The organism is Pseudomonas cedrina subsp. cedrina, from assembly GCF_001983175.1.
Lineage (GTDB): Bacteria > Pseudomonadota > Gammaproteobacteria > Pseudomonadales > Pseudomonadaceae > Aquipseudomonas > Aquipseudomonas cedrina.
This window is the reverse complement of the sequence record NZ_MNPW01000009.1, coordinates 1-114,392: the sequence shown is the minus strand read 5'-3', so window position 1 is coordinate 114,392 and position 114,392 is coordinate 1. Positions and strand designations below refer to the sequence as shown.

Here is a 114,392-nt window from a genome sequence, read left to right as displayed (position 1 = left end):
GCGCTTTTCGTGCTCCATGCGCGAAATCAGTTCGTTCATCAGCAACGGGATGTCTTCCACGCGCTCACGCAGCGGGGCCATCTCGATCGGGAAAACGTTGAGGCGGTAGTACAGGTCTTCGCGGAAGCTGCCGACCTCGATCATGCTTTCGAGGTTCTTGTGGGTCGCCGCGATGATGCGCACGTCGACGCTTTGGGTCTTGTTGCTGCCCACGCGCTCGAAGGTGCGCTCCTGCAACACACGCAGCAGCTTGACCTGCATCGGCAGCGGCATGTCACCAATTTCGTCGAGGAACAGCGTGCCACCGTTGGCCAGCTCGAAACGCCCGGCACGGCTGGTGATGGCCCCGGTAAAGGCGCCCTTCTCGTGGCCGAACAATTCGCTTTCGAGCAGCTCCGCCGGGATCGCCCCGCAGTTGACCGGCACAAAAGGCCCGTCGCGGCGCTTGGAGTGATAATGCAGGTTGCGCGCAACCACTTCCTTGCCGGTGCCGGACTCGCCGAGGATCAACACGCTGGCGTCGGTGTCGGCCACCTGCTGCATCATCTGGCGCACGTGCTGGATGGCACGGCTGGTGCCCACAAGGCTGCGGAACAGGTTGGGTTCGCGGTGGCGACCGCGCTCGCGGGCCTGGTCGTACATCTCGCGATAGACCTGGGCACGGTGCAGGGAATCGAGCAACTTGCTGTAGCTGGGCGGCATTTCCAGGGTGGAAAGCACGCGGCGGCGCTGGTCTTCCGGCAGGTCGACAGAAGAAATATCGCCCATCAGCAACACCGGAAGGAACTCATCCCAGGTAGACAGTGTCTTTAACAAGCCCAAAACAGCGCCAGGAGCGTTTACCGTCCCGATCAGCACACAGATGACTTCACGGCTCGATGACAACGAGCTGACAACCTGCTGCCAATCATGGCTGCCGCAGGGCAAATTTTCTTCGCCAAGAAAATTTAAAATCACCGCCAAATCGCGGCGGCGGACGCTATCGTCATCGATCAGCAGAATTTTGGTTTCACGCCACATGCAATAGCAACTTCCCTAGTAAAACTTCCTGCCCGGTGAGAGCAATCGAGACGGCTGTAGGACTTCTTACTCTATAGACGTCTGAAATCTTAAAACAGCACTAGTTAAGTCAAAAAAGCTGGCACGGTCAAATTTATGACGCGCCCGTCGGTTTAACTGCGCCCGTTCAACCAAACAGATGGTAGACCTTTGACGCGTTTTTCGCTTGGTTGATCTGCGACATCTCTTCGAAAATCGCCTGGCGCTCGCCCGTCGTCACTTCAAGCAGCTGCTGGTACACCGTCAACAGGCTCTCCAGCTTCTCGCGCAGCGCATCTTCATCCACCGGCACTTCGTTGAGCACCTCGTCAATCACGCCACGACAGCCCATGTCCAGTTCGCCGATGGCGTCCCAGTTACGGTCCGCCAGCGCGCCGATCAGCGCCTCACGGGTTTCATCAATGCGTTGCAGTGCTTGGCTCATGACGTGTTCCTCAAGGCCTGAGGGCCTTATTCTGCTGCTGCCTGTGGCGCCGCGATGGCGTCCCAGCCTTCTTTTACGGTGATCAGCAAACGCGCGACTTCGTCGATCATGTCAGCGTCGTTATGCAGGTTCGCTTCCATCAGTCGGTTGGTCATATAGGCATACAAACTTTCCAACTGCTGGACGTAAGCCGGGTTATCACTCTTCTCTGCATCCAGGCCGTCACGCAGGCCGATCACGATATCGATCGCCTTGCCGAGCATCAGGCCCTTGGCCGCGATGTCACCACGCGCCAGCGCGCCCTTGGCCTGGGCCATGCGGTCCAGCCCGCCTTCCATCAGCATCTGCACCAGGCGATGCGGGCTGGCTTCGGAGATCTGAGCATGGGAATTGACCTTCTGGTATTGGCGAAGGGCTCTCATGGGATTCATGTTTCTACCTCGTGACAGGCGACAGCGAAAAGGAATTCAGTAACCAATATGTCGACTGGCCCGCAAAAAGCTTTAGGGCCAGTCGTCAACGATAAAAAAAGGCCAGACAAGTGTCTGGCCGTTATCCACTCAAGGGATCAATTATTGGTCTTTGGGTTGTTCAAAGCATTGAGCGTGGTCATGACGCTGGTGCTTTGCTGGCGCAGTTGGGCGACCAGGGTGTCCATGGCGTTGTATTTGGCGGAGAGGCTGCTGGTGAGCAGGGTCATGCGCTCTTCCAGGGCCGCTTGCTGCTTGCCGATGTCTCTCAACGAATCCGATAGAGATGACGAGCGCGTGGCCAAAACGCCAGTGGTGGCCTTGGCGTAGTCTTCGGTAGCAGTTTTCATGCGCGCCAGCATACCGGTGGGGCCGGTGAACATACTGTTGATATCGGCCGCGTTGGTCTTCACCGCCGCGTCCCACTTCTTATCATCCAGCGTCAGCAAACCCGTGGTGGAACTGGTCGTCATACCAAACTGAGCCAGGGACTTGAGCTGGCCTGTCCCGGAGAGCATGTTGAACTCGTTGCGAATCGCAGACTGCAGCGAGCGCATGGTTGAATCGCCGGTCAGGGTCGCCGGGGTCGTGCTGCCATCCGCGTTCTTGGTGACCTTGGTTTCTGCGTTTATGGCGGTCATCAGCGCATTGTAGGTATCCAGGAAACCCTTCACGCCGGACTTGAGTGCCGTGTTGTTGGTGCTGACGGTAATAAGCGTGGCAGTGCGCACAGGATTCTTGTCAGGATCATTGGCAATCTTGGTCGGCGAAACCGCTACCAGCGTGATGTCCACGCCACTCAAGGCGCCCGTGATGGTATTGCTCTTGGAAACAGCCGGAATGCCATCGATGCTGTATTTGGCATCTTGTGGCTCGTCGACCACGGTCGCACCGACATCGAGCCCGGAGTTGCCGGACAGGGTGATATCCGAACCGGTCCCCATTTTGGTGGACGTCAGGATCAACCGCGAACCGTTCGAGTCGGTGAGAATGTTGGCACTCAGGCCCGCAGTCGAAAACTGCGTATTGATCGAGTCGCGCACCTGCTGCAGGGTCGCGCCGGCAGGTATGCTCAGGTCGTAGCTCTTGTCAGACTGGGTAATGGTCAGCTTGGTCGCCGTGCCAGTGGCATTGACCACCGAAGCGGTACCATTCTTGAACGTGGTGGTCGACAGCTTCGACGCCTGGGCCAACTGATCGATAATCAGACGGAAACTGCCATTGGACGCCGTATTGCTGGCCTTCATGGTGGCGACTTTTTCATCCGAGGACGAGCCGGTCAACCCAGTGAAACTGCTGTCCTTGGCCATTGTGTCCAGGGCACCACGGAAGGCATCCAGCGCCGCCTGAATCTTGCCGATCGAAGACAGCTGAGTGGTTGCCTTCGCAGAAGCGGTATTGATCTGCGATTGCTTGGGCACCTTTTCGGCATCGACCAAGGCAGTCACGATCTTTTGCGTATCGATGTTCGAACCGATACCACTTATGGTTGGACCCGCCATCTTCGTCTCTCCTGTTCGGTGGCTGCCGTTATCTTGACTTATGACGCCTCAAGACAGGACAGCAACAAATTTCATGCCAGCTCAGACCTTGTCGTCAAACAACAAGTGGCTTGCGCTGGAAAGGTTCTGGGCCAGTTTCAATGCCGTTTCCGACGGAATCTGGCGAATCACTTCACCGCTGTCGGTGGCGATGACCTTGACCACCACACGATGGGTGGAGTCATCGATTGAAAAGTCCAGTTTACGCTCGGAAGCTTGTACGAATTCGCGAATATCAGTGACGGCTTTTTCCAGGTCGGCACGCTCAGCCTCTTTGCCTGCAGGCGCCACCTCCTGAACCTTGGCAACGCTCTTGTCGGCGGTCACCTGCACAGGTGCGCCTTGGGGGGCAACCGGCGGATAAGACTGGTTCAGCTTTACACTCATGTCCATGTCCAATCTCCTCTAAACCGAAAAAACGGAAGGGCACGTAGACGCGCCCTTCCGTTAGTTACCAAGCGCTGGTGTTACTGAAGCAGCTTCAGTACAGCGGATGGCAGCTGGTTAGCCTGCGACAGGATCGCGGTGGAAGCCGATTGCAGGGTTTGTTGCTTGGTCAGCTCGGCGGTTTCGGAAGCGAAGTCGACGTCCTGAACGGTGGAGCGTGCAGCGGTGGAGTTCTTCTGAATGTTCTGCAGGTTGTCTGCAGTGGTAGTCAGACGGTTCTGGGTAGCACCCAGGCCCGAACGAACACCGTCGATGGTGCCGATGGCTTTGTCGATGACAGCCAGGGCGTTTTGGGCCTTGGTGGCGTCGGTCACGTCGGTTTGAGCAACGGTGGTCTTGGTCGCAGCAGCTTCGGTAGCAGCACCGGCAGCGAACAGACCTGCAACACCAGCGCCAGCCAGGGAGTAGCCTTTGGCGGAGTCCAGCGACACTTGACCGGTAACGATCAGGTTGTCGGCCAGTGCAACAGCAGCACCGTAAGCACCAGCACCGTCTTTGGCAGCAACAGTCACCGAACCTGGAGCAGTCGAACCGCTGACCACGATGTTTTCACCGGTGTCGGACTTGATTTCCAGAGTCTTTTTGCTTTCGTCGTAGCTGACGCTGATGCCCAGTTTAGCGGCGTTGGATTTCAGTTGGTCGGCCAGGCCGGCTTGGCTGGTAACGCCCTTGAAGTCAACGGTGGCGCTGCCGACTTTGAGGGTGAACGAGGCAGGGGCAGTGGTGGCTGCCGCTTGGTCTACAGAGAACTTGGCTTCGGTGCTGGCAGTTGCAGTCAGGCCACCGATGATGCCGTTCAGGTTGCTGGCGATGGTTTTAGCCGAGTCGCCGGCAACAGCAGTGTAGGTACCGGACTGGCCGTTACCAGTGACGGTGATATCACCGGCAACAGTACCGGTACCTGGAGCGATGGCAACGCTTTTCAGCTGCTGGGAGCCGATGTTGTTGGCCGAAACGTTTTCCAGGCTCAGGTTGATGGTTTCGTTAGCGTTTGCGCCAACCTGGATGGCTTTGGTACCGTACGAACCGTCCAGCAACTTCTGGCCACCGAAGGTGGTAGTAGTCGAGATACGGGTCAGTTCCGAAGTCAGAGCCTGGTATTCGTCGTTGTTCGACTTACGGTCGTCAGGGCTGAGGGAACCAGTTGCCGAGGACAGAGCCAGGGTACGCATTTTTTGCAGGATGTCGGTCGAAGCCTGCATCGCGCCTTCAGCGGTCTGAGCGATCGAGATACCGTCGTTCACGTTCTTGACTGCTTGGCCCAGGCCGTTGATTTGGCTGGTCAGGCGGTTAGCGATCTGCAGGCCGGCAGCGTCGTCTTTAGCGCTGTTGATACGCAGGCCGGAAGACAGGCGCTGCATGGAAGTGGCCAGGGCGCCGCCGGCTTTGTTCAGGTTGCCCTGAGTAGTGATCGAAGCAATGTTGGTGTTTACTGTTAAAGCCATGACGAAATCCTCGTTGGATGGATACTGCGGCTTCCGGCCCTGGCAACCGCCGGGTGTGGCCTGAGAACCTACGTAATAGTTATCGTCGTGGTAGCCGGTTGCTTGAGTCTTTTTTTGAAATTTTTTACTAGCACCGTGCCACCCCTTGCATTTCAATGGGTTACAGCGGCCCAAAACCCCGGATTCATTGGCTTTTCTGGCGCCAATAAAAAAACGCCGATGATCTGGCGATCATCGGCGTTTTGTTATTTGAGCGTTTAACCCGTCACGGACGGTAAAGAATCGCCGAACCCCACGACAGGCCCACGCCAAAACCGCTGATAGCCACGCGCTTCCAGGTGGCGTCCATCACGTGCTTTTCCAGCAGCAATGGAATGCTCGACGACACGGTGTTGCCGGTCTCGACCATGTCCTTGATGAACTTGTCCACCGGCGCATCTTCGAAACGCCGCGCCACGGCGTCGACAATGGCCGCACTGCCCTGGTGGATGCAGAACGCATCGATCTCATCGGCCTTGAGATTCGACTCATTGAGCAGCTCGTGCAGATGCGCGGGCACCTTGAGCAAGGCAAAGTTGAACACTTGGCGACCGTTCATGAAGAACACGCCGTTGCTGACCTTGAGGTGCGGCGCGCCGGAACCGTCGGTGCCGAACTTGGCTTTGCCCAGCAACCACGGTGCGTCTTCGCCCATCCAGGTGGCGGTGGCGGCATCACCAAACAACATGGTGGTGTTGCGATCTTCCGGGTCGACGATCTTCGAGTACGGGTCGGCGGTGACCAGCAGGCCGTTTTTCAGGCCGGCGGCTTCCATGAAGCCCTTCATCGCGTAGATGCCGTAGACGTAGCCGGAGCAGCCCAGGGAAATATCAAACGCCGCGACATGCGTCGGCAGGCCCAGCTTGTCCTGGACGATGGCAGCGGTATGGGGCAAGCCCTCTTCATCACCGTTCTGGGTGACGACGATCAGCGCGTCAATCGACTCGCGCTTCAAATCCGGGTTGTTGGCAAACAAAGCGTTGACCGCCTCGACACACAGATCGGAGGTTTCCTGCGCGGCTTCCTTGCGCGGCAGGAACGCCGAACCGATCTTGCCAATGATGAATTCTTCATCCTTGGCGAACTTCGCACCCTGGGCGTAGTTATCGATACCGTCTGCCGGCACGTAACTGGCGATGCTTTTTATGCCAATCATTGTGGCTTCCCAATACTAAATAGCTGGAGAACACCCCTGGGCCTGCGCCCGGAGTGCTGACAATAAAGGGGATAACCCCATAAAAATCTCGCTGAAAGCCGTCCCGCAAGGATCCTGTGACGACTTATCCTTTTCACACGATACAGTGAAGATGCGCTTTATGACCCGCAGGTCACCTAATTGTGTGTGCTTTATGCAAAACCTTCAAACAATTAAACCCCGCAAACGACAACGGCCCGCCCTGTTTCCAGAGCGGGCCGCTTGACGTAACCCCGCTTACATCTTGTTGAACAGGCTCAACTGCGAGATTTTCACGAAGGCCAGCTGCGAGGCTTCCAGCATGGTCTGCTGCAGGGTCAGGTTGATCGCCGCTTCGCCCATGTCGATGTTCGCCAGGGCACTCATCGTCGTCTTGTTGGCCAGGCCCACGCTTTGGTTCTCGGAGGCCTGCACATCTAGCGCGTTCTGCCGAGCACCGACGGAGCCGCGCACGTTGTCGACCTGGTCCGCCGAACTGGTCAGGTTACTGACCGCGGCGTTCAAGGCGTCCTGCAGCTTCACCCGGGCACCGGGAATGCCATCGGCCGGCAGCTCCAGGGCTTTGCGCAACTGGCTCAGGGTGTCGAGGGCGCTCTGGGTTTTCTGGGTGCTGGCGCCGACCGAAAACTGATCGCCGACCGCAGGCGCGGCACTCAGGCCAAAGGTCACGCCGGCCGCCGTGATGGAATTGGGCGTGGTCGTCGTGTCGATGACGCCCGAGTCAATCGCCTTGCTGTTGGCGCTGTACGGCTGCGTAAACACCTGGAACGCCGACGGGTCGGTGTCGCTGAACTTGATCAGCACGCCGCTGTTGGCGGGAAAGGTGCTGGCATATTTGGCCGGGCTGCTGATGGTGGCGTTGGTCAACTGGGTCGCCGAGGTGTTGCTCGCGGTTCGCGACACGTTGAACACGTCCGGCTTGGCCGCCAGGCTGAACTCGCGGCCGGCAACCATCGCATCGGCAACCGGGCCGGTAGAAATGTCGGTGAGGTCGACGGCAATATCGAACTTGACCCCGCGCAGGTTGATGCTGGCGCTGCCTTCCTTGGTGGCATCAAAGGTTCCGTTGCCTGGGAGCTGCGACGTGATGTCGTTGTTGTCTTTGTCGCGCACCACGTATTGGGTGCTGCTGGTGAAGGTCAGCTTGTAGGGCTGGCCGTCGGCGAACGACTTGGTGTAGTCGATACCCGAGGTCACCAAACCGGCCGAAATGGAGACTTTTTTGTCATCCACCGCAGACGGCGTGGTCGCAGGTGGCACCGGTGCCGGCGTGGTGTACTGGGTCTGGGTGCGACTGTTGTTGGCCGCCCCTTCCAGAATGCTCTTGCCGGTGTCGCCAGTGCGCACGCTCAGGGTTTCGGACACCTGCAGGCTCAGCTCGTTTTCGTCACCCTGATAGTTGTAGGTGCCGTCAATGTTGCGCGCGTACGGCGGGGTATCGGTCTTGGAGCCGGAAAACAGATAGTTGCCCGACGCATCCTTGCTGTTGAGCAAGCCCAGCAGTTGGTCTTCAAGGGCGCCCACCTCCACCGAGATGGATTTGCGGTCGGCATCGCTGGTCACACCACCGGCCTTCAGCGCCAATTGGCTGGCCGCCTGGATCGTCTGGGTGATCGCCTGCAGCACGCCTTCTTCGTTGGTCAGCGAGCTCTGAAGGTTGGTGATATTGCCGCTGAACTGCGCCAGCATATCTTTCTGCTGCTGCAGCATGAGCAAACGCTGCGCGGCCACCGGGTCATCCCCAGCGGTTTGCACGCGCACGCCGGAGCTCGCCTGCTCCTGCGCCTTGACCACACCGGAATAGTTGTTCTGGTACTTGGCGGCACTGGTGTCGAAATACTGCTGTGTAGAAATGCGCATCGTCCCAGACTCCCTTAAAGACTATTGATCAGCGTGCTGAAGGTTTCTTGCGCAGCCTTGATGATCTGCGACGACGCTGTGTAGTACTGCTGGAACTTGATCATGTCGCCCGCCTCTTCGTCCAGGTTGACCTGGGACACGGAGTTGCGCGCATTTTTGTTGGCCGCCAGCAACGCGTTGGTGGCAGTGGTGTCCGTGGTGGCCGCAGCGGCCTTGGCGCCCACCGTGGACACCAACTTGCTGTTGGCCCCCACCAGGCTGGTGCCGCCGGTGCCATCGGTCGCCACGCCCACGGTCGCCTTGGTTTGCAGGTTGAGCAGTTGCTGGGCGTTACGGTTGTCGGACTCGCCCGTGGCATTGAACGAAAACGTGGTGCTGTCACCCGGCGCCGGCGAACCCGCCACCGAGGTATCGAAGCCGAAGCTCTTGGCCGGCACCACCAGGGCACCGCTGGCATCACGCATCGGCACGTTGATGGTGATCTTGTTCGCCTGCCCCGGGATGATGGTGCCGGAACCGATGGGATCGCCCTTGGCATCATTGAGCGTATAGGCCTGGGTGCCGTCGGCCGCGGGCTTGGCGAAGACCATCTTCACCGGCATCGAGCTTTCGATACCGACGCGCAGTTGCGCGGTATCGGCGCCGCCCTGGATATCCAGGGGCAGGGTCAGGGTCGGCGGGGTAAAGCTGCCGGTGCCCTGGTTGGTTTTGCTCGCCTCCCCTTTCAACGGAGCGGCAAACGCAACCTTGTTCGGGTCGGTGAGGACGGTACCGATGTCCTTGGCGCCGCTGGCGGTCGGGCTGACCTTGAAGCTGTCGCCGGCCTGCATCGGGCCGTTCTTGAGTTCCAGGGTAAAGCCGTCGATCACCGCGGGCGGCGTGGCGCTGATATCAAAGTTGCCCATGGCCTTGCCATCGGAGCGCAGCACGGTGACCTTGTTGAGGTCGGCCGGGTCGTTGAAGCTGACCTTGTAGTCGAAGTTGGTGAGTTTACTGGTGTCCTTGATCGTCACACCCAGGCTACCGGCACCCTGGTTACCCTGGGCGCCCACGCTGCGCAGGGCGACGGACGCCGCGTTGTTGATGTCCTTGAACATCGACGCACCGAACTCGCCGTTCAGGTCGAGACCCTGGCCCAACTGGCTGTTGATCGTGTCGGCAGTGACAATCGCAATGCGGCCCAGGTCATTGATGGCCGGCACCAAGACGTCGCTGCGGTAGCGCAACAAGCCGCCGATGCTGCCCCCGCTGATTACGTTGCCCAGGTCCATGGTCGTACCGCCGCCTTCGGCATTGAGCTGGATCGTGTACTGGCTGGCGTCGCTCTTGCTCGGCACGGCGGACAGGGCGTTGGACCGATCGCCCAGCACCAAGGATTGCCCACTGCCGGTGCTGACACTGAACACGCCGTTCTTTTCGCCGACGGTGACACCGACCAGTTCATTGAGCGAGCGCACGGCTTCGGCGCGCGCATCCAGCAGGTTGGCCGGCGTGGTGTTCGAAGAACCCTGCACCTGATTGATCTGCTTATTGAGCGAAGCAATCGACGTCGTCAGCTGGTTGACCTGATCGGTCAGGGAGGTCAGTTGGCTGTTGATGGTTTCTTTCTGCTGGCTCAACTGACTGGAGATCGAGTTGAACCGGTTGCTCAAGGTCTGGGCGCTGGTCAGCAGGATCTGGCGGGTCGACGTATTGTTCGGGCTGGCCGAGGCGGACTGGACCGCGGCGAAGAAATCGCTGAGCACCGCCGACATACCAGTGGTCTTGTCCGAGAGCGTTTTATCCACGGCGCTCACCTGGTCCAGGTACGCCCTGGCGTCAGCGTTGAGCGAGGTGCTGTTCTGGTAGGCCGTGTCCAGGTATTCGTTGTACACCCGGCGCACGTCGGCCAGGGTGGTGCCGCTGCCGATGAATACGCCGCCGAACGGGTTCGACGCGTTCGCGCTCTGGGTGGTCTGCTGACGCGAATAGCCGGCCGTGTTGGCGTTGGCGATGTTGTTACTCAAGACCGTCAACGATCCTTGAGCGGCGTTAAGCCCCGACATCCCGATATTGAGCAAACTCATGGTTCAGACCTTATAAATGAGTGGTTGCGCCAGCGGCAGCGTAATTCTGGTAACTGTCCATCGTTTTGGCGATCTGCGAAATCTTGCTGGCGTAGGCCGGGTCGGTGGCGTACCCGGCTTTCTGCAACTCGCGTACAAACTGTTCCGGGTTGTCGGCCGATTTCACAACTTCTTTATAGCGATCATTGCTTTGCAGCAAGGTCACCAGGTCATGGAAGCTGTCCTGGTAGGAGTTGTAGGAACGGAACTGCGCCGTTTCCTTGACCATTGCCCCATCACGGAACTCGCTGGTGATCGCGCGGGCCTGGCCGCCCTGCCAACTCTGGCCGGCCTTGATGCCGAACAGGTTGTGGCTGCTGCTGCCGTCTTCGGCGCGCATCACCGATTTGCCCCAACCGGTTTCCAGGGCCGCCTGGGCCACCAGGTACTTCGGATCGACACCAATGCGCGCGGCGGCCGCCTTGGCCATCGGCAACATGGTGGCGACGAATTCATCCTGCGAACTGAAGGCTTTCTTCGCCGGCGCCAACGGTGGCTGGGCCACGGCGCGGCTGTAAATCTGCATACGGTCGCTGGGCACGGCAAAGCTGCGCGCAGCACTGTTGACCACATTGTCTTGCAAGGCGCTGTTACGCAGCGGCGCGGCCTTGGCTTCGGTGGCGACCTGGGTGGTCGGCACGATGCCGGCGAGCAGGCGATCGGTCAGCTTGCTCGGCAAGGCGATACGGCGCTGGTTCATCAGTTCCATGTCGTTGCCGTGGGATGCCGCGGCGCCAGCCTGGGGTTCAGCCACGCGGTACGCCCACAGCGGACGCTGGCCATTGGAGCGCCCCAACGGACCTTCAGCCTGGGTGCCTGCGGCAATTTCGGTCGGCACATCGGCCTTCTTCGCAGCCGTTGCCGCTGCCGGGCCCTGCAGGGTGGCGGCCTGGGCCTCCACCGGTTTGTTCTTTTGCATCTGGCGCATCAGCACGTCGGCCAGGCCGATACCCCCGCCTTCGCGGGACATCGAGACCGCCAGTTGCTGGTCGTACATTTCCTGGTACTGCTTGGCCGCCGGGGTGTTCAGCGGGTTGTCCTTGCCCAGGGCGTCGGTAGCCGAACGCATCGATTTGAGCATTTCGTTCAAGAACAGCGACTCGAACTCCTGCGCCACCTTGCGCATGTTGCCTTCGCTGTTCTTGTCGTCGCCGACCTTGAGCTGGTTAAGCCGGTTCAAGTCGGAGTAGGACCCCGAGTCCGCCGTGCTGCTGATACCGCTCTTGCGCATGTCCATGGCCATGGCCATGGCCTCAGATCACGATCAGGTCGGCTTGCAAGGCGCCGGCCTGTTTCAAAGCTTCAAGGATCGCCATCAAGTCGCCGGGCGCTGCGCCCACCTGGTTCACCGCGCGGACAATCTCATCCAGAGTGGTGCCGGGGCCGAACTTGAACATCGGCTTGGCTTCTTGCTCGGCATTGACGCGCGAACGTGGCACTACCGCCGTCTGGCCGTTGGACAACGGCCCGGGCTGGCTGACGATCGGGTCTTCGGTGATGGTCACGGTCAGGCTGCCGTGGGTCACCGCCGCCGGCGAGACCTTGACGTTCTGGCCGATCACGATGGTACCGGTGCGCGAGTTGATGATGACTTTGGCCACCGCCTGGCCCGGGTCGACCTCGAGGTTTTCCAGGATCGACAAGTAGTCGACGCGCTGGCTTGGGTCCAGCGGCGCCGTCACACGGATCGAGCCGCCGTCGATGGCCTGGGCCACGCCAGGGCCGAGCATGTCGTTGATCTTGTCGACCACGCGCTTGGCGGTGGTGAAGTCGGAGCGGTTGAGGTTCAAGGTCAGGCTGTTGCCCTGGTTGAAACCGCTGGGCACGGTGCGTTCAACCGTGGCGCCGCCGGGAATACGACCCGCCGACGGCACGTTGACGGTGATCTTCGAACCGTCGCGACCTTCGGCATCAAAGCCGCCCACCACCAGGTTGCCCTGGGCGATGGCGTAGACGTTGCCGTCGATACCCTTGAGGGGCGTCATCAGCAAGGTGCCGCCACGCAGGCTTTTGGAGTTACCGATGGACGACACGGTGATGTCCACCACCTGGCCCGGCTTGGAAAACGCCGGCAAGTCAGCACTGATCGACACCGCCGCGACGTTTTTGAGCTGCACGTTGCCCGAACCCGCCGGCACCTTGATGCCGAACTGCGAGAGCATGTTGTTGAAGGTCTGCAGGGTGAACGGGGTCTGGGTGGTCTGGTCACCCGTACCGCTGAGCCCCACCACCAGGCCGTAGCCGATCAACTGGTTGGAGCGCACGCCGGAGATACTGGCGATGTCTTTCAGGCGCTCGGCCTGGGCGACGGCGCTCAGGCTCAGCAACAATGCGGCCGCCATCAGCTGTTTGAGTTTCAAAGTGGCCACCTAGAAAGGAAACAGCGGGCTGAGGAAGAAACGGTCGAACCAGCCAGGCTGGCTCGCATCGGCGAAAGCACCGGTACCGGAATAGGTGATGCGCGCATCGGCAATCCGCGTGGACGGCACGGTGTTGTCGGTGGAAATGTCATCGGCGCGGACCATCCCCGCGATACGCACCAGCTCATCGCCAGTGTTGAGGGTCATCCACTTCTCGCCGCGCACGGCGATGATGCCGTTGGGCAATACATCGGCGACGGTCACGGTGATCGAACCGGTCAGGCTGTTGCCCTGCCCCGCCGCGCTCTTGCCGTTGGTGGCGCGGTCGCCGCTGTAGCCGGCGCTCAGGCTCAGGTCGCCATCGCCCAGCGGGTTGTTGACATTAGGCACGGCGCCGAACAACGACGTCAGGCCAATGCCGGCCTTGCTGGTCTTGCCCACCTGGGAGTTGGCGTTCTTGCTGGCCTGGGTGCGCTCGTTCAGGGTGATGGTGATGATGTCACCGACCCGGAACGCCTTGCGGTCGCTGTACAGGTTCTGTTCGAAACCGGCCTGGTAGATCGAGCCATTGTTGGCCGCCGCCGGCAATGGCGTGCGTGGCAACACCGGCGCGTAGTACGGGTCATTGGGTTTCGGCGGCGGGGCGACACAGCCCGCGAGCACGGCGATCCCACTCAATGCCAGAACAGAAACAAAGCGATTCATGACCCTAACCTCACGGTGTTGCCGGCGCCCCCGGGGGCGCCCATAGACTTGATTACAGATTCTGCGTGACGAACGAAAGCATCTGGTCGGCGGTGGAGATCACCTTGGAGTTCATCTCGTAGGCGCGCTGGGTGGTGATCATGTTGACCATCTCCTCAACCGTGCTCACGTTGGAGGTTTCCAGGGTGCTTTGCAGCGTGGTGCCGAAACCGTTCAGGCCAGGGGTGCCGATTTGCGGCGCGCCGCTGGAAGCGGTTTCCAGGAACAGGTTGTTGCCCATCGCCTGCAGGCCGGCCGGGTTGATGAAGTCGGCGGTTTGCAGGTTGCCGATCACTTGCGAGGCCGGGTTGCCGGCGACAGTGATGGACACGGTGCCGTCGTTGCCGACGGTGAAGGTCTTGGCATCGGCGGGCACGATCACGGCCGGCTCCAGGGCAAACCCGTTGGCGGTGACGATCTGGCCGTTGGAGTCCAGGTGGAAAGTACCGTCACGGGTGTAGGAAGTAGTGCCATCCGGTTGCAGGATCTGGAAGAAGCCACGGCCGTTGATCGCCATGTCCAGCGGCTGGCCGGTCTGTTGCAGGTTACCGGCGCTGAAGTTCTTCTGGGTGCCGACGATCGCCACACCGGTACCCAATTGCAGGCCCGACGGCAGCTCGCTGTCCTGGGTCGACTGGGCGCCAGGCTGTTTCTTGATCTGATAGAGCAAGTCCTGGAACTCGGCACGGTCACGTTTGAAACCCGTGGTCGACACGTTGGCCAAGTTGTTGGAAATGGTGGTCAGGTTGGTGTCCTGGGCGGACAGGCCTGTTTTGGCAACCCATAGAGCCGGAAGCATGCTGTTCTCCTCTGCGCGCCTGTTTGTTGGCGCCGCGTTACACAATTAGAATTCGGGGGTCGCCTGTCAGCTCATCTGCATGACGCGGGTCATGGCCTGGTCATCTTCTTTGGCGCTGTTCATCATCTTGATGTGCAGCTCGAACTGCTTGGCAAGCGCCAGCACTGCTGTCATCTCTTCAACGGCATTGACGTTGCTGGCCTGCAGGAAGCCCGAGGTCAGCTTGACGCCTGCATCGGCCTGGGCCGGCTGGCCATCCTTGGTGTGAATGCTGCCGTCCAGGCCTTTGGTCATGTTCTTCAGGTCCGGCTGGACCAGCTTGATGCGGTCCACTTCAGCCATCACCCGCGGGCCTTCACCCATGGCGCGGATGCTGATGGTGCCGTCGGCGCCCACTTCGATCTTCTGCTGGGGCGGCACGGCAATCGGGCCACCGTTGCCCATGATCGGCATGCCGTTGCCGGCGCGCAGTACGCCCAGCGCGTCAACGTTCATGCTGGCGCTGCGCACGTAGGCTTCGCCGCCATCCGGGGTCTGCACGGCCATCCAGCCGTCGCCGCTGACGGCCACGTCGAGGTCGCGGCCGGTTTCGATCATCGCGCCCGGCGTGAAGTCGGTGGCCGGACGCTCGGTAAGGGCAAACGCCCGCGCCGGAAAGCTGTCACCGAACACCGGCATCGAACGCGCCTGTTCCAGGTCACGTTGGAAACCATTGGTGGAGATGTTCGCCAGGTTGTTGGCATGGGCCTTCTGCGCCAGCGCATTCTGGCTGGCGCCGGTCATTGCCACATAAAGGTACTTGTCCACGCTTCTTCCTCTTTCTGACGGACGCTTGCCGCCCACCGCTGTACTGATGAGGCTTAAGCAATTTGCGAACCAACTTTGAAGAAGACGGTGAAGTGCAGGCGGGACGGGGGTTTGCGGGCGGGTATGGAGATTCAAGGGTTGGGCGAGAGTCGAAAAAACGGCGGACTACTGCCGCCGACGGCAAGCATCGGCCTTGAAACCGACAAGGATCAACTGTGGGAGCTGGCTTGCCTGCGATTGCGGAGTGTCATGTTGCTCATTTGTGACTGAACGGCCGCTATCGCAGGCAAGCCAGCTCCCACAATTTTCAAACGCGTTCGGCTTTGAGAATTTCGTAATCACGCAGCTTGTTGGCGATGGTCGTGTGAGAAACCCCCAACCGCTTGCCCAACTGCCGACTGCTGGGATGCTGCGCATACAAACTTTCCAACACCGCCTTCTCGAAACGGCCGACGATCGCTTCAAGCCCTCCCTCCAGCGAAAAATCGCCAAGCGGCTGACGCACCCCGTAATCCGGCAGCCGAATATGCTCAGCCTTGACCGTGCCGCCCTCGCACAGTGACACCGCTTGAAACAGCACATTTTCCAACTGCCGCACATTACCGGGCCAGTGGTAGTGGCTCAAGCGATCCATCGCGGCGGGCGCCAGCTTGGGTAATGGGCAACCGATCTGTCGGCTGGCCTGGTCGAGAAAGTGCTCAACCAACGGCGCCAAGCCATCCAGGCATTCGCGCAAAGGCGGGATGTGCAAGGACAGCACATTGAGCCGATGGTAGAGATCCTGGCGGAATTCACCCCGCGCACAGAGTTCGGACAAGTCCACCTGGGTCGCACAGATCACCCGCACATCCAGGTACACCTCTTCATCACTGCCGACCCGCCGAAAGCAGCCGTCCTGCAAAAAGCGCAGCAACTTCACCTGCAAGCGCGCGCTCATCTCCCCGACACCGTCAAGAAACAAGGTACCGCCCGCCGTCAGCTCCAGCAGCCCCAGCTTGCCTTCGGCGCGTGCGCCTTCAAAGGCGCCCGGGCCGTAGCCGAACAGTTCGGTCTCGGCCATCGACTCGGGCAGGCCGGCGCAGTTAAGCGCCATCAACGGCGATTGCCCACGCGGGCTGGCCAGGTGGCAGGCGCGGGCCAACAGCTCTTTGCCCGTGCCGGTTTCGCCTTCTATTAATAGAGGCGCATCCAGCGGCGCCATGCGTCGGGCTTCACGGACCACGGCGGCCATGACCTTGGAACTTTGGAAGATGCTGTCAAAGCCGCGCAGTTCCTGCTTGCGCACATTGTAGATGCGCTCCCCCACGCGATCAGCACGGTGCAGGGTCAGCACGGCACCGGCCATGGCCTCGCTGTCATCGTGTTCGGAAGACTGCAGCGGCGCGATGTCCGCCAGGAACACATCACCCTTGACCTTGACCCGCAGGCCATTGATTCGCGATTTGCTCGCTCGCACCAGCTCCGGCAAGTCAAAATCCTCGGCATAGCGCGACAACGGAATGCCCGGCACTTCATCCACCCGCACCCCGAGCAACTGCGCCGCGGCGCGGTTGGCGGCGACGATGGAGCCGCCCATATCGATCGACAACACGGGAAACTCCAGGGCGCCGAGCAACGCGTTGAGCTCCATGTGCCGGCGCTCGCTGGGCATCAGCCCTACCCTTTTCACGCCAAATACGCCGGCAATCGCCTCGAACTGCGGGCGCAGCGCCTGGAACTGCATGTTCACAAGGTTGGGGCAGTACAGGTAAATGGCGTTGCCATGCTCACCGCCGACCTCGCCCTTGGCAACGTTGACGCCGTACTCCACCAGCAGGTTGAGAATGTCCCGCAGGATGCCGATGCGGTTCTGGCAGTGCACTTTGATACGCATGAAGAAGCTCGAAAGGTGGGTAGGCGCCGCGTCTTTTTGTCGCTGGGCGCAGATAGTCGTCAAGATTATGTGACAGTCCAGGGGGATTTCCCAGCCCAACACCACGGCCATCCACCAAAACGTAACGAATACTTTACGAAAAACGGTAATTCTTCCTACATGGCGGCTGTTCAGGCGGATGGAATCTTGCCGCGCACGGGTTATCAATAAGCCCATAGCAGGACATAACAAGAACGAATGCCTAGCAGGAGAGCCGTATGAAGCAGACGCAATACGTGGCCCGCGAACCCGACGCGCAAGGCTTTATCCACTACTCGCCGGAAGAACACGCGGTGTGGAACACCCTGATCACTCGCCAGTTGAAAGTGATCGAGGGCCGTGCCTGCCAGGAATACCTGGACGGCATCGATAAGCTCGGCCTGCCACATGATCGCATTCCGCAACTCGGCGAAATCAATAAGGTGTTGGCCGAGACCACCGGCTGGCAAGTGGCCCGCGTACCGGCACTGATTCCCTTCCAGACCTTTTTCGAGTTGCTCGCCAGCAAGCAGTTTCCCGTGGCGACCTTTATTCGTACCCGTGAAGAACTGGATTACTTGCAAGAGCCGGACATTTTTCACGAGATCTTCGGCCACTGCCCTCTGCTGACCAACCCCTGGTTCGCCGAATTCACCCACACCTACGGCAAGCTCGGCCTGGCGGCCACCAAGGAGCAACGTGTCTACCTGGCGCGCCTGTACTGGATGACCATCGAGTTCGGCCTGGTGGACACGCCCGAAGGCCGGCGCATCTACGGCGGCGGCATTCTGTCGTCGCCCAGGGAGACGGTGTACAGCCTGTCCTCCGAGCCCGAGCACCAGGCGTTCGACCCGCTGGAAGCGATGCGCACGCCGTATCGCATCGACATCCTGCAACCGCTGTACTTCGTGCTGCCCGAACTCAAGCGCCTGTTCGATGTGGCGCAGGAAGACATCATGGGCATGGTCGAGCGCGGCATGCAGCTTGGGTTGCACGCACCGAAGTTTGCGCCCAAGCCCAGGGCTGCGTGAACCTCATATTTTGTGGCCAGGTGAGTCTTCTCCCTGGCCCCGCGTTGCTTTAGGGTGACGCGCACTGATCTTCAATCATTCGAATTCAGGACACCTCCCATGACCACCTTGAACCAAGCCCACTGCGAAGCCTGCCGCGCCGATGCCCCGCAAGTCAGCGATGAAGAGTTGCCGGTACTGCTCAAGCAGATCCCCGACTGGAACATCGAAGTGCGCGACGGCGTGATGCAGCTGGAAAAGGTTTTCCTGTTCAAGAACTTCAAGTTCGCTCTGGCCTTTACCAACGCTGTGGGTGAAATTTCCGAAGCCGAAGGCCATCACCCCGGCCTGCTTACCGAATGGGGCAAGGTCACCGTGACCTGGTGGAGCCACTCCATCAAGGGCCTGCACCGCAACGACTTCATCATGGCCGCGCGCACCGACGAAGTGGCCAAGGATGCCGAGGGCCGCAAGTAATGCACTTCGATGCCATTGGCCGCGTGCCCGGCGACCCGATCCTCGGGCTGATGGACCTGTACGCCCAGGACGCCAACCCGAACAAGTTCGATCTGGGCGTGGGCGTCTATAAGGATGACCAGGGCCTTACGCCCATCCTGCATGCGGTCAAACTCGCCGAGCAGCGCCTGGTGGACTCGCAAGCCACCAAGACCTACATCGGCGGCCACGGCAATGCCGCGTTCGGCACGCTGATCAGCGAACTGGTACTCGGCGCCGATTCCGCGCTGATTCGCGAACGCCGCGTCGGCGCCACCCAAACCCCGGGCGGTACCGGTGCGTTGCGCCTGAGCGCCGACTTCATCGCCCAGCACCTGCCCGGCCGTGGCGTATGGCTGAGCGACCCAACCTGGCCGATCCATGAAACTATCTTTGCCAAGGCCGGCCTCAAGGTCAGCCATTACCCGTATGTGGGGGCGGACAATCGCCTGGACGTGGCGGCGATGCTCGCCGCCCTGTCCAGCGTGCCGAAGGGCGATGTGGTGCTGCTGCACGCCTGCTGCCACAACCCGACCGGTTTCGACCTGTCCCAGGCTGATTGGCGCCAGGTGCTCGAGATCGTGCGCGAGCGCCAACTGCTGCCGTTGATTGACTTCGCTTACCAGGGCTTTGGCGATGGCCTGGAGCAGGACGCCTGGGCGGTGCGGCTGTTTGCCGCCGAGTTGCCGGAAGTCCTGGTCACCAGTTCCTGCTCGAAGAACTTTGGCCTGTACAGCGACCGCGTCGGCGCGCTGATCGTGTGCGCCGCGGATGCCGAGAAGCTGACGGATGTGCGCAGCCAACTGGCGAATACCGCGCGCAACCTGTGGTCGACGCCGCCGGATCATGGCGCGGCAGTGGTCGCGACCATCCTGGGCGATGCCGAGCTGAAACAACTGTGGAGCGAGGAAGTCGAAGCCATGCGCTCGCGGATTGCGCACTTGCGCTCAGGCCTGGTGGAAGCGCTGGCGCCCCATGGTTTGTCGGAGCGGTTTGCGCACATTGGGGCGCAGCGCGGAATGTTTTCCTACACCGGTTTGAGCGCCGAGCAGGTCAGGCAACTGCGCGAGAAACACAGCGTGTACATGGTCAGTTCCGGGCGGGCCAATGTGGCGGGGGTTGATGCGACGCGTCTTGCGTTGCTGGCCGAAGCCATCGCCGACGTCTGCAACATGTAGCTGACGAAACACAATAAAACTGTGGGAGCTGGCTTGCCTGCGATAGCGGTGTGTCAGCCCCACATTGCTCACTGATACACCGCTATCGCAGGCAAGCCAGCTCCCACAGGTTCAGCCCGCAACCATTTCGGCCTTGAGCAGCGCCGCTTTCGCCTGCGCATCCGCCAACCGATACAACTCGATGCTCCCGTCCCAATGCTCGATCAACGCCGTGCACGACTCCACCCAATCCCCGCAGTTGAGGTAATCCACCTCGCCCACCTTACGAATTTCCGCATGGTGAATATGCCCGCAGACCACGCCATGCAGCTCGCGCTTGGTCACTTCGTGGGCGATGGCTTCTTCGAAATCGCTGATAAAGCTCACCGCCGTCTTGACCTTGTGCTTGAGGTACGCCGACAGCGACCAGTAACCATAGCCATACCGCGCACGCCAATGGTTCAGCCAGCGGTTCAGGGTAAGGGTGAACTCGTAGGCCGAGTCGCCGAGGAACGCCAGCCAGCGGTGATAGCGGGTGATCACGTCGAACTGGTCACCGTGGATCACCAGCAAGTGGCGGCCATCGGCGGTCACGTGTATCGCTTCGTCCACCAATTGGATATTGCCCAGGATCAGTTTGGAGTAACGGCGCAGGAATTCGTCGTGGTTGCCGGTGACGTAGATTACCTCGGTGCCGCGCTTGGCCATGGTCAACAGGCGGCGGATCACGTTGGTGTGGGCCTGGGGCCAATACATGCCGCCGCGCAGTTTCCAGCCGTCGATGATGTCCCCCACCAGGTACACCTTGTCGGCATGGTAGCCCTTGAGGAACTGCGATAAGTGTTCGGCCTGGCAATCCCGGGTGCCCAGGTGCACATCGGAAATCCACAGGGTTCGAACCCGTTGCTTGCGGCTGGGCTTGACGAACTCGGCACTGGTCATGGGCATCCCTCGACGGTGTTTTCGCGAGCTTGCGCCACAGCGGTTAATAGCCCATGACAACTGTGCGTCAGTCTGATGACAGCGCTCGACAACCGCGAAGCGTTGTAGACTGGCCGCTTGCCGCCCTGGAGACCGCGATGAGCCCTGCTCTCACGCTACGCCATTACCTCGAAGCACCGATCGTGCACAGCCATGACCATGCGCAATTGGTGTTCGGCCTGTCCGGGCACCTGGACCTGGAAGTCGAGGGGCGTGGCAGCCAGGTGCGCGAAAGCAGCGTGATGGTGCTGCCCTTCAGCGCCCACCACGCCTGCGGCAGCCGTGATGGCAGCCGCTGCCTGGTGCTGGATGTGCCCACCGAGCACTGGGTATTGCAATCATTGGGCGAGCACGCCGACGCCAGTCGCCGCCTGCTCGCCCAACCCGCTCGGTTGACGCTGGACTCGCGGCAAAACCAATTGGTGCAGTGGCTGGCACAGAGCCCAGTGGAGGACCCGCTGATCGTGCAGCAAGGTGCGGTGCTGTTACTGGCCAGTCTCAATCATCCGCTGGCCCAGATGCCGGCCGGGCGGCGCCTGCCGTACGCGGCGTTCAATGCTCATATCGAGCGACACGCGGCGCACCCGCTGCAAGTAGCAGACCTGGCGCGCCTTGCCGACCTGTCGGTGGCGCGTTTGCATGCGCGCTTCATGGTCGAGTGCGGGCAGACGCCGATGGACTATATCCGCAGCCGGCGCCTGCATATGGCGCTGGAGCTTTTGCGCAAGACGCCGTTGCCTATCGGCGCGATTGCCGAACGGGTCGGCTATACCTCGCAGAGTGCGTTTGCTGCGGCGATGTTGCGTGAGTTTGGGGCCTCGCCGAGTTCTCTGCGGCGTTATGTGTAGGGCTTGTTGCCGTGGCGGCCTTGGGGCCGACCAGGCTGTTGGGGTTGAACGGGTACATATCCGTTGTTTGGGTCATGGCGGCTATTGGTTCCGCCCTTACGGCGGCTCACTTTTGAAGAGCGCAAAAGTAAGCAAAACGCTCTTGCCCCACCACTCGGCACCTCGCTTAGGCTCGGTGTGCCCTCACTCCGGCTTGAATCCGTGGGCCGCCGTCATGGGCCATCCTTGGCCCAGGACGGCTAACCCGGCGTCCTGCCGGGTTACCCACGGATTCAAGCCTGCGTTCGGCCAGCGTGGTTGACGGGGCGCCTGAGATCAAGATCAAAAGCCAGATCAAGAGCAGGTTAGATGTCACTCCACCGATCTGCTTTTCTGTGGGAGCTGGCTTGCCTGCGATGCAGACACCTCGGTACATCAGGCACACCGAGTTGATGCAATCGCAGGCAAGCCAGCTCCCACATTTTGAACCGAGACCGACAGCAAATACCGGTCGGCTCTAAGGCCGCCGCGCTCTTGCTTGATCTGCGATCGCCCCGTCAACCACGCTGGCCGGAATTCGACATTGATTTGGGGGGTAAACCGGCATGGATGCCGGTTTAGCCGCCCACGCGCCATGGATGGCGCGTGGGCGGCGGCCCCCCAAATCAATGTCGGATTACGGGCATGCCGAGCCTAGGCGAGGCACCGAGTGGTGGGGCGAGGACCTTTTGCTTACTTTTGGGTCCCTCCAAAAGTGAGTCGCTGTAAGAGCGAAACCATAAGCAGCCGTTACCTAAATAACGGATATGTACACGATCACTCCCAAAGACCGCCACGAGAACAATCCCCCTAACCAACAGCCCCATACACACGTAGGACGAGCCTGACGCTAAAAATCGCGAGCCGGACGACAGACACCGACAAGCCGCCCCACTAGACTGCGCTTCTGTCACCCGCTCGATACAAGGATCCCAATGACTCCCCGCTCAGCCCTCGGCGCCCTGCACATCGGCGCATTGATGTTCGGCCTTACCGGCGTGTTCGGCAAGCTGGCGGCCGCCTCACCGGCGATCATCGTGTTTGGTCGCGCCGTGTTTGCCGTGGCGGCCCTGGCGATATTTGCGCGGTTCGCCAGCAACACCGCCTGGAAAACCCTGGAGCTGCGCGACTGGCGCCGGCTGCTGGTCAGTGGCGTGTTGCTGGCGGCGCATTGGGTAACGTTCTTTATTGCCGTCAAAGTGGCCGGCGTGGCCGTTGCGACCCTGGGCTTCACGGCTTTCCCGGCCTTTACCGTGATCCTTGAAGGGTTGATTTTCCGCGAGCGCATCCGCGCCAATGAAGTGCTGCTGGTGGTGCTGGTCAGCATCGGCCTGGTGCTGGTCACGCCGCACTTCAATCTGGCCAGCGAAGCCACCGGCGGGTTGCTCTGGGGAATCGCCTCGGGGCTGCTGTTTTCCCTGTTGTCGCTGAACAATCGCGCCAGTTCCGGGCGTATTCCGGCGGTGCAGGCGGCGCTGTGCCAGAACGTGGTGGTCGCGGCATGCCTGTTGCCCGTGGCGGCGCCTGGGCTGGCGGAGGTGCGTGCGATCGACTGGCTGTGGATCGGTTTGCTCGGCGTGTTCTGCACTGGCCTGGCCCACAGCCTGTTCGTGGCCAGCCTTGCGGTGATCAAGGCGCGCACCGCTTCGGTGGTGTTTGCCATGGAGCCGGTCTACGGCATCACCGCAGCCTGGCTGCTGTTTGCCGAAACTCCGACGCTGCGCATGCTGCTGGGGGGCGCGCTGATTATCGTCGCGATTGTGCTGTCGGGGTTGATGGGCAGCGCCAGCCAGGCCAAACAGCCGGCTGCGGCGGCCTGATTGCCGACGGCTATTGCGTACGGTCGTTGTGCCCCAGGTCACGCTGCGGGTCGATCTGGTCGCGCACGCGCTGCTTGAGCACCTTGGCTTCGGGGAAACCGCCGTCGGCCTTGCGTTCCCAGATCTGCACGCCATCGCAGGTAATGCAAAACGCGCCACCGGTGGCCGGCGCCAGGGACACTTTGCCAAGATCATCGGCAAATGTGCTCAACAACTCCTGCGCCAGCCACGCCGCGCGCAGCAGCCACTGACATTGCGTGCAATAGGTGATGACGATCTCGGGTTTGCTCATCGACATTATTTGATTGACTCCAGGCGTAACGAGGGATGAGGGTCGGGTGGCTATAATACCGGCCTTTATCGCCCAGCCTCGAGATTCATGATGCGCCGCCTGTTGTCCTGCCTGCTTCTGTGCCTCTTTCCTCTTCTTGCCGACGCCATTGAACCGCCACGTCCGAAAATCGGCCTGGTGCTGTCGGGCGGTGCCGCCCGTGGGCTGGCGCATATCGGCGTGCTCAAGGCACTGGAGGAGCAAGGTATCCAGATCGATGCGATTGCCGGCACCAGCATGGGCGCGGTGATCGGCGGGCTGTACGCGTCGGGCTACAAGATCGACGAGCTGGAAAAGCTGGCGCTGAGCATCGACTGGCAACAGGCGCTGTCCGATGCGCCGCCGCGGGAAGACGTGCCGTTCCGGCGCAAGCAGGATGACCGGGATTTCCTGGTCAAGCAGAAACTCAGCTTTCGCGACGACGGCAGCCTGGGCCTGCCGCTGGGCGTGATCCAGGGTCAGAACCTGGCGTTGCTGCTCGAAAGCATGTTCGCCCACAGCAGCAACACCCGTAACTTCGACAAGTTGCCCATCCCCTTCAGGGCCGTGGCCACCGACATCACCACCGGTGAAAAGGTGGTGTTCCGCAAGGGCCACCTGCCACAGGTGATCCGCGCCAGCATGTCGATCCCGGCCGTGTTCGCGCCGGTGGAACTGGACGGCCGACTGCTGGTGGACGGCGGCATGACCGATAACATCCCGCTGGATGTGGCGCGGGAAATGGGCGTGGACATCGCCATCGTCGTCGACATCGGCACCCCGCTGCGCTCGCGCAAGCAACTGGCCACGGTGGTCGATGTGCTCAACCAGTCCATCACCCTGATGACCCGGCGCAACTCGGAAGAACAACTCAAGGACCTGCACCCCAGGGACGTGCTGATCCAGCCGCCGCTGGCCGCGTATGGCGTGACGGACTTCGGCCGCGCCAAGGACATGATCGACGCCGGCTACCACGCCACCCTTGCCCTCGATGCGCGCCTCGCCCACCTGCGCCCCGCCGGTCAGGTCGACCCACAATTGATGGCCGCCCGCACCCCGGGCGAACGCACGCCGGTCATCACCGCCATCGATGTGGAAAACGACTCGAAAGTCAGCGACGACGTGATCCGCTACTACATCCGCCAACCCCTGGACGAGCCGCTGAACCTGGGCCGCCTGCAGTCGGACATGGGCACGCTCTATGGCCTGGATTACTTCGAGCAGGTGCAATACCGCGTGGTCAAGAAAGGCCAGCAAAACACCCTGGTGATCAGCGCGCGCGGCAAACGCAGCGGCACCGATTACTTGCGCCTGGGCCTCAACCTGTCGGATGACATGCGCGGCGACAGCGCCTTCAACCTGGGCGCGAGTTACCGCATCAACGGCATCAACCGCCTCGGCGCCGAATGGCTGACGCGGGTGCAGATCGGCGATCGCCAAGAGCTGTACAGCGAGTTCTACCAGCCGATGGACACCGGTTCGCGTTACTTTGTCGCGCCTTACATCAGGGCCCAGGCGCAGAACGTGGAGCTGATCCTGGACAACGATCCCATCTCCGAATACCGCCTGGAACGCTACGGTTTCGGCCTGAACGTCGGCAGGCAGATCGGCAACAGCGGCGAGATCCGCTTCGGCGTCGGCGAGGCCTGGGGCAAGGCGGATGTGCGCATCGGCGACCGCGATTTGCCCAGCGTGAGCTTCAGTGAGGGCTTCTATGAGCTGAAGTATTCCTTCGACTCCCTGGACAACGTGTACTTTCCCCATACCGGCGAAGACATCGGCCTGGCCTACCGCGAATTCGAACCGGGCCTGGGCTCGGACCAACGCTACCGCCAATGGGAATTCAAGCTGGACAAGGCCATGAGTCACGGCCCGGACACCCTGGTGCTGGGCGGACGCTATGGGCGCACCCTGGACGATTCGGAAAACGTGGTGAGTTCCAGTTTCCTGCTGGGGGGCGCCCGGCAATTGTCGGGCTTCCGCCAGGATGCGATCTCGGGCCAGAACATCAGCCTGATGCGGGCGGTGTACTACCGCAGGCTCACGCCACGGTCATATTTGCCGCTGGATTTCCCGCTGTACCTGGGTGCGTCACTGGAACGTGGCCGGGCATGGAACAACGACAATGAATTCGACAGCGGCCACATCAACGCAGCGAGTATCTTCCTCGGCTTTGATACGCCGTTGGGGCCGCTGAATTTCAGCTATGGGTTCAATGATGATAATCAGAAGGCGGTGTATCTGAACCTGGGGCAGACGTTCTAGAGCCCGGTCTATGTAGATCGTTCCCACGCTCCGCGTGGGAATGCCACCTGGGACGCTCCGCGTCCCGCCCAACAACTCAATGCCTACAGGTGACGCAGAGCGTCACGGGATGCATTCCCACGCGGAGTGTGGGAACGATCATCGCAGGCAAGCCAGCTCCCACCGGTCAGGACTTTTCCAGGTTCGCCAGGATGCGCCCGTGCACGCGCATGCACACGCTCAAATCGGCTTCGTTCACGCCCTCAAACAGCTCATGCCGCAGCTCAGTGGCGATGGTTTCGATCTGTTCGATCAACGGCCGGGCGGTGTCACACAACAGGATGCGCTTGGCACGACGGTCTTCGACCACCGCCTGGCGTTGCACCAGGCCTTGGCCTTCGAGGCTGTCCAGCAGACGGGCCAGTGTCGGCCCTTCGACGCCAACGCTCTGCGCCAGCTCACGCTGAGTGGGCGCTTCTTCGAAACGCGCAAGGTGCAGCAGTACCAGCCAGCGTGCCTGGGACAGGCCCAGCCCCGCCAGACGGCGATCCAGCTCGGCACGCCAACCACGGGACATCTGCGCCAACTGCATGCCAAATCGGTGTTGATCGGTTAACGGCATAAAAAACTCTTGTTTTAGACTGAAAATAAAGTTTGGCTAATTATTAGTCAGCTAAGCATGAGCGTTGCCGCTAGGCAAGAGGTGCTATGTACTGATCTGTTACATTGTCGTAATTGGCGCACTAAATTTCGAATTCCGACTGCAAGGCGGCCCGCACGCAGTACAAGACACCTTCAGGAACACGCCCGGTAAACAGCGGTGCAATCTCCGCAACCGGTGGCAATTCGCCCTCTCCGTCAAGGAACGCGTCCTGGATCTCGCCGAGCAGATCCTCCGGCAAATCAAGGGCCTGCTCCAATGACAACTGCTGCTTGCCAATGGATTCGGCGAGCAGGGTGTAGACGTTTTTCTCCGAGCATTGCAGCTGGCCGGCGATCTGGATCGGCGTCATGCCGGCGCGTGCCAGGCTGATCAGTTCGTGGCGTATGTCGGCGACTTCCTTCGGCGCTTCGGCCTGGCCGCCGAGCACTTCGAGGAAGGCCTGCCCGTAACGCTCCAGCTTGCGCGCGCCCACGCCGCTGACCCGCGCCATCTCGGCCATGCTGGTGGGTTGCTCGCGCAACATTTCCAGCAAGGTGGAGTCCGGGAAAATAACGTAGGGCGGCACGCTGTGTTCCTGCGCCAATTTGCGGCGCAGGGTGCGCAAGGCTTCCCACTGCTCGCGCTCCTCTCCCCGGACAAGCTGGCTGGCCTGGCTGGTGCTGCTCTTGGCGGTGGTCTGCGGCTTGAGGTCGCGGCGCAGCTCCAGGGTGACCTCGCCCTTGAGCAACGGCCGGCAACTGTCATTCAGGCGCAGGCCGCCATACCCTTCGATGTCGATATCCACCAGGCCGCGCGCCACCATCTGCCGGAACAACGAGCGCCACTCGCCTTCGGCGCGGGCTTTACCGACACCGTACACCGAGAGCTTCTCGTGGCCGAAGCTGCGGACCTTCTCGTTGTCCTTGCCCAGCAGCACGTCTACCAGATGCCCCACGCCATAACGCTGGCCGGTGCGGTAAATGGCCGACAAGCCCTGACGCGCAGGCTCGGTGGCGTCCCAGGTCTGCACGCCGTCAATGCAGTTGTCGCAATGGCCGCATGGCTCGGGCATGTCTTCGTCGAAGTACGCCAGCAAGGTCTGGCGACGGCAGCGGGTCTCCTCGCACAGCGACAGCATCGCGTCGAGCTTGTGCTGCTCCAGGCGCTTATGTCGCTCGTCGCCTTCGGAGTTCTGCAGCATCTGCTTGAGCATCACCACGTCTTGCAGGCCGTAGACCATCCACGCATCGGCCGGCAGGCCGTCACGGCCGGCGCGACCGGTTTCCTGGTAGTAGGCCTCAAGGGACTTGGGCAGATCCATGTGGGCCACGAAGCGTACGTTGGATTTATCGATGCCCATGCCGAACGCGATGGTGGCCACCATGATCAGGCCTTCTTCGTTGAGAAAGCGCTTCTGGTGAGCCGAGCGCGTCTCGTTGGGCAATCCGGCGTGATAGGGCAGCGCCGGGTAGCCTTGTTCGCAGAGGAACGCGGCGACTTCATCAACCTTCTTGCGCGACAGGCAATAGACGATGCCCGCATCGCTGCGCCGCTCGGAGAGGAATGCGAGCAACTGCTTGCGCGGCTGCTCCTTGGGCACGATCCGGTAGAAAATGTTCGGCCGGTCAAAGCTCGACAGGAACCGCTCGGCGTTCTGCAGGTGCAGGCGCTCGACGATTTCTTCGCGGGTACGCTTGTCGGCGGTGGCGGTCAGGGCGATGCGCGGCACATCGGGAAACAGCTCCGCCAATTGGCCGAGCTGCAGGTATTCGCGGCGGAAATCATGCCCCCATTGCGACACGCAGTGGGCTTCGTCGATGGCGAACAGCGCGATTTCCAGGCTTTGCAGGAACGCCAGCATGCGCGGCTGCACCAGGCGCTCCGGGGCGAGGTAAAGCATCTTCACTTCACCGCGCTTGATCCGCGCCGCCAGGTCGCGCTGCTGCTCGGCGCTGAGGGTGGAGTTCAAGGCGGCGGCGGCCACGCCCAGTTCTTCCAGGGTGGCCACCTGATCGTCCATCAACGCGATGAGCGGCGACACCACCACGGCCAAGCCATTGCGCAACAGCGCCGGCACCTGGAAGCACAACGATTTGCCGCCGCCGGTAGGCATCAGGACCAGCGCGTCACCGCCACTGGCCACGCGCTCAATGATCGCACCCTGGCGGCCACGAAAACTGTCGTAGCCGAAGATGTCCTTGAGGACGCGTTGTGCCTGCTCGAGCATGTATAACTCCAAAATAGTGCCGCAATTGCTCTGTACAGGCTGGTCGAAAAAACACGGTTTCAGGAAAAATAATCCGTAAGCGAATTTTTCCCGGACTGGCGCTTGGCCTGCAAGGGCATCACAAAACGCGGCAGTATACCCGAGCGTCATCCGGCAGAGGGCGCCGCTGACGAATTGCAGCCCGTCTCTAAAACCTGGCAAATCTGCATGGCGGCTGGCCTGGGCGCTCAAGAAGGCCTAGAATTCAGCATCGTTTATTTCCAAGGTAGTCCTTCAATGTCCTTCGCTGAGCAACTAACCCGCCTGCAAGCCTTCCTCGACGCCGATGAGCTGCATGACGAGGCGCTGGACTATGTGGCCGCCCACGGCTACCTGACCGCCCTGTCGATCTGCTCCGAGGTCGTGCCCGACCGCGAATGGATCGACGCGCTGTTCGCCGAAGAGCCTCACTACACCGACGACGCGCACCGCGAAGAAATCGAATCGACCCTGCTGGCCCTCAAGGCCCACATCGGTCGCCAACTGGCGTCCGACGAGGAATTCGAGCTGCCGTGCGAGCTGGACCTGGGCGAAGACCCGGACGATTCCGACCTGCGCGGCTGGTGCATCGGTTTCATGGAAGGCGTGTTCCTGCGCGAAGCCGCCTGGTTCGAATCCGCCGAAGAAGAAGTCAGCGAGATGCTGCTGCCGATCATGGTCGGTTCGGGCCTGTTCGAAGAAGAAGCAGAGTTCTCCGACATCGCCGCCGACGCCAACCTGATGGACGACATGATCGTACAGATCCCGGAAGCCCTCACCGCTCTGTACCTGCTGTGCAACGCCCCTGACGAAAAACCGGCGATCCTCAAGCCACGTCACCACTGAGCCGCTTGCCCGTGAGACCCATGGGCAATCGCTCACCGCTCCTGCGTTACGCGCTGCTGGCCATTGGCTGGCTCAGCGTAGCGCTGGGTGTGATCGGCATTTTCCTGCCGGTGTTGCCGACCACGCCCTTCCTGTTGCTCGCCGCCGCCTGCTTCGCCCGCAGCTCCCCGCGCTTCTACCACTGGCTGGTGGAACACCCGCGACTGGGGCCGTGGATCCGAGATTATCTGGACGGCAACGGCATCCCGCTCAAGGGCAAGGTCTACGCAATCGGCCTGATGTGGCTGAGCATCGGTTTTTCCTGTTACCTGGTGCCGCTGCCGTGGGCACGGGTGTTCATGCTGACCAGTGCGGTACTGGTGACTGTTTATATCCTGCGCCAGAAAACCCTGCCACCCCGCTAGGCGCGCCTGCGACATTAAATCCCACGCGACCTTGGTCGACACTGACTAACCCCAGGCATCATGCGAGACTGTCCGACCGGGCCCGGAATGCCCGGGTGTTCTTATGCTCGGAGTTACCATGACGCTGTCCAGCGGGCTGATTGCCGCCGTTGCCCTGGCCTATATGGCCATTATGTTTGCCATCGCCTTCTACGGTGACCGCCGCCGCGCGCCATTGCCGCCGCGCATGCGTGCCTGGGTGTACAGCCTTTCGCTGGCTGTCTACTGCACCAGTTGGACGTTTTTCGGCGCGGTAGGCCAGGCCGCCGAACAGTTGTGGGCTTTTTTACCGATCTACCTGGGACCGGTGCTGCTGCTGGTGTTGGCGCCCTGGGTGCTGCAGAAGATGATCCTGATCAGCAAGCAGGAAAATATCACCTCCATCGCCGACTTCATCGCCGCGCGCTACGGTAAATCCCAGTCCCTGGCCGTGGTGGTCGCGCTGATCTGCCTGGTGGGCGTGCTGCCTTATATTGCCCTGCAACTCAAAGGCATCGTGTTGGGGGTCAACCTGCTGATCGGCGCCGGCGCCGACACCACGGGCACCCGCGCGCAGGACACGGCCTTGATCGTGTCACTGGTGCTGGCGCTGTTCACCATCGTCTTTGGCACGCGCAACCTCGACGCCACGGAGCACCATCGTGGCATGGTGCTGGCGATTGCGTTTGAGTCGCTGGTCAAGCTGTTTGCCTTTCTGGCCGTCGGCGCGTTTGTGACCTACGGCTTGTACGACGGTTTCGGTGACCTGTTCAGCCAGGCCATGCTGGCGCCACGCCTGGAGGAATACTGGAAAGAGACCGTCAACTGGCCCTCGATGGTGGTGCAGACCGGCGTGGCCATGATGGCGATCATCTGCCTGCCTCGCCAGTTTCATGTCACGGTCGTGGAGAACATTGACCCCCAGGATCTGCGCCTGGCTAAATGGGTGTTCCCCGCGTATCTGATTCTTGCCGCCCTGTTTGTAGTACCGATCGCCTTGGGCGGCAAGATGATGCTGCCCAGCTCGGTACTGCCGGATTCCTACGTGATCAGCCTGCCGATGGCTGAAGCCCACCCGGCCCTGGCGGTACTGGCGTTCATCGGCGGCGCTTCGGCGGCCACCGGCATGGTGATCGTGGCGAGCATTGCCTTGTCGACCATGGTCTCCAACGACATGTTGCTGCCCTGGCTGCTGCGTCGCTCCAGCGCCGAGCGCCCGTTCGAAGTGTTCCGCCACTGGATGCTTTCGGTGCGGCGGGTCAGTATCGTGATCATTCTGTTGCTGGCCTACGTGAGCTATCGATTGCTCGGCTCCACCGCCAGCCTGGCGACCATCGGCCAGATCGCCTTCGCCGCCGTAACCCAACTGGCACCGGCAATGCTCGGCGCGTTGTATTGGAAACAGGCGAACCGACGCGGCGTGTTCGCCGGGCTGGCGGCAGGCACCTTTCTATGGTTCTACACCCTCGTCCTACCGGTCACGGCGAAAAGCCTGGGCTGGTCCCTCAGCCTTTTCCCAGGCCTGACGTGGTTGCATTCCCACCCATTCGGTTTGTCCGTCACCTCGTTGACCCTGGGCACCGTGTTTTCCCTGGCCGGTAACTTCACGCTGTTTGTCTGGGTGTCGATGTTCTCGCGCACGCGGGTGTCCGAGCACTGGCAGGCCGGGCGTTTTATCGGCCAGGAAATCAGCCAGCGCGCCAGCGCCCGCTCGATGCTCTCGGTGCAGATCAGCGACCTGCTCAGCCTGGCCGCGCGGTTTGTCGGCGAAGAGCGCGCCCAGCAGAGCTTTATCCGCTTCGCCTATCGCCAGGGCAAAGGCTTCAACCCCAACCAGAATGCCGACAACGATTGGATCGCCCACACCGAACGCTTGCTGGCCGGTGTACTTGGCGCGTCGTCGACCCGAGCCGTGGTGAAAGCCGCCATCGAAGGGCGGGAAATGCAGCTGGAGGATGTCGTACGCATCGCCGACGAAGCGTCGGAAGTGCTCCAGTTCAATCGCGCGCTATTGCAAGGCGCCATCGAGAACATCACCCAGGGCATCAGCGTGGTCGACCAGTCGCTCAAGCTGGTGGCCTGGAACCGGCGCTACCTGGAGCTGTTCAATTACCCGGAGGGGCTGATCAGTGTAGGCCGGCCGATTGCCGACATTATCCGCTACAACGCCGAACGCGGGCTGTGCGGGCCGGGCGAGGCCGAGGTGCACGTGGCGCGACGGCTGCATTGGATGCGCCAGGGCCGTGCGCACACCTCCGAGCGTCTGTTCCCCAATGGACGGGTGATCGAGCTGATCGGCAACCCGATGCCCGGCGGCGGTTTCGTCATGAGCTTCACTGACATTACCGCGTTCCGCGAAGCCGAGAAGGCACTTACCGAGGCCAACGAAGGCCTGGAGCAACGGGTCACCGAGCGCACCCATGAACTGTCGCAGCTCAACGTGGCGCTTACCGATGCCAAGGGTGTGGCCGAGTCCGCCAGCCAGTCGAAAACACGCTTCCTGGCGGCGGTCAGCCATGACTTGATGCAGCCGCTGAACGCCGCGCGCCTGTTCTCCGCCGCCCTCTCCCATCAGAACGATGGTCTGTCCAGCGAAGCCCGGCAACTGGTGCAACACCTGGACAGTTCGCTGCGCTCCGCCGAAGACTTGATCAGCGATTTGCTGGATATTTCGCGCCTGGAAAACGGCAAGATCAATCCGCAGCGCCAGCCGTTTATGCTCAACGAACTGTTCGACACCTTGGGCGCGGAGTTCAAGGCGCTGGCCCAAGAGCAAGGTCTGCGCTTCCGTTTGCGCGGCAGTCGGCTGCGTATCGACAGCGACATCAAGTTGCTGCGGCGGATCCTGCAAAATTTTCTCACCAACGCCTTCCGTTACGCCGACGGCCCGGTGCTGCTTGGCGTACGCCGACGCAAGGGCGAACTGTGCCTGGAAGTGTGGGACCGTGGCCCGGGCATCCCGCTGGATAAACAAAAGGTGATCTTCGAAGAATTCAAGCGCCTGGACAGCCACCAGACCCGCGCGGAGAAAGGCCTGGGACTTGGCCTGGCGATCGCCGATGGCCTGTGCCGCGTGCTGGGCCACCGGTTGAGCGTGCGCTCATGGCCGGGCAAGGGCAGCGTATTCAGCGTGCGCGTGCCGCTGGCGCGCAGCCAGGCCAGCCCGGCGCTCAAGCCTCCCCAGGAAACCGGTTTGCCGTTGAGCGGCGCACAGGTGCTGTGTGTGGATAACGAAGAGAGCATCCTGATCGGCATGCGCAGCCTGTTGACGCGCTGGGGCTGTGAAGTATGGACCGCCACCGACCAGGCGCAATGCGCGGCGCTGCTGGCCGAAGGCATGCGCCCGCAACTGGCGCTGGTGGACTACCACCTGGATCATGGAGAAACCGGTACTGAACTGATGGGGTGGCTGCGCGCGCAATTGGCCGAGCCGATTCCCGGCGTGGTCATCAGCGCCGACGGCCGCCCAGAGACGGTGGCGCAGGTGCATGCGGCGGGGTTGGATTACCTGGCCAAGCCGGTGAAGCCTGCGGCGTTGCGGGCGTTGTTGAGTCGGCATTTGCCGTTGTAACCAGGCCCTGATCGGTCAACAGGTGGGCGCTGGCTTGTCTGCGATAGGCATAGGTATCTACACATTTTTGTAGTGAGCGGGCTTGTCCCGCGCTGGGCTGCGAAGCGGCCCCAAACCAGGCGAATTGCGTTATCTGAAACTGCGCGGTGTCTTTATTGGGGGCGGCTTCGCCACCCAGCGCGGGACAAGCCCGCTCACTACAGGGAGATTTGTCAGCCTTTGAAGGTTGTGTAGATACCTATGCTGCGCCCTTGCTATCGCAGGCAAGCCAGCTCCCACAGGACCGCATTCTATTCAGGCAGGTGGGCTACGCCATCGGAATCGGTCATCGCCCGCTCCAACAGATCCGCCGGCAAACTTTTACTCGCCCGAGCACCGAGCAGCCGCAATTGCTCGGTCCGGCTGACCAGGTTTCCGCGCCCATCTGTCAGCTTGTTTCGCGCCGCGCTGTAAGCCTTATCCAACTGTTGCAAACGATTACCCACTTCATCCAGGTCCTGGATAAACAGCACGAACTTGTCGTACAGCCAACCGGCGCGTTCGGCAATTTCCCGGGCGTTCTGGCTCTGGCGCTCTTGCTTCCACAGGCTGTCGATCACCCGCAGGGTGGCGAGCAAAGTGGTCGGGCTGACGATCACGATATGGCGGTCGAACGCTTCCTGGAACAGGTTCGGTTCAGCCTGCAACGCGGCGGAAAACGCCGCTTCGATCGGCACGAACAGCAACACGAAATCCAGGCTGTGCAGACCTTCCAGGCGTTTGTAATCCTTGCCGGCCAGGCCTTTGACGTGATTACGCAGCGACAGTACATGCTGTTTCAGCGCTGCCTGGCCAATCACTTCGTCGTCCGCCGCCACGTACTGTTGATAAGCGGTAAGGCTGACCTTGGAGTCCACCACCACCTGCTTGTCGCCGGGCAACATGATCAACACGTCCGGCTGGAAACGCTCGCCATCCGGCCCCTTGAGGCTGACCTGGGTCTGGTACTCGCGGCCCTTTTCCAGGCCTGCGTGCTCCAGCACCCGCTCCAGGATCAGCTCGCCCCAGTTGCCTTGGGTTTTCTGACCCTTGAGGGCACGGGTCAAGTTGGTGGCCTCGTCTGACAGGCGCAGGTTCAGTTGCTGCAGGCGTTCCAGCTCCTTGGCCAAGGAAAAACGCTCGCGCGCCTCGTTCTGGTAGCTTTCTTCCACGCGTTTTTCAAACGACTGGATGCGCTCCTTCAACGGGTCGAGCAACTGGCCCAGGCGTTCCTGGCTGGTTTCGGCGAAGCGCTGCTCGCGCTCATCGAAAATCTTGCCGGCCAATTCGGCGAACTGTGCACGCAGCTCATCCCGCGAGCCCTGCAGGTCGGCGAGGCGTTGTTGATGGCTCTCCTGCTGCTCACGCAGTTCGGCGCGCAAGGCCGCCGACAACGCATCGAGGCGGCGCAGCTCAGTCTCCTTGGCACTGCGGTCGAGGTTCCAGGCGTGGGCGGCGTCGCGGGCATTGTCGCGGTCGATCTGCAGCAATTCGACTTCGCGGCGCACGGCAGCCAGGTCAGCTTGCTTGGCCGCATTGGCGTGGCTCAGGTCACTGATCTCATCGCGGCTGGCATCCAACTGCGCGGCGAGGCCTTCCTGGGCCAACAGCGCGGTGGCGAGGCGCTCTTCAAGCAGTTCCCAGCCGGTCATGCGCGCGGTCAGTCGTCGCTGGAGTTGCCAGCACACGACCAATAAAGGCACGGCAGCGCCAGCGAGGCCCAGGGCAATACTGGTCCAGTCAAAAACCATAGACGATTCTGCCATTACCGAAAAAAAACAAGGTTAACGGAGCACAGAGCCTGAGGACAGCTCAGTCTTCGACCTGGCCCAGTTCGCGCTGGGCGCGCAGGTCACCGGCGCGCGCCGCGAGGCGCAGCAGGTCATGGCCAATGCGGCGGTCACGGGCATTGCCGCACTCACGGCACATCAGTTGGCCCAGGCGGCTTTGTGCGATAACCACCCCTTCACGGGCTGGTTGCTTGAGCAAACGCCCGGCGAAGTGCTTGACGTTGGTGCTATGGCCCAGGCGCGGACTGTCGAGTAACCACAAGGCGACCTTCAACGAGAAGCGCTTAGGGACGGTAACAGTCTGAGGGGTGTCGGTAACAGAAGGTGATACTGAGCGAAACTTCATAAAGCACTGTGGGACAGAACGGAAGGCGCGCCACTCTACTCTTTTTTTCACACAGGTAAAGCTGAAAAAACCCTGCACGCCCGTGCTAGAGCAAGCGCTCGGGACAATCCACAGAAGCTGTGGATAACTCAGTGGACAACCCTCTTCCAACCCGCGCAAAGCCCCATGGAACGGGGGCCGCAGTCAAACTGACGATTTTTTCACCAATAAAAAAAAGCCCGATTTTTCATTGACTTAAATTTTCATTGCAGGCAAATGGGGGCCTTGCTGCGGCGCTGGCGGTTGGGTTACACGCATCGCGACCAATGTGCACAAGTACCCATCCGATGGTTATATCAACGGCGCTCTTTGAAGCCATTTGCCGCAAAAATTGTTACGGCCAGGGCAAACCAAACACTTTTCAAATCGGCCCCGGCTCGCCACACTCCCCGCCCTACAGCGAAACGGTGGGTGGGTCGATGAAAGGAATGCTGGTGTTCGCCGTGTTGCTACTGGCGATCTGCGCTGTCTCTCTGGGGATCAACGCGGCACTGCCCTCTCCGGATGGAGCGCTGTTCGCCATTGCGATCCTGCTGTCCGCGGCTTTTACTGCCGTCAGCCTTTGCATCGAACTGGGTGAAGGCCGGATCAATGACATGGGCGACGTGATGAAAGTGGTCGAGACCGGCCAGTCCCTGCGCCTGACCCTCGCCGCCTACGGGCTGGGCTGCTCACTGGCAGCGGCGACGGCGGTGCTGGTGTATCAGGGCCTGCTGGGCGGCTGATTGAAGTTTTTTCACCCATGCACTTCCCTTGCCGGTTTCAATCCGTTACTATCCGCAGCGTTAGTACCAAGCTGAAAGTCAATTCTGGTCGAACCACTCCCATGCACCACACGGGATCGACCACCTCGATGGTTTCCAGGTATCACTTGCGACGACACTGCCTTTGAACAAGCAAAGGGTGTCGCGAAGTTTCAATACTCTGACCGAACCAACCTGCAAATTGATCAGGATCTTCACCCTGGGCCCAGAACCTTTGCCCCTGTTGTGCTGCCTGCCCTCCTAAGTACCTACCTGCCAGCCCAAGCGCGCCTAATTTAATAGCGCTTCAAACTGGCTGCTTTGTTCCAGTCGGGTTCTTCGTTTGATCAATGGTGATCAACGTCACTGGAACGTTTTAATACGGCACGGTTCTTATCTGTGTCATTTGTAGGAACACCAATAATCATGAACGCTCAAATCCATACTCAGGATGCCATCCGCACCCTCACCAACGCTTTTGCTCCAATGAACTGCCTGATCATGGCCGCTCGCAAAGGCTGCTTCAGCTTCACCCTGGTCAACGAACACGGCATCGCGCGTCACAGCGAACGCCTGTACCCCGATCAATACTCCAGCGCAGAACCGCTGCAGGCCGTGATCGAGCGTACCCGTCAGGCATTGACCGCCTGATCGACCCGAGTCGCTGAAACGCAAAAACCCTGTTTAACAAGCAGGGTTTTTTATTGCCCGTGATTTGTGTATTGAGCTTTTGCACTAAGTTCAGAACGGTATAACCGTTATAACTGAATGACGAAGATGATTTAAAAACAATCCTTTACACCATAAATATGACACTACACTTCAACTCGAGCGGCATGATCCGCTTCCGGCGAGCCTGAGATCCGATCCACTGCTGCCAAGCCCCCCCTCAGGCCTCGCCGACCACTTTCACGGGTTGAGGCGTCTATGGGTATCGCTGCCAGCGAATTGTGTCGTTATGTGATCCGGCCAACCTTGTCGTACCTCGGCCGCCAGGACCCGACGGCTGAGTCCTTGCTGCTGGGCATTGCCGCCAGCCAGTCGGAACTGGGTTCCGCCTTGCACGACCGACGCGGGCATGGCCTGTACAGCATCACCGAACCGCGCCATCGCGCCTTGTGGGACGGCTACCTGGCGCTGGACCCTGAGCGCGCCAGCCTGGTACGTGGGCTCGCAAGCCAGCACGCATTCCTCAGCGCACCGCAACTCGAATTGACCGTAAACCTGCGTTACGCCACGGCCATCGCCTGGCTTCTGGTGGAACAACACAGCCCCGCACTGCCACCGCCCGGGGATGTGCTGGCCATGGCGCGTATCTGGAAAGAAATATTTCACCCTCAAGGTCGGCTGCGCGATTTCACTCAAGCGTGGCAAACCTGTGTTTCGCCCATGAATCACGTGGTTTGCTGACCGGGCAATTTGCAAGATTCGCCAAAAACCCGGAATTCTGGTCGGATTGTCCTACAAAACCGCTCTATCTCCTGCATTGCAGCCTATAGCGCGATCTCAAAATTATTGTTACTTTCCGCAGCGGTGATCACCACGGAGTTCTAATAATGAAAAAAGTAATGCTCAAGACCACACTTAGCCTCGCCGTTGCCATGGCATCCTCCCACCTGTTTGCAAGCGGTTTCGCACTGAACGAACAGAGCGTCAGCGGGATGGGTACAGGTTTCGCAGGCCGCTCTTCTTCTGCCGATGATGCAAGTACTGTGTTTGGCAACCCTGCCGGTATGGCTCGCCTGAATGGGCAGCAGATCACCGGTGGCGTTGCGGCGATTGATGCGTCGACCGATATCAGCGATACCGGCGGCAACTCTCGCGGCTCCAACAAAGGTGACATGGTTCCGTTCACTGCGGTGCCATTTGGTTTCTACACCAACAAACTCAACGATCAGTGGGCTGTCGGCTTCGGTGTCTATGCACCGTTCGGCCTGGTGACCGACTATGAAAACGGCTTCCAGGGCCGTGGCTTCGGCAGCAAGAGCGAAGTGAAGGTGATGACCTTCCAGCCGACGGTCAGCTACGCGTTCAACGACCGCGTATCCATCGGTTTTGGCCCGACTTTCAACCGGATTTCCGGCGTGCTGGAATCGGATCGGACGCTGAACCCTGCTGTCAGCGATACCAACGTCAAAATCAAGGGCGACGATACTGCGCTGGGCTTCAACGTCGGCGTCCTGGTCCAGGCCACCGATACCACCCGCGTCGGCCTGACCTACCACTCGAAGGTCAAGTACAAGCTGGAAGGCCACACCACCGTCAGCGGCCCGGCGGCGACCCAGCCATTCCTGCGTAACAACCGCTACGACGCTTCCCTGAAGATCGATACCCCTGAGTCCTACGACCTGTCGGTCACTCAAGACCTGACCGATGCCTGGAAACTCTATGGTGGCGCGACCTGGACCCGTTGGAGCCGCCTGAAGGAAATCACCGTCGACAACGAAGGTGTCACGGCTGCCGGCGGCGCGCTTGCAACCAGCCAACTGCGCTCCATCACCGAAGAACAGAACTGGCACGACACCTGGGCCTACGCGGTGGGTACCTCGTACCAGCTGACCAAGCAAGTGGTGCTGCGTACCGGCTTGACGTTCGACCAGTCGCCGACCAACAACACCGATCGTTCGCCGCGCATTCCTACGGGCGACCGTACGATCTTCAGCGTCGGCCTGGGCTACAAGGTCATGGATAACATGACCATCGACCTGGCGTACTCTTACCTGAAAGAAGAGGACGTCAAGATCAACCAGACCGCGGACGCTCCGTCGACCGCCAGCTACCGCGCCAAGTACGAAAACAGTGCCAACGGTTTCGGCCTGGGCATGACCTACACCTTCTGATCCAGACCGGTGTAAAAAAGCCCCGCTCTCCTGCAAAGGAGGCGGGGCTTTTTAATGGCTGACCCTCAAGGCTTGGACGCTATCGCCTCTTCCACTGCCTTGATCAACTCCGGACTGTCCGGCTTGGTCAAGCTGGAAAAGTCGGCAATCACCTTGCCCTGCCGATCCACCACATACTTGTAGAAATTCCACTTCGGCGCGTTGCTCTGCTGCGCCAATACCTTGAACAGGTGCACCGCATCCGGCCCCTTGACCTTCTGTGGCTCGGTCATGGTGAAGGTCACGCCGTAATTGACGTAACACACCTTGGCAGTCTCCTCGCCCGTCTTGGCTTCCTGCTTGAAGTCATCGGACGGCACGCCAATCACTTCCAGCCCTTCGTCCTTGTAGCGTTGATACAACGCTTCAAGGCCTTTGAATTGCGGGGCGAAACCGCAAAAGCTGGCGGTGTTGACGATGACCAGAGGCTTGCCGGCAAAGCGCTGGCACAGGTCGATGGATTCTTTCGCACGCAGCTTGGGCAATTGCCCTTCGAGCAACGGCGGGCAACCGGCGGCCATCGCGGCACTGGCAACGGCCATGAGGACGGGTACAGCGAGCCAACGCATCGGCATGGTTATGTCCTTGTCTGTATTCAGGCTACGAACTTAACAGATCGACATACCCAGTTGCATCAACGCCAGCCCGCCGTGTTGCCAGCCCAACCAGGCCAGCAGGAGCAAACCCAGCCCCGCCAGGAGTATCACGCCACGTACCGCTATACTCATGCCGCCTCCATCTGCGCCTGCAATCGCGCCACCGGCCGCTCGCGCACCGGCCAGTTCAGGGCGGCGGCGAGCAGGCTCAATAGAATCGCCACCTGCCAGATCAAATCGTAGTTGCCGGTGCGATCATAGACCACTCCGCCCAGCCAGCCACCCAGGAACGAACCGATCTGGTGAAACAGGAACACGATCCCACCGAGCATCGAGAGGTTTCGCACACCAAACAGCGTCGCAACGGTGCCGTTGGTCAGCGGTACGGTGGACAGCCACAAAAAGCCCATGGCCATGCCAAACAGGTAGGCCGTGACTTGGGTGACCGGCGCCCACAGGAACAGCACGATCACCACAGCCCGCAGCACGTACAAACCGGTCAGCAAGCGCGGCTTGGACATGCGCCCACCGAGCCAGCCGGCGGTGTAGGTGCCGAAGATATTGAACAGGCCGATCAACGCCAGCACCGTGGTACCGGTGGTGGCCGGCAGGTGCTGGTCCACCAGATAGGCCGGCAGGTGCACGCCGATAAACACCACTTGGAAGCCACAGACAAAAAAGCCAAAGGCCAACAGCCAGAAGCCGGAATGGGAGCAGGCTTCCTTCAACGCTTCACGCAAGCTTTGCTGACCGACCATTGCCGGCAACGGCCGGTCCTTGAGCATGGCGACCAGCGGCAGGATCAACGCCACCATCAGGCCCAGCGCAAGCAATGCGGCCGACCAGCCCAGCCAACTGATCAACCCCAGTGTGCCCGGCACCATCGCAAACTGGCCGAAGGAACCCGCGGCGCTCGCGATCCCCATCGCCATGCTGCGTTTTTCCGGCGCAACGGCACGGCCGACCACGCCCAGGATCACCGAGAACGAGGTGCCGGACAGGCCGATACCGATCAGCAAGCCTGCGCTGAGGGACAGCGTCAACGCTGAATCGGACATGCCCATCAACACCAGGCCCACCGCGTACAGGACGCCGCCGATAAACACTGTTTTAGTCGCACCAAAACGGTCGGCCAGGGCGCCGGTGAACGGCTGCGCCAGGCCCCAGATCAGGTTCTGCAAAGCGATGGCGAAGGCGAAGGTTTCACGGCCCCAGCCGAACTCGCCGCTCATCGGCGCCAGGAACAGGCCGAAACCGTGCCGCACGCCCAACGACAGTGCCAGGATCAGCGCACTTCCTAAAAGAATCCAGCCACTGGTGCGCCACATCGAGGTCATTTCTTATTCTCCGCTGCGGGTATATACCCGCTTGTAGGCGAACAAACCCGCGTTCAGGCGAGTTCGTCCAGCAAGGCCAACAGGGTTTCGCGTTTTTGCGCGCCGAGTCGATCGATCAATTTCTGTTGCGCCGCTTCCCAGGCGGGTAATGCCGCGGTGAGTCGTGCTTCACCGTGCTCGGTCAACACCACCAGGCGATTGCGCAGGTCATCGCCCTCCACCAACCGTACCAGGCCCTCGCCTTCCAGCACCCGCAGGTTGCGACCCAAGGTGCTGCGGTCCAGACCCATGGCGTCCGCCAGGCTGGAAATGCTCGGCTGGTCGAGTCGCTGCAGGTTGCACAGCAAAGAATACTGGGCGACGTTGATCCCGAAGCCATCAAGGGCGCCGTCGTAGTGCCTGCTGACGCCACGGGCGGCACGTCGCAGGTTGGTACACAAACATAGGGAGGCAAGCATGGAACGTGTATATACCCGCGATTAAGGAAATGCAAGAAAGTGTTACAGCGCCAGCGCGACGACAACCGCCGTTTCGAGCAGCTCCAGCAGCGCCCCGGCGGTGTCGCCGGTCGTGCCGCCCAGGCGCTTGATCATCAACCGGCGTAGCGCCACAAAACAGATGACGGCGAACAATACGACCAGCCCGCCGTTGAAACCGCCGACCAGGATGCAGGCCAGGCCACTGAGGATTAGGACCTGTTGGCCGACGACTCTCGGTAAATGATCCGACAATGCCTGGCCCAATCCGCCGGCGCGCACGTAGCGCGTGGTGAGAAACAGCGCCAGCATCGATGCGCGCCCGATCAACGGCGCCAGGATCAATGCAGCGCCGTTGTGTTGCTCGATCAAGGCTACCAGCGCGGCGAATTTGAGCAGCAACACCAAACCCAGGGTGACCACGGCAATCGGCCCGCTGCGCGGGTCTTTCATGATCGTGAGGGTACGCTCGCGATCGCCGAAGCCGCCCAGCCAGGCATCGGCGCTGTCCGCCAGGCCGTCCAGGTGCAGGCCGCCACTGAGCAGCACCCAGGCCGTCAGCAGCAGCGCGGCGTGCAGCAACAGCGGTGCGCCCATCAATGCCGTGTTCAAGACCCACAACAGCGCGCCGAACAACAAACCGACCACCGGGTAAAACAGCAGAGAGCGCCCCATCTCCTGGGGCTGCGGCATGCCCGGCAGCCGAATCGGCAGGCTGCTGAGAAATTGCAGGGCAATCCAGAATGGCAGCATGGCTACACAACTTCCTTGAGCACGACGTCCGCGCAGACCTGCAGGCTGAACAGCCCACCGTGAACGACCTCGACATTCAACAGTTGCTCCCGAGGCAAGCCGCGCGCCTGCGCCAGCAAAAGCCGCATCACACCGCCATGACTGATCAGCAACACACGCTCACCGGCATGGGCCCGATGCAAGCGGGCGATTGCGCCGAGCACCCGCTGGGAAAACTCAATGACAGGCTCGCCCTGGGGCGGCGTAAAACCGTAGGGATCGGCCCAGAACAGACCCAGCCCTTGCGCGTCGGTCTCCATCAAGGCCGCCGCACTCTGCCCTTCCCAAGCGCCGAAGTGCAGCTCTTGCAGGTCTTTTTCCAGGGTCACCGGCAGGTTGAGCCGAGCGCCTAATTCTTCGGCAAACCGCGCGCACCGTTGCAGCGGCGAACTGACCAGGCGGTCCCATGGCTTCTGCTGCTCCACTGCCGCGCGCATCTGCGCCCAGCCCTCGGCGGTGAGGGCGTCGTCCAGGCTGCCGCGCAAGCCGCCGCCCAGTTCGGTTTCGCCGTGGCGCAGCAGGTCCAGGCGCAAGGTCATGCCGGCCGGTCCGCCACGGCGGCTTCGGCGAACGTCGCCATCTGCCCGTGCAGCGCACAGGCCAGGCGCAACAACGGCACCGCCAATGCCGCACCGCTGCCTTCGCCCAGGCGCAAGCCCAGTTCCAGCAGCGGCTGCGCGTCAAGGCTTTGCAGCACGTGATGATGGCCGGGCTCGGCGCCGCGATGGCCGAACACCAACCATTCACGGCAGGCCGGGTTCAAGCGTGTGGCGACCAGCGCCGCGACGCTGCAGATAAACCCGTCCACCAGCACCACCACGCCGTCCTGGGCACACGCCAGGTACGCACCCACCAGCGCAGCAATCTCAAAGCCGCCGAGGTTGAACAGCGTGTGCAATGCATCACCGCGCTGCCCGGCATGCAAGGCCAATGCACGCTCGATCACCGCCACCTTGCGGTTGACGCCTTGGGCATCCAGCCCGGTGCCTGGCCCCGTGAGGTCACTGACCCGGCAATCGAGCAACGCACAGGCCAGCGCGCTGGCGGCAGTGGTGTTGCCGATGCCCATCTCGCCACCGATAAACAGCTGCGCCCCCGCTGCCAGCGCGCGCCGCGCACTGTCGCGACCGGCCTGCAGGGCGAGTTGCCCCTGGGCGTCGGTCATTGCCGGGCCGTTGACGAAGTTGGCGGTGCCCGCGCCGATATTCAGGTGACGCACACCGGGCAGGTTCAGGGCTGGCGTCACCGTGCCCAGGTCGACCACTTCCAGCGGTGCATCCAACTGCCGCGCCAATACGCTGATGGCCGCGCCGCCGGTGACAAAGTTATGCAGCATCTGCCCGGTGACCGCCTGGGGAAACGCTGACACGCCTTCGGCAACCACGCCATGGTCGCCGGCGAAGATGGCGATCCACAGCTGATCCACCGACGGCTTGACTTGGCCCTGCAGGCCGGCCAACTGCACCGCCAGCGCTTCCAACAGGCCGAGAGAGCCGGCCGGCTTGGTCAATTGCTGCTGGCGTGCCAGGGCTTCTTCGTACGCTTGGGCGTCAACCGTCTTACACGGGTTGAGCCACCAGGTGTCCGTCATAACGCAGTACCTTTCAAAGTCAGGGGCAGGCCGGCGACGGTCAGGACTACACGCTGACAGCGCTTGGCCAAGGCTTGATGCAGCCAACCGGCTTCATCCACATAGCGGCGAGTCAATTCGCCCAGCGGCACGACACCCAGACCGGTCTCGTTGCTAACAAAAATGATTTCACCCGGCAGCGCGGCCAGGTTTTCCAGCACTTGGTCGCGCTCGAACGCCAAGCGCGCGCGGTCTTCGAGCATCAGCAGGTTGGTCAGCCACAGGGTCAGGCAGTCCACCAGCAGGCACTGCCCGGGCGCCGCGTTTTCACGCAGCACGCGCGCCAGTTCGATGGGCTCTTCGATCAGGCCCCAGTGGTCCGGGCGACGTTGGCGATGCAGGGCGACGCGTTCGCTCATCTCGCCGTCCAGCGCTTGGCTGGTGGCGATGTAAGTGACGGGCAAGGCGCTGTCGCCGGCGAGCTTTTCGGCGAGACGGCTTTTGCCGGAACGGGCGCCGCCGAGGATTAGTTGATGCATGGCGCCACACCTCTATTTACAACTCGGTCAAATGTGGGAGCTGGCTTGCCTGCGATGGCATCAACCGGTTGCTCCTGATACACCGAGCTGCCCGCATCGCAGGCAAGCCAGCTCCCACACACAGTCAAACCCCGCATAGTTTGCGCAACAATTCAGTGTCCAGATGGTTTTCCACCAAGTCAGCCAAGCGCTCGATATCCCGCTCGCGCAACGCGTGGTAATCCACTTCCTGCACGTCCTGCAAACCCGCCCAGCGCAGCAAGGCGCTGCACGCGGCAGGGGTTTCGAACAGGCCATGCAGGTAGGTCCCGAGAATTTGCCCATCCGCGCTTTGGGCGCCATCGCTGCGCCCGTCGTCCAGGCGCACCGCCGCGTTCGCCAAGGCTTCGCCGCACGTCACGCCCGCATGGATTTCATAGCCGCTGACCTCGGCGTCCTCCAGCAACAGGCGACCGCGCACATTGCGCAGCTGTTTCTCTTGCGCAAGCGTGGTACTGAACGCCAGCAACCCCAGGCCGTCGCTCGAGCCGGCCGGCCCTTCCAGGCCCAGCGGGTCGTGCACCTGCTCGCCGAGCATCTGCAGGCCGCCGCAAATGCCGAGCACTTTGCCGCCATAGCGCAGATGCCGTGACACAGCGACATCCCAGCCATTGGCGCGCAGATAGGCCAGGTCGTTGCGCACGCTTTTCGAGCCGGGAAGGATGATCAGGTCGGCAGCGGGGATCGGCTGGCCTGGCCCGATGAATTGCAGGTCCACCTGGGGATGCAAGCGCAGCGGGTCGAAATCCGTGTGGTTGCTGATGCGCGGCAACACCGGCACCACCACCTTGAGCACCTGGGCAGCCTTGTCGACCTGACGTTTGTCGATACCGTCTTCGGCTTCCAGATGCAAGTCCATCACGTAGGGCAACACGCCCACCACGGGTTTACCGGTGCGCGCCTGCAGCCAATCCAGTCCCGGCTGCAGCAGCGCGATGTCGCCGCGAAAACGGTTGATGATGAAACCTTTGACCCGCGCCTGCTCCGTTGGCGAGAGCAGTTCCAGGGTGCCGACCAAATGGGCAAATACGCCGCCGCGATTGATATCGGCGATCAGCAGTACCGGGCAGTCCACCGCTTCGGCAAAGCCCATGTTGGCGATGTCATTGGCGCGCAGGTTGATTTCCGCGGGCGACCCGGCGCCTTCCACCATCACCACGGCGTAGGCCTGGCTCAACCGTGCATGGGAGGCCAGCACCGCTTGCATCGCAATGGCTTTGTAGTCGTGATAGGCCACCGCGTTCATGCTGGTCACGGCGCGGCCGTGGATGATCACCTGGGAGCCGGTGTCGCTGTTGGGTTTGAGCAGCACCGGGTTCATGTCGGTGTGCGGCGCCAGGTTGGCGGCCTGGGCCTGCACCGCCTGGGCGCGGCCGATTTCGCCACCTTCGGCGGTCACCGCACTGTTGAGCGCCATGTTTTGCGGTTTGAACGGCACGACCGCCACGCCCTGGCGCACCAGCCAGCGGCACAGCGCCGTCACCAATGTACTTTTTCCGGCGTCCGAGGTAGTGCCTTGCACCATCAGCGTACTCATGTAGCGTCCTTGTAGGCGGCCAGGGCCTGGTCCAGGCGCAGCCAGTCGGCCTCGGTGCCGGGCAGGCCGAAACGCAAGCTGCTGTCATGCACGAACAGGCGCAGCAGGATGCCGCGCTGGGCCATGAACTCGTGCATGCGCTCGGCGTGAGGCGTGATCAGCCACTGGAACAGGGCGCAACCGCCCTGCGGGTGCAAGCCATGCCCCTCAAGCATGTCGAACAAGCGCTGGGCGGTCTCGATGCACCGTGCGCGCTGCCGTGCATGCCCGGCGCTGTCGCGCAGGCACACCTGGCCGAGCACCCGCGTGGGCCCGCTGACCGCCCAAGGGCCGACCTGTTCGGCCAGCAACTTGAGCAGCTTGCGCTCGGCCAATACAAAGCCCAGCCGCACGCCGGCCAGGCCGAAGAACTTACCGAACGAGCGCAACACAATCAGGCCGACCTGATGCGCCTGGCCCGCAAGGCTCAGTTCGGGGGTCACGTCCATGAACGCTTCGTCCACCACCAACCAGCCGCCGCGCTGGGCCAGCCGCGAGTGCCAGTCCAGCAAACGCTGGGGAGCCAGGCTCAAGCCGGTGGGATTGTTGGGGTTGACCACTACCAGCACGTCGAGCACATCGAGGAAGAAATCAACTTCCTGCTCTTGCACTTCACGCACCACGTAACCGGCTCGGCGCCAGGCCTCGGCGTGTTCGGCGTAGCACGGCGAGAGCACACCGACCTTGCCGGAGCGGCGCAGGCGTGGCAGTAACTGGATGGCTGCCTGGGAGCCTGGCACCGGCAATAAGTGCGCGGCGCCGTAATAGGCGCTTGCGGCCTGCTCCAGGCCGTCGTCGGTTTCCGGCAGGCGCGCCCAGGCCCGCAGGGGGATCTCGGGGATCGGCCAGGGCCAGGGCGCGAGACCGCTGGACAGGTCCAGCCAGTCGGCCTCGGCTATCCCGTACTGAATCGCTGCCTTGCGCAGCCGGCCACCGTGTTCAAGCATAGTATTGCGCCCCCACGCACAGGATCAGCAGCCACAACCATACGCCGCGCTGCACCAGTTGCCAGCCCCGCTCAATCGAATCGGCATCCGCCGCCGGACCTTCGCCCAACTGCGGGCGCTGGTGCACTTCGCCGTGATAGATCGCCGGACCACCCAGCTCAACGCCCAAGGCTCCCGCACCGGCGGCCATCACCGGCCCCGCATTGGGGCTGTCCCAGGTCGGCCCCTGGGTGCGCCAGCAACGCAGCGCCAGGCGCGTCTTGCCCAGCACGGCGTAGGTCAATGCCACCAGGCGTGCGGGAATATAGTTCAGCACATCGTCGATTTTTGCGGCCGCCCAACCGAAGCGCTCAAAGCGTTCGTTGCGATAGCCCCACATGGCGTCGAGGGTGTTGCTCAGGCGATACAGCACCACGCCCGGCACGCCGGCGACCACAAACCAGAACAGCGCGGCGAACACCGCATCGCTGCCGTTTTCCAGCACCGATTCGGTGGCCGCGCGGGCGACTTCGGTAGGGTCCAGCTCACTGGTCTGGCGGCTGACCAGGTAACTCACGCGCGTGCGCGCCTCTTCCAGGTCATCGCTGCGCAGGGCCTGGGCCACCGGGAGCACATGCTCGCCCAGACTGCGCATGCCAAGGGCGAGGTACAACGCCAGGATCTCCAGGACCCAACCGATATACGGCGCCCACGACAACGCCGTGGCCAGCAAGGTCAGCGGCACCACGGCAATAAACCACGCGGTCACGCCATGGCTGCGCCAACCGCGGCCACCGCTGTTGAAACGTTGCTCGATGCGCCCGGCGAAATTGCCGAACGCCACCAGCGGATGCCAGCGCCTGGGCTCGCCCAGCAGCGCATCCAGCGCCACTGCAGCCACACACAGCAAGGCCACACTCATTGACTCACTCCCCACACATTCTCATACAACATGTCACTCAGCGGCCGAGGTTCGGTCCAGCCTTCGAGCTGCAACATCGGCGCCGGGTAGAACTCGGTCACCGGGCCCAGGCACAGCACGGCCAGGGGTTTTGCGCCAGGCGGCAAACCCAGCAGGTCGGCGAGCGCCTGTGGCTCGAACAGCGAGACCCAGCCCATGCCCAGCCCTTCGACGCGGGCCGCCAGCCACAGATTCTGGATGGCACAGGACAGCGAGGCCATGTCCATTTCCGGCAAGGTACGACGGCCGAAAATGTGGCGCTCGCGATCGTCCATCAACGCGGCCACCAGCACTTCGGCGCAGTCGTGGATGCCCTCGACCTTGAGTTTCATGAACGTATCGGAACGCTCGCCCAGGGCTTCGGCGGTGCGGATGCGTTCTTCTTCCACCAGTTGCTGGATTTGCCCGCGCAGTTGGCGGTCGCTGATACGGATAAAACGCCAGGGCTGCATCAGGCCCACGCTGGGTGCCTGGTGCGCGGCCTGGAGCAGGCGGTGCAGCAATTCAGGAGCCACCGTGCCGCCGCTGAAGTGGCGCATGTCGCGGCGTTCGGCGATGGCGCGGTAGACGGCGTCGCGGTCGGCCTGGGGGAAGGCGTTGTCAGTCATGACCCTATCGCGGGCAATCCCGCTCCCACAATTGACCGAGTTGAAACACTATCCAAGGTGGGAGCTGGCTTGCCTGCGATAGCGGTCTCAAGATCCGGCGCAAATAATGCAGCCACCGCCGATGGATTGGATGGAAAGTAAAAATGCACGTAGGAAGCCGTCATCCGCCCTTGTCGGTAAACCGCCTCCGCCCCGCGCCCACCATTGGGGCTCAGGCCACGGGCAATCGGCTGGCATTCAGTGCTGGTCAGGGAATGGTGATAGGTATGGCCACGCAACGTGCCTTCCGGCAACTCGACACTCTGCAACGCCAACGCCGCAAGTTTCTTCTGCATCACCGCATCGCCCTGCAACAGACCGAGCAGTTCGGCGCGGGTGCCGTCGACATCGGTCAACGAGTCCAGCAGGTAGAGCATGCCGCCGCATTCGGCGAGCAAGGGTTTGCCGGCCGCGTGGTGAGCGCGGATCGCGTCGAGCATCGACGTGTTTGCCGACAGGGCCTGGTGATGCAGCTCCGGGTAACCGCCGGGTAGATAGAGGCTGTCGGCTTCAGGCAAGGCGTGGTCATGGATCGGAGAAAAGAAACTCAACTCGGCGCCCATTGCCCGCAGCAGGTCAAGACTGGCGCCGTAGGTAAAGGCGAAGGCTTCATCACGGGCCACGGCGATACGCACGCCATCGAGCAGCGGCTCAGCATTGACCACCTGTGGCGCAGCGAAGGTTACCGGCGGCGGCAAGGCCACTTCGCAACTGCTGCCCAACGCCTGGGCGGCGGCGTCCAGGCGTACATCGAGGTCATTCAGTTCGCTGGCTTGCACCAGGCCCAGGTGACGGCTAGGCAATTCAATACTGGTTTCGCGGGACAGCGCGCCGTACCAACGCAGGCCCTCGGTGAGGCTGCCTTCCAGCAATTGCGCATGGCGCAGGGTGCCGACGCGGTTGGCCAGCACGCCGGCGAACGGCAGATCCGGCTGATAGCGCGCCAGGCCCAGCGCCAACGCGCCGAAGGTCTGGGCCATGGCCGTGCCGTCGATCACGCCCAATACCGGCACGCCGAAGTGGCGCGCCAGGTCGGCACTGGAAGGTGTGCCGTCAAACAGGCCCATCACACCTTCGATCAGGATCAGGTCCGCCTCACCGGCGGCTTCCCAGAGCAAACGACGGCTTTCCTGCTCGCCCACCATCCACATGTCCAATTGATACACCGGCGCACCGCTGGCGCGTTCGTGGATCATCGGGTCGAGGAAGTCCGGGCCGCATTTGAACACGCGTACCTTGCGCCCCAGGTTGCGGTGCAAACGGGCGAGCGCGGCGGTGACGGTGGTTTTGCCCTGGCCGGACGCCGGTGCGGCGATCAATACGGCCGGGCAATGACGGGGCTGATTCAAAGTTCGACGCCCTTCTGTGCCTTGATGCCGGCCTGGAACGCGTGCTTGAGCATGCCCATTTCGGTGACGGTGTCGGCCATCTCGATCAACTCAGGCTTGGCGCCACGGCCGGTGACCACCACGTGCTGCATCGGCGGCCGGGCTTGCAGGTCGCCGAGCACTTGGTCGAGGTCGAGGTAGCCGTGCTTGAGGGCGATATTGAGTTCGTCCAGCACCACCATGCCAATGCTCGGGTCTTGCAGCATCGCGCGGGACACCGCCCAGGCCGCTTCGGCGGCGGCGATGTCGCGCTGGCGGTCCTGGGTTTCCCAGGTGAAGCCTTCACCCATGACGTGGAAACGCACCTGCTCGGGGAAACGGCGCAAGAACAATTCTTCGCCCGTGCTGTGGCGTCCCTTGATGAACTGCACCACGCCGCACTGCATGCCGTGGCCCATGGCCCGGGCGAGCATGCCGAACGCGGAGCTGCTCTTGCCTTTGCCGTTGCCGGTCAGCACCAGGAGCAAGCCGCACTCGTTGGGGGAATTGGCGATGCGTTCGTCGATCACGGCTTTTTTACGCAGCATGCGCGCCAGGTGGCGTTCGTCGCGGTCGGGGGAATCGGTCATGGCAGCTCTCCGTTGGGGCTGGACAAAAACGGCGGGCAGGAAAAAACAAAAAACAGACAGCCAAGCATCGCCCACCGTGATGCTGTTGGATGTTTCAGGCCGGTCTCCGGGCTCATGAGTGGCCGCTGCATGCACAGCAGGCCAACGCTGCGCCTTCCCATATCACACGGATACAGTGGCAATAAAGGCAGCGTCTTGACTCATTTACCGTTGCGGGGGCAGCGCCGGGATCGCGGCAGCACTGTGTACAAGTGCGCTCGCTCACCGGCTTCCCTGTTTCACTCTGTCGACGCGCACGCCACAGAGCACCTGGAACAAGCCGCGAAGGTTAGTGGGTTGGGGGTGGAGCGTCAATTAAAGCTGGTGGTGCACTTGAACCATCGCACCGTCGCCCTCCTCTACCCTTACAGGTATCAAGGAGTACACCATGCACAAAACAAGACTCGCCCTACTCATCATGGTCGCCGGCAGCCTCGCGGCCTGCGGTGAAAGCTCCACCCTTCAGGTCTCCGACGGTACCGGGCCGTCGCCCCAGTTGCCCGAACCGAACAAAACCCTGATCCCCACCGTCAATATCGCCCCGGCCATCGGCTGGCCCGAGGGCGTGAGGCCGACAGCCGCCGCCGGCACCCAGGTGGCGGCGTTCGCCGAAGGCCTGGACCATCCGCGCTGGCTGTATGTGCTGCCCAACGGCGACGTGCTGGTGGCGGAAACCAACGCGCCGCCCAAACCGGACGACGCCAAAGGCATTCGTGGCTGGGTCATGGAGAAAGTCATGGGCCGTGCCGGCGCCGGCGTGCCAAGCCCGAACCGTATTACGCTGCTGCGTGACGCCGACCACGACGGCGTCGCGGAGACACGTAGCGTGTTCCTGGAAAATCTCAATTCCCCCTTTGGCATGACGCTGGTCGGCAACGACCTGTACGTGGCCGACTCGGACAAGCTGCTGCGCTTCGCCTATCAACCGGGTGAAACCGCGATCAAGGGCGCCGGCACGACAGTCGTCGACCTGCCGGGCGGCCCGCTGAACCACCACTGGACCAAAAACGTGGTGGCCAGCAAGGACGGTAGCAAGCTGTACGTGAGCGTGGGCTCCAACAGCAATGTCGGCGAAAACGGGCTTGACGCGGAACAGGGCCGGGCGGCGATCTGGGAAGTGGATCGCGCCAGCGGCCAGCACCGCCTCTTCGCCTCCGGCCTGCGCAACCCGAACGGCATGGCGTGGGAACCAAAGAGCGGCAAGCTGTGGACGGCAGTGAACGAGCGTGACGAGATCGGCAGCGACCTGGTGCCTGACTACATCACCTCGGTCAAGGATGGCGGCTTCTATGGCTGGCCGTTCAGTTATTACGGCCAGCATGTGGATGTGCGCGTCACGCCGCAGAACCTGGACCTGGTAGCCAAGGCGATTGCGCCGGACTACGCGGTCGGCCCGCACACCGCTTCGTTGGGCCTGACCTTTGCCGAAGGCAGCAAACTCCCGGCGCCGTTCACCCAGGGCGCGTTTATCGGGCAGCATGGCTCGTGGAATCGCAAGCCGCACAGTGGTTATAAGGTTATCTTCGTGCCGTTTGAAGGTGGAAAACCGAAGGGGCAGCCGGTGGATGTGCTGACCGGGTTTCTCGATAAGGATGAAAAGGCCATGGGCCGGCCGGTGGGTGTGGTGATTGACCAGCAGGGGGGGTTGCTGGTGGCGGATGATGTGGGGAATAAGGTGTGGCGGGTGTCGGCGGCCAAGTAGGCTATATCGAGCAGACCGCAAAACAGCTTGTTGCCGTGGCGGCCTTCGGGCCGACCAGGCTGTTGTTGTTGACCGGGTACATATCCGTTATTTGGGTAACGGCGGCTATTGGTTCCGCCCTTACGGCGGGTCACTTTGGAAAAGCCCCAAAGTAACCAAAGGGCTCTTGCCCCACCACTCGGTACCTCGCTTAGGCTCGGTATGCCCTCACTCCGGCTTGAATCCGTGGGCCGCCGTCATGGGCCATCCATGGCCCAGGACGGCTAACCCGGCGTCCTGCCGGGTTACCCGCGGATTCAAGCCTGCGTTCGGCCAGCGTGGTTGACGGGGCGCCTGAGATCAAGATCAAGATCAAAAGCCAGAGCCAGAGCCAGAGCCAGAGCCAGAGCCAGAGCCAGGCAGTCTGAGGTCTATCTGATGTATGGAGATCAAACTGTGGAGCGGGCTTGCTCGCGAATGCGGTGGATCAGTTACAGATGCACTCGCTGACACACCGCATTCGCGAGCAAGCCCGCTCCCACAGTGTTGATCGAGGTCGACATGAAATACCGGTCGGCTCTTAGGCCGCCGCGCTTTTGCTTTTGATCTGGGATCGCCCCGTCAACCACGCTGGCCGGAATTCGATATTGATTTGGGGGGTAAACCGGCAGGACGCCGGTTTAGCCGCCCCGCGCCATGGATGGCGCGTGGGCGGCGGCCCCCCAAATCAATGTCGGATTACGGGCATGCCGAGCCTAGGCGAGGCACCGAGTGGTGGGGCGAGGACTTTTTGGTTACTTTTTGGTCCTTCAAAAAGTGACCCGCCGTAAGGGCGGAACCCTAAGCCGCCGTTACCGCAGCAACGGATATGTACGCCCAGCCCAATAAAAGCCTCTCAGGGATTACGCGCCAAATTCCCCGGCAACACCCGCTTGGCACTCAGATAAGCATTCTGCCAATACGCCTTATCCAAGCTATCCAGCTTCACCGTCCCACCCGTTTGCGGCGCATGCACAAAGCGGCCCTCACCCACATAGATGCCGGCGTGGCTGACTTGCGAACCGCCGCCGGTGGCGAAGAACAGCAGGTCGCCGGTCTGCAGGTTCTGCTCGCTGACGTCTTGCGCGCGCATTACGATCAGTTCGCGGGTGGTGCGTGGCAAAGAGATGCCGGCGGCGTCGCGGAAGACAAAACCGATCAGGCCACTGCAGTCAAACCCCGAGTCCGGCGTGTTGCCGCCCCAGCGGTATGGCGTGCCGACCAGGCCAAGCGCGCGAAAGAGCACGTCGTCAGCCGCCGGCGAGAAATTCTGGGTGGAATAGTTGAACACCGGCTTAGGCTTGACCGCGACAGGCGCGGGCGGTGGTGGGCGGCTGGCGCAGGCGCTGAGCAGCGCGGCGCAAACGAGGAGAATCAAGCGGGCCGAGGTCGACATGTGCAGAACAATCCTGGTCTGGATGCGGCTTTCGCTGCCGAACGCTGAAAACCAGAACGCGCAAGCAAGGCTCGCGCGAACGGATTACAGCAATGTCCAGGGATTCTAGCGCTTACACGTCAAACTTCAAGTATCACTTTAAGTTTACTTGCTGGCGGTAACCGTGGTCGGGGCCATGGCGAGTGCGCGCTTGGCTTCGATGAAGGTTTTGCTCCAGTAGCTGTCACCCAGGCTGTCGACGCGAACACCACCACTGCGACGGCTGCTGGAGTGGATAAACTGGTTATCGCCCAGGTAGATACCGGCATGACTCACGCGACCACGGCCCGCCGTACTGAAGAAAAGCAGATCACCGGGCTTGAGGTTGTTGCGTGCGACCAACGGTGCTTTTACGTTGATCATTTCGCGGGTGGAGCGCGGCAGGTTCATGCCGGCTTCTTCACGAAACAGGTAGCCGATGAAACCGCTGCAGTCGAACCCGGCTTCGGACGTACCGCCGAAACGGTAACGGGTGCCAATCAGGGACATGCCGCGTTCAAGGATGCTGTCGGCCAGGACCGGGAGCTGATAAGGCTTGCTGCCGGAAAAATCGGCCAGTTCCTTTTCAGTTGCCACCTCTTCTTCATAAACGGAAGAAGACTGTGCGGCGACGAATTTTGCCTGGGACTGTTGCTGAGGCTTCTGCTGTTCGACCACGTGTTGAGGGTGGGAGGCGCAGCCAAACAACAGGGTAACGAGTGCGAGAGGCACGAGGGGTGCGAAGCGATTTAGCATGGGCACGACCGTGGCTGGTATGTAAAGAAGCCGAGACTATGCCTTCTATCACATCGATTTGCAAATTCAATCGTGGTCTATGTGACTTCGCAATTGGACCATGGCATCTAAGCCGTAATTCCATTTATCGGTTCAAATGCGTGACCAAACAGGTCATAACGCAGGATTTCTGGCGCCTGTAAAATGCCGAGTCCCGATAAATCAACGACTTACCAACCCAACGTCTCTTTGAGAAAAGGGATCGTCAATTTTCGTTGTGCCTGTAAAGAGGCCTGATCAAGCTGCTCGAGCAGATCGAACAACGCACTCATGCTGCGGGTGCCACGGGTGAGGATAAAATGCCCGACCTCGTCGGTGAGGTGCAGGCCGCGCCGCGATGCGCGCAGCTGAAGGGCACGCAATTTGTCTTCATCGGACAGCGGGCGCATCTGGAAGATCAACGCCAGGGTCATGCGCGATTTGAGATCGGCCAACTTGATCGGCAATTCGCGTGGCGAGGTAGAGGCTGCGATCAGCAGGCGCCGCCCGCTGTCACGCAAACGATTGAACAGGTGAAACAGCGCCTCTTCCCAATCAGCCTTGCCGGCGATCGCTTGCAAGTCGTCCAGGCACACCAGTTCGTATTGCTCAAGATGGTCGAAGATGCCGATACCGCGGTCCATCAATTCAGCCAGGGGCAGATAGACCGCCGGCTCGCCCATTTGCTCGAAACGCAGGCAGGCGGCCTGCAACAGGTGGGTACGCCCTACGCCGTGTTTGCCCCACAGGTAGATAAGGCTTTCGGTCCACCCGGCGTCGGCTTCGCAAAGCCGCTCGACATAGCCGAGTGCAGCGGCATTGGCGCCTGGGTAGTAGTTGATAAAGGTGGCGTCATCACGCAGACGCACACCCAAGGGCAGCTGAATCGGTTTCATGCTGACTGAACGGCTGCAAAAGAACCGTTAGTGGCCTCTATGTAAAGTTTGCAAAGTTTATACCCGTGACGCCGGGCGCACAATGCAGCAGACCCCAAGCAAAATCAAAGGTTTGCGTTAACCCGTTGGATTCACGAAGATTGTTTGACGTTACGGCGCCATAAATAACAAACCCGGCCGGAGCCGGGTTTGTGGTGCACCGATTACAAGTCGGGGTCTTCAACCCCCGTATACACTTCCGAATCCTTGTACAGATCGTGCACATGGCGCACCAGCACCATGATCACCGCCGCCACCGGCAGCGCCAACAGAATGCCGGTAAACCCGAACAGCTCACCGCCCGCCAGGATCGCAAAGATCACCGCCACCGGGTGCAGGCCAATCCGATCGCCTACCAGCAACGGCGTCAGCACCATGCCTTCCAGAGCCTGGCCGACCATGAACACGGCGACGATCCCCAGCATCGGGTACAGGTCGCCGCCAAATTGGAACAGCCCCGCCACCAAGGCCGCGCCAATACCAATCACAAACCCCATATACGGCACGATCGCGGCCAGGCCGGCGATCAGGCCGATCAACAGGCCCAGTTCCAGGCCAATCGCCATCAAGCCCGCAGCATAAATGATCCCCAGGGCAAGCATGACCAGCAACTGGCCGCGCACAAAGGCACCCAGCACCTCATGGCATTCCTCGGCCAGGGAGACGATGCGCTCCTCACGGTTGCGCGGCAGCAGACTGCGGATCTTGGCCATCATGATGTCCCAGTCGCGCAGCAGGTAGAACGCAACCACCGGGATCAGCACCAGGTTGGTCAACCAGCCGATCAGCGCCAGGCTGGACGCGGTCGCCTGGCTGAGGATGACACCGACGATATCGGTGGTCTGGCCCATGTGTTCGCTGATGGCCGCCTTGACCTTGTCAAACTTCCAGAACCCATCCGATAACCCCAGCTTGGCCTGGGCCCACGGCATCGCCGTGTGCTGCAGCCAATCGAGCATCTGCGGCGCCAGCTCATACAGGCGAAACAGTTGCTTGGCCAACATCGGCACCAGCACCAGCACCAACGCCGTGATGATCAAGGTAAACAGGGCGAACACCGCCACCACGCCCCAGGTACGCGACAAGCCGGCCTTCTCCAGGCGGTCCACCACGGGATCGAACAGATAGGCCAACAGCAACGCCACCAGGAACGGCGTCAGGATCGAATGCAGCAAGAATACAAAAACGCACAGCAGGACAATCCCGCCAAGCCACACCCAACGACGCGTATCCGCCATAAACCACTCCAGCTATATAAAGAAGAAAACTGTTACCAACGAAAACGCAGTTGCGCCTGAGGCTCAGGCGCGGCAGGTGGCTGAGCGCCATCCGCCTGCGGCTGTTGAACCGGCGCCTCACCGGCAGGAATCTCCTGCAACTTGGCCAGGCTCAACTGGGTACGCAACTGATCGGCACTGCCGTTGACGCGATACACAATGCGATCGCCCTCCACCCGCTGCGGCTGAGCGCCAAAGGGTTCAAGCAGATGGCCCAGCGTGGCATAGCGCTCAAGGGTCATGCCCTGCACTTCCAGCAACTGTTCAGCGCTCACGCCAGGCTTGACCGCAAAGCGCGGCGCCAGTTTCTGGCTCACCGCCAGCATCACCGCGTCCGCCACGGCGCCCGTGTCGGCACCTTGCGCGGTGCCCTGCTCGCTTTTGTCACCCAACCACAGGCGCCATTTGGCCTGCCATTGGCTGCCTTCCTGGCGCGCATGCACCGCCAGCAAGGCGTCGGCGCCGTAGCGCTCGGAGGCGGCGCGTAGCGGCGTGGCATCGCTGCTTTCCAGGTTCGACGCGGTGGCGACCACCTGCTCATCCAGGTCGCCCAGCGGCAGGCGCAACGGCAAGCCCCGGTGTTGCGCGGCACGACGCAGCGCCTGGGCGACGGTCTGGCCATCACCGACCAGGCTGCTGCCCTCGGTGGAATCGTTCAGCCACCAGCCGAGGATTGATGGCCGGTTGCTGCCCCAGATCGACAGGCCTGCTTCACGCAGGACGCGATCAGTGCTCACCGGGTCGAAATCCACCTGCAGGCTCTCCGGCGGACCGGCGTCATAGCCATATTGCGTGATGATTTGCTGCGGGTCTTTGCGAACGGCCGCCAGGCCCGGGCCCTCGGCGGCCTTGGCATCGCCGGTCAGGCGTATGACCAGGGTCTGCACGGCGCGCTGGGTAGCCTGGTCGCGCTCTTGCGCAGACTGGCTGCCGACCGGTTCGAGTACTTGATACAGGCCATTGAGTGTTTCGGCATGACTCGCCAGGCTGACCAATGACAAGCAGCCTACAAAGAAGAATTTACACAGACGCATGGAAGATTCCCGAACGACAAATTTAGCGGCTGGATCAGACCGCGTGGACTCGGTTTGGCAGGGCTGTGACCACAGCGACCGGCAAAACACTCACGGGGTCCCGGTAGTTTTCGTACTGTCATAACGATAGCGAGTTAAAGGCTATACCTTAATACGTGCCAAAGCAGAGCCGATCAGCATTTTTTTAACCGGCTTTTTTACCGATATGCCCCTGCCCGTCGGCCCGAGGATGGCCGCTGCCCCTCAAGCCTGATAAAATCGCGCGCCTTCGCAGACCGTCAACGGCTGGGCCTTTTACCAAAAGCGCCTGCCGGCTCGGTCGTTACCCAGAAATCCCCCCTAAAGGCCTGGATCATGAGCAAGCAACCCTCCCTGAGCTACAAGGACGCCGGTGTAGACATCGACGCCGGTGAAGCATTGGTCGAACGCATCAAGAGCGTCGCCAAGCGCACTGCGCGCCCCGAAGTCATGGGCGGCCTGGGCGGTTTTGGCGCCCTCTGCGAAATCCCGGCCGGCTACAAGCAGCCTGTGCTGGTGTCCGGCACCGACGGCGTGGGCACCAAGCTGCGCCTGGCGCTGAACCTGAACAAGCACGACACCATCGGCATCGACCTGGTCGCCATGTGCGTCAACGACCTGGTGGTATGCGGCGCCGAGCCGTTGTTCTTCCTCGACTACTATGCCACCGGCAAGCTGAACGTAGACACCGCGGCGCAAGTGGTCACCGGCATCGGCGCCGGCTGCGAGCTGTCGGGTTGCTCCCTGGTGGGCGGCGAAACCGCTGAAATGCCAGGCATGTACGAAGGCGAAGACTACGACCTGGCCGGCTTCTGCGTCGGCGTCGTGGAAAAAGCCGAGATCATCGACGGCTCCAAGGTAGCCGCCGGTGACGCGCTGCTGGCCCTGCCATCCTCCGGCCCGCACTCCAACGGTTACTCGCTGATCCGCAAGATCATCGAAGTGTCCGGCGCCGACATCGAGAACACCCAGCTCGACGGCAAGCCACTGGCCGACCTGCTCATGGCCCCGACCCGTATCTACGTCAAGCCGTTGCTCAAGCTGATCAAGGACACCGGCGCGGTCAAGGCCATGGCCCACATCACCGGTGGTGGCCTGCTGGACAACATCCCGCGCGTGCTGCCAAAAGGCGCCCAGGCGATCGTTGACGTGGCCAGCTGGCAGCGTCCTGCGGTATTCGACTGGCTGCAAGAGAAAGGCAACGTCGACGAAACCGAAATGCACCGCGTGCTCAACTGCGGCGTCGGCATGGTCATCTGCGTGGCTCAAGAGCACGTTGAAACTGCGCTGAACGTGCTGCGTGAAGCCGGCGAGCAGCCTTGGGTCATCGGCCAGATCGCCAGCGCCGCCGAAGGCGCGGCCCAGGTTGAACTGAAGAACCTCAAGGCTCACTGATGTCTGCAACCTGTGATGTCGTGGTGCTGCTTTCCGGCACCGGCAGTAACTTGCAGGCCCTGATCGACAGCACGCGCACCGGCGATAGCCCGGTGCGCATCGCGGCGGTGATTTCCAACCGCAGCGACGCCTACGGCCTGCAACGCGCCAGGGACGCGGGCATTGCCACCCGCTCGCTGGATCACAAGACGTTCGAGGGCCGCGAGGCCTTCGACAGCGCCTTGATCGAACTGATCGACGCCTTCAACCCCAAACTGGTGGTACTGGCCGGTTTCATGCGCATCCTCAGTGCTGATTTCGTGCGACATTACGAAGGGCGCCTGCTCAATATCCACCCTTCCCTGCTGCCCAAGTACAAAGGCATGCACACGCACCAGCGTGCGCTTGACGCCGGCGACCGCGAGCACGGCTGCAGCGTGCATTTTGTCACCGAGGAACTCGATGGCGGGCCTCTGGTCGTACAGGCAGTGGTTCCGGTAGAGTCCAACGACTCGGCGCAGAGCCTTGCGCAACGGGTTCACACCCAGGAACACAGGATTTACCCACTGGCTGTTCGCTGGTTTGCCGAGGGGCGGTTGATTCTTGGCGACCAGGGTGCATTATTGGACGGCCAGTTACTTGCGGCCAGCGGCCACTTGATTCGAACCTAGGAGATTTTATGCGTCGCGCCTTGCTCTTCGCTTTTGCGCTGTTCGCCTTGCCTGCCGTGCAAGCAGCAGATTTACATCCTTTCTCCGCCAGCTATACCGCCGACTGGAAACAGTTGCCCATGAGTGGTTCGGCAGAACGCAGCCTGACCAAGAACGGTGACGGCACCTGGACCTTGAATTTCAAGGCTTCCATGATGATCGCCAGCCTGACCGAAACCAGCGTGATCCTGTTCGACAAGGACACCCTGCAACCGAAGAGCTACACCTTCGAACGCGGTGGCCTGGGCAAGGCGAAGAAGATCAACCTGGACTTCGACCAGTCCGCCAAGAAAGTCACCGGCTTCGAGAACAAGGACCCGGTCAACGTCACGCTTGAAAGCGGCATGCTCGACAAATCGACTTACCAGCTTGCCCTGCAACGTGACGTGGCTGGCGGCAAGAAGAGCATGAGCTACCGCGTGGTCGAGGGTACTGATGTCGACACCTACGACTTCCGTGTGATTGGCCAGGAAAAGGTCCAGACCAAGGTCGGCGCCATCGACGCGATCAAGGTCGAGCGCGTGCGTGATCCGTCGCAGAGCAAGCGCATCACCCAGATGTGGTTTGCCAAGGACCAGGGCGGCATCCTGGTTGCCCTGCGCCAGGTGGAAACCGACGGCAAGGAATACAACATCATGCTGCAGGACGGTACCGTTGACGGTAAGGCTGTCAAAGGTAGCTGATCGGTAGATGAGCAAAGAGCCTCGCGAATGCGGGGCTTTTTTTCGTCTGCAGCTTTTGTGTTGAAGCTTCTGTCGCCATCGCAGGCAAGCCAGCTCCCACAGTTGGCATGCATTCCAAGGTGGGAGCTGGCTTGCCTGCGATGGCGATGGATGTTTCACCACAGAGCTTTCAGCCAGCCCCAACATGAAACTTCTGTCATAAACCGTCAAAGCCGTTTACTTAGCAAGCTATCAAAATATATAACAAAGACCTGCGACGACTTGCCGCAGGTCCACCCGAGATTGGAGCAAGCAGATGACTGTAAAAGTAACTGAACGCGACGACGAACATATGTCCCACGAAGCACTGGGCCATGGGATTCATATCTGGGATGTACACCAACAAGACCTGTTGGTCGGCATGTTTCACAACGAGAGCGACGCTCATAATTATAAAAACGAGCTTGAAGCCCTTGAGATGAGACGCCAGGCGCAAAGCTCCTGAAACGCTGAATTAGCCCCTTGTAGGAGCGAGCTTGCTCGCGAAGAACTCACAGACGCCGCGTTCGTTCAGGAAGCACGCGTTATCGTTGACGTTTTTCGCGAGCAAGCTCGCTCCTACAGAAAAAAGCCTTAACTGACTGTTTTTACAGCCTTACCACATCAGGTCATCAGGGATCTGGTAGGCGGCGTATGGATCATCCTCATCCGGCACCTGGCTTTCGGTAAGCAGGTTGAGCTGCACGATACGCTCCGGTGCGCGCTCCTGGATCTTGAGCGCCGCTTCGCGCGGGATCACCTCATAGCCGCCGCCGTGATGCACGATCGCCAGGGAGCCGTTGCTCAGCTTGTTACGCATCAGCGTGTTGACCGACAGGCGCTTGACCTTCTTGTCATCCACGAAGTTGTAGTAGTCCTCGGTGGTCAGCTTGGGCAGGCGCGAGGTCTCGATCAGTTGCTTGACCTGCGCGGTGCGCGCCTTGGCCTCGGCTTTTTCCTGCTGCTGACGGTTCAGCTCCTGGTCGCGCTTGACCTTCTCGGCATGTGCCTCGGCAGCCAGGCGGGCCTGGGTGTCATCCGCCTCGATCTGGCCTTTGTGGACCAGGCGCTGCTGCTTCTGTTTGTCTTTGCCGACCTGCTTGGCCTGCTTTTGGTTGACCAGACCTGCTTTGAGCAACTGGTCGCGAAGGGAAAGGCTCATGGTGCTTACTCACTTTGGCAACTGCTCAACCGCAGCTGGACACGTTCTTTTCCTGACGTTTGGCTTCGCCCCAGAGGGCGTCCAAGTCTTCGAGGGTGCAATCTTCCATGGGACGGTGGGTCTGGCGCAATGCCTGTTCGATAAATCGGAAACGTCGCTCGAATTTGGCGTTGGCGCCACGCAGCGCGGTTTCCGGGTCGACCTTGAGATGGCGAGCCAGGTTGACCGCCGCGAACAGCAGGTCACCGACCTCGTCGGCGATGGCCGCCGTGTCGTTGTCGGCCATGGCTTCGAGGACTTCGTCCAGTTCTTCGCGCACGTTATCCACCACCGGCAACGCCGACGGCCAGTCGAAACCGACCTGACTGGCGCGCTTCTGCAATTTGGCGGCGCGGGACAGGGACGGCAGCGCGGTGGGCACATCGTCAAGCAGGGACAGTTGCTCCGGCGCGTCGGACTTCTGCGCGCGCTCTTCGGCCTTGATCTGCTCCCAGCGTTCCTTGACCTGCTCTTCGTTCAACTGCGCAATATCCAGCGGTGCGTACAGATCGCCGGTGGGGAATACGTGGGGATGGCGACGGATCAGCTTGCGGGTGATGCTGTCGACGACCCCGGCGAATTCGAAGCGCCCTTCTTCCCGCGCCAGTTGGCTGTAGTAGACCACCTGGAACAGCAGGTCGCCCAACTCGCCTTGCAGGTGATCGAAGTCACCGCGTTCGATGGCGTCGGCCACCTCGTAGGCTTCTTCGAGGGTATGCGGCACGATGCTGGCGTAGGTTTGCTTGATGTCCCACGGGCAACCGTATTGCGGGTCGCGCAGGCGGTTCATCAGGTGCAGCAGGTCTTCGAGTGAATACATCGGTCAATCTCTGCCCATTTCTTGGAAACGCTAAAGATCAAATGTGGGAGCCGGGCTTGCCCGCGATGCAGTCACCTCAGTGCTCAAGTAATACCGAGGTGATGCTATCGCAGGCAAGCCAGCTCACACAGAAAGCAGTCCTACCTGTCCCCACACCGCATCAAGGCGTACGGTTACGCCGCGTCTCGATGATGTTCGGCAACTGGGAAATCCGCCCCAGCAACCGCCCCAATGCATCCAGCCCAGGAATCTCGATGGTCAGGGACATCAACGCGGTGTTGTCCTCTTTATTCGAGCGCGTGTTGACCGCCAGCACGTTGATCCGCTCATTGAGCAGCACTTGCGACACGTCCCGCAGCAAACCGGAACGGTCGTAGGCGCGGATCACGATGTCGACCGGATAGGTCAGCACTGGCACCGGGCCCCAGCTGACCTGGATGATCCGCTCCGGCTCGCGCCCGCCCAATTGCAGCACCGAGGCGCAGTCCTGACGGTGAATGCTCACGCCGCGCCCCTGGGTGATGTAGCCGACGATCGCGTCGCCCGGCAACGGCTGGCAGCAACCGGCGATTTGCGTCATCAAGTTGCCGACGCCCTGGATCTGGATGTCGCCGCGCTTGCCGGGCTTGTAGCCGGTGGCCTTGCGCGGGATCAGTTCCAGCTGTTCGTTGCCGCGTTCCGGCTCGACCAGTTGCTGGGCCAGGTTGACCAGTTGCGCCAGGCGCAAATCGCCGGCGCCGAGGGCGGCGAACATGTCTTCGGCAATCTTCATGTTGGCCTTTTCGGCCAGCTTGTCGAAGTCCACCTGGGGCAGGCCCAGGCGACCCAATTCGCGCTCGAGCAAGGTCTTGCCGGCGGCGACGTTCTGGTCGCGCGCCTGCAATTTGAACCAGTGGACAATCTTCGCCCGCGCCCGCGACGTGGTGATGTAGCCCAGGTTCGGGTTCAGCCAGTCGCGGCTCGGCGTGCCGTGCTTGCTGGTGATGATCTCGACCTGCTCGCCGGTCTGCAGGCTGTAGTTGAGCGGCACGATGCGCCCGTTGATCTTGGCGCCCCGGCAGTTGTGGCCGATCTCGGTGTGCACGCGGTAGGCAAAATCCAGCGGCGTGGCGCCCTTGGGCAAGTCGATGGCATGGCCGTCGGGGGTGAAGATGTAGACCCGGTCCGGCTCGATATCCACCCGCAGCTGTTCGGCCAGGCCGCCGATATCGCCGAGTTCTTCGTGCCATTCCAGCACTTGGCGCAGCCAGGAGATTTTCTCTTCGTACTGGTTGGAACCGGCCTTGACGTCGGTGCCCTTGTAGCGCCAGTGCGCACACACGCCCAACTCGGCCTCTTCGTGCATGGCGTGGGTGCGGATCTGCACTTCCAGCACTTTGCCTTCAGGGCCGATCACAGCCGTGTGCAGCGAGCGGTAGCCGTTTTCCTTGGGATTGGCGATGTAGTCGTCAAATTCCTTGGGAATGTGGCGCCACAAGGTATGGACGATACCCAGCGCGGTGTAGCAGTCGCGCATTTCCGGCACCAGCACACGCACGGCGCGCACGTCGTAGATCTGGCTGAAAGCCAGGCCCTTGCGCTGCATTTTGCGCCAGATGGAATAGATGTGTTTGGCGCGGCCGCTGATGTCGGCTTCGACGCCGGTGGCCTGCAACTCGGAACGCAATTGGCCCATCACATCGCTGATGAAGCGTTCACGGTCAAGCCGGCGCTCGTGCAGCAGCGTGGCAATCTGCTTGTATTGATCGGGTTCCAGGTAACGGAAGGACAAGTCCTCCAGCTCCCACTTGATATGGCCGATACCCAGGCGGTGCGCGAGCGGCGCGTAGATATCGAAGACTTCGCGGGCGACGCGGTTGCGCTTCTCGTCGTCGGCGGTCTTGACCGCACGGATCGCGCAGGTGCGCTCGGCCAGCTTGATCAGGGCGACACGCACGTCGTCGACCATCGCCACCAGCATCTTGCGCAGGTTTTCCACCTGGCCCTGGGTGCCCAGCACCATGGACTGGCGCGGGCTGAGGCTGGCGCTGATCGCGGCCATGCGCAGCACGCCGTCAATCAGCTTGGCCACGACCGAGCCGAAACGCTGGCCAACGGTGGCCAACGGGATGTGCCCCTCACGCACGCCGCGATACAGCACGGCGGCGATCAGCGAATCCTGGTCCAGCTTGAGATCGGCGAGGATCTCGGCGATTTCCAGGCCAGTGCGAAAGCTTGAAGTGCCTTCGGCCCACAGGTTCTTGGCCGCATTGTCTTGCTGCTCAGACTCGCGAGCGAACTCGCAGGCTGCTTTCAAGGCTTCACGGTCCAGCGCCGGGTCGACGCTGATGGCATGATCCAGCCATGCCTCGAGATTGATACTGCCGTCGGTGTTGATCGGCTGGTGTGCTCTCACCTGTACCATCTTGCTTACCTTCCCTACGACGCACCTTGGATGCGCCAGAATTCATCGCCGACCTTGTACTGCAGGCTCCCTGGCAGATCACAGCCCAGGAAACGACAGGCCGGTCGGATTAAACGGGCATCCTAGCCCGCTTCAAATAACGCCATGGCCTCGACATGCGCGGTTTGCGGAAACATGTCGAGGATCCCGGCACGTTTTAGCCGGTAGCCTTGCTTGACCAACTCAACCGTGTCCCGCGCCAGCGTGGCCGGGTTGCAGGACACATACACCAGGCGCTTGGCCCCAAGGGTCGCGAGCGTACGCACAACCTCCAGGGCACCGTCACGGGGTGGGTCCAAGAGTACCGCAGAAAAGCCCTGTTTGGCCCATTGCGCGTCAGTCAAAGGCTGGGACAAATCGGCTTGAAAAAACTGCGCATTATGCAAATTATTCTCGGCGGCGTTGAGGGCCGCGCGGTCCACCATGGCCTGCACGCCTTCTACCGCCACCACTTCACGCACGTGGCGCGCCAATGGCAGGGCAAAGTTGCCCAGGCCGCAAAACAGGTCCAGCACCCGTTCGTCGGGTTGTGGCGCCAGCCATTCCAGGGCCTGGGCCACCATCGCCGCGTTAACCCCGGCGTTGACCTGCACGAAGTCCCCCGGCCGGTAGGCCAGCGCCAGGTCCCACTGTTCCAAGCGATAACCGAGGGTCTGATCCGCCTCGACCGGCTCCGGTTGCCCCTCGCCATGCAGCCACAACTGGGCCTCATGGAAGCTGCAGAATTCTTTCAGGGCCAGCAGGTCCGCTTCCGATAACGGCGACATGTGCCGCAACAACACGGCAACAGACGTACCACTGAACAACTCCACATGCCCCAGTGCCTGAGGTTTGCTCAAGCGGCGCAGCAGGTTGGGCAGGCGCTGCATGATCGGTTGCAAGGCCTGTACCAGCACCGGGCATTCATCGATGGCAACGATGTCCTGGCTGGCCACCGCGCGAAAACCGACCTCCAGGTGTTTGGCCTTGGCGTCCCAACGCACGGCCACGCGGGCGCGGCGGCGGTAGCCGAATTCCGGGCCGCTCAACGGCGCAGCCCAAGCTTGCGGTTCGACGCCGGCCACACGGGACAATTGCTCGGCGAGCATGCGCTGTTTGAGGGCGAGTTGTTCGGCATGGGGCAAATGCTGCACGCTGCAACCGCCGCAGCGGCCAAAGTGCGCACAGGGCGCCGGGCGCCGCAACTCGCTGGCCTTGAACACCCGCTCGGTACGCGCCTCGACGATTTTGCCGTGGGCGCCCAACACCCGTGCTTCCACCTCTTCGCCGGCCAGCGCACCATTCACAAACCAGGTGCGCCCTTCAAAGAACACGATACCGCGACCGTCATTGGCCAGGCGCTCGATGGTCAGGCGTTGCTTCTTGCCCACCGGAATCTGCGGGGCCCGGCTGCCGCCCGTCGGTTGGAAGCGCAGGCCTCTCTCGTGCTTGGCCATCAGTTGGGTTCGTCGAAAATGCCGGTCGACAGGTAGCGGTCGCCTCGGTCACAGATGATCGCGACGATCACCGCGTTTTCAACCTCTTGGGACAGGCGCAACATACCGGCCACGGCGCCACCGGACGACACGCCGCAGAAGATGCCTTCTTCACGGGCCAGTCGGCGGGTGGTGTCTTCGGCTTCACGCTGCGCCATGTCGATAATGCGGTCCACGCGGGTCGCGTTGTAGATCCTGGGCAAATACTCTTCGGGCCAACGGCGGATACCCGGGATGGCCGCGCCTTCCATCGGTTGCAGGCCGACGATCTGTACGTCCGGGTTCTGCTCCTTGAGGTAGCGCGAATTGCCCATGATGGTGCCGGTGGTGCCCATGGAACTGACGAAATGGGTGATGGTGCCCTGGGTCTGGCGCCAGATCTCCGGGCCGGTGCTGGTGTAGTGCGCTTCGGGGTTGTCGCCGTTGGCGAACTGGTCCAACACCTGGCCACGGCCTTCGGCGGCCATGCGCTCGGCAAGGTCGCGCGCGCCTTCCATGCCCTGCTCCTGTGTCACCAGGATCAGTTCGGCGCCATACGCCGTCATCGCGGCCTTGCGCTCGGCGCTGGAGTTGTCGGGCATGATCAGGATCATCTTGTAGCCTTTGATCGCCGCGGCCATGGCCAGGGCGATCCCGGTGTTACCCGAGGTGGCTTCGATCAGGGTGTCGCCGGGCTTGATCTGCCCGCGCAACTCGGCGCGGGTAATCATCGACAATGCCGGGCGGTCTTTTACCGAGCCGGCCGGGTTGTTGCCTTCGAGCTTGAGCAACAGGGTATTGCTGGTTTCTCCCGCCATGCGTTGCAAGCGGACCAGGGGCGTGTTGCCGACGCAATCGGCGATTGTGGGGTACTGCAAGGTCATGGCGTATTCGCAATCCAGACTGCGGGGCGCACATCATACCGGGAAAGGCCGGCAGGCCATATCACGCAAAGTGCGGTGCATATGGCTTAAAGGAATAAGCGAGGGAGGTGGTGGCTGAGCTTGCCCCCGATGGCCGCGCCTCGATAACCCGCCTAACCCAAATGCTCGTCGCCATGATTTCTTTGAAAAATCTCCTGACCCATCGCCGCAATCTGCCCTTCGATCAGCGCTTCGAAGGGTTTGAGCAATGGCTCGAACGAGGTTGGCGCTTCCAGCACCTGCAACGCCTGTGTGATGGCTTCTACCGTCGACAGCGCCCCTGCGCTCGGTGCCTTGCGTAGCCGGTAACGCGAAATGCCGCCATCGTCCAACGTCACCCGTGGCAACGCCGCCAGCAGCGGATTGAGATGCAACAGTTTGCGCGCCTTGCGCCACGTGCCGTCGGGAACCACCAACAACAGCGGTTGATCCTCGGGCGCATAGGCTTGCAGCGGCTGGGCGTCATCCGCCGGAAACAGCAGCCGGGCCTGATAACCGGGCAGGTTCAATAAAGTCGCCAAATCCTCGAACACCTCTCCCACCACCAACTGCGCATTGTTCAAGCCCAGCGCTGCCAGACGCGCGGTGTTCAGCGCATGGCCGACCTCGCTCGGATGCTGCAGCAGCAACACACGGGTGCGGCTGTCGAGGCTGGGAATCAGCGCGCACAGGCAATGGCTGGTGGGGCGGTGGCAACGGGCACATTGCGGTCTGGACATGGTGTTTTCAGGCCTGGTTGAGCTGGGCTTTGAGCAGATCGCGAAAGGTCTGGATCAGCGGTTCGCGGCTGCGGCCACGGCGCATGATCATCGAGAACGGCGCCTGATAGCCGAAGGTGGCGGGCAGCAACACGCGCAAGTCGCCCTTGTCGGCCCACGCCTGGGCGTAGTGCTCCGGCAGGTAGCCGATATAGGCGCCCGACAGCACCAGTATCAGTTGCGCTTCCATACTTTCCACCGTGGCGGCGCTGTGCTTGAAGCCGTGGCGCGCCAGCTCCGCCTGGCTCCAGTAGCCGCGCCCCACCATACGCTGCTGGGTGATGACCTGCTCCGGAATGCGCCGCTCATTGAACAACGGGTGCCGAGAACTGCAATACAACCAATGCTGTTCACGATACAGCGGCATGTAGATCAGGCCGCTCATACGGTTGGAGAAGGCGCCGATGGCCAGGTCCAGGCGATTGTCCTGCACGCCCAGCTGCAGTTCATAGGGGCTCATCACCGATAAATGCAGGTGCACCGCCGGGTGTTCCAGGCTGTAGGCGCCGATCACCTCGGCGAACGGCAGGGCCTTGTCGCTGACGGTGGAATCGAGCACGCCGAGCTTGAGGGTGCCGCGCAACTCGCCCTTGAGTGCAGCGGCATATTGCTCGAAACCTTCCAACTCCCCCAAAAGACGCAGGGTTTCCTGATGGAACAGCTCGCCCTTGCTGGTCAGGCTGAAACCGCCCCGGCCACGATGGCACAGCACCAGGCCCAGCGCCGATTCCAACTGGCTCATGTAGGTGCTGATGGCCGACGTCGACAGGTTGAGTTCGTGCTGGGCGTTGGCAAACCCCTGGTGCCGCACGACGCTGACGAAGATGCGCAGGAGTTTCAGGTCGGGCAAGGCGTTGGCCATCGGTTCTCCGGATTCAACTGATGCAGCGCAATCCCTTGTGGGAGCTGGCTTGCCTGCGATTGCGGTGTGTCTGTCAGGTATCTACAGAATTTTCAAAGGCTGACAAATTCCCTGTAGTGAGCGGGCTTGTCCCGCGTTGGGCCGCGAAGCCGCCCCAATAAAGACACCGCGCAATTTCAGATAACCCACATCGCCTGGTTTGGGGCCGCTTCGCGGCCCAGCGCGGGGCGAGCCCGCTCACTACAAAGACGTCACAGGCAAGCCAGCTCCCACCCTGGACCGAGTTCGACAGGCCAGCATTGAAGCCGGGCAGTTTACCCCAGGCTTTAGTTTAGAAAAATCTGAACTAAGTATTTGCCCCTGCCGATTCTTTCGTATCCACGTATTTCGCAGAATCGGCCCCCAGATAACCACAACAACGATGAGGCACTCCCGTGGACAAGATTTTCCACCAACCACTGGGCGGCAACGAAATGCCGCGCTTCGCCGGCATCGCCACCATGATGCGTCTTCCTCACCTGCAAACGGCCAAGGGCCTGGACGCCGCCTTTGTCGGCGTGCCCCTGGACATCGGCACCTCGCTGCGCGCCGGTACCCGCTTCGGTCCGCGTGAAATCCGCGCCGAATCGGTGATGATCCGCCCCTACAACATGGCCACCGGCGCCGCGCCGTTCGACTCGCTGTCGGTGGCGGACATCGGCGACGTGGCGATCAACACCTTCAACCTGCTCGACGCCGTGCGCATCATCGAGGAAGCCTACGACGAGATCCTCGAGCACAACGTCATCCCGATGACCCTGGGCGGCGACCACACCATCACCCTGCCGATTCTGCGGGCGATCCACAAGAAACACGGCAAGGTCGGGCTGGTGCACATCGATGCGCACGCCGACGTCAACGACCATATGTTCGGCGAGAAGATCGCCCACGGCACCACCTTCCGCCGCGCCGTGGAAGAAGGCCTGCTCGATTGCGACCGCGTGGTGCAGATTGGTCTGCGCGCCCAGGGCTACACCGCCGAAGACTTCAACTGGAGCCGCAAACAGGGTTTTCGCGTGGTCCAGGCCGAAGAATGCTGGCACCACTCCCTCGCGCCGTTGATGGCCGAGGTGCGCGAAAAAGTCGGCGGCGGCCCGGTGTACCTGAGCTTTGATATCGACGGCATCGACCCGGCCTGGGCGCCCGGTACCGGCACACCGGAAATCGGCGGGCTGACCACCATCCAGGCGATCGAGATCATCCGTGGCTGCCAGGGCCTCGACCTGATTGGTTGCGACCTGGTAGAAGTTTCGCCGCCCTACGACACCACCGGTAACACCTCATTGCTGGGCGCCAACTTGCTGTACGAAATGCTCTGTGTACTGCCCGGCGTGGCGCATCGCTGATGGGCACGCACGAAGTGCTGCAAGCCGCCGCCGACCTGGTGGCGGCCTTCGCGCGCAATGACCGCGCCGCCTACTTCGACGCGTTCACGGCCGATGCCAGCTTTGTGTTCCATACCCTCCCCCAGCCGCTGCTGAGTCGCGATGCCTACCAGGCAGTGTGGGACAGCTGGCGCCGGGACGAGGGGTTCGAGGTGCTGTCTTGCGCCTCGAGCAACGCCTTTGTCAGCCTGCAGGGTGACGTGGCGATTTTCATGCATGACGTGGCCACCGAGCTGCGCATGAACGGGGAGCAATTCTTCAGCCAGGAACGCGAGACCATTGTCTTCAAAAGGCAAGGTGCTCGCACACAACAAGAACAAGGCCTGTGGCTGGCCTGTCACGAACATTTGTCCGCTATGCCGGAAGGGCTGCCGCCCCCTTAGCCAATGTGATCGGAGCTGATCATGAATAATAAAAACAACGATAAACGTATTCGCAAGATAGAAACCAACGGGGTCGAACAGATCCCCGACCACGAACGTACCGCCGGCCCCATGGACTTGTTCCGCCTGATCTTCGGCGGTGCCAATACCTTTGCTACCGCAGTGCTGGGTTCCTTCCCGGTGCTGTTCGGCCTGTCATTCCAGGCCGGCGTCTGGGCGATTGTGCTGGGCGTGCTGGTGGGTGCGCTGATCCTCGCACCCATGGGCCTGTTCGGGCCGCTCAATGGCACCAACAACGCTGTGTCTTCCGGTGCGCACTTTGGCGTACACGGACGGATTGTCGGCTCGTTTCTGTCGCTGCTGACAGCGATTGCCTTCTTCTCATTGTCAGTGTGGAGTTCAGGCGATGCGTTGGTGGGCGGTGCGAAACGCCTGGTCGGCTTGCCGGAAACCGACCTGACCCTGGGCCTGGCCTACGGCGTGTTCGCCCTGCTCGTCCTGACGGTGTGCATCTACGGCTTTCGCTTCATGCTGTGGGTCAACCGCATCGCGGTGTGGGCGGCGAGCCTGTTGTTTCTGCTGGGTGTGTTCGCGTTTGCACCGGCGTTCGACAGCCAGTTCGCCGGCTCCGTCGCCATGGGCCAGCCCGGGTTCTGGGCAGCGTTCATCGGCGCGGCACTGGTGGCCATGAGCAACCCGATTTCCTTTGGCGCCTTCCTGGGTGACTGGTCGCGCTATATCCCGCGCCAAACACCGAAAATACGCATCATGCTGGCCGTCGTCGCGGCACAGATCGCCACCCTGATCCCCTTCCTGTTCGGCCTGGCCACTGCGACCATCGTGGCGATCAAGGCACCGGACTACATCGCGGCCAACAACTATGTCGGCGGTTTGCTGGCGGTGGCGCCCACCTGGTTTTTCCTGCCGGTGTGCCTGATCGCGGTGATCGGCGGCATGTCCACCGGCACCACATCGCTGTACGGCACCGGGTTGGACATGTCCAGCGTGTTCCCGCGCCTGTTGTCGCGGGTCAGGGCCACGCTGCTGATTGGGGTGATGTCGATTGCCTTCATCTTTATCGGACGTTTCGCCGCCAACCTGGTGCAGAGCGTATCGACCTTCGCCGTCCTGATCATTACCTGCACCACGCCGTGGATGGTGATCATGATCATCGGCCTGATCGTGCGTCGCGGCTTCTACTGCCCGGACGACTTGCAGGTGTTCACCCGCGGTGAAACCGGCGGCCGCTACTGGTTCAGCCATGGCTGGAACTGGCGCGGGCTGGGGGCGTGGATTCCAAGTGCGCTGGTGGGCCTGTGCTTCGTCAACCTGCCGGGGCAGTTTGTCGGGCCACTGGGAAGTCTGGCAGGTGGCATCGATATCAGCCTGCCGGTGACGCTGGGGTTGGCCTCGGTGGTGTACCTGACCTTGCTTCGTGTATTTGCCGAACCTGTGGCCGTGTACGGGCCGACCGACCCCCGCAGTAAGCGCACGGATGCGCGCGTTAAACCGGCGCTGCAACCCGCCGCCTGATCGCCCATAAAAAAGACAATTGGAGAATCGCCGTCATGGCTTTGGATTTATTCGTCGTACTCATCTACGCCGCCGGCATGCTGGTGCTCGGCTACTACGGCATGCGCCGCGCCAAAACCCACGAAGACTACCTGGTGGCCGGGCGCAACCTGGGCCCGTCGCTGTACATGGGCACCATGGCCGCTACGGTGCTGGGCGGTGCATCGACCGTCGGCACCGTACGCCTGGGCTATGTGCATGGCATCTCGGGCTTCTGGCTGTGTGCCGCGCTGGGCGCGGGGATCATCGCGCTGAACCTGTTCCTGGCCAAGCCGCTGCTCAAGCTGAAGATCTTCACCGTGACCCAGGTCCTGGAAAAACGCTACAACCCCATGGCTCGCCAGGCCAGCGCGGTGATCATGCTGGCCTACGCCGTGATGCTGGGCGTGACCTCGGTGCTGGGGATCTGCACCGTGCTGCAAGTACTTTTCGGCCTGCCCTTCTGGGCCTCGGTACTGCTCGGCGGTGGCGTGGTGGTGGTGTACTCGACCATCGGCGGCATGTGGTCGCTGACGCTCACTGACATCGTGCAATTCGTGATCAAGACTGTCGGCCTGATGTTCATCCTGTTGCCGATCTGCCTGTACCGCGTCGGCGGCTGGGACGAACTGGTGGCCAAGCTGCCGGCGTCGAGCTTCAGCTTCACCGCGATCGGCTGGGACACGATCATCACCTACTTCATGATCTACTTTTTCGGCATCCTGATCGGCCAGGACATCTGGCAACGGGTGTTCACCGCCCGTAATGAAAAGGTCGCCAAGTACGCAGGCACCTTCGCCGGTTTCTACTGCATCCTCTACGGCCTGGCCTGTGCGCTGATCGGCATGGCGGCGCATGTGTTGATCCCGGACCTGGACAACGTCAACAACGCCTTTGCCGCGATCGTCAAAGTGTCGCTGCCCGACGGTATTCGCGGCCTGGTGATCGCCGCTGCCCTGGCGGCGATGATGTCCACCGCCAGTGCCGCCTTGCTGGCCGCCTCCACCGTTCTGACCGAAGACCTGCTGCCGCGCTTGCGTGGCGGCAAGCAGTCGAGCCTGGCGGTCAACCGCCTGTTCACACTGCTGACCGGTATGCTCGTGCTGGGTATCGCGCTGGTGGTGAGTGATGTGATCAGCGCCCTGACCCTGGCCTACAACCTGCTGGTGGGCGGCATGTTGATTCCGCTGATGGGCGCGATTTTCTGGAAGCGCGCGACCACGTCGGGGGCAATTACGTCCATGATCCTGGGCTTTGTGACGGCGCTGGTGTTCATGTTCAAGGATGGGCTGGACGCGAACACGCCGATTTACTACAGCCTGACGGTTGGGCTGGTGAGTTTTGTCGTGGTGAGTGTGTTGTCGCGCAAGCCGGACGCGGCGGTGGCTCGGGCGGTTTGATGCATAGCGGGGTCTAGAACGGTTTCTTCAGCGGGCGCGACGTCGGATGTCGTGCCCGTTTTTTTCATTCAACTTAGCGTTTGCCTGGATGATTTCCTGGACCAGAGAGGCCCAGACCAATCCCTGGGTTGTGCCTGCGGCATACGTTCCCCCTGCCGCGATACGATGATGGGCGGACCAATAAACTATCGAAAGTCCATCCGGCGTGCCGGGTCTGGCACATTCGATAATGTGCAAGTCGCCCGTTTCGATCGCCTTGCGGTAGGACATTGGAAAATGCCGAGCAACCGCCGCGAGACAAGCAGCCAATATCTGCTCCTTGCACTCCGGCGTTGAATCGGACGGAACCTGCCCGCCGGAAACGAGAATGTAGTCCCGATCCAAGCGGCAATTCATGACGCCGATTGGTAAATCATACTGCAACTTGAGTCCGCGCATCCCGGCGCCTTCATGACCGGTAGCACGCAGCTTGAAAAACCAGCCAATGATCGGAATTACTCTTGGCTCCTCTACCCCCGTGGCAGTGACGACAAAGTGCTCTCTGCTCAGCTCAGCAATTTCGACCGAACTCAGATGTTGAGACAGAAACTGAACGCCAGAGCACTGCAAAAGCGCTTCCAGCTCATTCATCAAATAAACAAACTCTAAATCGTAGCCCGATACTTCAATAGCCCGGCCGATCCCAGGGATTCCAAAACGTGCCTGGAATTGCCGTTGGCTGATCTCTGTAAGTTCATGTCCTGGCTTGCCGCTCGGCCAAGTCCTGTTTTCGATATCACGTTGCTCGCGGATCGCGGCCTCTATGCCACTGGCATCCTCCATATAGACTCGTACAATCGGTGCCCGTGCAAATCGTGCCAGCGATGGGTTGTCGGCCAGTAGCTTTTCAAAGAGCTCAATGCCCGCGCGATTGCACTCAACGGTCAGTTGCTGGTTTCCAGGCATTAGATAGTCGTTATGCAGTGGCTTTGCGGTCGTCTCCGTTGCTGACAGATGGCGCATGTTCACCTTTTTATGACTTGCGCCATCGCTCTCCTGACTTCCTCCATATACGGTGACCTGATAGTTCGCGAGACGAAACATTACGGCCTGGAGCAGACCGTTAATACCTCTGCCGATGATCGACACGCGAGGTGCACTGGTACACACCCGTAGAGAAGGGATCGTCAATGAGTGTGCAAGTTTGCGCCTGACGAGACCGCGCAAGGCCGTCAAGCTCAGTTGAACGCAAACCGCGTAGTCCAGGTCGCAATGGCAGGCTTCGGTAGTTGCCGCCTGTGTAGTCAGCGTCGCCGGGTTGCGCCATGTGGAGACATCGCAGCCAAGGGTTTGCGTGCGTATGCCAAACGCGTCCAATGTCGTAGGCCCATAGTCCAGAATAAGCTGGACGCCTTCAGCGACTGCCAGCGCGTGCAACGCATCGTCGCTAAACACATCCGGCTTGGCGACACAGACCAGGCGCGCGTGTTCCTGCATACCCTGAATCAGGAGCGGATCGATGCGATAGGTGGAGTCATCATTCAGGGATAAGCAGATCGCGACAGCAGTGGCTCCCTCCAGCGCCTCTGACCAGCCCACCACAAATGACACGCGGCTATCGTAAAAGGCCCCGCCGTGAGTGTCCGGCGATCGACCGTGCCGAACCAACACCTTGATCCGGACATCCGGATCTCGATCAAGCAATAATTTGACAAGCTCTTTTCCCACGTTGCCGTATCCGAGTACGCAGACATCGGCGGGCATGGAGCCATCGGCCAGTGTCAGCCAGTGCGCAATATAAGCCGCAACGTGCGGTGCGTTGATCCCGGGCGTATTGACCACTCGGATGCCGTTGGATTTGCACAAATCGAGTTGCACCTTGTCCAGGCTTGTTCCTCTGCGGATCAGGTTGAGGTCGCCAAATGGGTGGGATACACGCCATTGGGCAATGACATCCGCATCGATGACCTGGTCTCCAACGACGATGGTTGTTGGGCGCAGGACTGCGATCTGCAGGAGCAGCGTTTGCCTGGTTAAGGTCGGGGGAAGAAACACGACGTTACTGGGTGCGTCAGCCTTCCAGGCTTTCGACACAGGTGCGATATGTAAAACACAGTCGGTTGTGGCGATGAGTGATGCGGCGACCGGCGGAACCGAAGAGAGCGGCATGGCGTGTCTCCAACAATCCTGACGTATTGGAGCACCTCGAAAGGCGCATGGGCTTGGTCCGAAACAAGTTGTCTCGTTCTCTGAGGGAACCCAACCTACGCGCGTTTTTTAAAACAAATAAGCCAGCCGATTCTGACAATCCGGTAGTCCAGCTCCGACAACTGAACGCCAAAAGCCTGATAGACAGGCATAAATCCGGTTTTTTCGTTATGCACAAACAATTGTGGGAGCGGGCTTGCTCGCGAATGCGGTGTGTCAGTCAACTTTTCATCGACTGATACACCGCATTCGCGAGCAAGCCCGCTCCCACATGGGAATTGTGCGGCGGTTTAGAGAACGGCGTTTACCGCCGGCGCGGACGCCGCTGCTCGTCGTCTGTACGAATAGGCACCGGCTGCAGCGGAGGCTCGATCAAGCCCAGTGCAACACCCAGATCATGGAGCCAGTTTTGAATTTTCTCTTTCATGGTTGCCCCCCTTGAGGGTAATGCTGGTAGGCGCAAGTTCTGTCACCTTTTCCTACATTGATAGTAGCCCTAAGTCCTACGTAATGCTTGAACGAAACCACAACGAACTATTACTGAATTGATACAAATCCTGACGGATCGCTCAAGCAATCGCACGTGCGTCCTGCGGGACCTCGGCCTTGCCCCTCTGCTGCAGGTCGATCCATGCGTTGAGATTAGCGCCGAGCATACCTTTTCGCCACATCAGCCAGGTGGTCGCAGTGGCAAAAGGCCCTACCAACGGATGAACGGACACGCTGTCCTTGCCTGGCAGGCTGTCGAGCATGGATTCGGACATCAACGCCACGCCTGACCCGGCGATCACACAGGCGAGCATGCCTTGGTAGGATTCGATCTCGATTGCCCGGCCCATGGCTACGCGCTCGTGGGAAAACCAGGTTTCCAGGCGCGTTCGGTAGGCGCAACTGCGACGGAAGGTGAACACCGCGCGCCCCGCCACGTCCTGCGGCCCGCGTACAGGCGGGTGATCGGCTTCGCAAATCAACACCAGGCGTTCTTCGCACAGGGCCACACCGTCCAGGGAGGCAATCGTGATGGGACCGTCCACAAACGCAGCGTCCAGCCGACCGGTCATCAAACCTTCGAGCAATTCACCGCTGGGCGCCGATTGCACCTGAAGGTTCACCTGCGGATAAGCCTTGTGATAGCGCGCGAGCAGCTTGGGCAGATGAACTGCTGCCGTGCTGTACATGCTGCCCAACACAAAGTCACCCGCCGGTTGCCCTCCTTGCACCGCGCCGTGGGCTTCGTCGTGCAGGGCCAGCAGACGGGTGCTGTAGTCCAGCAGCACTTTGCCCGCAGGGGAAAGCTGCAAGCGTTGACGCTCGCGAATGAACAGCTCGACGCCCAGTTGTTCTTCCATCTGCTTGAGCCGAGTCGACAGGTTTGACGGTACCCGATGCAGACGCTCGGCAGCGCGGGTGATGGAGCCCTCCTGCGCCACGGCCTGGAAAATGCGCAGCTGACTGAACTCCATACCTTTCTCCAAAACTGAACAAGTTACTCACTATTATTCAATTTTACAGAAAGTCAATGCGCTTTAGCCTGAGGTGATTCGCTTACCCGCAGGAACCTGACCATGTCGCCCTTGATTCGCTTACTTGCCAGCTTTGTCGCCCTGATGATGGCGATGGGCATCGGCCGCTTCGCCCTCACCCCACAAATGCCGCACTTGCTCAGTGAGGGGCAGGTCGACCTGACCGGCGCCGGGCTGATTGCCGCCGCCAATTATCTGGGCTACCTGGTCGGTGCGGTGGATTCGATCTTTGCGCGCAGCCATCAACATGTCCGCGGGCGTTTGTATGGTGGGTTGTGGCTATGCGTGCTGTTGACCCTGGCGTCGTCCTGGGCGCATGGCTTCTGGCCGCATCTGTTGCTGCGCTTTGGTACCGGTGTCGCGAGTGCCTGGGCACTGGTGATGATCACCAGCCTGAGCCAGCCGCTGGCGCTCGCCGCCGGGCGCCCGCGCCTGGGTGCATTGGTATTTGCCGGGCCAGGCATGGGGATTGTGTTGACCGGGTTGCTGGCGCTGGGCTCAAACCTGTTGGGACAAAGCTCGGCCACGTTGTGGCTGGTGTATGGCGTGGTGGCATTGCTGATGTTATTGGTGATTTCGCCTTGCCTGCCCAAGCCTTCCGTCAGCGCAACCTTTGCCGGGCCTGCCGACACGGGCAGCAATGGCAGCATTGCGCATTTATGCTGGATCTATGTGTTGTTTGGCCTGGGCTACATTATCCCGGCAACGTTCCTGTCACAGATGGCCAGCGCACAGTTCAAGGGCGCCTGGCAGGCTGATCTGTTCTGGCCGTGCTTTGGCCTGGCCGCGGCGATTGGCGTGGGAGTGGCCAGTCTGCGTCGCAAAGACCCGCACACCACCCGCCGCTGGCTGACGGCCACCCTATGGCTGCAGGCGGCCGGAGTGTTTGCCTGCCTGCTTGACAACGGCTGGGGCTTGGCACTGGGAGTGTTGCTGTGTGGCGGACCGTTCCTGGCCTGTATGCAACTGGTAATGGCGCGTCTGCGGGACGTTGCCCCTCACGGCTATCAACGTAGCACCGGGTTGCTGACCGCCAGCTTCGCCATCGGCCAATTGAGCGGGCCATTGCTGGCCGCGGTGAGCAGTCATCTCAGCGATGGCTTGCAACCGGCCTTGGTTATTGCCGGTTGCGGCCTGGTGCTGGCGGGCGCGGTATTGGTCAGCCGGCAACCAATGGCAGGGGCGTGCGAACCCGCTCTCGCCGCGCAAGCACCAGGAAAAACAGCCCTCCCAGGAAGCAGCCGGTAAACCAGGCAAAGTTGGCCATGCCCTGCAAGGCCGGAGTAAAGGTGATCGCGACGCCGACCAGGGTCGCCGGCACCAGCGCCTTGACCGCTGTCCAGTTCACGCCGCCATCGAAGTAGTAACGCCCGCTCGGGCTGTCGTCAAACAGCGCATCCACGTCGATCTGCTGTTTTTTGATCAGGTAGAAATCCACCAGCAGAATCCCGAACAGCGGGCCGATAAACGCTGCGAGAATATCCAGGGTGTAATGGATCATCAGAGGGTTATTGAACAGGTTCCACGGCGTGATGAAAATCGATGCCACGGCAGCGATCATTCCACCGGCGCGCCAACTGATCCTGCTGGGTGCGACGTTGGCGAAGTCAAACGCCGGGGACACGAAGTTGGCCACGATATTGATGCCGATGGTCGCCGTCACGAAGGCAAAAGCGCCGAGCAACACCGCCATGCTGTTATCGATGCGCGACACCGTGGCGATCGGGTCGTGCAGCATTTCACCAAACACGGGCAACGTGCCCGAGACGATCACCACGGTAACCAGGGAAAACGCCAGGAAATTCACCGGCAGCCCCCAGAAATTGCCCCGTCGTACATCCTGCATGCTGCGGCAGTAGCGGCTGAAGTCACCAAAATTCAGGGTCGGCCCGGAGAAGTAAGACACCACCAGCGCCGTCGCCACAATCACCTGGCCAAACGCCTGCCAGCCAGAGAGGGATTTCTCCCCCAGGGTAAAGCTGATGTTCGACCAGCCAGCCTTCCACACGATCCAGCCGGCGAGCGCAAACATCACCGCATACACCACCGGCCCCGCCCAATCGATAAAACGGCGGATAGACTCCATGCCGGCCCAGAACACCGCCGCCTGAAGTAACCACAGGCTGAGAAACCCGAACCAGCCAAGGTAGGAGAGGCCTGCAAAATGCGGCTCTGCATACACCGCCATCTGTGGGAAAAAACGCAGCACCACGATGATCAAGGCACTTGAGGCCAGATACGTCTGGATCCCGTACCAGGCCACGGCGATTAATCCGCGAATCACAGCAGGAATGTTCGCGCCGAACACTCCGAACGCCAATCGGCAAATCACCGGGTAGGGCACGGCGGCCTGCTGGCTGGGCTTTGCCACCAGGTTGGCGATCAACTGCACGATGCAGATGCCGGCAAGCAAGGCGATCAAGACTTGCCAGCTGGCCAGCCCAAGGGCGAACAGGCTGGCGGCGAACACATAACCACCAACGCTATGCACGTCGCTCATCCAGAAGGCGAAGATGTTGTACCAGGTCCACTTTTGCGGCAGTGGGCCAAGGTCCTTGTTGTACAGGCGGGGGCTGTAGCCTTTGGGCAATTGTTCGGTCATCGCTGGGCTCCTCGAAGTACCAGCCTGCGCTTGCGTCACGGGTGTGCATACGGAAGGCGGCCGGGTTGTATACGAGGAAGTGAGCAGAATGCGTGCCAATTGAACGCAATCCCTACGGCGCGGCGTTCCAAACGGTGAGATATCGATCTTAAGACCGGCGCGCGCTCAGCAACGGTGCACGTGAATCCTGTACACAATCATCGGTGCACTCGATGTGCACACAAATAATCTACCGAACGGCCGGTTGCCCCTGGCCATGTTCATGCTTGCAGGAACGAGCGTGCTCGCGAAAATACTCCAGGCGCATCACGGTTCGGATTGCACCTTTTTTCGCGAGCTAGCTTGCTTCTACATGAAAAACCAAAGCGCGTTTAGCTTAGTTCAATGCGATCCGCGTGAATCACAATCTGGCCCTGTTTATACAGCGCACCAATCGCCTTCTTGAAGTTACCCTTGCTCACGCCGAACAAGTTGCTGATCACGGCGGGGTCGCTTTTGTCGCTCACCGGCAAGGTGCCGTTGTTCTCACGCAACTTGGCCAGGATCTTCGAGTTCAGGCTGGAGGCCGCTTCCTGACCAACCGGTTGCAGGCTCAGGCTGATATTGCCGTCGGCGCGGATTTCCTTGATAAAGCCCTTTTCTTCCTTGCCCGGACGCAGGAACTTGAACACTTCGTTCTTGTGGATCAAGCCCCAGTGCTTGTTGTTGATGATCGCCTTGAAACCCATGTCAGTGGCTTCGGCCACCAGCAGGTCGACTTCCTGGCCTACCTGGTAATTGGCCGGCGTCTTATCCAGGTAGCGGTCCAGGCGCGCAGTCGCGGTAATGCGCTTGGTGTGTTTGTCGAGGTAGACGTGCACCACGCAGTATTCGCCCGCGGTCAACTGACGCTTCTCTTCGGAATACGGCAGCAACAGATCCTTGGGCAAGCCCCAGTCGAGGAACACGCCAATACTGTTGACCTCTACCACTTTCAAACTGGCGAATTCACCCACCTGAACTTTGGGCTTTTCAGTGGTGGCGATAAGTTTGTCATCGCTGTCCAGGTAAATAAAAACGTTAAGCCAGTCTTCATCTTCACTGGGAATATCTTTGGGGATATAACGATTGGGCAAGAGGATTTCACCGTCTTGCGCCCCGTCCAGGTACAAACCAAAGTTAGTGTGCTTAACCACTTGCAAGCTGTTGTAGCGCCCGACCAAAGCCATTTTCAAATACCCTCATTGCGTGGGCGGCATTCTACCCGAGTTGCGAGCGCCACGCGCGCGCGCCTGCAAAAACGCGGGCTCACGTGGCGATCCAGTGGCACGGGCCGGTGGTCGCCCCCGCTCGTCCGAAGATTGCGCGCAATTTCCAGAAGCAGCCACACAGCAGTCACGCCATGGTTTCGAGGCAAAACAGTAAGTTAGAGGCTTATTTCCTCCCTGGACTTTGATTTATTCTTGGGCGCCACGCTTATTCCAAGGGGATATTTACCAAGCAATTGTCAAGTATTTCCTGTACGATGCCTGGCCAAGTTAATTTTCTACAGGTTAGTGGCCGCCATGCGTGTAAAAGCATCCAACAGCAAAGCAAAGCCAGCTCCAGCCGTTGAAACCAGCGAGTCGATCAACAGCCAGATCGCTGCGTTCCTCAAGTCCGGTGGCGAAATCCAGCAAATTGCCAAGGGCGTGAGCGGCCAGACTTTCGGCCCATCCAAGCAGATCAGCCTGGGTAAAAAGTAATATCGCGCAACACACCTGGTCCCTAAGCGTCTTGCCTTCAAGGCGCTAGGACTAGAGCCCGAAATACCCTCGCTGCACATTGATCATCGCGCTAATCGACGAACGGACCTCATCCCTCGACAATCGTCGGTATGCTTGCACACGTCTAGCACGGGCATCTGCCCGATTTTTCCGTCACTGCTCCTCGCTTTTCATGGAGTGAAGCATGCTCAAATCCTGCGTCATCCTGTTCAGCGTCCTTGCCGTCTGCCCCCTCGCCCATGCGCAGATCTTCCAGCGCGAATTGGGCGACTTCGACCTGAAACTGGGCACCACCCCCAGCCGCAGCATGGCCCAGGGGCTGGTCAAACCGACCGCCCCCGGCAGCGACGCGTTCCATGGCGGGCTGGACCTGAGCCACGATAGCGGCCTGTACTTCGGCCAGTTTTCACCGAACATGGGCCTGTCGCCGGCCAGCACACTCGAGGTCGACTCCTATATGGGCTTCAAACAGCCCTTCGACCAGACGCTGGGCTACGAAGTGGGTTTGATCCACTACAGCTATCCCAAGCTCAGCCCCCTCGACAGCCAGGCGTTTTACGGCGGCCTGAACCTGCTGGGCAATCGCTTCGGCGTCTCCTTCAGCCATGATCCGGACCGACAGGACAGCACGCTGTTCGCCGACCTTGGCGGCACGCAGCCCTTCGGGATTGGCGTGAGCATGAAATACACCACCCACCAGCTCGGCACCCCCACCTCGGTGGACGGCGGCGCCATCAGCAGCTTCAGCGACTGGTCGGTGCAGCTCTCCCGCGCCTGGAAAGGCGTCGACCTGGACCTTATCTACAGCGACTCCAGCCTCAGTGGCGGCGATTGCTCGGCCTACTCCGGACACAATTCGCAATGCGACGGCCTATTGACCTTGAAGGCCGTACGATCGTTTTATTGACAGGCTGAACTGTCGCCCCCGTCGCGGGTTCACATGCGTTAACTCTCTTACTGCGCAAGGACCCGCCCATGCTACGTCGGCTCAAACTTCTGGTGCTGCTGCTGAGCCTTAGCCTGGTGTTCGCCGGCTGCAGTCGCGTGGGCCTGGCCTACCGCAACCTGGACGTGATCATCCCCTGGACCCTCAATGACTACCTGGACATGAATGCCGGGCAGAAGAGCTGGTTCAACGACAAACTCAAGGAACACCTGGCCTGGCACTGCACCACGCAACTGCCGGGTTACCTGGATTGGCTGGATCGCCTGCAGCAGATGGTCGACAGCAACCAAGTCACCGATGCGGCATTGCAAGCCCGAACCGTCGAAGCCAAGCAAGCCATCGCCGAGGTCGCCCGTGAGATCACCCCTTCGGCCATCGAGCTGCTGCAAGGCCTGGATGACCAGCAGGTAAAAGAAATGAACGACGCCCTGGCCAAGGACTTGCGCAAGCGCCAGGACGAATTCCTCAAGCCGCCCCTTGCGCAGCAGATCAAGGAGCGCGCCGAGCGTATGAGCAAGCGCTTGGATGCCTGGATCGGCCCGTTGAGCGACAGCCAACAGAATCGCGTGACGGCGTGGTCCATGGCGCTGGGGGATCAGAATAAGGAATGGATCGGCAACCGCGCGAACTGGCAGGCGCAATTTATCCAAGCCGTTCAGCAACGCCACAACGCCGACTTCCCGCAGAAGATTCAGCAATTGCTGGTGGACCGGGAAAGCCTGTGGACGCCGGAATATCGCGCGGCTTATGGGCGCACGGAAGCGGCGGCGCGCAGCCTGATTGTCGACTTGATGGCTGAAAGCACTGCACAGCAGCGCCTTAAGCTCACGCAAAAAATCGACGGTGTACGCAGCGACTTCAAGGCGCTCAAATGCCTCAAGGCCGCTACAAATTAAAACCTGTGGGAGCGGGCTTGCTCGCGAAAGCGGTGTATCAGTCGACATATCCGGTGACTGACATTACGCATTCGCGAGCAAGTCGAAGCGTCGAACCGCCGCTCCCACATTTGCTCGGTGTAATGCCATTCAGGCAATTTGGGCCTTGGAGGCCACTTCAGCAAACGTCGCCGGCTCCAGTGCATCCGCTTGCTCATCCAATACCTGGCGCGGGTGGTCATTGCCGGGAATGGAGCTGTCGATCAACGCCAGCAGCTGTGCGCCCAACGCCGTCAAAATAAAATTCTCGCCATTGCCGCCCTCTTCCTCGGGGCGCGATTCAATGAAGCCGCGCTTGAACAGCAGCGCCTCGTAATCTGCCGCAGTCTTTTTCAGCGCGTCCAGATTGCCGGTGGACTCGCCCGCCGTCGCCTTCTCGGCCGCTTCCTGCTCGGCGTATTTACGCGGTGCAAAGCTACCCTCGCCGTTCTGCACTTCATGCAGCAGACGTTCGATCAGATCCCAGTTGTAAGTCGTCATCCTGATTCCTCCTGCAGGCCCACGAAAAAGTAGCCCGTCAGGACTGTGACACGCCCCCTCAGTGGCCGTTCAGCCTGATCGACGGGCGTTGGTTCGCTGAACTTTCCAGACGTTCGCACCCTCAATCGAATACAACCGCCAAGGAGGTACCCGATGAAAACCCTGAGAGACCTGGCCGTCGCCGCCGCACTCATGAGTGCACTGCCCGCCTGGGCCTGCACGCCAGAAGAAGCGACCGCCAAGCGCGAGCAATTGGCCCGGGAAGTCACCCAACTGACCGAGCAGAACCCGACCAAGGCCAAGGAGATGAACGAGGAGCTACAGAAGATGGACCTGGATACGGAAAGCGCCGAGTTTCCTGACAAATGCCAGTTGATCGATGCGCGGCTCAAGGAACTCAAGGAAGCAGCGGTCAAAGCCAAAAACTGAGTGCAGGAACGGGACGCAGAGCATCCCGGGATGCATTCCCACGCGGAGTGGGAACGATCAAACCGGACAATCGTCCGGTTTTTTCATATCAGCCCAAGCTTACTCGGCAGCCGGCGCTTCCGGCTTGCGGCGCTTGAGCGGCGCCATGCCGTCCTTGCTGACAAGGGACAGGTTGTCGGTCTTCGGCCGGTTGGCAATCTTGCGCTTGGTCGGCGACTTGCCGACTTTCTTCTTGTCGCCCTTGGCGTCGACTTTTTTCTTCTTCACGCCAACGGCCTTGCCCGACGCCTTGACCTTCTTCGGCCCGGTGTAGGTGCCTTTGACTTCCTTGATGGTGCGACGCTCGAACGACTGCTTGAGATAGCGCTCGATGCTCGACATCAGGTTCCAGTCGCCGTGGCAGATCAGCGAGATGGCCAGGCCATCATTGCCGGCACGCCCGGTACGGCCGATACGGTGTACGTATTCGTCGCCGCTGCGCGGCATGTCGAAGTTGATCACCATGTCCAGGCCATCGACGTCCAGGCCGCGCGCGGCTACGTCGGTGGCAACCAGTATCTTCACGCCGCCAGCCTTGAGGCGGTCGATGGCCAGCTTGCGGTCCTTCTGGTCCTTCTCACCGTGCAGCACGAACGCCTTGTATTCCTGGGCGACCAGGCGACCATAGATGCGGTCGGCCGCAGCGCGGGTGTTGGTGAACACGATGGCTTTCTGATAGGTCTCGTTGGCCAGCAGCCAGTTGAGAATCTGCTCTTTGTGCACATTATGGTCAGCGGTAACGATCTGCTGGCGCGTGGTAGCGTTCAGGTCGCTGACGTTGTTGACCTGCAAGTGCTCAGGGTTGTTCAGGATCTTGGCGACCATGTCGCGCAGGGTCGAACCGCCGGTGGTGGCGGAGAACAGCATGGTCTGCTGGCGGTTGACGCATTCAGCGACCAGGCGCTGCACGTCGTCGGCAAAGCCCATGTCGAGCATGCGATCGGCTTCGTCCAGCACCAGCACTTCGACTTCCTTGAGGTCGAGGTTGCCGGCGTTGAGTTGCTCGATCATGCGACCTGGCGTACCGATCAGGATGTCCGGCACCTTGCGCAGCATGGCGGCCTGCACCTTGAAATCTTCACCGCCGGTGATCAGGCCGGACTTGATGAAGGTGTACTGCGAGAAGCGCTCCACTTCCTTCAACGTCTGCTGGGCCAGCTCGCGGGTCGGCAGCAGGATCAGGGTCTTGATACTGACACGGACTTTGGCCGGACCGATCAGGCGATGCAGGATCGGCAGGACGAAAGCGGCGGTCTTGCCGCTACCGGTTTGAGCCGTCACCCGCAGGTCACGCCCTTCGAGCGCGAGCGGGATGGCCGCTGCCTGCACAGGCGTAGGCTCGACAAATTTAAGCTCGGCCACGGCTTTGAGCAGGCGTTCGTGCAGGGCGAATTGGGAAAACACGGGTGCTACCTCGAAGAAATACAAAAAAACAGCTGCATAGGGTACCGGTTTCGCGCGTCCAAACCGAGTTTCTTTACGCGAACGGTTGTATTGAGCCGCTTTTTTGTCAGGACATTTGTCCACGACGTCAACATTGCTGCACTTAAATGCTCTAATCGCCCCCCTGTTGTCCCACAGAAGAATCGGTTTCACCCATGGATATCAAACAGCTCTGGCTCAACCTCCAGGACCTCTGGGGCGCCCTCGATGAACACCCGCTGCTGCATGCCAGTCTCGGCTTGCTGGTATTGCTGGTCGTGGCCCTGCTGCTCGGCCGCGTGGCGCGCTACCTCACCCTCCACGCCATCAAATTGCTCGGCCGGCAACCGGCGCTGCATTGGCTCAACGACCTGCGGCACAACAAAGTCTTCCATCGCCTGGCGCAAATGACGCCCTCCCTGGTCATCCAGTTCGGCCTGTACCTGGTGCCGGACCTGAGCAAGACCGCGATCCTGTTCATCGGCAACGTCGCCCTGGCGCTGACGATCCTGTTCCTGGTGCTGGCCATGAGTGCCCTGCTCAGTGCCTTGCTGGATATCTATGCGCGCACTGAACATGCACGCACCCGCTCGATCAAGGGCTACGTGCAGTTGGCGAAGATGGTGCTGTTCGTGTTTGGCGCGATCATTATTGTCGCCACCCTGATCGATCGTTCGCCGCTGTTGCTGCTGTCGGGCCTGGGTGCGATGTCGGCGGTGATCCTGTTGGTCTACAAGGACACCCTGCTGTCATTCGTCGCCAGCGTACAACTGACCAGCAATGACATGCTGCGGGTCGGCGACTGGATCGAAATGCCCCAGGTCGGCGCCGACGGCGATGTGGTGGATATCACCTTGCACACGGTCAAGGTGCAGAACTTTGACAAGACCATCGTCTCCATCCCCACCTGGCGCCTGATGTCCGAGTCGTTCAAGAACTGGCGCGGCATGCAGCAATCCGGCGGGCGCCGCATCAAGCGCAGCCTGTTCATCGATGCCAGCGGCGTGCGCTTCCTGCATGACGATGAGGAGCTGCGCATGACCCAGGTGCACCTGCTCACCGACTACATCGGGCGCAAGCAGGCCGAACTCAAGGCCTGGAACGAAGCCCAGGGCCACAGTGCGCAGTTATCGGCCAACCGCCGCCGCATGACCAACCTCGGCACCTTCCGCGCCTACGCACTGGCTTACCTGAAAAGCCACCCGGACATCCAGCCGAACATGACGTGCATGGTGCGCCAGATGCAAACCACCGCCCAGGGCGTGCCGCTGGAAATCTACTGCTTTACCCGCACCACGGTGTGGGCCGATTACGAGCGGATCCAGGGCGATATCTTTGATTACCTGCTGGCGGTACTGCCGGAGTTTGGCTTGAGCCTGTACCAGCAGCCCAGTGGCAACGATTTGCGCGCGGGAATAGCGCCGGCGGTAATGGGAGCCAGCCATTTGCCTGCCCCCGAAAACAATCTGGTGTAATCGCTTCTATTGCGGCAATGACGCGGTCATTTCAGCACGGCAAACCTCCAGGATTTCGTCCGCGAGGGGAGCGTCATCCGGGCATGCCCGCGACAACATGACCGCGCCGATTGCATGGGCCAGCATGTCGATCATCTTTGCGCGCGCAACGTCCCTGGGCGCTTGTTCATCCGACTGGTATTTTTGCTGGAGCTTGGCCAGCGTGCGCTCTATCCCTTCGGCAAAGGTCGCCTTGAACTCGCCCGATTGACGTGCGGCGTCCCCGCACAGCGCTGCCAGAGTGCACCCCTCGCTCCTGCCGTCGCGGTGGTCTCGCGACACGTAAAAACTGATGAATTGCCGCAAGTCCAGGCTTTCAGTGCTGGCCACCGACTGCGAAAGACTGGTGGCCGCCGCTTCCGCCATCAGATCCGCCTTGGAACCAAAATGCTTGTAGAAACCGCCCTGGGTAAAACCGGCCGCGGCCATAAGCTCCGCCACCCCCACGCCATCGTAGCCGCGCTCACGAAACAGTTCTGAAGCCGTCTTCACGATATGCGCTCGATTGGCCAGTGACTGTGCCTTGGTGATTTTCATGTGTTCGCCTCTGCATCGCTGAGCAATGACCGCATCTTACTATGATGTCGATCACAATCAAAAACATTGACAGTTTTGATTACGGATAACATCATAAATGCGCTGTCGCGAATTCCGCGATCACGGCGCCTATCCCCTGTCGACTTTCCAAGCAGAGAATTCCCCCCATGAACACCACCGATACCGTTCTGATCACCGGCGCCTCCACTGGCATCGGCGCCACCTATGCCGAGCGTTTCGCACAACGCGGGCACGACCTTGTACTGGTAGCGCGCGACAAGACTCGCCTGGACGCCCTCGCCGCAACATTGCGCGAAAAATACAAGGTCGCTGTGGATGTCCTGCAAGCTGACCTGACCCGAATCGACGACTTGAAGACCGTTGAAGCTCGCCTGCGCGATGACGCACGCATCACCCTGTTGGTCAACAATGCCGGCGCCGCGCAGTCGGGCAGCTTCATCGAACAGTCCACCGACAGTGTGGCAAACCTCGTCGCCTTGAACACCACGGCATTGGTGCGGCTGGCCAGCGCCATCGCGCCGCGCCTGGCACAGGCAGGCAAGGGTGCGATCATCAACATCGGCTCGGTCGTCGGCCTGGCTCCGGAATTCGGGATGACCGTGTACGGCGCAACCAAGGCGTTCGTGCTGTTTCTTTCCCAAGGCATGAGCCTGGAGCTCTCGCCCAAAGGCGTGTATGTGCAAGCCGTTCTCCCGGCAGCCACACGCACGGAGATCTGGGACCGGGCGGGTATCGACGTCAACACCCTCAGTGAAATCATGGAAGTCGACGACCTGGTCGATGCCGCACTGCTCGGGTTTGATCGCCGTGAGCCGGTGACCATTCCCCCGCTGCATGACGCCGCCCGTTGGGATGCCTTGCAGGCGGCGCGCCAGGGCTTGCTGGCGCAGATCCGGCAGTCCGAGGTTGCCGAGCGTTATCACGCCAACGCCTGATCAACGCAGCCCTCGACGCTGTTACAGGTTTGTCACGGTAACAGCGTCGCCTTCAGGCGCACTCAGAACCCTAAGAGCCCATCATCATGAAAGCCTTTTTTATCGAACGTTACGGCAAGGACAAGGGACGCATCGGCGAGGTGCCCGCGCCTGAAGTGGGGCCCCACGATGTGCTGGTCCAAGTGCATGCGGCAAGCGTCAACGTCCTGGATTTGAAGATTCGCAAGGGCGAATTCAAACTGATCCTGCCGTATTCATTCCCACTGGTCCTCGGTAATGACCTGGCCGGCGTCGTGGAGCGTGTGGGGCCCGCTGTACGGCGCTTCAAGCCGGGCGACGCTGTCTATGGACGCCCGCCCGAGCAGCGCATCGGCAGCTTCGCCGAGTTGATCGCGGTGCACGAAGATGCCCTCGCGTTGAAACCCGCCTCTATCGGCATGGAACAAGCGGCCGCCCTGCCCTTGGTCGCTCTGACAGCCTGGCAGGTGCTGGTGCAAACCGCCCAATTGAAAAAAGGCCAGAAAGTCTTTATCCATGCCGGTTCCGGCGGCGTCGGCAGCGTTGCCATCCAGCTCGCCAAGCACCTGGGTGCGTTCGTTGCGACCACCACCAGCACAGACAATGTGGAATGGGTCAAGGCGCTGGGCGCCGACCTGGTGATCGACTACAAACAGCAGGATTTCGAGCGTGTGTTGCAGGGCTACGACGTCGTGCTGAACAGCCTCGGCGCCGATGCCTTGCACAAGTCCCTTGCCATTTTGAAACCAGGCGGCAGGCTCATCTCGATCTCGGGACCGCCGACACCCGCATTCGCCCAAGAGCAAAAGCTGTCCTGGGTCCTGGGCCTGGTGATGCGGATGTTAAGCCGCCGGGTCCGCGCCAAGGCGCGCAAACGGGGCGTCGACTATGGGTTCGTGTTCATGCGCGCCAGTGGTGCGCAATTGGAGAAGATCACTGCGCTTGTGGAGTCGGGGATTATCCGGCCGGTGCTCGACCGGACCTTCCCTTTCGAGGCAACCGCCGAGGCCCTGAGCTACGTTGAACAAGGCCGATCCAAGGGCAAGGTGGTGATTACGCTGAGGTAAGCACGACCACCAGTGCGATCAGTGTGAACGCACTGGCGCCGCGCGCAGGCCCAGGCGGCTGATCCACACCGCGCCCAGAATCACCAACCCACCCAACGCCAGGCGCCCCAGCGGTTCGTGCTGGTTCCAGATCAGCAGGTTCAGCAGCAGGCCCACCGGCACATGCAAGTTGTTCATCACCGCCAGGGTGCCGCCATTGACCAGGCAGGCGCCCTTGTTCCACCAGTACAAACCCAGCGCAGTGCTGACCAACCCGAGGAACACCAGCACGCCCCATTGCAGCGGTGCTTCGGGCAGGAAGTCGGACTTGCCGAACAACAGGAACGCCGGCAGTACCACCAGCAAGGCGCCCAGGTAGAAATAGCCGAAACGTCGATAGTGCGGCAAATCGCTCGGGTAACGCGCCACCAGATGTTTGTACATCACCTGCCCGGCGGCGTAGGTGAAGTTGGCCAGTTGCAGTAGTAGAAATCCCATCAGGAAGTGCGGGGTGATCTGGTCGAAACGAATCACCGCCGCGCCCGCTACCGCGACCAGCGCGGCGATCAATGCCCAGGGGTTGAAGCGCCGGTTGAGGGCATCTTCGATCAGGGTCACATGCAGCGGCGTGAGGATGGTGAACAGCAGCACCTCCGGCACCGTGAGCACGCGAAAGCTCAAGTAGAGGCACACATACGTCACGCCGAACTGCAACGCGCCGATCACCAGCATGCCGCGCATGAAGGCCGGCTCCACCGAGCGCCAGCGGGTCAGCGGGATGAACACCAGCCCGGCCAGCACGACGCGCACCAGCACCGCGAAATAGCTGTCGACGTGACCGGCGAGGTATTCGCCGATCAAGCTGAAGGAAAATGCCTGTATCAGGGTGACAACCAGTAAATAGCCCATGTTCGCCTCGTTTCGTATGGGCGCGACATTAAAGGTTTTCGCCGGTTGAAGAAACTCGGGGCAAAAAAAACCCGACCTCGCTGAAGCGGCAGTCGGGCAGGAGCACTCAGGAGCAGAAAGTGCAAAGGGAGGTTCGATACGCGTACGTGAAGGGTTTGCGTGGAGCGATAAAAACACCCCGCGATTATGTGACCATTAAACGACCCGCCGGCTCAGGCGACGAGTTGAACCAGCAAGGCCTTGGCGTGGTTGATGCCTTTTTCCTGGAAATCTGCGCTCAGGTTCACCCCTTCGGCGTGAATGAAGGTGACATCGTGAATGCCGATAAAAGCCATGACCTGGCGCAAGTAAGGTTCCTGGTGATCGGAGCTGGCGCCGGTATGGATGCCGCCGCGAGCGGTGAGCACAATGGCGCGCTTGCCGATCAGCAGACCCTGAGGGCCGGTGGCGGTGTATTTGAAGGTCACACCGGCCCGCAACACATGATCCAGCCAGGCCTTGAGCGTACTGGGGATGGCGAAGTTGTACATCGGTGCAGCCATCACCAGCACGTCGGCCGCCAGCAGTTCGTTGGTCAATTCGTCGGAGCGGTCCAGGGATGCCTGTTCACGCTCGTTGCGTTGCTCCGCCGGCTTCATCCAGCCGCCGAGCAGGTTTGCGTCCAAGTGCGGGACCGGGTTGAGCGCGACGTCACGCACGGTGATCCGGTCCGCCGGGTGGGCGGCCTGCCACTGACTGATGAACTGCCGGGTCAGCTGGCGCGAGATTGAATCCTGCTGGCGGGCGCTGCTTTCGATGATCAGAACATTGGACATGGCTTTGTAGGCTCCATCGGAAATTGCTGTAAGTCGATGGAGTGAAGATTAAACAGAGCCAATTCGATTAAAAAGCGCAAAAAACTGCTATAACCCATCTATAAATTTGTTTATATACCCGCGTGTTCCGCCATCGGCTTATTTCGGCGCGCAGGCCAGGGCGATACGCATCTTGATAATGGCGCGGTTGAACTTGGCGGTGGTGTTGGTGCTTTTACCCGCCGACACCGTGACCGTCCTGCGGCGCGGTGCCTCCGGGCCGTTGGTGAAGATTACCGAGCAGACGGCGTCCCGGGTGCCGTAGTTATTGAGCTGGATCGAGCTGATATCGCCATCCACATCGGAGGCGGTGTAATCGATGCTCACGCCGTCGATCTTTTTCGTCACGTCGATGGGGTAGGCAAACGCGCTCATCGGCAGCAGCGCCAGCAACACACAACAGAATTTTCTCATTCGGCAGTCTCCAATAAGGACCGTCAGCTTAGGACAAGAGGAACCCATCTTGAAAGCGCCCCGCGTTACCCTCGATCAATGGCGCACGCTGCAAGCCGTGGTCGACCATGGCGGCTTCGCCCAGGCGGCCGAAGCGTTGCACCGTTCGCAGTCCTCGGTGAGCTATACCGTGGCCCGCATGCAGGACCAGCTCGGCGTACCGCTGCTGCGCATCGACGGGCGCAAGGCCGTGCTCACCGACGCCGGTGAAGTGCTGTTGCGCCGTTCCCGGCAACTGGTGAAAAACGCCAGCCAACTGGAAGACCTCGCCCATCACATGGAACAGGGCTGGGAAGCCGAAGTACGCCTGGTGGTGGACGCCGCCTACCCCAATGCGCGCCTGGTACGCGCCCTGACCGCCTTCATGCCGCAGAGCCGCGGCTGCCGGGTGCGCCTGCGTGAAGAGGTGCTGTCCGGCGTCGAAGAGTTGTTGATCGAAGGCGTGGCGGACCTGGCGATCTGCGGCTTCAGCATCCCCGGCTACCTGGGCACTGAAATGAGCGATGTGGAATTCGTCGCCGTGGCCCATCCCGAACACGCCCTGCACCGCATGAATCGCGAGCTGAGCTTCCAGGACCTGGAAAGCCAGATGCAAGTGGTGATCCGCGACTCCGGCCGCCAGCAACCGCGTGATGTGGGTTGGCTCGGCGCCGAACAGCGCTGGACCGTCGGCAGCCTGGCCACCGCCGCCTCCTTCGTGGGCAGCGGCCTGGGCTTTGCCTGGTTGCCCCGGCACATGATCGAACGCGAACTCGCCGAAGGCGTACTCAAGCAGCTACCCTTGGAACAGGGCGGCAGCCGTCACCCCACGTTCTACCTGTATTCGAACAAGGACAAACCCTTGGGGCCGGCGACGCAGATCCTCGTGGAGCTGCTGCGCACCTTTGACACCGCCCCGCTGGATGCGCCTTTCGCCGCGCCCCGGCAAGCCTGAAACGGGTGGGGCGTGCAGGAACGACTTTGGCGGATGACCTGTCCAACCCTGGTCATCGGCGCCGACCACGACTACCCCCCGTGGCGCACAAGGAAAACTGTGTAAAACTGCTGCCCGATGCGCGACTGGTGGTGATCAAAATTCCCGCCACGCCCTTGGACCAACCCGAGGTCTTTAACGCTACCCTGCTCGACATGCTAAAGACCGTCGACACCACTACCCAGGATCACTGACCCATGCTGAAAAAAATCGCCTTCTTTGCCGGTTCCGTACTGTTCGCCGCCAACCTGATGGCCGCCGAGCCCGCCAAGGCGCCTCATGTATTGATCTCCACCACCAATGGCGACATCGAAATCGAACTGGACCCGGTCAAGGCGCCGATCAGTACCAAGAATTTCCTGGCCTATGTCGACAAGGGTTTCTACACCAACACGATTTTCCACCGCGTGATTCCAGGCTTCATGGTCCAGGGTGGCGGGTTCACCCAGCAGATGTCGCAGAAGCCGACCGAAGCACCGATCAAGAACGAAGCCAGCAACGGCCTGCATAACGTGCGCGGCACCTTGTCCATGGCGCGCACCAACGACCCGAACTCGGCCACCAGCCAGTTCTTTATCAACGTGGCTGACAATGCCTTCCTCGACCCGGGCCGCGATGCCGGTTACGCGGTATTCGCCAAAGTGGTCAAGGGCATGGATGTGGTGGATGTGATCGTCAACTCGCAGACCACCACCAAGCAAGGCATGCAGAACGTGCCAATCGATCCTGTGTACATCAAGTCGGCCAAGCGCATCGACTGAGGTAACAGGTAGTCTCGCGCGCGGCCCACAAGGCTGCGCGCGCATTTGAAAGGAGAGCCCGCCAGTCGGGCGTCAAACCTGATGTTCTATCGCCGTTTTGAACACCTGATCGATATTTTCCGCGACGCCCCAAGCGAAGCACCGCCCGATAAAGTCCTGCCCTTCTACCTCTACTACCTGCGCCAGGTGTGGCCGTGTTTTGCCGCGCTGCTGGTGGTGGGCCTGGTCGGTGCGCTGATCGAGGTCGCACTGTTCAGCTACCTGAGCCGCATCATCGACCTGGCCCAGGGCACGCCGCCCGCGAATTTCTTCCAGGTGCACAGCACCGAGCTGATCTGGATGGCCGTGGTCGCCCTGCTGCTGCGCCCGATTTTCAACGGCCTGCATGACTTGCTGGTGCACCAGACCATCAACCCCGGCATGACCAGCCTGATCCGCTGGCAGAACCACAGCTATGTGCTCAAGCAGAGCCTGAATTTCTTCCAGAATGACTTCGCCGGGCGCATCGCCCAACGCATCATGCAAACCGGCAACTCGTTGCGTGATTCCGCGGTGGCAACGGCTGAGGCCATCTGGCACGTGTCGATCTATGCCATCACCTCGCTGGTGTTGTTTGCCGAGGCCGACTGGCGGCTGATGATTCCGTTGATCACCTGGATCGTCTGCTACTGCCTGGCCTTGCGTTACTTCGTGCCACGGGTCAAGGAGCGTTCGGTGATCTCCTCCGAAGCGCGCTCCAAACTCATGGGGCGCATCGTCGACGGCTACACCAACATCACCACCTTGAAGCTGTTTGCCCATACCCAGAGTGAGCAGGAATACGCCAAGGAAGCGATTGTCGAGCAAACCGAAAAAACCCAATTGGCCGCGCGCGTGCTCACCAGCATGGATGCGGTCATCACCATCCTGAACGGCCTGCTGATCGTCACCACCACCGGCCTGGCCCTGTGGCTGTGGACGCAGTCGCTGATCTCCGTAGGCGCCATTGCCCTCGCCACCGGCCTGGTGATTCGCATCGTCAACATGTCCGGCTGGATCATGTGGGTGGTCAACGGTATTTTCGAGAACATCGGCATCGTGCAGGATGGCCTCAAGACCATCGCGCAGCCGCTGGCGGTGGTCGACCGCGCCAACGCCCCGCGCCTGACGGTGCCCCATGGCCTCGTGCGCTTCGAGCAGGTGGATTTCCACTACGGCAAGCAGAGCGGGATCATTGGCGGCCTGAACCTCGAGATCAAGGCTGGGGAAAAGATCGGCCTGATCGGCCCGTCCGGTGCGGGCAAGTCGACCTTGGTCAATTTGCTGCTGCGCCTCTATGACCTGCAGGGCGGACGCATCCTGATCGACGGCCAGAACATCGCCGAAGTCGCCCAGGAAAGCCTGCGCGAGCAGATCGGCATGATCACCCAGGATACGTCGCTGCTGCACCGTTCGATCCGCGACAACCTGCTGTACGGCAAGCCCGACGCCACGGACGAGCAACTCATGGCCGCCGTGCACAAGGCTCGCGCCGATGAATTCATCCCGCTGCTGTCGGACGCCGAAGGCCGCACCGGGCTGGACGCACATGTGGGCGAGCGCGGGGTGAAACTCTCCGGGGGCCAGCGCCAACGTATCGCCATCGCCCGTGTGCTGCTCAAGGACGCGCCGATTCTGATCATGGACGAAGCCACTTCGGCGCTGGACTCGGAAGTGGAAGCGGCGATCCAGGAAAGCCTGGAGACCCTGATGCAGGGCAAGACGGTGATCGCAATTGCGCACCGGCTGTCGACCATCGCGCGCATGGACCGCCTGGTGGTGCTGGAGAAAGGCCGGATTGCCGAGAGCGGCAGCCATGCCGAGTTGCTGGCCCATGGCGGGTTGTATGCGCGATTGTGGCAGCATCAGACCGGGGGCTTCGTCGGCATCGACTGACAAATTCCGGGAGTGCACACATTCCAAATGTGGGAGCGGGCTTGCTCGCGAATGCTGGGTATCAGTCGATATATCGGGTGATTGACACTCCGCATTCGCGAGCAAGCCCGCTCTCACACTTGACCGCTTCAATCAGCATAATTTGCATCAAGCCCCCCGCGCCAAAGACCCCTGGCATCTCTGGTGCCCCTGGATTTGTACCAAAAGCCTGCTGTAATTCAGTGCAGTGCCCAGACGGGCGCTGAAGTAAATCTGCAGGGAGCATCACTGATTTACTGATTCGGTAGAGCGATCTATCAAGGACGTGTGGCATGTCTTTGTTCAAGCGTTCAGTCACAGAGGGGTTAGGAACGTTTTGGCTGGTGTTGGGCGGGTGCGGGAGTGCGGTATTGGCCGCAGCGTTTCCCGCAGTCGGAATAGGGTTGTTGGGTGTGTCCCTGGCGTTCGGGCTCACGGTGCTGACCATGGCCTTCGCTATCGGGCATATCAGCGGTTGTCACCTCAACCCGGCGGTGTCGGTGGGGCTGGTCGTGGGCGGAAGGTTTCCGGCCAGGGAGTTACCGGCCTATGTCGTGGCGCAGGTCATCGGCGGCACATTCGCCGCTGCGCTGTTGTATTTCATTGCCAGCGACAAACCTGGGTTCGAACTGGCCTCGGGCCTGGCGTCCAACGGTTATGGGCTGCATTCGCCCGGCGGTTATTCGATGGCGGCGGGGTTTGTCAGTGAACTGGTGATGACCGCGATGTTTGTAGTGATCATCCTCGGCGCCACCGACCGCCGTGCCCCGCCGGGCCTCGCGCCCATCGCCATCGGCCTGGCGCTGACCCTCATCCACCTGATCTCCATTCCCGTGACCAACACCTCGGTCAACCCGGCCCGCAGTACCGGCCCGGCACTGATCGTCGGCGGGTGGGCGATCCAGCAATTGTGGATGTTCTGGCTCGCGCCACTCCTCGGCGCGGTAATCGGCGGGTTCGGCTATCGATGGCTGGGCAAGGAGGGGTCGAGCTGAAGCAACATGTTGTCCTTTGTAGTGAGCGGGCTTGCCCCGCGCTGGGCGGCGAAGCGGCCCCAATAAACACACCGCCGCCTCCAGATAGAACCGGGTCGCCTGGTTTGGGGCGGCTTCGCCGCCCAGCGCGGGACAAGCCTGCTCACTACAATCACTTACCGGTTATCGAAACCTGTATTTGACTGCCGATACGGCAGCGCTGCCCTCGCCTCTTCCGCGTACGCCAAAATCCCCACCCGCTCGCGCTCGAGGAAATCCTCCACGGCGTTCTTCAACCCCGGATGGCGCAGGTAGTGCCAGGAGCGCGTAATCACCGGCTCAAAACCGCGTATCAACTTGTGCTCGCCCTGGGCCCCCGCGTCGAAGCGTTGCACGCCGTGGGCGATGGCGTAGTCCATGCCCTGGTAGAAGCAGGTTTCGAAATGCAGGCGGTCGAATTCCGCCAGGCAGCCCCAATAGCGGCCATAGAAACTGTCGCCGCCGATCAGGCTGAACGCCATGGCCACCGGGCGGGTACCTTGCTTGGCCAGCACCACGCGAATCGCTTCGGGCATGCGCTCGGCCAGCAGGCTGAAAAAGGCGCGGGTCAGGTAGGGCGCCTGGCGGCGCACTGCATAGGTGTTGGCGTAGCAGGCGTAGACAAAATCCCACTGCGCTTCGCTCAGTTCATGGCCTTGCAACCATTCGAACTCGATGCCCTGCCCAGCGACCTGTTCGCGTTCCTTGCGCATCTGTTTGCGCTTGCGTGAGCTCAAGGCATCGAGGAAATCCTGGAAGTCGCGATAGCCACGGTTCTGCCAGTGAAACTGACAGCCGAGGCGCTGCAACCAGCCCGGTTGTTGCGCCAGTGCATCATCGGCCAAGCCATCGGTGAAGTTGATATGGGCACTGGAAAGCCCTTCTATTTCCAGGTAGCCCGGCAAGCTTTTCAGCAGTTCGAAACCGTCGTCAGCAGTGGCTGCCAACAAGCGCGGCCCGGTGACCGGGCTGAACGGCACGGCCGTCAGCAACTTGGGGTAATAATCGATGCCGGCCCGCTCACAGGCATCGGCCCAGCCGTGATCGAACACGTACTCCCCGTAGGAATGCCACTTGCGATAACCGGGCAGCGCCGCAAGCAGCCGATCGCCTTCCCAGTGCAACAAATGCTCCGGCTGCCAGCCCGACTGCGGCCCCAGGCTGGCGCTGTCTTCCAGCGCGCTCAGGAAGGCATGCCGCACGAACGGCTGGCCCTGCGGCAGCAGCGCATCCCAGGCTTGCGGGGTGATCTCGGACAGGCTATCCAGGCGTTGCAACGGCATTGGCATCCTCACTGGTTCAGGGGCGTGAAAGCTTCGCGAGTATCGCTGATCGCCGGACTTCGCACACCCCCGTTTCGCGCGACAAGGCTCTGGTTCGATAGTTCCAGCCAAGCCAAATTGTCATGTAGATGACATCACTTAGCCACCGCTGCGTCATAAACCGTCGCGATACTGACGCCTGTTTTTAGAGCGCCTGGTTCTAGCAGGTGGTTATTTTTTCCGTCCGTCATCGGTCGGTTGTGTCCTGGATGGTTTGCCATCCCTCCTCACTTTCGGAGATTGATATGCGTCTTGCTTCCACTAAAACTGCGGCGGTCCTGTGCGGCGGCCTGTTACTGGCCCTGAGCGTTCCGGCCAGCGCCGCAGTCGACGCTAAATTGCTCGACATGCTCAAGGCCAACGGCCAGATCACCGCGGCGCAGTACACTGAACTGCAAAGCGAGTTGGCCAAGGACCAGAAAGAACAGCAGATCGCACGGCAAGCTCAACAAGAGACCAACGAACAGATCGCGGCCACCGCGAAGAAAACCAACGAGCTGAGCAGCTTCGACCAGAAGCTGGCCTGGGCCGCCAAGACCCAGCTCAAGGGTGATGTGCGCTTTCGTCATGAGACCATCAAGATCGACGGCACCCCCAACAATGGCGGCAAAGACAAGGACCGTGAACGTATTCGTGCCCGTCTGGGCGCGTTTACCGAAATCAACTCGCAAGTCGATACCGGCATCCGCGTCGCCACCGGCAGCAGCGACGATGCTCGTTCCACCAACCAGGACTTGGACGGCTACTTCAACAAGAAGTCGATCTGGCTGGACCTGGGCTACATCGACTACCACCCGACCCAAATCAAGAACCTGCACGTGATCGGCGGCAAGATGTTGCAGCCTTGGGTCAGCATGGCCGACGTGATCTGGGACAGCGATATCAACCCGGAAGGTCTGGCCCTGACCTATAAATACCCGCTGGGCAGCAGCGCCGAGCTGTTCGGCAGCCTGGGTAACTACAGCCTCAAGGACAATGTCAACGGCGACGGCGTGCAGTTTCGCAACGACCTGCGCATGACGGCTGGCCAGTTGGGCTCGCGCTTCTCACTGACCGACAACCTGAAACTGACCTTGGGCGGCAGCGTCTACGCGTTCCAGAACGACGAAGACAGCCGTTGCCCGACCGCCACCGGCACCACGCCAGGCTGCCTGACCCCAAGCGAAACCGTCGCCAATACCACCGCCGGCAATGCCAGCGAATACCGCCTGTACGAAGGCTTCAGCCAAGTCGATATCGGCGGCCTGGCGGTACCGTTGTCGTTCTACGGCCAGTACGTGCAGAACACCAAAGCCACGGACAAAGACAAGGACACCGCCTGGTTGCTCGGCGCCAAATCCAAGGTGTTCGGCTTGAACCTGGACTACAACTACCGCGACGTACAGCGCTACGCAGTGGTCGGCGCCTTCACGGATTCGGACTTCGCCGGCGGCTTCACCGGTGCACGTGGTCACAAGTTCAAGGTCGGTTACGACATCGACAAGAACTTCGCCATCGGCGCCACCTACTTCCTGACCAAGGCAGACTACGCCAGCGCCACCGGCTATCGCGATGCCAACGCCAATACCCTTCAGCTGGATGCAGAAGCCAAGTTCTAACCTTCAGTGTTGAACGCCTCGGGCCAGGACGGCCCGGGGTGGCTGCAACAGTCTTGCGTGGGTGGATCGGTCCCCATCATCCGTCCGTTCCACCTGCGCGAGCCTGCCTATTCCCCGCCTTTGCGGTGCTTGAGCCGTTCTTCAGCCAACCGTTGCGCCAAGGCATCCACCCCCTCTACCGGTTCATCCGGCATGATCTTCAGCGTCGCCTGCATCAGGCGCATCTGGCGGATAAACCGTCGGCAGTTCGGGCAGAACACCAAGTGATGACGCACCAGCAGACGCTCGCGAAAGGTCAATTGCCCATCGAGATAGTCACTGGAGAGTGCCACTTGTTCTTTGCAGGTCAACATTCGCCCGTTTCCTCAAAATGCTCCACCGTGGCGAAGACTTTAAGCCGCGCTCGATGCAATAACACCCGCACATTGGACAGCGAGAGCGTGAGCAGATTACAAATCTCTTCCAGCTCCAGGTCCTGGCGTTCACGCAGCACCAGCACGCTGCTCTGTAACTGCGACAAACTCAGCAACGTATGCTCCAGGCACTTGCGCAGTTCATCCTCGGTCAGCAAGGCTTCCGGGGTGTCCTGGTGCCAGGCGTAAGGGGCGACAGCCCAATGGCCATCGTCGGGTGCGAAGCGATCGTCACCAATAGTGCCGTGCGGTGAGGGCAAGTCGTCGAGCAACACTTCGCGACGATTCTGCTTGTAGCGCCCCTTGGCGGCGTTGGCGGTGATGGTCAACAGCCAGGTCTTGAGGCTGGAACGCCCTTCGAACCTGGCCAGGTTGCGCACCACCGAAAGCCACGCATCCTGCACGACTTCATCGGCGTGGCGCTGGCCGACAATGGCATAGGCCACGGCACGCATGGCGCTCTGGTATTGGGTGACCAATTCCTTGTAGGCCCGTTGCTCACCCTTGAGCAGCCGTTCAAGCAGGTGCGCGTCGTCCGCTGCTGCCATTGTCTACCTCGAATCTCTGCAACTCTATCGCTGTGGGAGCTGGCTTGCCTGCGATGCAGACACCTCGGTCATTCAGGTGCACCGAGTAGACGCTATCGCAGCGATGCGGCGACCCGACAAGCCAGCTCCCACATTGACCGCATTTTGCCGTGGGATCAGCGCTTACGCAGGATCACGCTGCCAATCGAATAGCCCGCGCCAAACGAGCTGAGCACCGCCACGCTACCCTTGGGCAAATCGTCCTGGTAGGTGTGAAACGCAATCACTGAACCCGCCGAGCTGGTATTGGCGTAGGTATCGAGGATCACCGGGGCTTCTTCCACGGTGGCTTCGCGGCCCAGCAATTTCTTTACGATCAGGTGGTTCATGCTCAGGTTGGCCTGGTGCAGCCAGAAGCGCTTTACATCGGTCACGTCCAGCTGGTTTTCCTGCAAATGCACGCCGATCAATTCGGCAACCATCGGGCAGACGTCACGGAACACCTTGCGGCCTTCCTGCACGAACAGCTTGTCGGGCGCGCCGATGCCTTCTTCCGCCGCGCGGTTAAGGAAGCCAAAGTTGTTACGGATGTTGTTGGAGAACTTGGTCAGCAGCTTGGTGCTCACCACGTCGAACTGATGCTCGGAGGTCGCCAGGTCGGCGCGCTCCAGGATCACCGCAGTGGCCGCGTCGCCAAAGATGAAATGGCTGTCGCGATCGCGGAAGTTCAGGTGCCCGGTGCAGACCTCGGGGTTGACCATCAGGATCGCCCGCGCCTGGCCCAGCTGGATGCTGTTGGCGGCGTTCTGGATGCCGAAGGTCGCCGAGGAACAGGCCACGTTCATGTCAAAACCGAAACCCTCGATGCCCAGGGCTTCCTGGACTTCAATGGCGATGGCCGGGTAGGCGCGCTGCAGGTTGGAACAGGCGACGATCACGCCGTCGATATCGGCGGCGGTCTTGCCGGCGCGTTGCAGCGCTTGCTCGGCGGCGCCGACGGCCATCTGGCAAAGCACCGACCATTCGTCGTTGCTGCGCTCGGGCAGGCGTGGGGCCATGCGCCGGGGGTCGAGAATGCCGTCCTTGTCCATCACGAAGCGGCTCTTGATGCCCGAGGCTTTCTCGATGAAGGCTGCACTGGATTCGGTCAGCGCCTGCACCTCACCGCGCTCGATGGCGGCGGCGTTGTCGCTGTTGAACTGTTGCACGTAAGCATTGAAAGACTGCACCAGCTCTTCGTTGGAGATGCTGTTGGCCGGGGTGTACAGGCCAGTGCCGCTGATGACGACGTTATGCACGGTCGTTCCTCTAGAAATCTGTCAGGCAGAAGATATTGGTACCGTCGTACCAAACTTTATGTAGTCCGATTCCGCACCGCGGGCACCAAACCGGCTTCGCTTTATTCCATCACGTCGCAGCCCTTCACGACGATCAAGGCATTTATAGCGACGAAGTTTGCCACAAAGCCTGGGATTTGGCGCGATATCCCCATAAACACCCTATTTGTAGAAGCCGGGAGATGCACAATCATTGTAGTGAGCGGGCTTGCCCCGCGCTGGGTGGCGAAGCCGCCCCAAAACCAGGCGCCTGAGTTCTGTCTGGAAGAATGCGTTGTTCTGGATTGGGGCGGCTTCGCCACCCAGCGCGGGGCGAGCCCGCTCACTACAGGGGGACAGGCAGGTCTCAGGGCTCTACCTGACTCCACTGCTTGCTCAGGCGCTTGTCGGAGATCGGCACTTTGGTGCCCAATTGCTGGCCAAACAGCGACACGCGATATTCTTCCAGCCACCAGCGGTAAAGCTCCAGCTGGGGATCGCGCTTGCCTTCCTGGGTGTGTTTTTTCAGGCGGGTTTCGTACTGCGTCCAAAGACCGCTGAGTTCGCTGCTCCATACCCGGTCCTTTTGCACCTGGCTGGGCAGTTTCTCCAGGCGCAGTTCAATGGCCTTGAGGTAACGCGGCAATTCCTTGAACCACTGCGCCGGGGTTTCGCGCACGAACCCTGGGTACACCAGGTTGCCCAGTTGCTGCTTGATGTCGTTCAGGGCCACGGCCTGGGCGAGGTCGATCTTGCCCTTGAAGCGTTTTTGCAGGCCGTGCCACAGTTTCAGCACCTCCAGGGTCAGGCGCGCCAGGCGTTCGGCCTGTTCAGTCCATCCGCCACGTTTACGCTCGGCCAGCGCCGCCAGGCCGGCACCGTCGCGCGGCAGGCTGGCTTCGCCTTCGAGCACGCAGGTGTCGAGGCTGGCCAACAGGATATCTTCGACCAATGCATCGATGCGGCCCAATTCGCGGTACATCAGGCCCAGTTCCGTCAGCCCCGGCAATTTGCCGCGCAGAAATTTCGCGGGTTCCGCCAATTGCTGCATGAGCAAGCGCTGCAACGCGCGACGGTGCTGGAACTCCGCTTCCGCCGCCGTCGAGAAACGCCCTTCCTTGACCGTGCCGTTTTCTTCCACCAGCGCCGGGTACACCGTCATCGACAGCCCGGCGATTTTCTGCTGGGTCTTTTCCGCCACCGGCGCAAATACCTTGGCTTGCACCGGCTGTTGGCTCTTCGCGGTTTGCGGCACGGCCAACGCGGCCTGGCTGGCTTGGGCAAAGCGTGCCGTCAGCTCGGCCAGGTCACGGCCTTCGCCAAGGAACTTGCCCTGGCCGTCGACCACTTCCAGATTCATCTTCAAGTGGTTTTCCACCTGCTGCGCGGCCTCGGCCCAGGCTTCATCGCTGACCCGCGCGCCGGTCATGCGCAGCAGTTCTCGGCCCAGCGCCTGGGGCAGCGAACCCTGGCCGAATTCGATACGTTGCAGCGCCGCCTTGACGAAGTCCGGCACCGGCACGAAGTTCTTGCGCAGGGCCTTGGGCAGGTTGCGCACCAGGGCAATGCACTTGGCTTCGATCACCCCCGGTACCAGCCATTCCAGACGCTCCGGCGGCAAGGCCGGCAGCAGCGGCGCCGGCACGCGCAGGGTCACGCCGTCGCGCGGGTGGTTGGGTTCGAAGTGGTAACTCAAGGCCAGCTCCAGGTCGCCCAGGTGCAGGGTGTCCGGGTAATGCGCGGCGGTGACTTCACTGGCCTCGCGGGCCAGCACGTCTTCTTCGCGCATGATCAGCAGTTGCGGGTCTTTCTGGCTGTTGACCTTGTACCAGCTGTCGAAGGTGGCGGTCTGGTGAATTTCCGCAGGCAGGCGCGCATCGTAGAAGGCATACAAGGTTTCTTCGTCCGCCAGGATGTCGCGGCGGCGCGCCTTGGCTTCCAACTCGTCGAGCTGTTCCAGCAGTTGCTGGTTGGCCGTGAGGCACTTGGCGCGGGACTGGATCTCGCCACGCACCAGGCCTTCGCGGATAAACAGCTCGCGCGACACCACCGGATCAATCGGCCCGTAATGCACCGGCCGGCGCCCGACCACGATCAGGCCGAACAGGGTGATTTGCTCAAACGCCACGACTTGCCCGCGCTTCTTCTCCCAGTGCGGCTCGAAGTGGTTCTTCTTGATCAGGTGCCCGGCCAAAGGCTCGATCCAGTCGGCGTCGATCTTGGCCACCATGCGCGCATACAGCTTGGTGGTTTCCACAAGTTCGGCGGTCATCAGCCATTGCGGGCGTTTCTTGCCGATGCCCGACGAGGGGTGAATCCAGAAGCGGCGCTGGCGCGCGCCCAGGTAGTCGCCGTCCTCGGTCTTCTGGCCGATCTGGCTGAGCAAGCCGGACAACACCGCCTTGTGCAATTTCGGGAAGTCCGCAGGCTCCTTGTTGATCGTCAACTGCATATCGCGGCAGATCAGGCTCAACTGGCGATGGGAATCGCGCCACTCGCGCAAACGCAAGTAATTGAGGAAATTCTTGCGGCACCAGTTGCGCAGCGGGCTGGCAGTGAGTGCCTGGCGCTGTTCTTCAAAGCCGCGCCATAGGTTGACCAGCCCGGCGAAATCCGAGTCCGCGTCTTTCCACTGTGCGTGGGCCTGGTCGGCTGCCTGCTGACGCTCCGGCGGACGTTCGCGCGGGTCCTGGATCGACATGGCGCTGGCGACGATCAGCACTTCCTGCAAACTGCCAAGCTTGGCGGCTTCCAGCAGCATGCGGCCCATGCGCGGGTCGACCGGCAGGCGCGCCAGCTGACGGCCCAGCGGGGTGAGCTGACTGTTGCGGTCCACCGCCGAGAGTTCTTGCAACAGATTGAAACCGTCGCTGATGGCCTTGCCATCCGGCGGTTCGATAAACGGGAAATCGGTGATCTCGCCGAGGCGCAGGTGCAGCATCTGCAGGATCACGGCGGCGAGGTTGGTGCGCAGGATCTCCGGGTCGGTAAATTCCGGGCGGCCGATAAAGTCTTCTTCGCTGTACAAGCGGATGCAGATACCCGGCTCGACCCGGCCGCAACGGCCTTTACGCTGGTTGGCGCTGGCCTGGGAAATCGCCTCGATCGGCAGCCGCTGCACCTTGGCGCGGTAGCTGTAGCGGCTGATGCGCGCGGTGCCGCTGTCGATCACGTAGCGAATGCCCGGCACGGTCAGCGAGGTTTCCGCGACGTTGGTCGCCAGCACCACACGCCGGCCCGGGTGGGACTGGAAGATGCGCTGCTGCTCGGCCGGCGACAGGCGTGCATACAGCGGCAGGATTTCGGTGTGCTTGAGCTGGGCCTTGCGCAGCATCTCAGCGGCGTCGCGAATCTCGCGCTCGCCCGGCAAAAACACCAGCACATCGCCAGGGCTGCGCCGCTCGCTGCGCTCATAGGCGGCGATTTCATCCAGGGTGGCGAGGATCGCCTGGTCGACCGTCAAGTCATCCTCGACGCGGTTGCCCTCCTCGTCCTGCTCCAGGGTCAGCGGGCGGTACCAGGTGTCCACCGGGAAGGTGCGCCCCGAGACCTCGACGATCGGCGCATCGTCGAAGTGCTTGGAAAAGCGCTCCAGGTCGATGGTGGCCGAGGTGATGATGACTTTGAGGTCCGGACGGCGCGGCAGCAGGGTTTTCAGGTAGCCCAGCAGGAAGTCGATGTTCAGGCTGCGTTCGTGGGCTTCGTCGACGATGATCGTGTCGTAGCGTTCCAGGTAGCGATCATTTTGGGTTTCCGCCAGCAGGATGCCGTCGGTCATCAGCTTGATCAGCGTGTTGGAATCGCTCTGGTCTTCGAAGCGCACTTGATAGCCGACCAGCGCGCCCAGCGGCGTGGCCAGTTCTTCTGCAACCCGGCTGGCGACGCTGCGCGCAGCGATCCGGCGCGGTTGGGTGTGGCCGATCAGACCGAACTGGCCACGGCCGATTTCCAGGCAGATCTTCGGCAACTGAGTGGTTTTACCCGAGCCAGTTTCGCCGGCAATGATCAGCACCTGATGCTTGTTCAGCGCCGCTTTGATCTCATCGCGCTTGGCTGCGATCGGCAGGCTGTCGTCGTAACGGATCACCGGCAGGCTGGCCCGCCGCGCCGTGACCTGCGCGCACGATGCCTGCATGCGCGCCACCCACTGCGCCAACTTGCCCTCGTCGGGCTTCTTGCGCAGCTCGAGCAACTGCCGGCGCAAGCGCTGGCGGTCGGCGAGCATGGCGTGATCGAGGGTTTTGAGCAGTTGGTCGATGGTGGGCGCTTGGTCGGTCATCAGGTACGCAAAGGTCTTTAATAGGGCAGGCGAGCCTGCGGTGACGTGATGGTAGGCGGCAATTGTCGCAGATTTCTGCCCTTGTAAACGAGGCAAGCCCTTTCATCACCGCAACACGGCCGTTTCATACGATTGCAGCAGGCTATTTTGAGCACGATGGGGGCATCCCAGCCCACACCTATGTTCGACTTTTCACACGGGGCTATCAGAACTCTCCATATGGCTTGGCCTCGATCCAGCGCGCTCTACTGCGGCATGCGACGACACCCGCATTTCGACCAACGCTGCTCGCCAAGGAAAAAGCTCATGCCCACGCCCACTGTTGATTCGCCCTTTCTCCCAACCACATGGACCTTGCACACGGCCCCCGCTTACACGCAAGAGCATGACCCTGCTCTGGAGCAGCGCGCTCGTGCTGCCCAGACCTACTTCGACGCGCTGCAAATGTACGCTGAAGACACACACCCGGACTCGGTGAGGCAGCTCGAATCACAACGACCTGAATCGCTCCCGCCCACCTACTGGCAAGCCATGGACAGCACCAGCCCGCTGCCCGAACATGACGCAAACGACGAGCAAGTCGCAGAGGATGCACCGAGCTTTTCCCCTCATTTGTCAGGCACCGCGTTGGCCCAGGCCATGAAGCACGTGGACCGCCTCGACCACCTGCTCGACAAGGGCGAACAACTGGGCACGCTACTGATGGAGCGTGGTCAAGAGGCGGGAACCTCGATCGACGTGGCGACCGTCGTGGCGCTCTGCCGCAAGATAGAACGGCTCAGGTCTTCCTGGGCCAATGGCGCTTTTGCCGGGTCATCGCAGCTAGGCACTCAATTGGCCGGCCAGTGTGTTCCTGTTCCGCGAGCATTGAAGGAGAACGATCTAAAAGCAGCGATAGACGAGCTATGGAATGTGGCAAAAACCGAATACCGAGGCATTTACCAGCCTGACCCGCTGAACGCAGATTCGATTCTGGCACAGGTCTACGTCTTGGCTAAACACTTGAAAGAAGCGCAAATCTGACGCCACTCAAGCCCACGCCGCAGCATTCCCATCGCACCGGAGAAGCCATTATGTTCGGATCCAAACCACTGCCCGCCTACCAACCCGGTGCCACCGTGGGCCGACTGGTCCAGCAGACCCACGTGATCCATGAAACGGTGGTTAACAGTCTGGTGGAGCAAGGGCACCGGCACATGCTCGATAGCTGCCGACGCCTTGAACAGACCTTATCTCGCCCTATCAATCGAATGCCAGACACTGCGCCGCAGGAAAAAGGCCATCAACTTCAAGCCTGGATGCACCTTTCACGGATTGACGACGCGCTTGAAACCTTTGACCAGGAAAGCCGCAGACACTTCGCCGTGCAACCGGACGACCGGACAAGCCTGCAAGCCCTCCAGCAACGCTACGAACAACTGACGGCTCGTGTGGAGCAACGCAATGCCCTGCTGGAGCGGCGCGCAGCGTGGACCGCGGCCACTCCGCCACCGCCCAGCGAGTTGGACCCGATAAGCCTTGTCGTCCTGCAGCCCGCCCCCCTGAGCAACCAACTGAGTGGACAGGGCCTGGAACAGGCGGTGAAACATATCAACGTCCTTGAGAAAGAGATTGCCCTGTTGGATAGCCACATCAAGCAACAGCCGCAACCCATCGCTCACGCCGTGGAAGACGCCTTTCTCAGGCAACGCAACGCCATGACCGAGTGTCGCAATGCCTGGGCAACGGGTCGTTTGAAAGGCAGCAGCCAATTCAAATCCACCCTTGGCCTGGTCCCGGAGCGTAAACGCCTGGAGCAGAATCTCGAGCGGCACAAGCAGCTGGCGCCGGTGGAACTGGCACTCCATCGACTGGAACGCACTGTCGAAGCCGCACAGCGCAATGGCCTTGAGGAAAAACTCTCGCCCCAGGCGGTCGATGCCGCGCGGGACGCCCTGGTGAATTTGCGCGCTGCCTGGCACAGCGGAAAGCTTGATGGCAGCTCGATCGAGGGCATGAATCCTGTCCTGGTGCTGACCCCGCCGAACAACCGCCGAATCAAACTGGAATTGGAGGTTATCGAGAAGGGTTTTGTACAACTGGACGCAGTGCCCCGAACGGAACAGGCCGGCAATGCCGAGGATCGCGCGCAGTTCAAGGCACTGATTCATTCCGCTAACAGCGCGCACGTCAAGCAGGCGGCTATCGGCCAACTTAAAGACAGTAATAAACAACGGGCGCTGGTCGCCGAGCTGAATACCGATTTGCGCACTATCTACACCGACCAGAGAAACAACCTGGCTGTTCATCGCATGACCGCTTCGCATCCATAAGGCGAAGGAAGGTGCCTAGGGCTCTCGGATAACAGGCACCCACTTTGGCTGACTGCGCCTTGCAGTCAGTCACTGAGCCATGTCGCTTCTTTCGAGTTCCGGCCTCTCTTAATGGGGAGGGTCCTTGCGCCGATACGGAAACACGTCAATTACTTTCCCCGCGCGAATGGCCTCTTGCAGCCCTTTCCAGTAATCCGCGTTGTACAGCTCGCCGTGCAGTTCATCGAACAGCTTACGCTGGCCGGCATCGGCGAACAGGAACGGCGGGAACTCTTCGGGGAATACGTCCAGCGGGCCGATCGAGTACCAGGGCTCGGAGGCCATTTCGTCTTCGGGGGTACGCGGTGCCGGGATGTGGCGGAAGTTGGCTTCGGTGAGGTAGCAGATTTCATCGTAGTCGTAGAACACCACCCGGCCGTGGCGGGTGACGCCGAAGTTTTTCAGCAGCATGTCGCCGGGGAAGATATTCGCCGCCGCCAGTTGTTTGATCGCCAGGCCGTAATCCTCCAGAGCTTCACGCACCTGGGCCGGGTTGGCGTTCTCGAGGTAGAGGTTGAGCGGGGTCATGCGCCGCTCGGTCCAGCAGTGACGGATCAGCACCGTGTCGCCTTCGACTTCAACGGTGCCGGCGGCGACGTCCAGCAGCTCGGCCAGGCACTCGGGTTCGAACTTGCTCAAGGGAAAACGGAAATCGGCGAACTCCTGGGTATCGGCCATGCGCCCGACCCGGTCGACGCTTTTGACCAGGCGATACTTCTCGATCACCGTGGCACGGTTAACGTTCTTGGAGGGTGAAAACCGGTCCTTGATGATCTTGAACACGGTATTGAAGCCCGGCAGGGTAAACACGCTCATGACCATGCCGCGCACACCGGGCGCCATGATGAATTGATCATCAGTACTGGCCAGGTGGTTGATCAGCGCACGATAGAACTCCGACTTGCCATGCTTGTAGAAACCAATCGAGGTGTACAACTCGGCGATGTGCTTGCCAGGCAGGATGCGCTTGAGAAAGCCGATGAATTCCGCCGGCACCGGCACATCCACCATGAAGTAGGACCGGGTGAATGAAAAGATGATCGACACGTCGGCTTCGTCCGTGATCAGCGCGTCGATCTGGATGCCCTGCCCCTCGCGGTGCAGCAGCGGGATCGCCAGCGGCCATTGTTCGTCACGGGTGTAGAGGCGCCCTACCAGGTAGGCCCCTTTATTGCGGTAGAGCACCGAGGAAAACAACTCGACCTTGAGGTCCGGGTCCTTGCACACCCAGTCCGGCAGGTTTTCCCGCAGCTGGGCTTCGAGGCGGTGCAGGTCGGCTGGCAGGTCGGCGTAGGGTTCGTCGAAGCTGTAATCGGCAAAGATCTGCGCCAGCATCTGCGAGAGGTTCCCGGCGGGCGTATAGGTGCGGGTCTGCGCCGCGCGTGCCCGACGCAGGCTGGGCCGGGTGGTGTGGATGAACATGCAGCCGTCGCTGATCAGGTCATGACTGAACAGGCCGCAGAAGATCGAGTTGTACCAGGTCTCGGAGAGTTCATCGTCCAAGCGCTGGTCGATCAGGCTGATGTAGGCGCTTTTCACCAAGGGCCACGCAGCAATATCGAGTAGTACGACATCATCGAAATGTTCACGCAGACGCGCGGTCACCTCACCGACCTTTTCCTCATAGAGGTTGATCCGCGCCGCCGACGCCGCCTGCCCCTGTTGCCACTGGGCCTTTTCGAAACGCTCGCGAGCGCCATCGGTGATCTGGCGGAAGTGCTCACGGTAATCGTCGAAGCCATCGAGGATCATCCGGGCGACAGCAAGGGCGGCGTGCGACATGCGGGAAACCTCGAACGGGCATCGGGAAGCCCTGAGCTTAGCCAGTGTAGGGGGGGAAGGAGAAGGGTCATTTTTTGTGCGGCCCTGTACACTCGCCGCCTTACTGACCTGGGAGTGTTCCGTGAGACCTGTCGACACCCTGTACTTGTTGGGGCTGGCCGCCATCTGGGGCGCGAGCTTTCTGTTCATGCGCATCATCGCGCCGGAGATCGGCGCTCTGCCTACGGCATTTTTCCGCGTGTCGATTGCCGCCGCCGGGTTGCTGGTGATCCTGGCGATGATGCGGGTAAGCTGGGATTTCCAGGGCAAGTTCAAGACGGTATTGCTGTTGGGGGTGATCAACTCCGGAATTCCGGCGACTATGTATTCGGTGGCCGCCCAAGTGCTGCCGGCCGGCTACTCGGCGATCTTCAACGCGACCACGCCGCTGATGGGCGTACTGATCGGCGGGCTGTTCTTCAGCGAACGCCTCACCCCCTCGAAAATCGCGGGGGTGTGTCTGGGTTTATTCGGCGTGGGCATACTGACCCGCGCCGGGCCGGTGGCGTTTGACCTGGAATTGTTGATGGGCGCATTGGCCTGCCTGCTGGCCACCACCTGTTATGGCTTTGCCGGCTTTCTCGCGCGGCGTTGGCTGGATCAGCGGGGCGGGCTGGACAGCCGCCTTTCGGCGTTGGGCAGCATGCTCGGTGCTACGTTGTTCCTGCTGCCATTGTTTGCTTACAGCGCCATCAGCCATCCCCCCGCCAGTTGGGGTGGATGGCAGGTGTGGACGTCGCTGCTTGGGTTGGGGTTGGTGTGTACGGCGTTTGCGTATGTTTTGTACTTCCGACTGCTCACCGCGATTGGCCCCGTGAGATCGATGACCACCACCTTTCTGATACCGCCGTTTGGGGTGTTGTGGGGTGCGTTGCTGCTGGATGAGCCGTTGTCGATGGCGCATGTGTATGGAGGGGTATTGATTGCCGGAGCGCTGTGGCTGGTGTTGCGGCCTAAAAAACGCTGAGGCCGCCATCACACCGGTGAATGCTGGCGGGCCGATTGTTGCAAAAATAAGTTAAATAAACCCCCGTTCCGGCCGACAACCCTTGAAAGCCTTGCGGATTGAACAATCATGCGTAATAACCAGCCCGTTACCCAGCGCGAACGTACCTTCCCCGCTCAGCAACGGTTGATCTCCACCACAGATGCCAAGGGCGTGATCACCTACTGCAACGACGCGTTTGTCGAGATCAGTGGGTACACCCGCGACGAACTGGTCCGTGCCCCGCACAACCTGGTGCGTCACCCGGATGTTCCGGCCGCGGTGTTCGCGCATATGTGGTCCACGCTCAAACAAGGCTTGCCATGGATGGGCATTGTCAAGAATCGCTGCAAGACCGGTGATCACTATTGGGTTAACGCCTATGTGACGCCGGTCTTCGAAGGCAACCAGGTGGTCGGCTACGAATCGGTGCGCATCAAGCCCTCCGCCGAGCAGATCCGCCGCGCCGAAGCGCTCTACCAGCGCATCAACCAGGGCAAGTCGGCGATCCCCCAGCGGGACAAGTGGCTGCCGGTGTTGCAGGACTGGCTGCCGTTTATCCTGATCAGCCAGCTGAGTTTCATGATCGGCGCCACGCTGACTTCGCAATGGGGCTTTGCCCTGGCGGCGGGGCTGTCGGTGCCGCTCGGCCTGCTGGGCCTGAGCTGGCAACAGCGCGGCCTCAAGCGCCTGTTGCGTCTGGCCGAGCAGACCACCTCCGACCCGCTGATCGCGCAGATGTACACCGACAGCCGTGGTGCCCAGGCGCGGCTGGAGATGTCGATCCTCAGCCAGGAAGCCCGCCTGAAGACTTGCCTGACGCGCCTGCAGGACACCGCCGAACACCTCAACGCCCAGGCCGCGCAGTCCAACACGCTGGCGCATAACAGCTCCAGCGGCCTGGAACGCCAGCGCGTGGAAACCGAACAGGTGGCCACCGCGGTCAACCAGATGGCGGCCACCACCCAGGAAGTCGCCAGCCATGTGCAGCGTACCGCCGATGCGACCCAGGAGGCCAACCGCCTGACGGGCCGCGGCCGCGATATCGCCGGGGAAACCCGCGAGGCGATCCAGCGCCTGTCGGTTGCGGTGGGTGAGACCGGCGTGACCGTGACTCAACTGGCCAAGGACAGCGATGAAATCGGCGGCGTGGTTGACGTGATCAAAGGCATTGCCGACCAGACCAACCTGCTGGCGCTCAACGCCGCGATTGAAGCGGCGCGTGCCGGCGAGATGGGCCGCGGCTTTGCCGTGGTCGCTGACGAAGTGCGTCAACTGGCGCAACGCACCGCCGAATCGACCGGGCAGATCCATGCCCTGATCGCCAAGCTGCAGCAGACGGCTGCCGCTGCCGTGCAAACCATGGACGCCGGGCATCGCCAGGCCGAAGAAGGCGTGGCGCGGGTGATGGAAGCAGACCAGGCGCTGGTGGGGATCAGCGAAGCGGTGGCACACATCACCGACATGACCACCCAGATCGCGGCGGCAACCGAAGAGCAAAGCTCGGTGGCCGAAGAGATCAGCCGCAACATCAGCACCATTGCGCTGTTGGCGGACCAGACTTCGGAACAGGCGATGAACTCGGCGCAGTTGAGTGAAGAGCTCACGCATACCGCCAATACCCAGTATTCGCTGGTGGAGCGGTTTAACCGGTAGACCGTTACGGATCGTTCCCACGCTCTGCGTGGGAATGCCTCGTGTGACGCTCTGCTTCACGGTTTCAAGAGCAGACGCGGAGCGTCCAGGGCTGCATTCCCACGCAGAGCGTGGGAACGATCACTGTGGGAGCTGTCGTGCTTTAGCGAGGCTGCGAAAGCGGAGTGTCAGGCGAAAAAAATGCCAGCAGTGCCGCCGCCTTCGCAGCCTCGCTGGGGCTCGACAGCTCCCACATTTTGAACCGAGTTCGACATCAATACCGGTCGGCTCTAAGGCCGCCGCGCTTTGTTTTTGATCTTGATCTGAGGCGCCCCGTTAACCACGCTGGCCGCAATTCGATATTGATTTGGGGGGTAAACCGGCAGGACGCCGGTTTAGCCGCCCCGCGCCATGGATGGCGCGTGGCGGCGGCCCCCCAAATCAATGTCGGATTACGGGCATGCCGAGCCTAGGCGAGGCACCGAGTGGTGGGGCAAGAGCGCTAATGAGATGGTCAGCCCGGCGAGAACCTCAGGTCTAAACTACTGGGGTTCTCACTTTTCTTGAGGAGGCTTTCTCATGAACAGCGTAACGCTTCTAGGCATCGACATTGGCAAGAACAGCTTCCA

102 protein-coding genes, 1 pseudogene and 1 riboswitch (1 of these 104 running past the window's edge) are annotated in these 114,392 nt (G+C 61.1%); of the genes and pseudogenes, 40 read left to right on the top strand and 63 right to left on the bottom strand.

Annotated features, from left to right (window positions below; genetic code table 11):
• The 15 genes from BLL36_RS19580 to BLL36_RS19505 all read right to left on the bottom strand — a co-directional run.
• Positions 1-1,020: the 5' portion of a sigma-54 dependent transcriptional regulator gene (locus BLL36_RS19580; protein ID WP_076952979.1), read on the bottom strand. The gene continues 456 nt to the left of window position 1, outside the view; only the first 1,020 of its 1,476 coding nucleotides appear in the window; the start codon lies at positions 1,018-1,020; its stop codon lies off the left edge, out of view.
• Positions 1,021-1,186: 166 nt separating this feature from the next.
• Positions 1,187-1,483, bottom strand: a complete 297-nt coding sequence (locus BLL36_RS19575) for a flagellar protein FliT (RefSeq protein WP_076952978.1) — start codon at positions 1,481-1,483, stop codon at positions 1,187-1,189.
• 26 nt (positions 1,484-1,509) lie between these two features.
• A complete protein-coding gene (gene fliS / locus BLL36_RS19570; protein WP_076952977.1) occupies positions 1,510-1,914 on the bottom strand; it encodes a flagellar export chaperone FliS in 405 nt (134 codons plus the stop codon).
• 137 nt (positions 1,915-2,051) lie between these two features.
• Positions 2,052-3,455 carry a flagellar filament capping protein FliD gene (gene fliD, locus BLL36_RS19565; RefSeq protein ID WP_076952976.1) on the bottom strand — a complete coding sequence of 468 codons (1,404 nt, stop codon included), beginning with the start codon at positions 3,453-3,455 and terminating at the stop codon, positions 2,052-2,054.
• An 81-nt stretch (positions 3,456-3,536) separates the two neighbouring features.
• The gene (locus BLL36_RS19560; protein ID WP_076952975.1) at positions 3,537-3,887 is read right to left on the bottom strand and encodes a flagellar protein FlaG; all 351 of its coding nucleotides are present in this window, start codon (positions 3,885-3,887) and stop codon (positions 3,537-3,539) included.
• A 74-nt stretch (positions 3,888-3,961) separates the two neighbouring features.
• Positions 3,962-5,386, bottom strand: a complete 1,425-nt coding sequence (locus BLL36_RS19555) for a flagellin N-terminal helical domain-containing protein (RefSeq protein ID WP_076952974.1) — start codon at positions 5,384-5,386, stop codon at positions 3,962-3,964.
• Between the two features lie 265 nt (positions 5,387-5,651).
• Positions 5,652-6,581 (bottom strand): ketoacyl-ACP synthase III, encoded by a 930-nt coding sequence (locus BLL36_RS19550; RefSeq protein ID WP_076952973.1) that lies wholly within the window; start codon positions 6,579-6,581, stop codon positions 5,652-5,654.
• A gap of 276 nt (positions 6,582-6,857) precedes the next feature.
• A complete protein-coding gene (locus BLL36_RS19545; protein WP_076952972.1) occupies positions 6,858-8,480 on the bottom strand; it encodes a flagellar hook-associated protein 3 in 1,623 nt (540 codons plus the stop codon).
• 14 nt (positions 8,481-8,494) lie between these two features.
• The gene (flgK, locus tag BLL36_RS19540; RefSeq protein WP_076952971.1) at positions 8,495-10,546 is read right to left on the bottom strand and encodes a flagellar hook-associated protein FlgK; all 2,052 of its coding nucleotides are present in this window, start codon (positions 10,544-10,546) and stop codon (positions 8,495-8,497) included.
• 10 nt (positions 10,547-10,556) lie between these two features.
• Positions 10,557-11,828: a flagellar assembly peptidoglycan hydrolase FlgJ gene (gene flgJ / locus BLL36_RS19535; protein ID WP_076953110.1), complete on the bottom strand. Its 1,272-nt coding sequence runs from the start codon at positions 11,826-11,828 to the stop codon at positions 10,557-10,559.
• 10 nt (positions 11,829-11,838) lie between these two features.
• Positions 11,839-12,927 carry a flagellar basal body P-ring protein FlgI gene (locus BLL36_RS19530; protein ID WP_076953109.1) on the bottom strand — a complete coding sequence of 363 codons (1,089 nt, stop codon included), beginning with the start codon at positions 12,925-12,927 and terminating at the stop codon, positions 11,839-11,841.
• A gap of 27 nt (positions 12,928-12,954) precedes the next feature.
• Positions 12,955-13,650: a flagellar basal body L-ring protein FlgH gene (gene flgH / locus BLL36_RS19525; RefSeq protein ID WP_076952970.1), complete on the bottom strand. Its 696-nt coding sequence runs from the start codon at positions 13,648-13,650 to the stop codon at positions 12,955-12,957.
• 52 nt (positions 13,651-13,702) lie between these two features.
• Positions 13,703-14,488, bottom strand: coding sequence for a flagellar basal-body rod protein FlgG (gene flgG / locus BLL36_RS19520; protein ID WP_076952969.1), 786 nt, complete (start codon positions 14,486-14,488; stop codon positions 13,703-13,705).
• Positions 14,489-14,554: 66 nt separating this feature from the next.
• The gene (locus tag BLL36_RS19515) at positions 14,555-15,295 is read right to left on the bottom strand and encodes a flagellar basal body rod protein FlgF (RefSeq protein ID WP_076952968.1); all 741 of its coding nucleotides are present in this window, start codon (positions 15,293-15,295) and stop codon (positions 14,555-14,557) included.
• 307 nt (positions 15,296-15,602) lie between these two features.
• Positions 15,603-17,168 carry a sigma-54-dependent transcriptional regulator gene (locus BLL36_RS19505; protein WP_076952966.1) on the bottom strand — a complete coding sequence of 522 codons (1,566 nt, stop codon included), beginning with the start codon at positions 17,166-17,168 and terminating at the stop codon, positions 15,603-15,605.
• Positions 17,169-17,425: 257 nt separating this feature from the next.
• Here BLL36_RS19505 and phhA point away from each other — a divergent pair, with 257 nt between their 5' ends.
• The 3 genes from phhA (at position 17,426) to BLL36_RS19490 (ending at position 19,869) form a co-directional block, all read left to right on the top strand.
• A complete protein-coding gene (phhA, locus tag BLL36_RS19500) occupies positions 17,426-18,217 on the top strand; it encodes a phenylalanine 4-monooxygenase (protein WP_076952965.1) in 792 nt (263 codons plus the stop codon).
• A gap of 99 nt (positions 18,218-18,316) precedes the next feature.
• Positions 18,317-18,673 (top strand): 4a-hydroxytetrahydrobiopterin dehydratase, encoded by a 357-nt coding sequence (locus tag BLL36_RS19495; protein WP_076952964.1) that lies wholly within the window; start codon positions 18,317-18,319, stop codon positions 18,671-18,673.
• Positions 18,673-19,869 carry an amino acid aminotransferase gene (locus BLL36_RS19490; RefSeq protein ID WP_076952963.1) on the top strand — a complete coding sequence of 399 codons (1,197 nt, stop codon included), beginning with the start codon at positions 18,673-18,675 and terminating at the stop codon, positions 19,867-19,869. Before BLL36_RS19495 ends, BLL36_RS19490 begins: the two co-directional genes overlap by 1 nt.
• Positions 19,870-19,980: 111 nt before the next feature.
• Here BLL36_RS19490 and BLL36_RS19485 read toward each other — a convergent pair whose 3' ends face one another.
• The gene (locus BLL36_RS19485; RefSeq protein ID WP_076952962.1) at positions 19,981-20,790 is read right to left on the bottom strand and encodes a UDP-2,3-diacylglucosamine diphosphatase; all 810 of its coding nucleotides are present in this window, start codon (positions 20,788-20,790) and stop codon (positions 19,981-19,983) included.
• A gap of 137 nt (positions 20,791-20,927) precedes the next feature.
• Between BLL36_RS19485 and BLL36_RS19480 the strand changes: the two genes are divergently transcribed.
• A complete protein-coding gene (locus tag BLL36_RS19480) occupies positions 20,928-21,677 on the top strand; it encodes an AraC family transcriptional regulator (RefSeq protein WP_076952961.1) in 750 nt (249 codons plus the stop codon).
• 953 nt (positions 21,678-22,630) lie between these two features.
• A complete protein-coding gene (locus BLL36_RS19470; protein ID WP_076952960.1) occupies positions 22,631-23,515 on the top strand; it encodes a DMT family transporter in 885 nt (294 codons plus the stop codon).
• Positions 23,516-23,525: 10 nt separating this feature from the next.
• Here the strand turns inward: BLL36_RS19470 and BLL36_RS19465 are convergent, their stop codons facing one another.
• A complete protein-coding gene (locus tag BLL36_RS19465; protein ID WP_076952959.1) occupies positions 23,526-23,813 on the bottom strand; it encodes a SelT/SelW/SelH family protein in 288 nt (95 codons plus the stop codon).
• Between the two features lie 84 nt (positions 23,814-23,897).
• Here BLL36_RS19465 and BLL36_RS19460 point away from each other — a divergent pair, with 84 nt between their 5' ends.
• On the top strand, positions 23,898-26,090 hold the full coding sequence (locus BLL36_RS19460) for a patatin-like phospholipase family protein (RefSeq protein WP_076952958.1): 2,193 nt from the start codon (positions 23,898-23,900) through the stop codon (positions 26,088-26,090).
• Between the two features lie 166 nt (positions 26,091-26,256).
• On the opposite strand, the gene BLL36_RS19455 is transcribed toward BLL36_RS19460, so the two are convergent.
• Complete coding sequence (locus tag BLL36_RS19455) at positions 26,257-26,691, bottom strand: MarR family transcriptional regulator (protein WP_076952957.1); 435 nt, start codon at positions 26,689-26,691, stop codon at positions 26,257-26,259.
• A 121-nt stretch (positions 26,692-26,812) separates the two neighbouring features.
• Positions 26,813-28,939: a DNA helicase RecQ gene (gene recQ / locus BLL36_RS19450; protein WP_076952956.1), complete on the bottom strand. Its 2,127-nt coding sequence runs from the start codon at positions 28,937-28,939 to the stop codon at positions 26,813-26,815.
• A gap of 276 nt (positions 28,940-29,215) precedes the next feature.
• Between recQ and BLL36_RS19445 the strand changes: the two genes are divergently transcribed.
• The 3 genes from BLL36_RS19445 to BLL36_RS19435 all read left to right on the top strand — a co-directional run bounded on the left by BLL36_RS19445 (position 29,216) and on the right by BLL36_RS19435 (position 33,796).
• Positions 29,216-29,803, top strand: coding sequence for a UPF0149 family protein (locus BLL36_RS19445; RefSeq protein ID WP_076952955.1), 588 nt, complete (start codon positions 29,216-29,218; stop codon positions 29,801-29,803).
• A gap of 20 nt (positions 29,804-29,823) precedes the next feature.
• Positions 29,824-30,207: a YbaN family protein gene (locus BLL36_RS19440; protein ID WP_162279237.1), complete on the top strand. Its 384-nt coding sequence runs from the start codon at positions 29,824-29,826 to the stop codon at positions 30,205-30,207.
• Between the two features lie 118 nt (positions 30,208-30,325).
• A complete protein-coding gene (locus tag BLL36_RS19435) occupies positions 30,326-33,796 on the top strand; it encodes a hybrid sensor histidine kinase/response regulator (protein WP_076952953.1) in 3,471 nt (1,156 codons plus the stop codon).
• A 290-nt stretch (positions 33,797-34,086) separates the two neighbouring features.
• On the opposite strand, the gene rmuC is transcribed toward BLL36_RS19435, so the two are convergent.
• A complete protein-coding gene (rmuC, locus tag BLL36_RS19430) occupies positions 34,087-35,451 on the bottom strand; it encodes a DNA recombination protein RmuC (RefSeq protein WP_165448115.1) in 1,365 nt (454 codons plus the stop codon).
• A 175-nt stretch (positions 35,452-35,626) separates the two neighbouring features.
• Positions 35,627-35,950 carry an SEL1-like repeat protein gene (locus BLL36_RS19425; RefSeq protein WP_076952951.1) on the bottom strand — a complete coding sequence of 108 codons (324 nt, stop codon included), beginning with the start codon at positions 35,948-35,950 and terminating at the stop codon, positions 35,627-35,629.
• Positions 35,951-36,408: 458 nt separating this feature from the next.
• On the opposite strand from BLL36_RS19425, the gene BLL36_RS19420 reads away from it, so the two are divergent.
• From BLL36_RS19420 to BLL36_RS19405, 4 genes are all read left to right on the top strand, one after another.
• Complete coding sequence (locus BLL36_RS19420) at positions 36,409-36,714, top strand: hypothetical protein (protein WP_076952950.1); 306 nt, start codon at positions 36,409-36,411, stop codon at positions 36,712-36,714.
• A gap of 444 nt (positions 36,715-37,158) precedes the next feature.
• A complete protein-coding gene (locus tag BLL36_RS19415) occupies positions 37,159-37,383 on the top strand; it encodes a hypothetical protein (protein ID WP_005790139.1) in 225 nt (74 codons plus the stop codon).
• Between the two features lie 276 nt (positions 37,384-37,659).
• Entirely contained in the window at positions 37,660-38,142 is a 483-nt protein-coding gene (locus BLL36_RS19410; RefSeq protein ID WP_076952949.1) for a hypothetical protein, read from the top strand.
• A gap of 146 nt (positions 38,143-38,288) precedes the next feature.
• The gene (locus BLL36_RS19405) at positions 38,289-39,572 is read left to right on the top strand and encodes an OmpP1/FadL family transporter (RefSeq protein ID WP_076952948.1); all 1,284 of its coding nucleotides are present in this window, start codon (positions 38,289-38,291) and stop codon (positions 39,570-39,572) included.
• A gap of 65 nt (positions 39,573-39,637) precedes the next feature.
• Here BLL36_RS19405 and BLL36_RS19400 read toward each other — a convergent pair whose 3' ends face one another.
• The 13 genes from BLL36_RS19400 to cobO all read right to left on the bottom strand — a co-directional run bounded on the left by BLL36_RS19400 (position 39,638) and on the right by cobO (position 51,027).
• Positions 39,638-40,186 carry a glutathione peroxidase gene (locus BLL36_RS19400; protein ID WP_076952947.1) on the bottom strand — a complete coding sequence of 183 codons (549 nt, stop codon included), beginning with the start codon at positions 40,184-40,186 and terminating at the stop codon, positions 39,638-39,640.
• 149 nt (positions 40,187-40,335) lie between these two features.
• The gene (locus BLL36_RS19395) at positions 40,336-41,535 is read right to left on the bottom strand and encodes an MFS transporter (protein ID WP_162279254.1); all 1,200 of its coding nucleotides are present in this window, start codon (positions 41,533-41,535) and stop codon (positions 40,336-40,338) included.
• A gap of 62 nt (positions 41,536-41,597) precedes the next feature.
• Complete coding sequence (locus tag BLL36_RS19390) at positions 41,598-42,002, bottom strand: MarR family winged helix-turn-helix transcriptional regulator (protein WP_076952945.1); 405 nt, start codon at positions 42,000-42,002, stop codon at positions 41,598-41,600.
• A gap of 42 nt (positions 42,003-42,044) precedes the next feature.
• Positions 42,045-42,773, bottom strand: a complete 729-nt coding sequence (locus BLL36_RS19385) for an adenosylcobinamide-GDP ribazoletransferase (RefSeq protein WP_076952944.1) — start codon at positions 42,771-42,773, stop codon at positions 42,045-42,047.
• 2 nt (positions 42,774-42,775) lie between these two features.
• Positions 42,776-43,351 carry an alpha-ribazole phosphatase family protein gene (gene cobC / locus BLL36_RS19380; RefSeq protein ID WP_076952943.1) on the bottom strand — a complete coding sequence of 192 codons (576 nt, stop codon included), beginning with the start codon at positions 43,349-43,351 and terminating at the stop codon, positions 42,776-42,778.
• Positions 43,348-44,403, bottom strand: a complete 1,056-nt coding sequence (gene cobT / locus BLL36_RS19375) for a nicotinate-nucleotide--dimethylbenzimidazole phosphoribosyltransferase (RefSeq protein WP_076952942.1) — start codon at positions 44,401-44,403, stop codon at positions 43,348-43,350. Before cobT ends, cobC begins: the two co-directional genes overlap by 4 nt.
• Complete coding sequence (gene cobU / locus BLL36_RS19370; RefSeq protein ID WP_076952941.1) at positions 44,400-44,921, bottom strand: bifunctional adenosylcobinamide kinase/adenosylcobinamide-phosphate guanylyltransferase; 522 nt, start codon at positions 44,919-44,921, stop codon at positions 44,400-44,402. The genes cobT and cobU overlap by 4 nt, the downstream gene beginning before the upstream one ends.
• A 124-nt stretch (positions 44,922-45,045) precedes the next feature.
• Positions 45,046-46,497, bottom strand: a complete 1,452-nt coding sequence (locus tag BLL36_RS19365; RefSeq protein WP_076952940.1) for a cobyric acid synthase — start codon at positions 46,495-46,497, stop codon at positions 45,046-45,048.
• Positions 46,494-47,483, bottom strand: coding sequence for a threonine-phosphate decarboxylase CobD (cobD, locus tag BLL36_RS19360; protein ID WP_076952939.1), 990 nt, complete (start codon positions 47,481-47,483; stop codon positions 46,494-46,496). The genes BLL36_RS19365 and cobD overlap by 4 nt, the downstream gene beginning before the upstream one ends.
• Positions 47,476-48,384, bottom strand: a complete 909-nt coding sequence (cbiB, locus tag BLL36_RS19355) for an adenosylcobinamide-phosphate synthase CbiB (RefSeq protein ID WP_076952938.1) — start codon at positions 48,382-48,384, stop codon at positions 47,476-47,478. Before cbiB ends, cobD begins: the two co-directional genes overlap by 8 nt.
• Positions 48,381-49,031 (bottom strand): 5,6-dimethylbenzimidazole synthase, encoded by a 651-nt coding sequence (gene bluB, locus BLL36_RS19350; RefSeq protein WP_076952937.1) that lies wholly within the window; start codon positions 49,029-49,031, stop codon positions 48,381-48,383. Before bluB ends, cbiB begins: the two co-directional genes overlap by 4 nt.
• Positions 49,028-50,419 carry a cobyrinate a,c-diamide synthase gene (locus BLL36_RS19345; protein WP_076952936.1) on the bottom strand — a complete coding sequence of 464 codons (1,392 nt, stop codon included), beginning with the start codon at positions 50,417-50,419 and terminating at the stop codon, positions 49,028-49,030. The genes bluB and BLL36_RS19345 overlap by 4 nt, the downstream gene beginning before the upstream one ends.
• Positions 50,416-51,027: a cob(I)yrinic acid a,c-diamide adenosyltransferase gene (gene cobO, locus BLL36_RS19340; protein ID WP_076952935.1), complete on the bottom strand. Its 612-nt coding sequence runs from the start codon at positions 51,025-51,027 to the stop codon at positions 50,416-50,418. Before cobO ends, BLL36_RS19345 begins: the two co-directional genes overlap by 4 nt.
• 80 nt (positions 51,028-51,107) lie before the next feature.
• Positions 51,108-51,355: riboswitch (cobalamin riboswitch) on the bottom strand.
• A 99-nt stretch (positions 51,356-51,454) separates the two neighbouring features.
• Here cobO and BLL36_RS19335 point away from each other — a divergent pair.
• Positions 51,455-52,768 carry a PQQ-dependent sugar dehydrogenase gene (locus BLL36_RS19335; RefSeq protein ID WP_076952934.1) on the top strand — a complete coding sequence of 438 codons (1,314 nt, stop codon included), beginning with the start codon at positions 51,455-51,457 and terminating at the stop codon, positions 52,766-52,768.
• 874 nt (positions 52,769-53,642) lie between these two features.
• On the opposite strand, the gene BLL36_RS19330 is transcribed toward BLL36_RS19335, so the two are convergent.
• The 5 genes from BLL36_RS19330 to BLL36_RS19310 all read right to left on the bottom strand — a co-directional run bounded on the left by BLL36_RS19330 (position 53,643) and on the right by BLL36_RS19310 (position 58,220).
• A complete protein-coding gene (locus BLL36_RS19330; RefSeq protein ID WP_076952933.1) occupies positions 53,643-54,182 on the bottom strand; it encodes a C40 family peptidase in 540 nt (179 codons plus the stop codon).
• Positions 54,183-54,326: 144 nt separating this feature from the next.
• Entirely contained in the window at positions 54,327-54,956 is a 630-nt protein-coding gene (locus BLL36_RS19325; protein ID WP_076952932.1) for a C40 family peptidase, read from the bottom strand.
• Between the two features lie 209 nt (positions 54,957-55,165).
• The gene (gene hda / locus BLL36_RS19320; RefSeq protein WP_058424954.1) at positions 55,166-55,870 is read right to left on the bottom strand and encodes a DnaA regulatory inactivator Hda; all 705 of its coding nucleotides are present in this window, start codon (positions 55,868-55,870) and stop codon (positions 55,166-55,168) included.
• A 203-nt stretch (positions 55,871-56,073) separates the two neighbouring features.
• Positions 56,074-57,147 carry an AI-2E family transporter gene (locus tag BLL36_RS19315; protein ID WP_076952931.1) on the bottom strand — a complete coding sequence of 358 codons (1,074 nt, stop codon included), beginning with the start codon at positions 57,145-57,147 and terminating at the stop codon, positions 56,074-56,076.
• Positions 57,148-57,179: 32 nt separating this feature from the next.
• Positions 57,180-58,220 carry a DUF2066 domain-containing protein gene (locus tag BLL36_RS19310; protein ID WP_076952930.1) on the bottom strand — a complete coding sequence of 347 codons (1,041 nt, stop codon included), beginning with the start codon at positions 58,218-58,220 and terminating at the stop codon, positions 57,180-57,182.
• Between the two features lie 354 nt (positions 58,221-58,574).
• Here BLL36_RS19310 and purM point away from each other — a divergent pair, with 354 nt between their 5' ends.
• From purM to BLL36_RS19290, 4 genes are all read left to right on the top strand, one after another.
• Positions 58,575-59,633: a phosphoribosylformylglycinamidine cyclo-ligase gene (gene purM, locus BLL36_RS19305; protein ID WP_076952929.1), complete on the top strand. Its 1,059-nt coding sequence runs from the start codon at positions 58,575-58,577 to the stop codon at positions 59,631-59,633.
• Positions 59,633-60,283, top strand: a complete 651-nt coding sequence (purN, locus tag BLL36_RS19300; protein ID WP_076952928.1) for a phosphoribosylglycinamide formyltransferase — start codon at positions 59,633-59,635, stop codon at positions 60,281-60,283. The genes purM and purN overlap by 1 nt, the downstream gene beginning before the upstream one ends.
• Before the next feature lie 8 nt (positions 60,284-60,291).
• Positions 60,292-61,005: a DUF3108 domain-containing protein gene (locus tag BLL36_RS19295; RefSeq protein WP_076952927.1), complete on the top strand. Its 714-nt coding sequence runs from the start codon at positions 60,292-60,294 to the stop codon at positions 61,003-61,005.
• Positions 61,006-61,300: 295 nt separating this feature from the next.
• The gene (locus BLL36_RS19290; protein WP_044287624.1) at positions 61,301-61,489 is read left to right on the top strand and encodes a hypothetical protein; all 189 of its coding nucleotides are present in this window, start codon (positions 61,301-61,303) and stop codon (positions 61,487-61,489) included.
• A 150-nt stretch (positions 61,490-61,639) separates the two neighbouring features.
• Here BLL36_RS19290 and BLL36_RS19285 read toward each other — a convergent pair whose 3' ends face one another.
• From BLL36_RS19285 to BLL36_RS19255, 7 genes are all read right to left on the bottom strand, one after another.
• Positions 61,640-62,185 carry a DUF2058 domain-containing protein gene (locus BLL36_RS19285; RefSeq protein ID WP_076952926.1) on the bottom strand — a complete coding sequence of 182 codons (546 nt, stop codon included), beginning with the start codon at positions 62,183-62,185 and terminating at the stop codon, positions 61,640-61,642.
• A gap of 25 nt (positions 62,186-62,210) precedes the next feature.
• Positions 62,211-63,044: a nucleoside triphosphate pyrophosphohydrolase gene (gene mazG, locus BLL36_RS19280; RefSeq protein WP_076952925.1), complete on the bottom strand. Its 834-nt coding sequence runs from the start codon at positions 63,042-63,044 to the stop codon at positions 62,211-62,213.
• 160 nt (positions 63,045-63,204) lie between these two features.
• The gene (gene relA, locus BLL36_RS19275; RefSeq protein ID WP_076952924.1) at positions 63,205-65,448 is read right to left on the bottom strand and encodes a GTP diphosphokinase; all 2,244 of its coding nucleotides are present in this window, start codon (positions 65,446-65,448) and stop codon (positions 63,205-63,207) included.
• Between the two features lie 122 nt (positions 65,449-65,570).
• Positions 65,571-66,923, bottom strand: coding sequence for a 23S rRNA (uracil(1939)-C(5))-methyltransferase RlmD (gene rlmD, locus BLL36_RS19270; RefSeq protein ID WP_076952923.1), 1,353 nt, complete (start codon positions 66,921-66,923; stop codon positions 65,571-65,573).
• Positions 66,923-67,825, bottom strand: a complete 903-nt coding sequence (gene cysM, locus BLL36_RS19265) for a cysteine synthase CysM (RefSeq protein ID WP_076952922.1) — start codon at positions 67,823-67,825, stop codon at positions 66,923-66,925. The genes rlmD and cysM overlap by 1 nt, the downstream gene beginning before the upstream one ends.
• 152 nt (positions 67,826-67,977) lie before the next feature.
• Positions 67,978-68,583, bottom strand: coding sequence for a tRNA-uridine aminocarboxypropyltransferase (locus BLL36_RS19260; protein WP_076952921.1), 606 nt, complete (start codon positions 68,581-68,583; stop codon positions 67,978-67,980).
• 7 nt (positions 68,584-68,590) lie between these two features.
• Positions 68,591-69,484, bottom strand: coding sequence for a LysR family transcriptional regulator (locus BLL36_RS19255; protein WP_076952920.1), 894 nt, complete (start codon positions 69,482-69,484; stop codon positions 68,591-68,593).
• 434 nt (positions 69,485-69,918) lie between these two features.
• Here BLL36_RS19255 and speB point away from each other — a divergent pair, with 434 nt between their 5' ends.
• Genes speB through BLL36_RS19235 form a run of 4 tightly spaced genes read left to right on the top strand, consistent with a single transcriptional unit; the run spans position 69,919 to position 74,242 of the window.
• Entirely contained in the window at positions 69,919-70,869 is a 951-nt protein-coding gene (gene speB / locus BLL36_RS19250) for an agmatinase (RefSeq protein ID WP_064453522.1), read from the top strand.
• The gene (locus BLL36_RS19245; protein WP_076952919.1) at positions 70,869-71,291 is read left to right on the top strand and encodes a YybH family protein; all 423 of its coding nucleotides are present in this window, start codon (positions 70,869-70,871) and stop codon (positions 71,289-71,291) included. Before speB ends, BLL36_RS19245 begins: the two co-directional genes overlap by 1 nt.
• Before the next feature lie 21 nt (positions 71,292-71,312).
• Positions 71,313-72,824, top strand: a complete 1,512-nt coding sequence (locus tag BLL36_RS19240; RefSeq protein WP_076952918.1) for a purine-cytosine permease family protein — start codon at positions 71,313-71,315, stop codon at positions 72,822-72,824.
• A gap of 35 nt (positions 72,825-72,859) precedes the next feature.
• Entirely contained in the window at positions 72,860-74,242 is a 1,383-nt protein-coding gene (locus BLL36_RS19235) for a sodium:solute symporter (RefSeq protein ID WP_076952917.1), read from the top strand.
• Positions 74,243-74,269: 27 nt separating this feature from the next.
• Here the strand turns inward: BLL36_RS19235 and BLL36_RS19230 are convergent, their stop codons facing one another.
• The 3 genes from BLL36_RS19230 to ptrR all read right to left on the bottom strand — a co-directional run bounded on the left by BLL36_RS19230 (position 74,270) and on the right by ptrR (position 77,892).
• Positions 74,270-76,390: an FAD-dependent oxidoreductase gene (locus tag BLL36_RS19230; RefSeq protein WP_076952916.1), complete on the bottom strand. Its 2,121-nt coding sequence runs from the start codon at positions 76,388-76,390 to the stop codon at positions 74,270-74,272.
• 343 nt (positions 76,391-76,733) lie between these two features.
• On the bottom strand, positions 76,734-76,856 hold the full coding sequence (locus BLL36_RS31480) for a PA1414 family protein (protein WP_003193089.1): 123 nt from the start codon (positions 76,854-76,856) through the stop codon (positions 76,734-76,736).
• Between the two features lie 142 nt (positions 76,857-76,998).
• Complete coding sequence (ptrR, locus tag BLL36_RS19225) at positions 76,999-77,892, bottom strand: putrescine utilization regulator PtrR (RefSeq protein WP_076952915.1); 894 nt, start codon at positions 77,890-77,892, stop codon at positions 76,999-77,001.
• A 102-nt stretch (positions 77,893-77,994) separates the two neighbouring features.
• Here ptrR and BLL36_RS19220 point away from each other — a divergent pair, with 102 nt between their 5' ends.
• Entirely contained in the window at positions 77,995-79,200 is a 1,206-nt protein-coding gene (locus BLL36_RS19220; RefSeq protein ID WP_076952914.1) for an MFS transporter, read from the top strand.
• Here the strand turns inward: BLL36_RS19220 and BLL36_RS19215 are convergent.
• Positions 79,112-80,554, bottom strand: coding sequence for an NCS1 family nucleobase:cation symporter-1 (locus BLL36_RS19215; protein WP_076952913.1), 1,443 nt, complete (start codon positions 80,552-80,554; stop codon positions 79,112-79,114). The genes BLL36_RS19220 and BLL36_RS19215 overlap by 89 nt on opposite strands.
• Before the next feature lie 371 nt (positions 80,555-80,925).
• Entirely contained in the window at positions 80,926-81,762 is an 837-nt protein-coding gene (locus BLL36_RS19210) for a CvfB family protein (RefSeq protein WP_017134857.1), read from the bottom strand.
• Positions 81,763-82,098: 336 nt separating this feature from the next.
• Between BLL36_RS19210 and BLL36_RS19205 the strand changes: the two genes are divergently transcribed.
• The 3 genes from BLL36_RS19205 (at position 82,099) to BLL36_RS19195 (ending at position 84,141) form a co-directional block, all read left to right on the top strand.
• The gene (locus BLL36_RS19205; RefSeq protein ID WP_003193095.1) at positions 82,099-82,278 is read left to right on the top strand and encodes a hypothetical protein; all 180 of its coding nucleotides are present in this window, start codon (positions 82,099-82,101) and stop codon (positions 82,276-82,278) included.
• Positions 82,279-82,483: 205 nt separating this feature from the next.
• Complete coding sequence (locus BLL36_RS19200; protein ID WP_076952912.1) at positions 82,484-83,206, top strand: TorF family putative porin; 723 nt, start codon at positions 82,484-82,486, stop codon at positions 83,204-83,206.
• 68 nt (positions 83,207-83,274) lie between these two features.
• A complete protein-coding gene (locus tag BLL36_RS19195) occupies positions 83,275-84,141 on the top strand; it encodes a DUF6279 family lipoprotein (protein WP_076952911.1) in 867 nt (288 codons plus the stop codon).
• Positions 84,142-84,270: 129 nt separating this feature from the next.
• Here BLL36_RS19195 and BLL36_RS19190 read toward each other — a convergent pair whose 3' ends face one another.
• The gene (locus BLL36_RS19190; RefSeq protein ID WP_076952910.1) at positions 84,271-84,660 is read right to left on the bottom strand and encodes a transcriptional regulator; all 390 of its coding nucleotides are present in this window, start codon (positions 84,658-84,660) and stop codon (positions 84,271-84,273) included.
• Between the two features lie 153 nt (positions 84,661-84,813).
• On the opposite strand from BLL36_RS19190, the gene BLL36_RS19185 reads away from it, so the two are divergent.
• Positions 84,814-85,089: a hypothetical protein gene (locus BLL36_RS19185; RefSeq protein ID WP_076952909.1), complete on the top strand. Its 276-nt coding sequence runs from the start codon at positions 84,814-84,816 to the stop codon at positions 85,087-85,089.
• Positions 85,090-85,188: 99 nt separating this feature from the next.
• Here the strand turns inward: BLL36_RS19185 and BLL36_RS19180 are convergent, their stop codons facing one another.
• On the bottom strand, positions 85,189-86,532 hold the full coding sequence (locus BLL36_RS19180) for a DEAD/DEAH box helicase (protein ID WP_076952908.1): 1,344 nt from the start codon (positions 86,530-86,532) through the stop codon (positions 85,189-85,191).
• 194 nt (positions 86,533-86,726) lie between these two features.
• Between BLL36_RS19180 and BLL36_RS19175 the strand changes: the two genes are divergently transcribed.
• Positions 86,727-88,025, top strand: a complete 1,299-nt coding sequence (locus BLL36_RS19175; RefSeq protein ID WP_076952907.1) for a mechanosensitive ion channel family protein — start codon at positions 86,727-86,729, stop codon at positions 88,023-88,025.
• A gap of 6 nt (positions 88,026-88,031) precedes the next feature.
• Here the strand turns inward: BLL36_RS19175 and BLL36_RS19170 are convergent, their stop codons facing one another.
• Complete coding sequence (locus BLL36_RS19170; protein WP_076952906.1) at positions 88,032-88,601, bottom strand: TetR/AcrR family transcriptional regulator; 570 nt, start codon at positions 88,599-88,601, stop codon at positions 88,032-88,034.
• Positions 88,602-88,768: 167 nt separating this feature from the next.
• Here BLL36_RS19170 and BLL36_RS19165 point away from each other — a divergent pair, with 167 nt between their 5' ends.
• Complete coding sequence (locus BLL36_RS19165; protein ID WP_076952905.1) at positions 88,769-89,557, top strand: SDR family NAD(P)-dependent oxidoreductase; 789 nt, start codon at positions 88,769-88,771, stop codon at positions 89,555-89,557.
• 86 nt (positions 89,558-89,643) lie between these two features.
• Positions 89,644-90,642, top strand: a complete 999-nt coding sequence (locus BLL36_RS19160) for an NADP-dependent oxidoreductase (RefSeq protein WP_076952904.1) — start codon at positions 89,644-89,646, stop codon at positions 90,640-90,642.
• Positions 90,643-90,660: 18 nt separating this feature from the next.
• Here BLL36_RS19160 and BLL36_RS19155 read toward each other — a convergent pair whose 3' ends face one another.
• The 3 genes from BLL36_RS19155 to BLL36_RS19145 form a co-directional block, all read right to left on the bottom strand.
• On the bottom strand, positions 90,661-91,530 hold the full coding sequence (locus BLL36_RS19155) for a carboxylate/amino acid/amine transporter (RefSeq protein ID WP_076952903.1): 870 nt from the start codon (positions 91,528-91,530) through the stop codon (positions 90,661-90,663).
• Between the two features lie 212 nt (positions 91,531-91,742).
• The gene (locus BLL36_RS19150; protein WP_076952902.1) at positions 91,743-92,345 is read right to left on the bottom strand and encodes an FMN-dependent NADH-azoreductase; all 603 of its coding nucleotides are present in this window, start codon (positions 92,343-92,345) and stop codon (positions 91,743-91,745) included.
• 138 nt (positions 92,346-92,483) lie between these two features.
• On the bottom strand, positions 92,484-92,798 hold the full coding sequence (locus BLL36_RS19145) for a 3-phosphoglycerate kinase (RefSeq protein WP_076952901.1): 315 nt from the start codon (positions 92,796-92,798) through the stop codon (positions 92,484-92,486).
• Between the two features lie 49 nt (positions 92,799-92,847).
• Here BLL36_RS19145 and BLL36_RS19140 point away from each other — a divergent pair, with 49 nt between their 5' ends.
• From BLL36_RS19140 to aqpZ, 5 genes and pseudogenes are all read left to right on the top strand, one after another.
• A complete protein-coding gene (locus tag BLL36_RS19140) occupies positions 92,848-93,771 on the top strand; it encodes a LysR family transcriptional regulator (protein ID WP_076952900.1) in 924 nt (307 codons plus the stop codon).
• A gap of 3 nt (positions 93,772-93,774) precedes the next feature.
• Positions 93,775-94,004: pseudogene (locus BLL36_RS19135) on the top strand (alpha/beta fold hydrolase); the annotation flags it as partial.
• A gap of 3 nt (positions 94,005-94,007) precedes the next feature.
• Positions 94,008-94,571, top strand: a complete 564-nt coding sequence (locus BLL36_RS19130) for a peptidylprolyl isomerase (RefSeq protein WP_076952899.1) — start codon at positions 94,008-94,010, stop codon at positions 94,569-94,571.
• 81 nt (positions 94,572-94,652) lie between these two features.
• A complete protein-coding gene (locus tag BLL36_RS19125; protein WP_076952898.1) occupies positions 94,653-96,485 on the top strand; it encodes an ABC transporter ATP-binding protein in 1,833 nt (610 codons plus the stop codon).
• A 311-nt stretch (positions 96,486-96,796) separates the two neighbouring features.
• Positions 96,797-97,498 carry an aquaporin Z gene (gene aqpZ / locus BLL36_RS19120; RefSeq protein ID WP_076952897.1) on the top strand — a complete coding sequence of 234 codons (702 nt, stop codon included), beginning with the start codon at positions 96,797-96,799 and terminating at the stop codon, positions 97,496-97,498.
• A gap of 155 nt (positions 97,499-97,653) precedes the next feature.
• Here aqpZ and BLL36_RS19115 read toward each other — a convergent pair whose 3' ends face one another.
• Positions 97,654-98,799, bottom strand: coding sequence for a GNAT family N-acetyltransferase (locus BLL36_RS19115; protein ID WP_076952896.1), 1,146 nt, complete (start codon positions 98,797-98,799; stop codon positions 97,654-97,656).
• 284 nt (positions 98,800-99,083) lie between these two features.
• Between BLL36_RS19115 and BLL36_RS19110 the strand changes: the two genes are divergently transcribed.
• Entirely contained in the window at positions 99,084-100,436 is a 1,353-nt protein-coding gene (locus tag BLL36_RS19110) for a putative porin (protein WP_076952895.1), read from the top strand.
• A 107-nt stretch (positions 100,437-100,543) separates the two neighbouring features.
• On the opposite strand, the gene BLL36_RS19105 is transcribed toward BLL36_RS19110, so the two are convergent.
• The 4 genes from BLL36_RS19105 to hrpA all read right to left on the bottom strand — a co-directional run bounded on the left by BLL36_RS19105 (position 100,544) and on the right by hrpA (position 106,971).
• Positions 100,544-100,789 carry an anti-sigma factor family protein gene (locus BLL36_RS19105; protein ID WP_076952894.1) on the bottom strand — a complete coding sequence of 82 codons (246 nt, stop codon included), beginning with the start codon at positions 100,787-100,789 and terminating at the stop codon, positions 100,544-100,546.
• Complete coding sequence (locus tag BLL36_RS19100; protein ID WP_076952893.1) at positions 100,783-101,397, bottom strand: RNA polymerase sigma factor; 615 nt, start codon at positions 101,395-101,397, stop codon at positions 100,783-100,785. The genes BLL36_RS19105 and BLL36_RS19100 overlap by 7 nt, the downstream gene beginning before the upstream one ends.
• 155 nt (positions 101,398-101,552) lie before the next feature.
• Positions 101,553-102,674: a beta-ketoacyl-ACP synthase III gene (locus BLL36_RS19095; RefSeq protein ID WP_076952892.1), complete on the bottom strand. Its 1,122-nt coding sequence runs from the start codon at positions 102,672-102,674 to the stop codon at positions 101,553-101,555.
• Between the two features lie 385 nt (positions 102,675-103,059).
• Positions 103,060-106,971 carry an ATP-dependent RNA helicase HrpA gene (hrpA, locus tag BLL36_RS19090; RefSeq protein ID WP_076952891.1) on the bottom strand — a complete coding sequence of 1,304 codons (3,912 nt, stop codon included), beginning with the start codon at positions 106,969-106,971 and terminating at the stop codon, positions 103,060-103,062.
• A gap of 306 nt (positions 106,972-107,277) precedes the next feature.
• On the opposite strand from hrpA, the gene BLL36_RS19085 reads away from it, so the two are divergent.
• Complete coding sequence (locus BLL36_RS19085; RefSeq protein ID WP_076952890.1) at positions 107,278-107,994, top strand: hypothetical protein; 717 nt, start codon at positions 107,278-107,280, stop codon at positions 107,992-107,994.
• Between the two features lie 50 nt (positions 107,995-108,044).
• Positions 108,045-109,283, top strand: a complete 1,239-nt coding sequence (locus BLL36_RS19080; protein WP_076952889.1) for a hypothetical protein — start codon at positions 108,045-108,047, stop codon at positions 109,281-109,283.
• Positions 109,284-109,391: 108 nt separating this feature from the next.
• Here the strand turns inward: BLL36_RS19080 and aceK are convergent, their stop codons facing one another.
• Positions 109,392-111,104 carry a bifunctional isocitrate dehydrogenase kinase/phosphatase gene (aceK, locus tag BLL36_RS19075; RefSeq protein WP_076952888.1) on the bottom strand — a complete coding sequence of 571 codons (1,713 nt, stop codon included), beginning with the start codon at positions 111,102-111,104 and terminating at the stop codon, positions 109,392-109,394.
• A 121-nt stretch (positions 111,105-111,225) separates the two neighbouring features.
• On the opposite strand from aceK, the gene BLL36_RS19070 reads away from it, so the two are divergent.
• Together BLL36_RS19070 and BLL36_RS19065 are read left to right on the top strand one after the other, a co-directional pair.
• Entirely contained in the window at positions 111,226-112,110 is an 885-nt protein-coding gene (locus BLL36_RS19070; RefSeq protein ID WP_076952887.1) for a DMT family transporter, read from the top strand.
• A gap of 108 nt (positions 112,111-112,218) precedes the next feature.
• Positions 112,219-113,784, top strand: coding sequence for a methyl-accepting chemotaxis protein (locus BLL36_RS19065; RefSeq protein WP_076952886.1), 1,566 nt, complete (start codon positions 112,219-112,221; stop codon positions 113,782-113,784).
• Positions 113,785-114,392: the final 608 nt, after the last annotated feature.

Bases quoted from the DNA above. Each gene is read 5' to 3' on its own strand.
- BLL36_RS19575 (WP_076952978.1), bottom strand. From the start codon at position 1,483: ATGAGCCAAGCACTGCAACGCATTGATGAAACCCGTGAGGCGCTGATC.
- fliS (WP_076952977.1), bottom strand. From the start codon at position 1,914: ATGAATCCCATGAGAGCCCTTCGCCAATACCAGAAGGTCAATTCCCAT.
- fliD (WP_076952976.1), bottom strand. From the start codon at position 3,455: ATGGCGGGTCCAACCATAAGTGGTATCGGTTCGAACATCGATACGCAA.
- BLL36_RS19560 (WP_076952975.1), bottom strand. From the start codon at position 3,887: ATGGACATGAGTGTAAAGCTGAACCAGTCTTATCCGCCGGTTGCCCCC.
- BLL36_RS19555 (WP_076952974.1), bottom strand. From the start codon at position 5,386: ATGGCTTTAACAGTAAACACCAACATTGCTTCGATCACTACTCAGGGC.
- BLL36_RS19550 (WP_076952973.1), bottom strand. From the start codon at position 6,581: ATGATTGGCATAAAAAGCATCGCCAGTTACGTGCCGGCAGACGGTATC.
- BLL36_RS19545 (WP_076952972.1), bottom strand. From the start codon at position 8,480: ATGCGCATTTCTACACAGCAGTATTTCGACACCAGTGCCGCCAAGTAC.
- flgK (WP_076952971.1), bottom strand. From the start codon at position 10,546: ATGAGTTTGCTCAATATCGGGATGTCGGGGCTTAACGCCGCTCAAGGA.
- flgJ (WP_076953110.1), bottom strand. From the start codon at position 11,828: ATGGCCATGGACATGCGCAAGAGCGGTATCAGCAGCACGGCGGACTCG.
- BLL36_RS19530 (WP_076953109.1), bottom strand. From the start codon at position 12,927: ATGGCGGCCGCATTGTTGCTGAGCCTGAGCGCCGTCGCCCAGGCCGAG.
- flgH (WP_076952970.1), bottom strand. From the start codon at position 13,650: ATGAATCGCTTTGTTTCTGTTCTGGCATTGAGTGGGATCGCCGTGCTC.
- flgG (WP_076952969.1), bottom strand. From the start codon at position 14,488: ATGCTTCCGGCTCTATGGGTTGCCAAAACAGGCCTGTCCGCCCAGGAC.
- BLL36_RS19505 (WP_076952966.1), bottom strand. From the start codon at position 17,168: ATGCGTATCAAAGTGCACTGCCAGAACCGCATCGGCATCCTGCGGGAC.
- phhA (WP_076952965.1), top strand. From the start codon at position 17,426: ATGAAGCAGACGCAATACGTGGCCCGCGAACCCGACGCGCAAGGCTTT.
- BLL36_RS19495 (WP_076952964.1), top strand. From the start codon at position 18,317: ATGACCACCTTGAACCAAGCCCACTGCGAAGCCTGCCGCGCCGATGCC.
- BLL36_RS19490 (WP_076952963.1), top strand. From the start codon at position 18,673: ATGCACTTCGATGCCATTGGCCGCGTGCCCGGCGACCCGATCCTCGGG.
- BLL36_RS19485 (WP_076952962.1), bottom strand. From the start codon at position 20,790: ATGACCAGTGCCGAGTTCGTCAAGCCCAGCCGCAAGCAACGGGTTCGA.
- BLL36_RS19480 (WP_076952961.1), top strand. From the start codon at position 20,928: ATGAGCCCTGCTCTCACGCTACGCCATTACCTCGAAGCACCGATCGTG.
- BLL36_RS19470 (WP_076952960.1), top strand. From the start codon at position 22,631: ATGACTCCCCGCTCAGCCCTCGGCGCCCTGCACATCGGCGCATTGATG.
- BLL36_RS19465 (WP_076952959.1), bottom strand. From the start codon at position 23,813: ATGTCGATGAGCAAACCCGAGATCGTCATCACCTATTGCACGCAATGT.
- BLL36_RS19460 (WP_076952958.1), top strand. From the start codon at position 23,898: ATGCGCCGCCTGTTGTCCTGCCTGCTTCTGTGCCTCTTTCCTCTTCTT.
- BLL36_RS19455 (WP_076952957.1), bottom strand. From the start codon at position 26,691: ATGCCGTTAACCGATCAACACCGATTTGGCATGCAGTTGGCGCAGATG.
- recQ (WP_076952956.1), bottom strand. From the start codon at position 28,939: ATGCTCGAGCAGGCACAACGCGTCCTCAAGGACATCTTCGGCTACGAC.
- BLL36_RS19445 (WP_076952955.1), top strand. From the start codon at position 29,216: ATGTCCTTCGCTGAGCAACTAACCCGCCTGCAAGCCTTCCTCGACGCC.
- BLL36_RS19440 (WP_162279237.1), top strand. From the start codon at position 29,824: ATGGGCAATCGCTCACCGCTCCTGCGTTACGCGCTGCTGGCCATTGGC.
- BLL36_RS19435 (WP_076952953.1), top strand. From the start codon at position 30,326: ATGACGCTGTCCAGCGGGCTGATTGCCGCCGTTGCCCTGGCCTATATG.
- BLL36_RS19425 (WP_076952951.1), bottom strand. From the start codon at position 35,950: ATGAAGTTTCGCTCAGTATCACCTTCTGTTACCGACACCCCTCAGACT.
- BLL36_RS19420 (WP_076952950.1), top strand. From the start codon at position 36,409: ATGAAAGGAATGCTGGTGTTCGCCGTGTTGCTACTGGCGATCTGCGCT.
- BLL36_RS19415 (WP_005790139.1), top strand. From the start codon at position 37,159: ATGAACGCTCAAATCCATACTCAGGATGCCATCCGCACCCTCACCAAC.
- BLL36_RS19410 (WP_076952949.1), top strand. From the start codon at position 37,660: ATGGGTATCGCTGCCAGCGAATTGTGTCGTTATGTGATCCGGCCAACC.
- BLL36_RS19405 (WP_076952948.1), top strand. From the start codon at position 38,289: ATGAAAAAAGTAATGCTCAAGACCACACTTAGCCTCGCCGTTGCCATG.
- BLL36_RS19400 (WP_076952947.1), bottom strand. From the start codon at position 40,186: ATGCCGATGCGTTGGCTCGCTGTACCCGTCCTCATGGCCGTTGCCAGT.
- BLL36_RS19395 (WP_162279254.1), bottom strand. From the start codon at position 41,535: ATGTGGCGCACCAGTGGCTGGATTCTTTTAGGAAGTGCGCTGATCCTG.
- BLL36_RS19390 (WP_076952945.1), bottom strand. From the start codon at position 42,002: ATGCTTGCCTCCCTATGTTTGTGTACCAACCTGCGACGTGCCGCCCGT.
- BLL36_RS19385 (WP_076952944.1), bottom strand. From the start codon at position 42,773: ATGCTGCCATTCTGGATTGCCCTGCAATTTCTCAGCAGCCTGCCGATT.
- cobC (WP_076952943.1), bottom strand. From the start codon at position 43,351: ATGACCTTGCGCCTGGACCTGCTGCGCCACGGCGAAACCGAACTGGGC.
- cobT (WP_076952942.1), bottom strand. From the start codon at position 44,403: ATGACGGACACCTGGTGGCTCAACCCGTGTAAGACGGTTGACGCCCAA.
- cobU (WP_076952941.1), bottom strand. From the start codon at position 44,921: ATGCATCAACTAATCCTCGGCGGCGCCCGTTCCGGCAAAAGCCGTCTC.
- BLL36_RS19365 (WP_076952940.1), bottom strand. From the start codon at position 46,497: ATGAGTACGCTGATGGTGCAAGGCACTACCTCGGACGCCGGAAAAAGT.
- cobD (WP_076952939.1), bottom strand. From the start codon at position 47,483: ATGCTTGAACACGGTGGCCGGCTGCGCAAGGCAGCGATTCAGTACGGG.
- cbiB (WP_076952938.1), bottom strand. From the start codon at position 48,384: ATGAGTGTGGCCTTGCTGTGTGTGGCTGCAGTGGCGCTGGATGCGCTG.
- bluB (WP_076952937.1), bottom strand. From the start codon at position 49,031: ATGACTGACAACGCCTTCCCCCAGGCCGACCGCGACGCCGTCTACCGC.
- cobO (WP_076952935.1), bottom strand. From the start codon at position 51,027: ATGACCGATTCCCCCGACCGCGACGAACGCCACCTGGCGCGCATGCTG.
- BLL36_RS19335 (WP_076952934.1), top strand. From the start codon at position 51,455: ATGCACAAAACAAGACTCGCCCTACTCATCATGGTCGCCGGCAGCCTC.
- BLL36_RS19330 (WP_076952933.1), bottom strand. From the start codon at position 54,182: ATGTCGACCTCGGCCCGCTTGATTCTCCTCGTTTGCGCCGCGCTGCTC.
- BLL36_RS19325 (WP_076952932.1), bottom strand. From the start codon at position 54,956: ATGCTAAATCGCTTCGCACCCCTCGTGCCTCTCGCACTCGTTACCCTG.
- hda (WP_058424954.1), bottom strand. From the start codon at position 55,870: ATGAAACCGATTCAGCTGCCCTTGGGTGTGCGTCTGCGTGATGACGCC.
- BLL36_RS19315 (WP_076952931.1), bottom strand. From the start codon at position 57,147: ATGGCGGATACGCGTCGTTGGGTGTGGCTTGGCGGGATTGTCCTGCTG.
- BLL36_RS19310 (WP_076952930.1), bottom strand. From the start codon at position 58,220: ATGCGTCTGTGTAAATTCTTCTTTGTAGGCTGCTTGTCATTGGTCAGC.
- purM (WP_076952929.1), top strand. From the start codon at position 58,575: ATGAGCAAGCAACCCTCCCTGAGCTACAAGGACGCCGGTGTAGACATC.
- purN (WP_076952928.1), top strand. From the start codon at position 59,633: ATGTCTGCAACCTGTGATGTCGTGGTGCTGCTTTCCGGCACCGGCAGT.
- BLL36_RS19295 (WP_076952927.1), top strand. From the start codon at position 60,292: ATGCGTCGCGCCTTGCTCTTCGCTTTTGCGCTGTTCGCCTTGCCTGCC.
- BLL36_RS19290 (WP_044287624.1), top strand. From the start codon at position 61,301: ATGACTGTAAAAGTAACTGAACGCGACGACGAACATATGTCCCACGAA.
- BLL36_RS19285 (WP_076952926.1), bottom strand. From the start codon at position 62,185: ATGAGCCTTTCCCTTCGCGACCAGTTGCTCAAAGCAGGTCTGGTCAAC.
- mazG (WP_076952925.1), bottom strand. From the start codon at position 63,044: ATGTATTCACTCGAAGACCTGCTGCACCTGATGAACCGCCTGCGCGAC.
- relA (WP_076952924.1), bottom strand. From the start codon at position 65,448: ATGGTACAGGTGAGAGCACACCAGCCGATCAACACCGACGGCAGTATC.
- rlmD (WP_076952923.1), bottom strand. From the start codon at position 66,923: ATGGCCAAGCACGAGAGAGGCCTGCGCTTCCAACCGACGGGCGGCAGC.
- cysM (WP_076952922.1), bottom strand. From the start codon at position 67,825: ATGACCTTGCAGTACCCCACAATCGCCGATTGCGTCGGCAACACGCCC.
- BLL36_RS19260 (WP_076952921.1), bottom strand. From the start codon at position 68,583: ATGTCCAGACCGCAATGTGCCCGTTGCCACCGCCCCACCAGCCATTGC.
- BLL36_RS19255 (WP_076952920.1), bottom strand. From the start codon at position 69,484: ATGGCCAACGCCTTGCCCGACCTGAAACTCCTGCGCATCTTCGTCAGC.
- BLL36_RS19245 (WP_076952919.1), top strand. From the start codon at position 70,869: ATGGGCACGCACGAAGTGCTGCAAGCCGCCGCCGACCTGGTGGCGGCC.
- BLL36_RS19240 (WP_076952918.1), top strand. From the start codon at position 71,313: ATGAATAATAAAAACAACGATAAACGTATTCGCAAGATAGAAACCAAC.
- BLL36_RS19235 (WP_076952917.1), top strand. From the start codon at position 72,860: ATGGCTTTGGATTTATTCGTCGTACTCATCTACGCCGCCGGCATGCTG.
- BLL36_RS19230 (WP_076952916.1), bottom strand. From the start codon at position 76,390: ATGCCGCTCTCTTCGGTTCCGCCGGTCGCCGCATCACTCATCGCCACA.
- BLL36_RS31480 (WP_003193089.1), bottom strand. From the start codon at position 76,856: ATGAAAGAGAAAATTCAAAACTGGCTCCATGATCTGGGTGTTGCACTG.
- ptrR (WP_076952915.1), bottom strand. From the start codon at position 77,892: ATGGAGTTCAGTCAGCTGCGCATTTTCCAGGCCGTGGCGCAGGAGGGC.
- BLL36_RS19220 (WP_076952914.1), top strand. From the start codon at position 77,995: ATGTCGCCCTTGATTCGCTTACTTGCCAGCTTTGTCGCCCTGATGATG.
- BLL36_RS19215 (WP_076952913.1), bottom strand. From the start codon at position 80,554: ATGACCGAACAATTGCCCAAAGGCTACAGCCCCCGCCTGTACAACAAG.
- BLL36_RS19210 (WP_017134857.1), bottom strand. From the start codon at position 81,762: ATGGCTTTGGTCGGGCGCTACAACAGCTTGCAAGTGGTTAAGCACACT.
- BLL36_RS19205 (WP_003193095.1), top strand. From the start codon at position 82,099: ATGCGTGTAAAAGCATCCAACAGCAAAGCAAAGCCAGCTCCAGCCGTT.
- BLL36_RS19200 (WP_076952912.1), top strand. From the start codon at position 82,484: ATGCTCAAATCCTGCGTCATCCTGTTCAGCGTCCTTGCCGTCTGCCCC.
- BLL36_RS19195 (WP_076952911.1), top strand. From the start codon at position 83,275: ATGCTACGTCGGCTCAAACTTCTGGTGCTGCTGCTGAGCCTTAGCCTG.
- BLL36_RS19190 (WP_076952910.1), bottom strand. From the start codon at position 84,660: ATGACGACTTACAACTGGGATCTGATCGAACGTCTGCTGCATGAAGTG.
- BLL36_RS19185 (WP_076952909.1), top strand. From the start codon at position 84,814: ATGAAAACCCTGAGAGACCTGGCCGTCGCCGCCGCACTCATGAGTGCA.
- BLL36_RS19175 (WP_076952907.1), top strand. From the start codon at position 86,727: ATGGATATCAAACAGCTCTGGCTCAACCTCCAGGACCTCTGGGGCGCC.
- BLL36_RS19170 (WP_076952906.1), bottom strand. From the start codon at position 88,601: ATGAAAATCACCAAGGCACAGTCACTGGCCAATCGAGCGCATATCGTG.
- BLL36_RS19165 (WP_076952905.1), top strand. From the start codon at position 88,769: ATGAACACCACCGATACCGTTCTGATCACCGGCGCCTCCACTGGCATC.
- BLL36_RS19160 (WP_076952904.1), top strand. From the start codon at position 89,644: ATGAAAGCCTTTTTTATCGAACGTTACGGCAAGGACAAGGGACGCATC.
- BLL36_RS19155 (WP_076952903.1), bottom strand. From the start codon at position 91,530: ATGGGCTATTTACTGGTTGTCACCCTGATACAGGCATTTTCCTTCAGC.
- BLL36_RS19150 (WP_076952902.1), bottom strand. From the start codon at position 92,345: ATGTCCAATGTTCTGATCATCGAAAGCAGCGCCCGCCAGCAGGATTCA.
- BLL36_RS19145 (WP_076952901.1), bottom strand. From the start codon at position 92,798: ATGAGAAAATTCTGTTGTGTGTTGCTGGCGCTGCTGCCGATGAGCGCG.
- BLL36_RS19130 (WP_076952899.1), top strand. From the start codon at position 94,008: ATGCTGAAAAAAATCGCCTTCTTTGCCGGTTCCGTACTGTTCGCCGCC.
- BLL36_RS19125 (WP_076952898.1), top strand. From the start codon at position 94,653: ATGTTCTATCGCCGTTTTGAACACCTGATCGATATTTTCCGCGACGCC.
- aqpZ (WP_076952897.1), top strand. From the start codon at position 96,797: ATGTCTTTGTTCAAGCGTTCAGTCACAGAGGGGTTAGGAACGTTTTGG.
- BLL36_RS19115 (WP_076952896.1), bottom strand. From the start codon at position 98,799: ATGCCGTTGCAACGCCTGGATAGCCTGTCCGAGATCACCCCGCAAGCC.
- BLL36_RS19110 (WP_076952895.1), top strand. From the start codon at position 99,084: ATGCGTCTTGCTTCCACTAAAACTGCGGCGGTCCTGTGCGGCGGCCTG.
- BLL36_RS19105 (WP_076952894.1), bottom strand. From the start codon at position 100,789: ATGTTGACCTGCAAAGAACAAGTGGCACTCTCCAGTGACTATCTCGAT.
- BLL36_RS19100 (WP_076952893.1), bottom strand. From the start codon at position 101,397: ATGGCAGCAGCGGACGACGCGCACCTGCTTGAACGGCTGCTCAAGGGT.
- hrpA (WP_076952891.1), bottom strand. From the start codon at position 106,971: ATGACCGACCAAGCGCCCACCATCGACCAACTGCTCAAAACCCTCGAT.
- BLL36_RS19085 (WP_076952890.1), top strand. From the start codon at position 107,278: ATGCCCACGCCCACTGTTGATTCGCCCTTTCTCCCAACCACATGGACC.
- BLL36_RS19080 (WP_076952889.1), top strand. From the start codon at position 108,045: ATGTTCGGATCCAAACCACTGCCCGCCTACCAACCCGGTGCCACCGTG.
- aceK (WP_076952888.1), bottom strand. From the start codon at position 111,104: ATGTCGCACGCCGCCCTTGCTGTCGCCCGGATGATCCTCGATGGCTTC.
- BLL36_RS19065 (WP_076952886.1), top strand. From the start codon at position 112,219: ATGCGTAATAACCAGCCCGTTACCCAGCGCGAACGTACCTTCCCCGCT.